At 61.0% G+C, this 110702-nt stretch carries 111 protein-coding genes, 6 tRNA genes and 2 pseudogenes; 79 read left to right on the top strand and 40 right to left on the bottom strand.

The genetic code is table 11. The features are described 5' to 3' along the window. Positions 1-348 precede the first annotated feature (348 nt). Positions 349-516, bottom strand: coding sequence for a DUF2897 family protein (locus M5G17_RS14705; protein WP_010224101.1), 168 nt, complete (start codon positions 514-516; stop codon positions 349-351). Positions 517-695: 179 nt separating this feature from the next. Here M5G17_RS14705 and pyrF point away from each other — a divergent pair, with 179 nt between their 5' ends. Beyond that, the gene (pyrF, locus tag M5G17_RS14700; RefSeq protein ID WP_273893620.1) at positions 696-1397 is read left to right on the top strand and encodes an orotidine-5'-phosphate decarboxylase; all 702 of its coding nucleotides are present in this window, start codon (positions 696-698) and stop codon (positions 1395-1397) included. Here pyrF and M5G17_RS14695 read toward each other — a convergent pair. Next, the gene (locus M5G17_RS14695; protein ID WP_273893619.1) at positions 1387-2394 is read right to left on the bottom strand and encodes an NADP-dependent oxidoreductase; all 1008 of its coding nucleotides are present in this window, start codon (positions 2392-2394) and stop codon (positions 1387-1389) included. The genes pyrF and M5G17_RS14695 overlap by 11 nt on opposite strands. Positions 2395-2623: 229 nt before the next feature. On the opposite strand from M5G17_RS14695, the gene M5G17_RS14690 reads away from it, so the two are divergent. After that, positions 2624-3385 carry an SDR family oxidoreductase gene (locus M5G17_RS14690; RefSeq protein ID WP_273893618.1) on the top strand — a complete coding sequence of 254 codons (762 nt, stop codon included), beginning with the start codon at positions 2624-2626 and terminating at the stop codon, positions 3383-3385. On the opposite strand, the gene M5G17_RS14685 is transcribed toward M5G17_RS14690, so the two are convergent. After that, positions 3378-4547, bottom strand: coding sequence for an MFS transporter (locus M5G17_RS14685; RefSeq protein ID WP_273893617.1), 1170 nt, complete (start codon positions 4545-4547; stop codon positions 3378-3380). The genes M5G17_RS14690 and M5G17_RS14685 overlap by 8 nt on opposite strands. A 112-nt stretch (positions 4548-4659) precedes the next feature. Between M5G17_RS14685 and M5G17_RS14680 the strand changes: the two genes are divergently transcribed. The 3 genes and pseudogenes from M5G17_RS14680 to M5G17_RS27665 all read left to right on the top strand — a co-directional run bounded on the left by M5G17_RS14680 (position 4660) and on the right by M5G17_RS27665 (position 8116). Then, complete coding sequence (locus M5G17_RS14680; RefSeq protein WP_273893616.1) at positions 4660-6057, top strand: aminotransferase-like domain-containing protein; 1398 nt, start codon at positions 4660-4662, stop codon at positions 6055-6057. Continuing rightward, a pseudogene (locus tag M5G17_RS27670) lies at positions 5987-7252 on the top strand (HAMP domain-containing protein); the annotation flags it as partial. The gene M5G17_RS14680 and the pseudogene M5G17_RS27670, both read left to right, overlap by 71 nt. Continuing rightward, a complete protein-coding gene (locus M5G17_RS27665) occupies positions 7241-8116 on the top strand; it encodes a methyl-accepting chemotaxis protein (RefSeq protein ID WP_420793396.1) in 876 nt (291 codons plus the stop codon). The pseudogene M5G17_RS27670 and the gene M5G17_RS27665, both read left to right, overlap by 12 nt. 30 nt (positions 8117-8146) lie before the next feature. Here the strand turns inward: M5G17_RS27665 and M5G17_RS14670 are convergent, their stop codons facing one another. Next, positions 8147-9340: a benzoate/H(+) symporter BenE family transporter gene (locus tag M5G17_RS14670; protein ID WP_273893613.1), complete on the bottom strand. Its 1194-nt coding sequence runs from the start codon at positions 9338-9340 to the stop codon at positions 8147-8149. Between the two features lie 148 nt (positions 9341-9488). Here M5G17_RS14670 and M5G17_RS14665 point away from each other — a divergent pair, with 148 nt between their 5' ends. Next, entirely contained in the window at positions 9489-10091 is a 603-nt protein-coding gene (locus M5G17_RS14665) for a glutathione S-transferase family protein (protein WP_273893611.1), read from the top strand. 4 nt (positions 10092-10095) lie between these two features. Here M5G17_RS14665 and M5G17_RS14660 read toward each other — a convergent pair whose 3' ends face one another. Then, the gene (locus M5G17_RS14660; protein ID WP_273893609.1) at positions 10096-10464 is read right to left on the bottom strand and encodes a glutathione S-transferase N-terminal domain-containing protein; all 369 of its coding nucleotides are present in this window, start codon (positions 10462-10464) and stop codon (positions 10096-10098) included. A 59-nt stretch (positions 10465-10523) separates the two neighbouring features. Continuing rightward, the gene (gene folE, locus M5G17_RS14655; RefSeq protein WP_273893608.1) at positions 10524-11069 is read right to left on the bottom strand and encodes a GTP cyclohydrolase I FolE; all 546 of its coding nucleotides are present in this window, start codon (positions 11067-11069) and stop codon (positions 10524-10526) included. Positions 11070-11515: 446 nt separating this feature from the next. Between folE and M5G17_RS14650 the strand changes: the two genes are divergently transcribed. Further along, complete coding sequence (locus M5G17_RS14650; protein WP_273893607.1) at positions 11516-12877, top strand: hypothetical protein; 1362 nt, start codon at positions 11516-11518, stop codon at positions 12875-12877. Positions 12878-13006: 129 nt separating this feature from the next. Here the strand turns inward: M5G17_RS14650 and M5G17_RS14645 are convergent, their stop codons facing one another. The 3 genes from M5G17_RS14645 to M5G17_RS14635 all read right to left on the bottom strand — a co-directional run bounded on the left by M5G17_RS14645 (position 13007) and on the right by M5G17_RS14635 (position 14604). Beyond that, positions 13007-13564: a Smr/MutS family protein gene (locus M5G17_RS14645; protein ID WP_273893605.1), complete on the bottom strand. Its 558-nt coding sequence runs from the start codon at positions 13562-13564 to the stop codon at positions 13007-13009. Between the two features lie 52 nt (positions 13565-13616). Further along, a complete protein-coding gene (locus M5G17_RS14640) occupies positions 13617-13937 on the bottom strand; it encodes a hypothetical protein (protein WP_130265737.1) in 321 nt (106 codons plus the stop codon). A gap of 76 nt (positions 13938-14013) precedes the next feature. After that, on the bottom strand, positions 14014-14604 hold the full coding sequence (locus M5G17_RS14635) for a cysteine hydrolase family protein (RefSeq protein WP_273893603.1): 591 nt from the start codon (positions 14602-14604) through the stop codon (positions 14014-14016). 189 nt (positions 14605-14793) lie between these two features. On the opposite strand from M5G17_RS14635, the gene prmB reads away from it, so the two are divergent. Beyond that, positions 14794-15702, top strand: a complete 909-nt coding sequence (gene prmB, locus M5G17_RS14630) for a 50S ribosomal protein L3 N(5)-glutamine methyltransferase (RefSeq protein ID WP_273893602.1) — start codon at positions 14794-14796, stop codon at positions 15700-15702. Between the two features lie 100 nt (positions 15703-15802). Here prmB and M5G17_RS14625 read toward each other — a convergent pair whose 3' ends face one another. Beyond that, on the bottom strand, positions 15803-16600 hold the full coding sequence (locus tag M5G17_RS14625) for a hypothetical protein (protein WP_273893601.1): 798 nt from the start codon (positions 16598-16600) through the stop codon (positions 15803-15805). Positions 16601-16705: 105 nt separating this feature from the next. Continuing rightward, positions 16706-17668, bottom strand: a complete 963-nt coding sequence (locus M5G17_RS14620; RefSeq protein WP_273893600.1) for an alpha/beta hydrolase — start codon at positions 17666-17668, stop codon at positions 16706-16708. A 133-nt stretch (positions 17669-17801) separates the two neighbouring features. Between M5G17_RS14620 and aroC the strand changes: the two genes are divergently transcribed. The 3 genes from aroC to M5G17_RS14605 are packed head-to-tail and all read left to right on the top strand — an operon-like array spanning position 17802 to position 20635. Then, complete coding sequence (aroC, locus tag M5G17_RS14615) at positions 17802-18893, top strand: chorismate synthase (RefSeq protein ID WP_038994078.1); 1092 nt, start codon at positions 17802-17804, stop codon at positions 18891-18893. A 38-nt stretch (positions 18894-18931) separates the two neighbouring features. Further along, on the top strand, positions 18932-20080 hold the full coding sequence (locus tag M5G17_RS14610) for an MFS transporter (protein WP_273893598.1): 1149 nt from the start codon (positions 18932-18934) through the stop codon (positions 20078-20080). 36 nt (positions 20081-20116) lie between these two features. After that, positions 20117-20635 carry a 1,2-dihydroxy-3-keto-5-methylthiopentene dioxygenase gene (locus M5G17_RS14605; protein WP_273893597.1) on the top strand — a complete coding sequence of 173 codons (519 nt, stop codon included), beginning with the start codon at positions 20117-20119 and terminating at the stop codon, positions 20633-20635. A 53-nt stretch (positions 20636-20688) separates the two neighbouring features. On the opposite strand, the gene M5G17_RS14600 is transcribed toward M5G17_RS14605, so the two are convergent. After that, entirely contained in the window at positions 20689-20961 is a 273-nt protein-coding gene (locus M5G17_RS14600; RefSeq protein ID WP_130265729.1) for a DUF3509 domain-containing protein, read from the bottom strand. A gap of 273 nt (positions 20962-21234) precedes the next feature. Here M5G17_RS14600 and M5G17_RS14595 point away from each other — a divergent pair, with 273 nt between their 5' ends. Next, positions 21235-21759 (top strand): ankyrin repeat domain-containing protein, encoded by a 525-nt coding sequence (locus M5G17_RS14595; protein ID WP_273893596.1) that lies wholly within the window; start codon positions 21235-21237, stop codon positions 21757-21759. 60 nt (positions 21760-21819) lie between these two features. Beyond that, complete coding sequence (locus M5G17_RS14590; RefSeq protein ID WP_273893595.1) at positions 21820-22350, top strand: hypothetical protein; 531 nt, start codon at positions 21820-21822, stop codon at positions 22348-22350. On the opposite strand, the gene M5G17_RS14585 is transcribed toward M5G17_RS14590, so the two are convergent. Continuing rightward, a complete protein-coding gene (locus M5G17_RS14585; RefSeq protein ID WP_273893594.1) occupies positions 22347-23279 on the bottom strand; it encodes a ZIP family metal transporter in 933 nt (310 codons plus the stop codon). The two genes, M5G17_RS14590 and M5G17_RS14585, sit on opposite strands and share 4 nt — an antisense overlap. A gap of 128 nt (positions 23280-23407) precedes the next feature. On the opposite strand from M5G17_RS14585, the gene M5G17_RS14580 reads away from it, so the two are divergent. Next, positions 23408-23599 carry a PLDc N-terminal domain-containing protein gene (locus M5G17_RS14580; protein ID WP_130265725.1) on the top strand — a complete coding sequence of 64 codons (192 nt, stop codon included), beginning with the start codon at positions 23408-23410 and terminating at the stop codon, positions 23597-23599. A gap of 25 nt (positions 23600-23624) precedes the next feature. On the opposite strand, the gene M5G17_RS14575 is transcribed toward M5G17_RS14580, so the two are convergent. Beyond that, entirely contained in the window at positions 23625-24098 is a 474-nt protein-coding gene (locus tag M5G17_RS14575; protein WP_273893593.1) for a methylated-DNA--[protein]-cysteine S-methyltransferase, read from the bottom strand. A 185-nt stretch (positions 24099-24283) separates the two neighbouring features. On the opposite strand from M5G17_RS14575, the gene M5G17_RS14570 reads away from it, so the two are divergent. From M5G17_RS14570 to M5G17_RS14540, 7 genes are all read left to right on the top strand, one after another. After that, positions 24284-26365, top strand: a complete 2082-nt coding sequence (locus M5G17_RS14570; RefSeq protein ID WP_273893592.1) for an LTA synthase family protein — start codon at positions 24284-24286, stop codon at positions 26363-26365. Between the two features lie 129 nt (positions 26366-26494). Then, positions 26495-27829 carry a T6SS immunity protein Tli4 family protein gene (locus tag M5G17_RS14565; RefSeq protein ID WP_273893591.1) on the top strand — a complete coding sequence of 445 codons (1335 nt, stop codon included), beginning with the start codon at positions 26495-26497 and terminating at the stop codon, positions 27827-27829. Positions 27830-27902: 73 nt separating this feature from the next. Beyond that, the gene (locus M5G17_RS14560) at positions 27903-28139 is read left to right on the top strand and encodes a hypothetical protein (RefSeq protein ID WP_273893590.1); all 237 of its coding nucleotides are present in this window, start codon (positions 27903-27905) and stop codon (positions 28137-28139) included. Between the two features lie 190 nt (positions 28140-28329). Next, positions 28330-28662: a ribonuclease E inhibitor RraB gene (locus tag M5G17_RS14555; protein WP_273893589.1), complete on the top strand. Its 333-nt coding sequence runs from the start codon at positions 28330-28332 to the stop codon at positions 28660-28662. Between the two features lie 199 nt (positions 28663-28861). Beyond that, positions 28862-30271 carry a circularly permuted type 2 ATP-grasp protein gene (locus M5G17_RS14550; protein ID WP_273893588.1) on the top strand — a complete coding sequence of 470 codons (1410 nt, stop codon included), beginning with the start codon at positions 28862-28864 and terminating at the stop codon, positions 30269-30271. 3 nt (positions 30272-30274) lie between these two features. After that, complete coding sequence (locus tag M5G17_RS14545) at positions 30275-31225, top strand: alpha-E domain-containing protein (RefSeq protein ID WP_273893586.1); 951 nt, start codon at positions 30275-30277, stop codon at positions 31223-31225. After that, positions 31222-32019, top strand: a complete 798-nt coding sequence (locus M5G17_RS14540) for a transglutaminase family protein (protein WP_273893585.1) — start codon at positions 31222-31224, stop codon at positions 32017-32019. The genes M5G17_RS14545 and M5G17_RS14540 overlap by 4 nt, the downstream gene beginning before the upstream one ends. A gap of 3 nt (positions 32020-32022) precedes the next feature. On the opposite strand, the gene M5G17_RS14535 is transcribed toward M5G17_RS14540, so the two are convergent. Then, a complete protein-coding gene (locus tag M5G17_RS14535; RefSeq protein ID WP_273893584.1) occupies positions 32023-32823 on the bottom strand; it encodes a cytochrome c in 801 nt (266 codons plus the stop codon). 538 nt (positions 32824-33361) lie between these two features. Between M5G17_RS14535 and M5G17_RS14530 the strand changes: the two genes are divergently transcribed. Next, positions 33362-34090, top strand: a complete 729-nt coding sequence (locus M5G17_RS14530) for an amidotransferase (RefSeq protein WP_273893583.1) — start codon at positions 33362-33364, stop codon at positions 34088-34090. 9 nt (positions 34091-34099) lie between these two features. Here the strand turns inward: M5G17_RS14530 and M5G17_RS14525 are convergent, their stop codons facing one another. From M5G17_RS14525 to M5G17_RS14515, 3 genes are all read right to left on the bottom strand, one after another. After that, the gene (locus tag M5G17_RS14525) at positions 34100-35071 is read right to left on the bottom strand and encodes a magnesium and cobalt transport protein CorA (protein ID WP_130265714.1); all 972 of its coding nucleotides are present in this window, start codon (positions 35069-35071) and stop codon (positions 34100-34102) included. 65 nt (positions 35072-35136) lie between these two features. Beyond that, entirely contained in the window at positions 35137-35859 is a 723-nt protein-coding gene (locus M5G17_RS14520; RefSeq protein ID WP_273893582.1) for a lysophospholipid acyltransferase family protein, read from the bottom strand. 121 nt (positions 35860-35980) lie between these two features. After that, entirely contained in the window at positions 35981-36670 is a 690-nt protein-coding gene (locus M5G17_RS14515; RefSeq protein WP_273893581.1) for a crotonase/enoyl-CoA hydratase family protein, read from the bottom strand. Positions 36671-36959: 289 nt separating this feature from the next. Between M5G17_RS14515 and M5G17_RS14510 the strand changes: the two genes are divergently transcribed. Together M5G17_RS14510 and M5G17_RS14505 are read left to right on the top strand one after the other, a co-directional pair. Then, positions 36960-37049, top strand: a tRNA-Ser gene (locus M5G17_RS14510). Between the two features lie 71 nt (positions 37050-37120). Beyond that, positions 37121-37636, top strand: a complete 516-nt coding sequence (locus tag M5G17_RS14505) for a DUF6630 family protein (RefSeq protein ID WP_130265711.1) — start codon at positions 37121-37123, stop codon at positions 37634-37636. 90 nt (positions 37637-37726) lie between these two features. Here the strand turns inward: M5G17_RS14505 and M5G17_RS14500 are convergent, their stop codons facing one another. Continuing rightward, complete coding sequence (locus M5G17_RS14500) at positions 37727-39856, bottom strand: TonB-dependent siderophore receptor (RefSeq protein WP_273893580.1); 2130 nt, start codon at positions 39854-39856, stop codon at positions 37727-37729. Between the two features lie 218 nt (positions 39857-40074). Beyond that, the gene (locus tag M5G17_RS14495) at positions 40075-40455 is read right to left on the bottom strand and encodes a hypothetical protein (protein WP_273893579.1); all 381 of its coding nucleotides are present in this window, start codon (positions 40453-40455) and stop codon (positions 40075-40077) included. A gap of 440 nt (positions 40456-40895) precedes the next feature. On the opposite strand from M5G17_RS14495, the gene M5G17_RS14490 reads away from it, so the two are divergent. From M5G17_RS14490 to M5G17_RS14470, 5 genes are all read left to right on the top strand, one after another. Then, a complete protein-coding gene (locus M5G17_RS14490; protein ID WP_273893578.1) occupies positions 40896-42347 on the top strand; it encodes a serralysin family metalloprotease in 1452 nt (483 codons plus the stop codon). A 117-nt stretch (positions 42348-42464) separates the two neighbouring features. Further along, positions 42465-42776 (top strand): AprI/Inh family metalloprotease inhibitor, encoded by a 312-nt coding sequence (locus M5G17_RS14485; RefSeq protein ID WP_273893577.1) that lies wholly within the window; start codon positions 42465-42467, stop codon positions 42774-42776. Between the two features lie 46 nt (positions 42777-42822). Then, positions 42823-44565, top strand: a complete 1743-nt coding sequence (locus tag M5G17_RS14480; protein WP_273893576.1) for a type I secretion system permease/ATPase — start codon at positions 42823-42825, stop codon at positions 44563-44565. Beyond that, the gene (locus M5G17_RS14475) at positions 44562-45860 is read left to right on the top strand and encodes an HlyD family type I secretion periplasmic adaptor subunit (RefSeq protein WP_273893575.1); all 1299 of its coding nucleotides are present in this window, start codon (positions 44562-44564) and stop codon (positions 45858-45860) included. Before M5G17_RS14480 ends, M5G17_RS14475 begins: the two co-directional genes overlap by 4 nt. Before the next feature lie 12 nt (positions 45861-45872). After that, on the top strand, positions 45873-47213 hold the full coding sequence (locus tag M5G17_RS14470; RefSeq protein ID WP_273893574.1) for a TolC family outer membrane protein: 1341 nt from the start codon (positions 45873-45875) through the stop codon (positions 47211-47213). Here M5G17_RS14470 and M5G17_RS14465 read toward each other — a convergent pair. After that, complete coding sequence (locus tag M5G17_RS14465; RefSeq protein ID WP_273893573.1) at positions 47210-48403, bottom strand: MFS transporter; 1194 nt, start codon at positions 48401-48403, stop codon at positions 47210-47212. The two genes, M5G17_RS14470 and M5G17_RS14465, sit on opposite strands and share 4 nt — an antisense overlap. Positions 48404-48509: 106 nt before the next feature. Between M5G17_RS14465 and M5G17_RS14460 the strand changes: the two genes are divergently transcribed. Beyond that, positions 48510-49397, top strand: a complete 888-nt coding sequence (locus M5G17_RS14460; protein WP_273893572.1) for a LysR family transcriptional regulator — start codon at positions 48510-48512, stop codon at positions 49395-49397. 6 nt (positions 49398-49403) lie between these two features. Here M5G17_RS14460 and M5G17_RS14455 read toward each other — a convergent pair whose 3' ends face one another. After that, on the bottom strand, positions 49404-50153 hold the full coding sequence (locus tag M5G17_RS14455; RefSeq protein WP_273893571.1) for a 3-oxoacyl-ACP reductase family protein: 750 nt from the start codon (positions 50151-50153) through the stop codon (positions 49404-49406). 123 nt (positions 50154-50276) lie between these two features. Here M5G17_RS14455 and M5G17_RS14450 point away from each other — a divergent pair, with 123 nt between their 5' ends. Next, a complete protein-coding gene (locus M5G17_RS14450; protein WP_273893570.1) occupies positions 50277-51209 on the top strand; it encodes a LysR family transcriptional regulator in 933 nt (310 codons plus the stop codon). Positions 51210-51321: 112 nt separating this feature from the next. Here M5G17_RS14450 and M5G17_RS14445 read toward each other — a convergent pair whose 3' ends face one another. Together M5G17_RS14445 and M5G17_RS14440 are read right to left on the bottom strand one after the other, a co-directional pair. Next, the gene (locus tag M5G17_RS14445; protein ID WP_273893569.1) at positions 51322-51804 is read right to left on the bottom strand and encodes a GreA/GreB family elongation factor; all 483 of its coding nucleotides are present in this window, start codon (positions 51802-51804) and stop codon (positions 51322-51324) included. A 4-nt stretch (positions 51805-51808) separates the two neighbouring features. Next, positions 51809-52186 (bottom strand): hypothetical protein, encoded by a 378-nt coding sequence (locus M5G17_RS14440; protein ID WP_273893568.1) that lies wholly within the window; start codon positions 52184-52186, stop codon positions 51809-51811. Positions 52187-52307: 121 nt separating this feature from the next. Here M5G17_RS14440 and earP point away from each other — a divergent pair, with 121 nt between their 5' ends. Together earP and M5G17_RS14430 are read left to right on the top strand one after the other, a co-directional pair. Then, on the top strand, positions 52308-53441 hold the full coding sequence (gene earP / locus M5G17_RS14435; RefSeq protein ID WP_273893567.1) for an elongation factor P maturation arginine rhamnosyltransferase EarP: 1134 nt from the start codon (positions 52308-52310) through the stop codon (positions 53439-53441). A 48-nt stretch (positions 53442-53489) separates the two neighbouring features. Further along, the gene (locus M5G17_RS14430; protein WP_273893566.1) at positions 53490-54062 is read left to right on the top strand and encodes an elongation factor P; all 573 of its coding nucleotides are present in this window, start codon (positions 53490-53492) and stop codon (positions 54060-54062) included. Positions 54063-54130: 68 nt separating this feature from the next. Here M5G17_RS14430 and M5G17_RS14425 read toward each other — a convergent pair whose 3' ends face one another. The 3 genes from M5G17_RS14425 to M5G17_RS14415 all read right to left on the bottom strand — a co-directional run bounded on the left by M5G17_RS14425 (position 54131) and on the right by M5G17_RS14415 (position 56161). Beyond that, entirely contained in the window at positions 54131-54559 is a 429-nt protein-coding gene (locus M5G17_RS14425; RefSeq protein WP_273893565.1) for an organic hydroperoxide resistance protein, read from the bottom strand. Between the two features lie 127 nt (positions 54560-54686). Next, positions 54687-55148: a MarR family winged helix-turn-helix transcriptional regulator gene (locus tag M5G17_RS14420; RefSeq protein ID WP_130265695.1), complete on the bottom strand. Its 462-nt coding sequence runs from the start codon at positions 55146-55148 to the stop codon at positions 54687-54689. 56 nt (positions 55149-55204) lie between these two features. Next, the gene (locus M5G17_RS14415) at positions 55205-56161 is read right to left on the bottom strand and encodes a LysR family transcriptional regulator (protein WP_273893564.1); all 957 of its coding nucleotides are present in this window, start codon (positions 56159-56161) and stop codon (positions 55205-55207) included. A gap of 109 nt (positions 56162-56270) precedes the next feature. Here M5G17_RS14415 and M5G17_RS14410 point away from each other — a divergent pair, with 109 nt between their 5' ends. After that, positions 56271-57020, top strand: coding sequence for a sulfite exporter TauE/SafE family protein (locus M5G17_RS14410; protein WP_273893563.1), 750 nt, complete (start codon positions 56271-56273; stop codon positions 57018-57020). Here the strand turns inward: M5G17_RS14410 and M5G17_RS14405 are convergent. Beyond that, positions 57010-57864: a LysR family transcriptional regulator gene (locus M5G17_RS14405; protein ID WP_273893562.1), complete on the bottom strand. Its 855-nt coding sequence runs from the start codon at positions 57862-57864 to the stop codon at positions 57010-57012. The two genes, M5G17_RS14410 and M5G17_RS14405, sit on opposite strands and share 11 nt — an antisense overlap. A gap of 98 nt (positions 57865-57962) precedes the next feature. On the opposite strand from M5G17_RS14405, the gene M5G17_RS14400 reads away from it, so the two are divergent. Together M5G17_RS14400 and M5G17_RS14395 are read left to right on the top strand one after the other, a co-directional pair. Further along, entirely contained in the window at positions 57963-58193 is a 231-nt protein-coding gene (locus M5G17_RS14400; protein WP_273893561.1) for a DUF1127 domain-containing protein, read from the top strand. 58 nt (positions 58194-58251) lie between these two features. Beyond that, positions 58252-59493 carry a winged helix-turn-helix domain-containing protein gene (locus M5G17_RS14395; RefSeq protein ID WP_273893560.1) on the top strand — a complete coding sequence of 414 codons (1242 nt, stop codon included), beginning with the start codon at positions 58252-58254 and terminating at the stop codon, positions 59491-59493. Here M5G17_RS14395 and M5G17_RS14390 read toward each other — a convergent pair. Next, positions 59474-60820 (bottom strand): class II 3-deoxy-7-phosphoheptulonate synthase, encoded by a 1347-nt coding sequence (locus tag M5G17_RS14390; RefSeq protein ID WP_273893559.1) that lies wholly within the window; start codon positions 60818-60820, stop codon positions 59474-59476. The two genes, M5G17_RS14395 and M5G17_RS14390, sit on opposite strands and share 20 nt — an antisense overlap. Before the next feature lie 129 nt (positions 60821-60949). On the opposite strand from M5G17_RS14390, the gene M5G17_RS14385 reads away from it, so the two are divergent. Both M5G17_RS14385 and M5G17_RS14380 read left to right on the top strand, forming a co-directional pair. Then, on the top strand, positions 60950-61705 hold the full coding sequence (locus tag M5G17_RS14385; protein ID WP_273893558.1) for a spermidine synthase: 756 nt from the start codon (positions 60950-60952) through the stop codon (positions 61703-61705). A gap of 356 nt (positions 61706-62061) precedes the next feature. Continuing rightward, complete coding sequence (locus tag M5G17_RS14380; protein WP_476453925.1) at positions 62062-63723, top strand: DEAD/DEAH box helicase; 1662 nt, start codon at positions 62062-62064, stop codon at positions 63721-63723. A gap of 68 nt (positions 63724-63791) precedes the next feature. Here the strand turns inward: M5G17_RS14380 and M5G17_RS14375 are convergent, their stop codons facing one another. Further along, a complete protein-coding gene (locus M5G17_RS14375; protein ID WP_273893557.1) occupies positions 63792-64559 on the bottom strand; it encodes a DODA-type extradiol aromatic ring-opening family dioxygenase in 768 nt (255 codons plus the stop codon). Between the two features lie 104 nt (positions 64560-64663). Here M5G17_RS14375 and M5G17_RS14370 point away from each other — a divergent pair, with 104 nt between their 5' ends. After that, a complete protein-coding gene (locus M5G17_RS14370; RefSeq protein ID WP_273893556.1) occupies positions 64664-65314 on the top strand; it encodes a thiopurine S-methyltransferase in 651 nt (216 codons plus the stop codon). A gap of 47 nt (positions 65315-65361) precedes the next feature. On the opposite strand, the gene htpX is transcribed toward M5G17_RS14370, so the two are convergent. Together htpX and M5G17_RS14360 are read right to left on the bottom strand one after the other, a co-directional pair. Next, positions 65362-66249 carry a protease HtpX gene (htpX, locus tag M5G17_RS14365; RefSeq protein ID WP_273893555.1) on the bottom strand — a complete coding sequence of 296 codons (888 nt, stop codon included), beginning with the start codon at positions 66247-66249 and terminating at the stop codon, positions 65362-65364. A 225-nt stretch (positions 66250-66474) separates the two neighbouring features. Then, positions 66475-67686, bottom strand: coding sequence for a pyridoxal phosphate-dependent aminotransferase (locus M5G17_RS14360; RefSeq protein ID WP_130265683.1), 1212 nt, complete (start codon positions 67684-67686; stop codon positions 66475-66477). 167 nt (positions 67687-67853) lie between these two features. Here M5G17_RS14360 and msrB point away from each other — a divergent pair, with 167 nt between their 5' ends. Beyond that, complete coding sequence (gene msrB / locus M5G17_RS14355) at positions 67854-68246, top strand: peptide-methionine (R)-S-oxide reductase MsrB (RefSeq protein ID WP_273893621.1); 393 nt, start codon at positions 67854-67856, stop codon at positions 68244-68246. 26 nt (positions 68247-68272) lie between these two features. Next, entirely contained in the window at positions 68273-68758 is a 486-nt protein-coding gene (locus tag M5G17_RS14350; RefSeq protein ID WP_273893554.1) for a glutathione peroxidase, read from the top strand. On the opposite strand, the gene M5G17_RS14345 is transcribed toward M5G17_RS14350, so the two are convergent. Next, positions 68751-71111 carry a response regulator gene (locus M5G17_RS14345; protein WP_273893553.1) on the bottom strand — a complete coding sequence of 787 codons (2361 nt, stop codon included), beginning with the start codon at positions 71109-71111 and terminating at the stop codon, positions 68751-68753. The genes M5G17_RS14350 and M5G17_RS14345 overlap by 8 nt on opposite strands. Before the next feature lie 82 nt (positions 71112-71193). Here M5G17_RS14345 and M5G17_RS14340 point away from each other — a divergent pair, with 82 nt between their 5' ends. Both M5G17_RS14340 and M5G17_RS14335 read left to right on the top strand, forming a co-directional pair. After that, a complete protein-coding gene (locus tag M5G17_RS14340) occupies positions 71194-72084 on the top strand; it encodes an ATP-binding protein (RefSeq protein WP_273893552.1) in 891 nt (296 codons plus the stop codon). Beyond that, positions 72081-72563 (top strand): GAF domain-containing protein, encoded by a 483-nt coding sequence (locus M5G17_RS14335; protein WP_273893551.1) that lies wholly within the window; start codon positions 72081-72083, stop codon positions 72561-72563. Before M5G17_RS14340 ends, M5G17_RS14335 begins: the two co-directional genes overlap by 4 nt. Positions 72564-72628: 65 nt before the next feature. On the opposite strand, the gene M5G17_RS14330 is transcribed toward M5G17_RS14335, so the two are convergent. Then, complete coding sequence (locus tag M5G17_RS14330) at positions 72629-73396, bottom strand: hypothetical protein (protein ID WP_130265678.1); 768 nt, start codon at positions 73394-73396, stop codon at positions 72629-72631. A gap of 335 nt (positions 73397-73731) precedes the next feature. Between M5G17_RS14330 and M5G17_RS14325 the strand changes: the two genes are divergently transcribed. From M5G17_RS14325 to M5G17_RS14305, 5 genes are all read left to right on the top strand, one after another. Next, positions 73732-73807 (top strand) — tRNA-Glu (locus M5G17_RS14325). Positions 73808-73809: 2 nt separating this feature from the next. Beyond that, positions 73810-73885 (top strand) — tRNA-Gly (locus tag M5G17_RS14320). Positions 73886-73987: 102 nt separating this feature from the next. Then, positions 73988-74063 (top strand) — tRNA-Glu (locus M5G17_RS14315). Positions 74064-74069: 6 nt separating this feature from the next. After that, positions 74070-74145 (top strand) — tRNA-Gly (locus M5G17_RS14310). Positions 74146-74239: 94 nt separating this feature from the next. Beyond that, positions 74240-74315 (top strand) — tRNA-Gly (locus M5G17_RS14305). Between the two features lie 57 nt (positions 74316-74372). On the opposite strand, the gene M5G17_RS14300 is transcribed toward M5G17_RS14305, so the two are convergent. The 3 genes from M5G17_RS14300 to M5G17_RS14290 all read right to left on the bottom strand — a co-directional run bounded on the left by M5G17_RS14300 (position 74373) and on the right by M5G17_RS14290 (position 77737). Next, positions 74373-74738 (bottom strand): hypothetical protein, encoded by a 366-nt coding sequence (locus M5G17_RS14300; RefSeq protein ID WP_273893550.1) that lies wholly within the window; start codon positions 74736-74738, stop codon positions 74373-74375. Positions 74739-74813: 75 nt separating this feature from the next. Beyond that, positions 74814-75221 carry a PA2817 family protein gene (locus tag M5G17_RS14295; protein WP_273893549.1) on the bottom strand — a complete coding sequence of 136 codons (408 nt, stop codon included), beginning with the start codon at positions 75219-75221 and terminating at the stop codon, positions 74814-74816. Positions 75222-75289: 68 nt separating this feature from the next. After that, the gene (locus tag M5G17_RS14290) at positions 75290-77737 is read right to left on the bottom strand and encodes an acyl-CoA dehydrogenase (RefSeq protein WP_273893548.1); all 2448 of its coding nucleotides are present in this window, start codon (positions 77735-77737) and stop codon (positions 75290-75292) included. Between the two features lie 183 nt (positions 77738-77920). Between M5G17_RS14290 and M5G17_RS14285 the strand changes: the two genes are divergently transcribed. From M5G17_RS14285 to M5G17_RS14275, 3 genes are all read left to right on the top strand, one after another. Then, a complete protein-coding gene (locus tag M5G17_RS14285; protein ID WP_273893547.1) occupies positions 77921-78544 on the top strand; it encodes a glutathione S-transferase family protein in 624 nt (207 codons plus the stop codon). Between the two features lie 139 nt (positions 78545-78683). Continuing rightward, the gene (locus M5G17_RS14280; RefSeq protein ID WP_273893546.1) at positions 78684-79616 is read left to right on the top strand and encodes an ABC transporter ATP-binding protein; all 933 of its coding nucleotides are present in this window, start codon (positions 78684-78686) and stop codon (positions 79614-79616) included. Then, a complete protein-coding gene (locus M5G17_RS14275) occupies positions 79613-80392 on the top strand; it encodes an ABC transporter permease (RefSeq protein WP_115085910.1) in 780 nt (259 codons plus the stop codon). Before M5G17_RS14280 ends, M5G17_RS14275 begins: the two co-directional genes overlap by 4 nt. Here the strand turns inward: M5G17_RS14275 and M5G17_RS14270 are convergent. Next, positions 80360-80902 carry a DUF2062 domain-containing protein gene (locus M5G17_RS14270; protein WP_273893543.1) on the bottom strand — a complete coding sequence of 181 codons (543 nt, stop codon included), beginning with the start codon at positions 80900-80902 and terminating at the stop codon, positions 80360-80362. The genes M5G17_RS14275 and M5G17_RS14270 overlap by 33 nt on opposite strands. 143 nt (positions 80903-81045) lie before the next feature. On the opposite strand from M5G17_RS14270, the gene M5G17_RS14265 reads away from it, so the two are divergent. The 8 genes from M5G17_RS14265 to murB all read left to right on the top strand — a co-directional run bounded on the left by M5G17_RS14265 (position 81046) and on the right by murB (position 87877). After that, on the top strand, positions 81046-83268 hold the full coding sequence (locus M5G17_RS14265; protein ID WP_273893542.1) for a DNA internalization-related competence protein ComEC/Rec2: 2223 nt from the start codon (positions 81046-81048) through the stop codon (positions 83266-83268). A 70-nt stretch (positions 83269-83338) separates the two neighbouring features. Further along, complete coding sequence (locus tag M5G17_RS14260; protein ID WP_273893541.1) at positions 83339-83974, top strand: MotA/TolQ/ExbB proton channel family protein; 636 nt, start codon at positions 83339-83341, stop codon at positions 83972-83974. After that, positions 83971-84402: an ExbD/TolR family protein gene (locus M5G17_RS14255; protein ID WP_273893540.1), complete on the top strand. Its 432-nt coding sequence runs from the start codon at positions 83971-83973 to the stop codon at positions 84400-84402. The genes M5G17_RS14260 and M5G17_RS14255 overlap by 4 nt, the downstream gene beginning before the upstream one ends. Beyond that, entirely contained in the window at positions 84402-85412 is a 1011-nt protein-coding gene (lpxK, locus tag M5G17_RS14250) for a tetraacyldisaccharide 4'-kinase (RefSeq protein ID WP_273893538.1), read from the top strand. Before M5G17_RS14255 ends, lpxK begins: the two co-directional genes overlap by 1 nt. A gap of 38 nt (positions 85413-85450) precedes the next feature. Then, positions 85451-85636, top strand: a complete 186-nt coding sequence (locus M5G17_RS14245) for a Trm112 family protein (protein WP_038994143.1) — start codon at positions 85451-85453, stop codon at positions 85634-85636. Then, the gene (gene kdsB / locus M5G17_RS14240) at positions 85633-86397 is read left to right on the top strand and encodes a 3-deoxy-manno-octulosonate cytidylyltransferase (protein WP_273893537.1); all 765 of its coding nucleotides are present in this window, start codon (positions 85633-85635) and stop codon (positions 86395-86397) included. The genes M5G17_RS14245 and kdsB overlap by 4 nt, the downstream gene beginning before the upstream one ends. After that, positions 86397-86861, top strand: coding sequence for a low molecular weight protein-tyrosine-phosphatase (locus M5G17_RS14235; protein WP_273893536.1), 465 nt, complete (start codon positions 86397-86399; stop codon positions 86859-86861). Before kdsB ends, M5G17_RS14235 begins: the two co-directional genes overlap by 1 nt. Beyond that, positions 86858-87877: a UDP-N-acetylmuramate dehydrogenase gene (gene murB / locus M5G17_RS14230; RefSeq protein ID WP_273893535.1), complete on the top strand. Its 1020-nt coding sequence runs from the start codon at positions 86858-86860 to the stop codon at positions 87875-87877. The genes M5G17_RS14235 and murB overlap by 4 nt, the downstream gene beginning before the upstream one ends. Before the next feature lie 60 nt (positions 87878-87937). On the opposite strand, the gene rne is transcribed toward murB, so the two are convergent. Beyond that, positions 87938-91078, bottom strand: a complete 3141-nt coding sequence (gene rne, locus M5G17_RS14225) for a ribonuclease E (RefSeq protein WP_273893534.1) — start codon at positions 91076-91078, stop codon at positions 87938-87940. A gap of 744 nt (positions 91079-91822) precedes the next feature. On the opposite strand from rne, the gene rluC reads away from it, so the two are divergent. The 3 genes from rluC to M5G17_RS14210 are packed head-to-tail and all read left to right on the top strand — an operon-like array spanning position 91823 to position 94431. Beyond that, positions 91823-92779: a 23S rRNA pseudouridine(955/2504/2580) synthase RluC gene (rluC, locus tag M5G17_RS14220; RefSeq protein ID WP_273893533.1), complete on the top strand. Its 957-nt coding sequence runs from the start codon at positions 91823-91825 to the stop codon at positions 92777-92779. Further along, the gene (locus tag M5G17_RS14215; protein WP_273893532.1) at positions 92769-93455 is read left to right on the top strand and encodes an HAD family hydrolase; all 687 of its coding nucleotides are present in this window, start codon (positions 92769-92771) and stop codon (positions 93453-93455) included. Before rluC ends, M5G17_RS14215 begins: the two co-directional genes overlap by 11 nt. After that, on the top strand, positions 93448-94431 hold the full coding sequence (locus tag M5G17_RS14210; RefSeq protein ID WP_273893531.1) for a S49 family peptidase: 984 nt from the start codon (positions 93448-93450) through the stop codon (positions 94429-94431). The genes M5G17_RS14215 and M5G17_RS14210 overlap by 8 nt, the downstream gene beginning before the upstream one ends. A 54-nt stretch (positions 94432-94485) precedes the next feature. On the opposite strand, the gene M5G17_RS14205 is transcribed toward M5G17_RS14210, so the two are convergent. Next, entirely contained in the window at positions 94486-95064 is a 579-nt protein-coding gene (locus tag M5G17_RS14205; protein ID WP_273893530.1) for a Maf family protein, read from the bottom strand. Positions 95065-95159: 95 nt separating this feature from the next. On the opposite strand from M5G17_RS14205, the gene M5G17_RS14200 reads away from it, so the two are divergent. The 17 genes and pseudogenes from M5G17_RS14200 to M5G17_RS14120 all read left to right on the top strand — a co-directional run bounded on the left by M5G17_RS14200 (position 95160) and on the right by M5G17_RS14120 (position 110535). After that, positions 95160-95687 carry a YceD family protein gene (locus M5G17_RS14200; protein WP_273893529.1) on the top strand — a complete coding sequence of 176 codons (528 nt, stop codon included), beginning with the start codon at positions 95160-95162 and terminating at the stop codon, positions 95685-95687. Positions 95688-95700: 13 nt separating this feature from the next. Next, positions 95701-95883 carry a 50S ribosomal protein L32 gene (gene rpmF / locus M5G17_RS14195; protein WP_010223221.1) on the top strand — a complete coding sequence of 61 codons (183 nt, stop codon included), beginning with the start codon at positions 95701-95703 and terminating at the stop codon, positions 95881-95883. 3 nt (positions 95884-95886) lie between these two features. After that, a complete protein-coding gene (plsX, locus tag M5G17_RS14190; RefSeq protein WP_273893527.1) occupies positions 95887-96897 on the top strand; it encodes a phosphate acyltransferase PlsX in 1011 nt (336 codons plus the stop codon). Positions 96898-97026: 129 nt separating this feature from the next. Beyond that, on the top strand, positions 97027-97965 hold the full coding sequence (gene fabD / locus M5G17_RS14185) for an ACP S-malonyltransferase (RefSeq protein ID WP_273893526.1): 939 nt from the start codon (positions 97027-97029) through the stop codon (positions 97963-97965). 16 nt (positions 97966-97981) lie between these two features. Next, positions 97982-98722 (top strand): 3-oxoacyl-ACP reductase FabG, encoded by a 741-nt coding sequence (fabG, locus tag M5G17_RS14180; protein WP_273893525.1) that lies wholly within the window; start codon positions 97982-97984, stop codon positions 98720-98722. 196 nt (positions 98723-98918) lie between these two features. Next, positions 98919-99155, top strand: coding sequence for an acyl carrier protein (acpP, locus tag M5G17_RS14175; protein ID WP_003175607.1), 237 nt, complete (start codon positions 98919-98921; stop codon positions 99153-99155). Positions 99156-99259: 104 nt separating this feature from the next. Continuing rightward, positions 99260-100504 (top strand): beta-ketoacyl-ACP synthase II, encoded by a 1245-nt coding sequence (gene fabF, locus M5G17_RS14170; RefSeq protein WP_130265654.1) that lies wholly within the window; start codon positions 99260-99262, stop codon positions 100502-100504. Continuing rightward, positions 100504-101319 carry an aminodeoxychorismate lyase gene (gene pabC, locus M5G17_RS14165; RefSeq protein ID WP_273893524.1) on the top strand — a complete coding sequence of 272 codons (816 nt, stop codon included), beginning with the start codon at positions 100504-100506 and terminating at the stop codon, positions 101317-101319. Before fabF ends, pabC begins: the two co-directional genes overlap by 1 nt. 3 nt (positions 101320-101322) lie before the next feature. Next, positions 101323-102468 (top strand): endolytic transglycosylase MltG, encoded by a 1146-nt coding sequence (gene mltG / locus M5G17_RS14160; protein WP_273893523.1) that lies wholly within the window; start codon positions 101323-101325, stop codon positions 102466-102468. A gap of 19 nt (positions 102469-102487) precedes the next feature. Further along, positions 102488-102811: pseudogene (gene tmk / locus M5G17_RS14155) on the top strand (dTMP kinase); the annotation flags it as partial. 456 nt (positions 102812-103267) lie between these two features. Next, a complete protein-coding gene (locus M5G17_RS14150; RefSeq protein ID WP_273893522.1) occupies positions 103268-103588 on the top strand; it encodes a hypothetical protein in 321 nt (106 codons plus the stop codon). A 198-nt stretch (positions 103589-103786) separates the two neighbouring features. Further along, positions 103787-104623, top strand: coding sequence for a hypothetical protein (locus M5G17_RS14145; RefSeq protein ID WP_273893521.1), 837 nt, complete (start codon positions 103787-103789; stop codon positions 104621-104623). Positions 104624-104850: 227 nt separating this feature from the next. Next, positions 104851-105414 carry a hypothetical protein gene (locus tag M5G17_RS14140; RefSeq protein ID WP_273893520.1) on the top strand — a complete coding sequence of 188 codons (564 nt, stop codon included), beginning with the start codon at positions 104851-104853 and terminating at the stop codon, positions 105412-105414. A gap of 182 nt (positions 105415-105596) precedes the next feature. Then, positions 105597-107468: a KAP family P-loop NTPase fold protein gene (locus M5G17_RS14135; RefSeq protein WP_273893519.1), complete on the top strand. Its 1872-nt coding sequence runs from the start codon at positions 105597-105599 to the stop codon at positions 107466-107468. Between the two features lie 283 nt (positions 107469-107751). Beyond that, the gene (gene qatB, locus M5G17_RS14130; protein ID WP_273893518.1) at positions 107752-108357 is read left to right on the top strand and encodes a Qat anti-phage system associated protein QatB; all 606 of its coding nucleotides are present in this window, start codon (positions 107752-107754) and stop codon (positions 108355-108357) included. Continuing rightward, on the top strand, positions 108354-109622 hold the full coding sequence (gene qatC / locus M5G17_RS14125; protein WP_337993367.1) for a Qat anti-phage system QueC-like protein QatC: 1269 nt from the start codon (positions 108354-108356) through the stop codon (positions 109620-109622). Before qatB ends, qatC begins: the two co-directional genes overlap by 4 nt. 514 nt (positions 109623-110136) lie before the next feature. Further along, a complete protein-coding gene (locus tag M5G17_RS14120) occupies positions 110137-110535 on the top strand; it encodes a hypothetical protein (protein ID WP_273893516.1) in 399 nt (132 codons plus the stop codon). Positions 110536-110702 lie beyond the last annotated feature (167 nt).

Below are 110702 nucleotides of genomic sequence, written 5' to 3'. Positions count from 1 at the left end.
GGGTTCATGGAGCCCTTACGATGTTTTGGTCGACTCGGATTGATCAACTATTAAAGGGATACAGGTCAAGGTTGTACACCCGGGGTGTCGTGTACGGAAATCTTCGAGCGCTCAGGCTTTGATGTAAACCATATCGACCCGCAGAGGGGGATGGAAGTAGATGAGTTGGTTGATGTCACGCTTAGCCGGCTGTGGAGCAGAACGAGCGGGTGACAATTGCGCTATTGCCGAAAGTGGCGGATTGACAGGATTACATCAGGCGCGTGATGCGCTGAGGCCAAATCTGTGGCGCAGTTCAGCAGCAGCGCGCACAAGTAACATCGCGCATTGCCGAGCCGTGCAGACGGTTCAGCGATCCTGCGCATCCTTGGCATCCATTTCAGCATTGCGCTCATGAACCCGCTTAAGCTGTTCCTCGGTCAGGGGCAGCTTTTTCGCGGTATCGCGCAACAGCATCAAACCACCGACAATAGAGCCAATCGCGAGCACCAGAATCAACCAGGCATACCAAGGCATTTCGCTCTCCTTTTGAACAGCGAATGACGCTGCTTCATACAATTGGAGCAACCACATCATTCATTGGTTCAATTATAGGGGGTGGGCTGCGACGGGGCCATTTCGCGATCATCGGCCCCCCACGGGCCGCCGCTTCGTTTACAATGCGCGCCGTTCAAGACTTGCCAAGAGACCTGCCCATGTCCGCCTGCCAGACGCCCATCATTGTCGCCCTGGATTTTCCTACCCGTGACGCCGCCCTGAAGCTGGCCGATCAGCTCGATCCTGCCCTGTGCCGGGTCAAGGTCGGCAAGGAGCTGTTTACCAGCAGTGCATCGGGCATTGTCGAATCCCTGGTCGAGAAAGGCTTCGAAGTGTTCCTCGATCTGAAATTCCACGACATCCCCAACACCACCGCCATGGCCGTCAAGGCTGCAGCGGAAATGGGCGTGTGGATGGTCAACGTACACTGTTCCGGTGGCTTGCGCATGATGTCGGCCTGCCGTGAGGTTCTGGCCCAGCGCAGCGGCCCGCAGCCGCTGCTGATCGGCGTGACCGTGCTGACCAGCATGGAGCGCGAGGACCTGGCCGGTATCGGCCTGGACATCGAGCCGCAGGAGCAAGTACTGCGCCTGGCGGCCCTGGCCGAGAAGGCCGGCATGGACGGGCTGGTGTGCTCGGCTTTGGAAGCACCAGCGCTCAAGGCCGCGCACCCGTCGCTGCAACTGGTCACTCCGGGTATCCGCCCGGCCGGCAGCGCCCAGGACGACCAGCGTCGCATCCTGACCCCGCGCCAGGCCCTGGATGCCGGGTCCGACTACCTGGTGATCGGCCGCCCGATCAGCCAAGCCGCCGATCCTGCCCAGGCGCTGGCAGCAGTGGTCGCCGAGATCAGGGCTTAAGCACCAGCTTGCCGAAATTTTCCCCGCTGAACAGCTTCAACAGCGTCTCGGGGAAAGTTTCCAGCCCCTGGACCACGTCTTCCTTGCTCTTCACTTGGCCGCTTGCCAGCCAACCGGCCATCTCCTGGGCCGCCTTGCCATAGTTGGCGGCATGGTCCATCACCACGAAGCCTTCCATGCGTGCGCGGTTGACCAGCAGTGACAGGTAGTTGGCCGGTCCCTTGACCGCCTGCTTGTTGTTGTTGTACTGGCTGATGGCACCGCAGATCACCACCCGGGCCTTGAAGTTCAGACGGCTGAGAACGGCGTCGAGAATGTCTCCGCCGACGTTGTCAAAAAACACGTCGACGCCTTTGGGGCACTCGCGCTTGAGGCCTTCCAGGACGTCTTCGGCCTTGTAGTCGATGGCCCCGTCAAAACCCAGCTCGTCTTTGAGGTATTGGCACTTCTCGGTGCCACCGGCGATACCCACCACGCGACAACCCTTGAGTTTGGCGATCTGCCCGGCAATGCTACCGACCGCGCCCGCAGCGCCGGAGATCACCACGGTTTCTCCAGTTGCTGGGGCGCCGACGTCGAGCAGGGCAAAGTAGGCGGTCATGCCGGTCATGCCAAGGGCGGACAGGTAACGCGGCAGCGGCGCCAGTTTCGGGTCGATCTTGTAGAAGCCCTGGGGCTCGCCGACAAAATAGTCCTGGATGCCCAGCGCGCCGTTGACGTGATCGCCAACGGCATAGCCCGGGTGATTCGAGGCAATCACCTCGCCGACGCCCAGGGCGCGCATGACCTGGCCAAGGCCCACTGGTGGGATGTAAGACTTGCCTTCGTTCATCCAGCCGCGCATGGCCGGATCCAGGGACAGGTAGAGGTTCTTCACCAGAATCTGGCCTTCAGCAGGTTGCGCCACCGGCACCTGTTCGTAAGTAAAGTCGTCGCGGCTGACAGCACCGGTCGGGCGTTTGGCGAGGAGGAAGCGGCGGTTGGTCTGGGCAGTCATGGCAAGGTCTCGTTTGAAGGGCAATGCTTGTTGATAGACCCTGATTGGCCCGTCGGCAAGGTTTACCCACCTGGCGAATGCAGGGCAATCCACGGCGCTGATCGATCGGGATAAAGACAATCACTCACGCCGATAGTGCTCCAACCGGCACCCTGATGATGCTGCCCAACGCCGCGGATCGCTGCCTAGACTCCTGATCACTGACCTCACTTTGATACAGGAGCTAGCGATGAGCATGAGTTTTTCCGGCCAGGTTGCCTTGGTCACTGGTGGTGCCGCGGGGATTGGTCGGGCGACGGCGCTGGCATTTGCCGCCGAGGGTTTGCAAGTGGTGGTGGCCGATCTGGATGCGGCGGGGGGCGAGGGTACGGTCGAGTTGATCCGCAACAATGGCGGTGAGGCCTTGTTCGTCCGTTGCAACGTCACCCGTGAGGCCGATGTACGGCAACTGATGGGGCGTACGCTCGAGGCTTACGGGCGCCTGGACTATGCGTTCAACAACGCCGGCATCGAGATCGAGCAGGGGCGCCTGGCCGAAGGCAGCGAAGCCGAGTTCGACGCGATCATGGGCGTCAACGTCAAGGGTGTGTGGTTGTGCATGAAGTACCAATTGCCGTTGCTGCTAGCCCAGGGCGGCGGCGCTATCGTCAACACGGCATCGGTAGCCGGGCTGGGGGCAGCGCCTAAGATGAGTATCTACAGCGCCTCCAAGCACGCGGTAATTGGCCTGACCAAGTCGGCGGCGATCGAGTACGCCAAGAAGAAAATTCGCGTTAACGCCGTGTGCCCGGCAGTGATCGACACCGATATGTTCCGCCGTGCCTATGAGGCAGACCCACGCAAGGCTGAATTTGCCGCAGCCATGCACCCGGTCGGGCGCATTGGCAAGGTCGAGGAAATCGCCAGTGCTGTGCTCTACCTGTGCAGCGATGGTGCAGCCTTCACTACCGGCCAGGCGCTGGCGGTCGATGGTGGTGCCACGGCTATTTGACGGCTGCCAGCGTCGGCACGGCGATGGCCTGGTGGCTGCGTGCCAGCGCCAGGCCCACCAGTAGGCAACCGGTTAGCAGCAGCAGGCCGAACACCAGCAGGGCGGTACCCGCGCCGAGGCGGTCGACCAGCAGCCCGGTAAGGATTACCGGCAGGCTGAAGCCCAAGTACGCAAGGAGGAAGAAGCCTGCGCTGGCGCGGGTTTTCTGCTCTCCTGCCAGGGTGTTCACCGCCGACAGGCCGCCGAGGTAGATAAAGCCGTAGCAGGCGCTGCTGGCCGCGACGGTGCCCAGCAACACAGCCGTTAGCGCGCCGCTGTCCGCGCCCCAGGCCAGCAGCGCGTAGCTGCAAGGCAGGATTACCAGACCGATGGCCGTAGCCCGCATTGGCGCCAGGCGCTTGGCCAGCGGCTGGAACAATAACCCGCAACTGATCACGCAAAAGGTCGAGAACCCGGACCAACCGGCCAGATCATGCTGCTTGAGGATCGATGGCAGCAGGGCGATCACCAGGCCGACACAGGCCCAGGCCAGCAGGATCGCCAGGCCGTAGGGCAGGCTACCAGCAGGATAGCTGGGTAGGCGTAGCAGGGCGGCGGTTGGCTCCAGGCGCCGATCGGGTAGCCGCCAGACCGTCACCATCGCCAGGCCGGCCAGCAGTATTTGCAGGTAGAAACTGCCCGGTGTCAGGCTTGGTCCGTTGAGCAGGAACAGGCTGGTCAGGGCTGCGCCCAGGCCGAAGCCCAACGAGGTGCTGGCGGTGACCCAAGTGGCAGCATTACGGTTATCACCGCCGTGCATTAGCTCGCTCATGTAGGCCGTGCCCGTGGCCGAGGCCAGTGCAGTACCGATACCGAGCAGCAGGCGTGCCAGGCCCAGTGTTTCTAGACCGGGTGCCAACAGCATCAGCAGTGTGGCGAGCATCGACAAGGCCAGGGCGGTGAGAATCAACGGGCGGCGCCCGAGCCGGTCTGCCAGGCCACCGAGCAACATCAGCACGGGGATGACCCCCAGTACATACCCGGAAAAGGCCATCGCCGTGGCGCCGGCGCCGTAGCCAGAAAGCTCTGCGTAAGTGGTGTACAGCGGTGCCTGCAGGTTGACCGCGAAGGTGATCAGGCATAAGGCGAAAGCCAGTGGGACAGGGTGGCGCTGGGTGGGCATGGTCGGCTCCTCATCGATGGGTCGACTATCCGGCGATCACTCACCGCTCACAAGGCACACGGGTGCGGGTTTTGTGATTAACTGTTCGGACAAAATAAACGAACACTTCCTCATGAACCTCTGCCTTGATCGCCACTCATCCCTCCCGCTGGTGCAGCAACTGACCGAGCAGTTGCAGGCCTGGATTGAAACGCAGCGCCTGCGTCCCGGTAGCCGTTTGCCATCGATTCGGCAACTGGCCCGGGAACACAATGTCAGTCAATCCTGCGTGATCGAAGCCTACGATCGGCTGGTGGCGGCGGGGTGGTTGCAGGCGCGTCATGGCGCAGGCTTTTTTGTCGCTGAACAGCGGCTGAAGGTGCCCCTGGTCGATGCGCCGATCCGCGATGAGGCATTCGCCGGCCGCTGGCAACAGTTCACCCAAGATCCGGCCGAATTGCTCAACCTGTGCTGTGGTTGGGTGCCGACGAGCTGGCGCGCTACCGAGGCCATTGCCCAGGCAGTGCGTCAGGTCAGTCGTGGCGTGCTCGAAGACCTCATCGATTACTGCCCGCCGCTGGGCCTGGCCAGCCTGCGCAGCCAGTTGCACAAAGGTTTGGGGCAGATCGGGATTGAGGCCGCGCCTGAGCAGATTCTCACCACCCAAGGCGCCAGCCATGCACTGGATCTGCTGGTGCGCACCTTGCTCAGGCCGGGCGACAAAGTGTTGGTGGAACGCCCGGGTTACTACAATTTGTTCAGCCTGTTGCGTCAGCACCAGGTCGAGATGCTCGAAGTGCCACGCACGCCCCACGGCCCCGATCTGCTGGCACTGGAGGCACTGCTCAAGGAACATCGGCCACGTTGCCTGTACATCAACAGCTTGTACCAGAACCCCACCGGCAGCAGCTTGTCGCCCAAGGTCGCCTATCGTTTGCTGGAGCTGGCCCGTGAACATGACCTGCTGATTATCGAGGACGACATCTACGCCGACTTTCAGGACGGCGCGGTGACTCGCCTGGCAACCCTGGATGCCGAGCAGCGGGTGATCTACCTGGCCAGTTTCTCCAAGACCTTGAGCAGTTCGCTGCGGGTCGGCTACCTGGTGGGCAGGCCTGAGCTGGTCGCCCGTCTGGCCGAGCTGAAAATGGTCAGTGGTTTGGGTACTTCACGCTTTACCGAGCAAGTGGTGGCGCAGATGCTGGGCAATGGCAGTTATCGCAAGAGCACGGCGCGCTTGCGCCTGCGCCTTGCCCAGCATATGGCCAAGGCTCTGGGGCAACTGGAAGCCTACGGCTGGGAAGTATTTACCGAGCCTTATGGTGGCATGTTCGTCTGGGCGCGTTGCCCCGGGCGCAGTTTTGCCGAGCTCAACTGCGAGGCACAGGCCTGCTCGGTGCTGCTGGCGCCGGGCAGCGCCTTCGATCCCCAGGGTGCTGACAGCGACTGGTTGAGGATCAATGTTGCCTATGCCCAGGACCTGCGGGCACAAGCGTTCTTACAGAGTGCCGGGCGACCTCGGCTGTCTTGAAAACGACGCAACTGTAGCTTTTTGCCATTATTGCGACGCCAGGATCTTGTGCCGTAAGCCCTGGCATTGTCACTCTGCAGCCTTGACGCATTTGCGCTCAGCAGGGGGACGTGCGATGAATTCGGCCAAGCGTGGTTTTTTCGCCAACCTGGGCATGGCCCGCAAACTGGGGTTGGGGTTTGCCCTGGTGTTGCTGTTGACTGCCGTAGTCGCGGCCGTGGGCATTGCTGCGCTGCACAGCGTCGGGCAGCGTTTCGAGGGCTTGAAGCAGATGGCGGCGCTCAATACCGCACTGCTGGAGACGCGCCTGCAGGAGCAGGTGTTCGCCCTGCGTTCGGAGCCCAAGGCAGTAGAAGCCGTGCACCAGCGTATTGAGGTCTTGCAGACGCAAGCGCGGGCGCTGGGGCATCTGACCGGCGTCGAGCAGGCCTTGACTGACTACCGTAAGGCCTTCGACCAGTTCGTCGAGCTGACCCAAGCCAAGGAGCTGGCGCTGGATATGGCCAGTTGGTCGGTGGCAAGCGTTGCCAACAATCTGGATGTGCTGCAGGCCGGGCTGGCCGACGACGGCACTTACACCCTCAAGAACTCTCAGGGCCAGCAAGGCGCCGAGTTCGTCGAACAGGCCGGGCAGGTGGCCCAGGTTGCCCGCCTGATGCTGCAGGCCATGGATGAGGCGCGGGTGCGCCTGGAGCAGAACCGCAAAGGCGCCGAGGATGCGCGTCAGGGGCGAATCGAACAGACCGAACAGGCAACAGCCTTGGTCGAGCAGTTGAAAGCAATGGTAACTGATGCCGGCTACCAGAGCGTACTGGGCGAGGTCAGCACGCACATTGCCAGTTTCAGTGAGAAGCTTACCGAGTACACCGACCTGCTCGGCCGCGAGCAGCAGCTCAAGACGCAATTGCAGGCGCGTGCCCAGCAGGTCACGGGCCAGGTCGATCAAGCCTACGTCGCCGAAGACCAGGCCATGCAAAGCGAACTGAAGAACAATGCCTTGCTGATCCTCGGTGCATCGCTGTTGGCACTGTTGGTGGGTGTGCTGGCGGCCTGGTCGATCACCCGTGCCGTGGTCGGGCCGTTGCGCCAGGTCATGGGCCGTGCCCAGCAAATTGCTGCCGGTGACCTGCGCGGTGACCTTAGTGTCGATCGGCGCGATGAAGTCGGTCAGTTGCTGCTGGCCATGCAACAAATGGGGAGCGGCTTGAGCGCGATTGTCAGTGGCTTGCAAAGCGGTATCGAGCAACTGGCGAGCAACGCCCAGTCGCTGTCGGCGGTCACCGAGCAGACCAATCGCGAGGTCAACAGCCAGAAGGACGAGACCGAGCAGGTGGCCACCGCCATGCAGCAGATGACTGCCACCGTGCATGACGTTGCGCGCAATGCCGAAGAGGCCGCCCAGGCGGCGCAAACCGCCGACGACAAGGTAGAGAGTGGCCAGCAGGTGGTGCGCCAGAGCATGCAGCGTATCGAGCAATTGGCCAGCGCTGCCGAGTCGGCCAGCCAGAGCATCGAGAACCTGAGCGGTGAAGTGCAGAACATCGGTCAGGTACTTGAGGTGATCAAGAGTGTCGCCGAACAGACCAACCTGCTGGCGCTCAACGCCGCCATTGAGGCCGCTCGGGCAGGAGAGCAGGGCCGGGGCTTTGCTGTGGTCGCCGACGAAGTCCGCGCGCTGGCACGGCGTACCCAGCAATCGACCGAGGAAATCGAGCGCCTGGTCAGCAGTTTGCGCAGCGGTACGCAAGCATCGGTGGCGCAGATCCGGGGCAGTGCCGAGCTGGTAAAGCTGGCGGTGGCCGATGCCCTGCACACCGAAAGCGCGTTGGGCAGCATTGCTGCGGCGGTGTCATTGATCCAGCAGATGAACCAGCAGATTGCCGCGGCGGCGCAGGAGCAGAGTTCGGTGGCTGAGGAGATCAACCGCAGTGTTACCCAGATTCGCAGCAGTGCCGATCAGTCGGCATTGGCCATGCAGGGCAACGCCAGCTCAAGTATTGAACTTGCGCAGTTAGGTAATGATTTGAAGGGCATGGTCGGGCATTTCCGTTTGTCCTGATCTGGGGCTGCAACGCAGCCCCTATGGTTCTCAGGCCGATTTACGCCAGTTGAGAATCATCAGTGTCAGCACTCCGGCAACAATCCCCCAGAACGCCGAACCGATCGAGAACAGGGTAAAGCCTGAAGCGGTGACCATGAAGGTGATCAGCGCCGCCTCGCGTTCCCTGGCCTCGTTCATGGCCACGGTCAGGCCGTTCATGATCGAGCCGAACAGTGCCAGCGCCGCAATCGACAGCACCAGCTCCTTGGGCAGGGCGGCGAACAGCGCTGCCAGGGTGGCGCCAAAGACGCCGGCGATGCCATAGAAGATCCCGCACCAGACCGCTGCGGTGTACCGCTTGCTCGGATCTTCATGAGCATGCGGGCCGGTGCAGATCGCCGCGCTGATGGCCGCCAGGTTGATGCCGTGTGAGCCGAACGGTGCCAGTAGCAGCGATGCCAGGCCGGTGATCGAAATCAGCGGCGAGGCCGGCACCTGGTAGCCGTCGGCACGCAGCACGGCGACGCCCGGCATGTTCTGTGAGGTCATGGCGACGACGAACAGTGGAATGCCGATGCTGATGGTCGCCGCCAGGGAGAAGTGCGGCGTAGTCCACACCGGAGTGGCCACCTCCAGACTGAAGCCACTGAAGTCGAGCAGGCCCATGGCACCAGAGAGCCCGGTCCCGACGATCAGGGCGGCGAGCACCGAGTAACGCGGCGACAACCGCTTGATCAGCAGGTAACTGAAGAACATACCCAGCACCAAGGTGGTACGGTGCTGGGCGGCAATGAATATTTCGCTGCCGATCTTGAACAGGATTCCGGCCAGCAATGCCGAGGCAAGCGATGCCGGAATGCGTTTGACCAGCCGCTCAAAGCTGCCGGTCATCCCGCAGATCACCACCAGCACCGCGCAGGTGATGTAGGCGCCAATCGCTTCGCCATAGCTGACTCCGCCCAGGCTGGTGATCAGCAGGGCCGCGCCGGGCGTTGACCAGGCCACGGTGATCGGTGTGCGATAGCGCAGCGACAGGCCGATGCTGCACACCGCCATGCCGATCGACAGCGCCCAGATCCACGAAGAAATCTGCCCGCTGGTCAAGCCGGCGGCCTGGCCTGCCTGGAACATCAGCACCAGGGAACTGGTGTAGCCGGTGAGCATGGCAATGAAACCGGCCACTACTGCAGACGGCGACGAGTCGGCCAGAGGGCGCAATTGCGCGGAGGTGGCATCGGGCATTGGGGGCATTCCTTGTTCTGGGTGTAAGCAGTTTTTTCAGACTACCGTGCACAGTGTTGATCTTTGCCATACAGCAGGCATTGCAATTAGCCGTACAGTCGCCAACTATGGGTGCGGGTTCGATTTAGCATTACGAAGAGGGGGAGCGATGTACAAGGTTTATGGCGACTACCAGTCGGGCAACTGCTACAAGATCAAGCTCATGTTGCACCTGCTTGGTCTGCCTTATGAGTGGCACTCGGTGGATATCCTCAAGGGCGAGACGGAAACCAGTGAGTTTCTGGCCATGAACCCCAACGGCAAGGTGCCGGTGCTGGAGCTCGAGGATGGAACCTACCTGTGGGAATCCAACGCTATTCTCAACTTCCTCGCCGATGGCAGCGAGTTCCTGCCCGGCGAGCCGCGTTTGCGCACCCAGGTACTGCAATGGCAATTCTTCGAGCAGTACAGCCACGAGCCCTACATCGCCGTGGCGCGTTTCATCCAGTTCTACCTGGGAATGCCGCAAGACCGCCTGGAGGAGTACAAGACCCTGCACAAGGGTGGTTACAAGGCCCTGCGGGTCATGGAGAAACAGTTGCAGCTAACGCCATACCTGGTGGGCGATACCTACTCGATCGCCGATGTCGCGCTGTACGCCTACACCCATGTCGCCCGTCAGGGTGGTTTTGACCTGGACGCCTATCCGGGCATCCAGGCATGGCTGGAGCGTGTCGCCAGCCATCCTCGTCACGTGACCATGCTCGGTTGAGCAATCAGGCGGCAAAGCGCTTGCTGAGATAGTCGATGATCACCTTGGATTCGTACATCCAGGTGGTCTTGCCATCTTCCTCGATACGCAGGCACGGCACCTTGATCTTGCCACCTTCGGCAAGCAGGGTCTGGCGATCCTGTTCGTTGTTCTTGGCATCGTGCAGCGCAACCGGCACGTTCAGGCGGTGCAGGGTGCGGCGGGTTTTCACGCAGAACGGGCAGGCGTGAAACTGGTACAGGCTCAGGCCCTTGGCCTGCTGCTCGACCTGGGCCTGGGCGGCCGGGTCGCGCTTGAGCTTTGCCGGGCGGCTGATCCAGTCAGTGAACACAATCAACTGGCCCAGGCCCACACGCAGTGCTTTGACGATCATGGCAACTCCTCAGGATAAAAAAAGCCGACCAGCAAGGGTCGGCTCGCAGTCTGGCCCGATTACTTGATCAGGCTGAGAAACTCGCTGCGGGTCGCGGCGTTTTCGCGGAATTCACCAAGCATCACCGAAGTGATCATGGTCGAATTCTGTTTTTCCACACCGCGCATCATCATGCACATGTGTTTGGCCTCGATGACCACCGCCACCCCCAGGGCACCGGTGACCTGCTGGATCGCCTCGGCGACCTGGCGGCTGAGGTTTTCCTGGATCTGCAGGCGACGCGCATACATGTCGACGATCCGCGCCACCTTCGACAGCCCCAGGACCTTGCCGTCGGGGATGTAGGCGACGTGAGCCTTGCCGATGAACGGCAGCATATGGTGCTCGCACAACGAGTACAGCTCGATGTCCTTGACCAGGACCATCTCGCTGTTATCGGAGCTAAACAGAGCGCCGTTGGTCACTTCTTCCAGGGTTTGCTCATAACCGCGGCAAAGGTACTGCATGGCCTTCGCAGCCCGCTTGGGCGTGTCGAGCAGGCCCTCGCGGGAGACATCCTCGCCAAGCTGGCCAAGAATTGCGGTGTAGTTCTGTTCCAGTGTCACAGGGGCTGATTCCATAAGGGTTTCAGAGGGGTACTGTTTCAGTCTGTACCGATTGTGTACCAATCAGCTTGCTTTCAAGCTTCCCGATCGTGCTCCAGGCTGTGCTGGAGTGGATCCACCGGGCGTAGGTCGACAAAAGCAACTGCACGCAATGACCCAACTGATTGGCTATAGATGCAGGGTAAAACCCGCCATGGGGCACATAGTAGCGTATGTAAGTCGGCAGTTGTAATGCCGACGGGCGTGAATATTCCGTTCACCCCGCGCAACCCGGGCGTCTTCCTCAGCAAATGGGGCTCGTGACGGGGGCAAAAACTGGCGCACAGTCACCCGCTGAAAAAAAAGCTGCACGGGGGGCTTCCCATCTTGCTTGCGATAATGTCATTTTGACATCGATTGCGGCACGCAGACGTGCCGGCTGAACTGACTAGTCGATGATACTTGCTATGGCAAACACTGGATTTAACGGCGTACTGTCCCTGACCCCTACGGACATTGGGCAAAAAATGGCACTCGCCACAGTTGATTATTTCACCAAAACTGCCTGGAACTCGTTGATCGGTGATAAAACCGATACGGTGATAAAACTGATAAAACAGATGAGTGTGCAGCTGGACGAAATACGAAGCGACATTAGTAAACTGTCGTTGCAGATTCGCGATTTTCAGCTTGACGCAAAATTTTCTGATGTTGAAAGCCACTGTACCGATATTCAGTCTATCCATGACAGGTACCAGACACGTCTGAAAAACTACATGCAGGCCAAGGCGGAGGGTGACACAGAACACGCTGACAGGTTTGCAAGAGAGTTGACAGAGATCGGCGAGGCAGTAAAGGGCTCGGTGTACACTCACCTGGCACAAATACATCGCTTGCTGACAATGTCAACGCAAGACAACAGTGGATTATTGCAGTTATTTAATCAGAAATATAAAGAACGAGACCTGTTTACCCGCTTCTTTGCCATGCAATATGTGGTTACTCGTTTTTTTACTGTGCAGATGCAGGCGATTACCTTGATGACGTTGGCCGGTATGGACAAGTCCGTCTGCTACGATTCTTTCAAGGATGATGTAAAGGCTATTGATAGCAACATCAAGGCACAAATATCCCTGGCGCTTAGTTACATTCCCCTGCCGGGCCGCCAGTTGATCGAAGCAATGATCCGGCCTGCCAACATGCCTGAATGGATGCCGCCGACTGCACCGTCGCTCGATCCCGACGCGGTTCAGCCTTTAGAACCCCAGGCAGCCGAACCGATAGTCGTGTCGCCGCAGATAGATTACTTTCCAGGGGCGTTGATCAAAACCGGGGTGAATACTTCTATTCGCTCTGTCGTCATGCGGGCCCTCAATAAACCCTCGTATGTTCATCTGGGTTACGGTACCTACTATTGTGGTGGCAGTTTTAGCGCGAGCGCTGAGCCTGTGTGGAATATTGTTCCCGCCAATGACATGGCGCCGCCGGTGGATAATCAACCGTACCTGTTTATTTTTGAGTATTTGGCCAGTGACGCCGGTCCGTTGGTGTTGGGGCTGTCAGGCTCACAATACGGTGCGGTTCCCGAGCCACTGCCGTCCAATCCGGGGGCCAGGAACAATACCTGGGCGATCTACTCTGATGATGGTGGCGCCTTGAGGTTCGAGTATCACGGTAATTATGTCGATGGCGCATTCAATGGCTGCCATTTGTACGTCGATCCCAGTCGCAATACCGAGCTTTATTACTCCAAGCCCTCCGCTGACACGGGGGGTAAAGATTTGTTCATGCTGAGCGAGTACCTCAAGCAAGTCGTTACTTCGGCATAACTTCAGTACGAAATGGTTGCAGTCTGATAACGGAGTTGCCAGCGTTGAGCCCGATTTGGGCTTTGACGCTGGCAAGGCCTACTCCGACGTTTCATCTGTGGGATGTATTGCAAACGCGAAGGGTGCGGCTTACTCGTCACGGCCTTCAAGCATGGTTCGCTTGAGCATGACATACACCGCGCCAGTGCCGCCATGGCGGGCCTGGCACGAGGTGAAACCGAGCACTTGCGGGTGCTGGCGCAGCCAGGTATTTACGTGGCTCTTGATCATCGGTCGCTTGCCATCCAGGCGCACGGCCTTGCCGTGGGTGACGCGCACGCAGCGTACTTCGAAGCGGGTGGCCTCGGCGAGGAAGGCCCACAAGGTTTCCCGGGCCTTTTCGACGGTCATGCCGTGCAGGTCGAGGCTGCCTTCAAAACCGATCTGGCCCAGTTTGAGCTTGCGCATCTGGCTTTCCTGGACACCGTCACGGTTCCAGTGCAGATCGTCTTCGGGGCCGACGTCGATGACAAACTGGTCGGACAAGCCATCGACCACGCTCTGGTCGCTACGTACTGTCGCGGCCTGGCGCAGGCTCGCCAGCTTCTTGCGGTCGGCGTTGGGTTTACCGACTTCGGCGCGATCGTGGGTGATCGGCTTGACGCCGCGCATCTCGCTTTTGAACAGGGAAAAATCGTCGTCTTGCATGTAAGCCTCCGCCTGGGCGGCGTAGTTTACGCGACTCCCCCCGTGCGTGCAGTCAATCGTGTTTTTTCATCAGATGCGGTGACAGGTTGAGCTCTCGGCGCCTACGCAAGCGCAAGCGGCTGCGGCGCCAGAACCAGATGCCCAGGTACAGCAGCAACAGACCAAGGCCCAGCAACACACTGGCGCCAGCCGGATTGGCATTGAGCTCGCCCAGGGCTGCGGGGCGGCCCAGCAGGCTGGCGGCGCCGGCCATGGCCAGGAGCACCCCGGCAGTTGCCAGCAGCGCCGAAAACGCCGCAGCCAGGCGCATGCCCCAGTTACGGGGTGTGCGTGGGCGCAAGCGCTTGGCATCGAAACCATCGGATATTTTCATTCCGATTTCCTCTATGGATATCCGGTGTTGGACCGAAAAGCCTGGAGGTGGTTCCGCCCGGCGGCCGGGCGGTCGCTCAGATCAGGCTGGCAGTCGGCGCCACACAGGCGAAGTTGTCGGCCATGATCGCCATTTCGCTCTGCTGGATCTGCGCCGCAGGAATAACGCCGTCCTTGAACGGCAGGTCACGGGTGGCGCAGGCGTCCTCGATCAAGGTACAGCGATAACCGTAGTCCTTGGCCCGGCGCACGGTAGTGCTGACACTGGAGTGGCTCATGAAGCCGCAGACGATCAGGTCCAGGTGGCCGTACTTCTGCAAGGTCTCGTGCAGGCTGGTGTTCTTGAAGGCATTGGGCATGCGCTTTTCGATGATCACTTCATCGCCCAGCGGCTCAAGCCCAGGAATGAACTCGCCACGTGGACCCTGCGGATCGAACATGCCGCCAACGGTACCCAGGTGACGCACGTGGATGATCGGGCGCCCGGCCTTGCGGGCCGCCTCGAGCATTTTAGCGATGTTGGCCACGGCCGTTTCCATGCCCGAGAGCGCCAGGGGACCGCTGAGGTACTCCTTTTGCGCATCGATAATCACCAGGCTGGCGTTGTTCAGCTTGGCCGGCGGATAGCCGCGGCCGCTGAGGTGGAACATCGTCATTGGAACAGACATCAAGGGCTCCTTTGGATAGGGCTTTTACCCTATTGTCCCCTGCCTGAGCACTTATGTGAATCGCTTAGCGTACAACCTGCGTCGTTAGTGGCCTGCAGCCACCTTGGCGAAATCCTTACAGGGTGTTTTTGCCGATCATTTCTTCTGCCGGGCTGTTAGAATTGCAGGTCGTCTTTCAAGGAGTCTGTTGTGATCACTTCTCGCTTGCGCACCCTGCGCGATCATATCCGTTGGGCCGTCAGCCGTTTCCATGAGCATGGCCTGTTTTTCGGTCATGGCGCCGACAACGCCTGGGATGAAGCGCGGCTGCTGGTGCTGGGTTCGGTCCATCTGCCCTGGGAGGTCGCCGATGCCTACCTTGACTGCCAACTGGAAGATGACGAACTGGTCAACCTGCAGCGCCTGCTCAAGCGCCGTATCGAAGACCGCGTGCCCACCGCCTATCTGTTGGGTGAGGCCTGGTTCTGCGGTTTGTCGTTCATTGTCGACGAGCGCGTGCTGATTCCGCGCTCACCCATTGGCGAGCTGATCGAAAAACGCTTCGAGCCGTGGTTGGCCAGCGAGCCGGCACGCATCCTTGATCTGTGCACTGGGTCCGGTTGCATCGGTATCGTCAGCGCCGAAGTCTTCCCCGACGCTGAAGTGGTGCTCGCCGACCTGTCCTTCGAGGCGCTTGAAGTCGCTAACCAGAACATCGAGCGTCACGGCCTGGAAGAGCGCGTCTTTACTGTCCAGGGTGACGGTTTCGCAGGTCTGCCAGGGCAGCGATTTGACCTGATCCTGTCCAATCCGCCTTATGTCGATGCCGAAGATTTTGCCGACATGCCGGATGAGTATCACCACGAACCGGAACTGGGCCTGGCCTGTGGCAATGATGGCCTGGACCTGGTGCGGCGGATGCTGGCCGAAGCGGCCGATCACCTGACCGAAAAGGGCTTGCTGATTGTCGAGGTAGGCAACAGCCAGGTGCATGTTGAGGCGCTGTATCCGCAAGTGGATTTCGCCTGGCTGGAGTTCGAGCGCGGTGGGCACGGGGTGTTCATGCTCACGGCGCAGCAGTGCCGGCAGCATCAGGGGTTGTTTGCTTCGAAGGTGTAAGGTTGCAGACTTGCTCTGAATCTATCGCGGGGCAAGCCCGCTCCCACAGGGCCGGTGTAGGCGGTTCAAGAGTGGGAGCGGGCTTGCCCCGCGATGCTTTCTAGCGGTGAGTGGCAATCCAGATCAGTAACCCGGCCTGAAACACCGCAAAGGCCACCAGGCAGGTAATGGTAAAGCGCAGCCCGCTGTCTTCACGGCGGTACTTGCTGACCCGCTCGTCACGTTCGCGCAATTGCACCTCTTTTTCCTGCAAGTTCTGCTCGGCTTGCTGCAGCATCTGCGCGGCATCGAGTATCTCGATCCGCTGCACCTTGTCGCTGTTGAAGCCGGCCTTGAGCTCGCCCACCTGCGCATCGACAAAACGTCCCTTCAGGTGCTGGGCATCAGCATACTCGACCTCCAGGCCATGGCTGCGCAGCACATGGTCTCGGCGCAGGCGGGTGTCTTCGTTGAGCGCGTCCTTGTTTGGCAGGGCCGCACCCTCGACCCGGTAATGTGGCCACTTGCGCTGCGCCCAGATCACTGCCTGGTTGAGCAAAAAGCGTCCCAGGCCACGGTTCAGCGGCTCCATCTGCAAGCCGGTGTCGGGGCTGAAAGTCACGCGCTTTTCGTCATGGTCGACCCACACATCCAGGTGGTTCTGTTCCTTGCGCACTTTTTGAGCAGGCAACTGGATAGCCAGGCGCAGCAGGCTGGTCTGCTTGTTGTGGCGTTCGGCGTAGCCGTACTGGACGAAACGCAGCGGCCGCGCACCGCTGTTGCGATCGGTCGGCAGCGGCGCCAGGCGCAGCATCTGGAAGTGTTCGGGGGCAACATCGGCCCAGGGCAGGGGGGCAACGTCCGCTGCTGCCTGTTCGGCAGTCTTCTCGGCGGTATCCTGGGGGGCGGCTTCGGTCATCACGGCAATCCTCATGTGCGCAGCAGGCTGGTCGCATTGACGATGCCGGCACCGCTGTATCGGCAGGGCTGGCCTGGACTGGAGCGTAATTTCTGCGATTTGGCCTCAGCTGGCGGGCAACCGCTGAATGAAGTCGACAACGCACTGGCCCAGTTCGGCCGCTTGCGGTAATCGCGGGTCAAGGTAACTGTCGCGTTGCTGGCTGATTTGCTCGGGGGCAATGCGCAGCATGTGGTTCATGCCCTTGATCAACGCAAGTTCGGCATCCGGCTTGGCCGCCTTGAGTATTTCGGCGTTGTCGACGCTGACCTGGAAGTCATGGGTGCCCTGGATGATCAGCGCCGGGACCTTGACCTTGGCAAAGGCCTCGGCCGGGTCCTGGCGGAACAGCGAAATCAGGTAGGGCTGCACACTGGGGCGCAGTACGTCCTGCAGGGGCAGCGGCACGCGGGAGGAGGTCTTGCCGTTTTTCAGGCGGTCGAGGATGTCTGTGGCACTGGCCATGTAGCGCCCAGGTATGCGATCGAACATCTGTGCCCGCAACGCCTTGTCGATCGGCCAGCCACTGCCGGAGACGCTGATCACCGCGCTGGCGCCGCTTTGCTCGGCAGCAAGGCTTGCGATCAGCGCGCCTTCGCTGTGGCCGAGCAGGATCAGGCGGCCAAAACGTGGGTCAGCCTTGATTTTCTGGCTCCAGGCCACGGCATCGGCGACATAGCGCTCCACCGTCAGGTCGCGCTCATCCGGAGTGGCCGCAAGGCTCGCAGCGACACCGCGCTTGTCGTAGCGCACGCTGGCGATATTGTTTTTCGCCAGGGTCAGGGCCAGTTGCTTGAGGTTGTTGGTATCGCCACCGTACGGGTTGTTACCGTCGCGATCGGTCGGCCCGGAGCCGGCAATGATCAATACCACCGGTGGCGGCTGCTCGGTGCGCGGCAACAACAGGCTGCCGTGCAGCATGCCGTTGCCGGTATCGAGGCTGACCGGGCGCTGGAATACGGTGGGGGCGGCAGCCTGGACCAGGCCACTGAACAGCAGAGCGATTACCGCAACAATACGCAACATCATCAGGCCACTATCGAGAAAGTTCCGTTTGGACCGGGCCGGGCGCAGAAGGTTCGCCGTCAGGGATGAACTCAATGGTTAGCCTGCGTATACTGGCGGCCTTGTTCACATCTGGCTGATTCGCGGAGCGTCCTGCATGTCCGGCAATACCTACGGCAAGCTGTTCACTGTCACCACCGCTGGCGAAAGCCATGGCCCGGCGTTGGTTGCCATTGTCGATGGCTGCCCACCGGGCCTGGAAATTTCCCTGGCCGACCTGCAGCACGACCTGGACCGGCGCAAACCCGGCACCAGCCGCCACACCACCCAGCGCCAGGAAGCCGACGAAGTCGAAATCCTCTCCGGGGTGTTCGAGGGGCGCACCACCGGCTGCTCCATCGGCCTGCTGATTCGCAACACCGACCAGAAGTCCAAGGACTACTCGGCGATCAAGGACCTGTTCCGCCCGGCCCATGCCGACTACACCTACCACCACAAGTACGGTGAGCGCGATTACCGTGGTGGTGGCCGCAGCTCGGCGCGCGAAACCGCCATGCGCGTGGCCGCTGGCGCCATCGCCAAGAAGTACCTGGCCAGCCAGGGCATTCGCATCCGCGGCTACATGAGCCAGCTCGGTCCGATTGAAATCCCCTTCAAGACCTGGGATTCGGTGGAACAGAACGCCTTTTTCAGCCCAGACCCGGACAAGGTCCCGGAGCTTGAGGCGTACATGGACCAACTGCGCCGTGACCAGGATTCGGTCGGGGCGAAGATCACCGTGGTTGCCGAAGGTGTCATGCCGGGCTTGGGCGAGCCGATTTTCGATCGCCTGGATGCCGAGCTTGCCCATGCGCTGATGAGCATCAACGCGGTCAAGGGCGTGGAGATTGGTGCAGGTTTTGCCAGCGTCGCCCAACGGGGTACCGAGCATCGCGACGAGCTGACCCCTGAAGGCTTCCTCAGCAACAACGCCGGCGGTATTCTCGGCGGCATTTCCTCTGGCCAGCCGATCGTTGCTCACCTGGCCCTCAAGCCGACATCGAGCATCACTACCCCGGGCCGCTCCATCGATGTCGATGGCAATCCGGTCGAGGTCATCACCAAGGGCCGTCACGATCCTTGCGTGGGGATCCGTGCCACGCCGATTGCCGAAGCGATGATGGCCATCGTGCTGATGGACCACCTGCTGCGCCACCGTGGGCAGAACGCCGATGTACGCGTGAAAACCCCGGTGCTGGGCCAGCTGTAATGCTGGCACCTGCCGTTCGCGCTACGGCTCGTTGAGCCGTGGCGCCGATTCCCTACTGGCGGCTGTCCAGTTTCTACCTGTTCTACTTCGCCTTGCTCGGCTCGACTGCGCCGTTTCTGGCGTTGTATTTCGATCATCTGGGGTTTTCCAGCGCGCGCATCGGCGAGTTGGTGGCCATCCCCATGCTGATGCGTTGCGTGGCCCCCAATTTGTGGGGCTGGCTGGGCGACCGCAGTGGCCAACGCCTGTTGATCGTACGCCTGGGCGCCTTGTCGACCCTGGCGACCTTTTCGCTGATCTTCTTCGGTAAAAGTTACGCCTGGCTGGCGCTGGTGATGGCCCTGCATGCGTTCTTCTGGCATGCGGTGCTGCCGCAGTTCGAGGTCATCACTCTGGCTCACTTGCAAGGGCAGACCGCCCGTTACAGCCAGGTCCGGCTCTGGGGCTCGATCGGCTTTATCCTGACTGTGGTCGGCCTTGGTCGGCTGTTCGACGGGTTGAGCCTGGATATCTACCCGGTCGCCCTGGTGGTCATCATGGCCGGCATCGTTGTCGCCAGCCTCTGGGTGCCCAACGCGCAACCGCCTGGGCAAAACGAGCGGGCAAGTGGCGGTGGTTTTCTCAAACAGCTGGCCATCCCCGGGGTGGCGGCGTTCTACCTGTGCGTGGCGTTGATGCAACTGAGCCACGGCCCGTATTACACCTTCCTGACCCTGCACCTTGAGCACCTGGGCTACAGCCGTGGCACCATCGGCATGCTCTGGGCCCTGGGGGTGGTGGCCGAGGTGCTGATGTTCCTGGCCATGAGCTGGATTCTGGCGCGGGTATCGTTGCGCCGGGTGCTGTTGGCCAGTTTGCTTCTGGCGGCTTTGCGCTGGGCATTGCTGGGCAACTTTGCCGAGCACCTTGTTGTGTTGTTGCTTGCCCAACTGCTGCATGCCGCCACCTTTGGCAGCTTCCACGCTGCCGCCATTGCTTTCGTGCAACGCAGCTTCGCAGCCCGCCAGCAGGGCCAGGGCCAGGCATTATATGCAGCCCTGGCTGGAACCGGCGGGGCCGTGGGCGCCTTGTTCTCGGGGTACAGCTGGAACCTGCTGGGCGCGGCTACCACCTTTGGTATTGCCAGCGTCGCAGCCCTGGCCGCAGCCGTTATCATTGCGCTTCGAATGAAAGAGGGCAGGGCATGAGCCTTGGCCGTGAACCGGTAGTAAGGAGTTGCCCCGATGAGCAGCCTTAGCGTGTATCACCAGTCCATCCCGGACATTCCCAACAAGGTGCTGACTCACCTGGAAGACATCGCTGCGACCCTCGCCGAGCAGGGCGTGCGTTTTGAGCGTTGGCAGGCTGGCGCGTCGATCCCGGCGGGTGCCAGCGATGAACAGGTGATCGGTGCGTATCAACACAGTCTCGATGCGTTGAAGGCCGAGAAAGGTTATGCCAGTGTCGAAGTGACCCGCGAAGCAGACGCAAACTTGCTTGCCGAGCACACTTGTGACGAAGACCAGCTGTACTTTTTCGCTGCTGGACGCGGGCTGTTCAGCCTGCGGATTGAGGGCTACATCTATGCGGTGTTGTGCGAGAAGGGTGACCTGATCGGTGTCCCGTCAGGGGTTCAGCAGTGGCGCGATATGGGAGAGGAGCCGCGGTTTGTGGCGATCCGGGTGTTTAACCAGGCGCAGGGTTCGGTTGCCAGGTTCACTGGCAACACGATTGCAGCAGACTTTCCTCGGCTGGATGACTGAGTAATCGCTATCGCGGGGCAAGCCCGCTCCCACGGGTGGGAGCGGGCTACTGCTTACCGATAAGTCGGCAAAGCAAACCGCTGCTGGCTCTGCAACATTGTAATCACCGGCAACTCACTGGCCTGTTCGGCCAAGTCGCGGCGAATCGCACTGATCGCCCACGACAACTGTTCGGCACTGTGCAGTTGTGCATAAGAAATCGAGCGCCGGGTCTGGGTGCCGTCGGCTGCGCGCAGGGTCAGCAGAATTCCACCGTCGGGGCGCGCCTGGGTGGTCACTTCATGAGCGCTGAATACCGAGGCGAATTTTTCCTGGATGAGGTCCATATCAACTCCTGACTGTTAGTGGCAGACATGGAGTGATGGGTGCAGCGACTGTGCCAGCTTTTAAAATAAATTAAATGCTTATAAATCAATATCTTATAGATGATCTTGCAGGACGTTACCGTGCGTTCTGCATGGCCGTGCATTTTGCACAGTGCATTTTGCATGGTTGTGCGACCAATAGATTTCTACTGTCACCGCCATGACTTATCCACAATTGACCCCACGCGCTCCCTGACCAAGACTTGGGTCTTTCCGATAGCCAGGAGGTTCCCCATGTCTGACCAACGTAGCCCCACGCCCATGAACGACGACGAGGCGGCAGCGTTCGCCGAGGAGGTCTTCGATCGCGCGCGCAAAGGCGATGCGGCGATGCTTGGGCGCCTGCTGGAGAATGGGCTGGCGGTGAACCTGCGCAATGGCAATGGCGATACCTTGCTGATGCTTGCCAGCTACCACGGGCATCGGGATGCCGTTACGGTGCTGCTCGATCATGATGCGGACCCGCAAATCGCCAATGACAAGGGTCAGTTGCCCATCGCGGGCGCTGCGTTCAAAGGCGACCTGGAGATGGTCCAACTGCTGGTGGAGAGGGGCGCCGAGATTGACGGCACGTCCGCCGATGGCCGTACTGCGCTGATGATGGCGGCAATGTTCAACCGCACCGTGATCGTCGACTATCTCTTGGCCAAGGGCGCCAACCCTCGTCATTGCGACGCCCGTGGCACTGATGCCCTGGGTGCGGCGCAAACCATGGGCGCAGCCCAGACCACCGAGCAGTTGCTCAAGCTGCTCGGCTAACCCCTGGGGGCCTTTTGCGGCTATCCTTGGCGACTTTTTTCAGCGTCGCAGGGCCCCTTCATGAAATCCCAATTGGTCGAACTCATCGGCAAAATCAGCGCTGGCTGCATGCGCGAGGAAGACATCGCGCGCATCGCCGACGAAGCCGCCCAGGCCTACGCCGATCCGCAGGCGTTTCTCGCCGCTAACCCGGACATCAACTACGACGACAGCTTCCCGATCCCTTTGGGTGAGTGGATTGTCGTCGGCAGCCTGCCCGATACCGTGCTGTTCCAGGCCGATACCTACCAGGACCTGTTCGCCCAGATCGTCGACTCCTTCGACAAGAGCGTGGCGTTCAACCTCAAACCCAAGCAGTTGGCCAAGGTCGAGGCGCTGACCGCACTCAACCGCATCCAGGTGCAGATGGGCGCAATGAACAAGGACGCCGGCGGTTATGTGCTGATGAACCTCAGCCAATTGCTCGATGATGAACTGCAGATGGTACTGGTCGGCAATGCTGACCTGCCACGGGTACTGGAATTGTGCGCCGAAGTTGGTATCGCCGCAGCGCCAGCCCTGGAAGCGCTGCGGGTTGCGGTGCACGTTTAACCCAGGGCGGTATCGAGGAACATCATCACCGCAAAGCCGCCCATCAGGCCCAGGGTTGCCGAGGTCTGGTGGCCGTTGCGGTGGGTTTCCGGGATCACTTCGTGGGACACCACAAAGATCATTGCCCCGGCCGCCAGGCCCATGCTCACCGGGTAGGCAATGGCAAAGCCGGTGGAGATGCCCAGGCCGATCACCGCACCAATGGGCTCCATCAGGCCCGAACCGATCGCCACCAATGCCGCTTTGAAGGTCGAAAGCCCGGTTGCGCGCAGCGCCAGGGCCACGGCCAGGCCTTCGGGAATGTCCTGGATGGCGATGGCGCTGGTCAACGGCAGGCCGACATTGAGGTCTCCATTGGCAAAGCTGACACCGATGGCCATGCCTTCGGGCAGATTGTGCAGGGTGATCGCCAGCACGAACAGCCACACCCGGTTGATCCGCTCCGCCTGCGGGCCGCAAGGGCCGGTGCTTTCATGTTCGTGTGGGGTGAAGCGGTCGAGGCCGAGCATCAACAGTACGCCCAGGCCCATTCCCACCACCACTGTCAGCGCCGCGTAAGGTCCGTTGCCAGTGATTTCGCGGGCAGCGTCGAGCCCGGGCAGAATCAGCGAGAACGAACTGGCGGCGAGCATCATGCCGGCGGCAAAGCCGAGCATCACATCCTGGGTGCGGGCGCTGATCTCGCGCAGCACCACGGCCATGACCGCGCCAAGGGCTGTGGCGGCAAACCCTGCGAGGCCACCGAGCAGGGCCATGTGCAGGTTTTCTTGGTGATTGCCCTGCACGGCGTTCCAGGCACTGGCAATCAGCAGGCCGATTACCGCCAGCAGGCTCAGGCCCAAGCCTGCGCTGAGCCACGGGCTGCTTTGTGCCTGCTGCAGCCAGGCGTTCCAGAGTGGCAGGGGGGCAGGGCTGTGGGCGGGTGGCATAGGGGCCTCACGGTGGCAATTCAATGCACCGAGTGTAACCAGTGCTGTCAGGCTGCGGCGAACGATTCGCCTCTATGGGGCTGATAGCCAGCTATTCTGAGGGCAGACTCGATCAAGGGAGCGATACCATGGGCTCTACGTTCAACAGCCTGGTTGGGCTGATCATCCTTGCCCTGGATATCTGGGCGATCATCAATGTGATCAAAAGCGGTGCCAGCGGTGGGGCCAAGATTCTCTGGGTCCTGCTGATTCTACTGCTGCCAGTGCTGGGCCTGATCATCTGGGCGATTGCTGGGCCGCGGGGCAATGTACGGTTGTAGGAGCGGGCTTGCCCCGCGATGATCTTCAGATCAACCAGGTCCCTTCCAGTTCCAGCAGTATCTGTTTGCGCTCGATCCCCCCGGCAAACCCGGTGAGGGTGCCGTTGCTACCAATCACCCGATGACAGGGAATGATGATTGCAATCGGGTTGGCGCCATTGGCGGTGCCCACTGCCCGCACCGATTTGGGGTTGCCAATGTCCAGGGCAAGCTCACCGTAGCTGCAGGTGGTGCCATAGGGGATACGCTGCAGCGCCTGCCAGACTTGCTGCTGGAACGGCGTGCCCCGGGGTGCCAGGCGTACGTCGAAGCGTTCGCGCTGACGGGCAAAGTATTGGTCCAGCTGGCGCGCCACATCGTCCAGCTGGCTGCTGGCCGGCTGCCAGTCCTCGGCCAGTTCCCACGGCTGGGCGGCGTCCATGTGCAGCAGGCGCAAGCCCTGTTCGTCACCTGCCAGCAACAGTGGGCCAAGCGGGCTTGGGAGGTAGCGATAAAACATGGCGTAATGATCCCAATGTGGATGACTTTGATTCTATTACGAAATTTTCACAAACGATTGCCGACAATTTGCCCGCGCAATTATCCGTTCGCCGAATGACCGTGCAACGCACTCGCGTTTAGGGCACATTTGCCGATTCGTTTTACCGCCTTCCTTGAACCTGAACCCTAGGGATCTTCCAATTCATGGCTAACACGGACGCCTTGAGTCAACAGCGGGCTGCGTCGCGCCCGTTGCAAACGACGCTGAAATCACACTTGGTCTACACCCTGCTGTGCGGCCTGGTGATCATGCTGATGCTCAGCCTGGTCCGCCTGGCCTTGCTGGTCTACAACAGCGACATGATTGGCGACACGCCGATGTCGACGGTAGCCGAGGGTTTCCTCAATGGCCTGCGCTTCGACCTGCGGGTCGTGGTGTACCTGAGCATTCCGCTGCTGCTGGCGATCCTCAGCGCCCGGGCCATGGCTGCACGCGGCCTGTTCCGGGCTTGGCTGACCATCGCTTCGAGCATCGTCATGTTCCTCGGCCTGATGGAGATGGACTTCTATCGCGAGTTCCACCAGCGCCTCAACGGCCTGGTGTTCCAGTACGTCAAGGAAGACCCGAAAACCGTGCTGAGCATGCTCTGGTACGGCTTCCCGGTGGTACGCTATCTGCTGGCCTGGGCCTTCGGCACCTGGCTGCTGAGCCTGCTGTTCAAGGGCATCGATCGCCTGACCCGGCCCCGTGGCGTGTATGAAAGCCAAGTGGGTACGCGCAGCGTAGCGCCCTGGTATGTGCGCGGCGTGGTGTTCTTCATGATCCTGCTGGTGGCGGTCATTGCCGCTCGCGGCACCCTGCGCCAGGGCCCGCCCATGCGTTGGGGCGATGCCTTCACCACGGACTCGAACTTCGTCAACCAGTTGGGTCTGAACGGCACCCTGACCCTGATCGATGCGGCCAAGAGCCGTTTCGGTGAAGACCGCGCCAATGTCTGGAAGTCGACCATCGAGCAGGGCCTGGCCACCCAGACCGTGCGCGACATGCTGCTGACACCCAACGACAAGCTGGTCGATGCCGACAGCGCCGCCGTGCGCCGCGACTTCACCCCGCCGGCGGGCAACACCCTGCCGATCAAGAACGTCGTGGTGATCCTCATGGAGAGCTTCGCCGGTCACTCGGTAGGCGCCCTGGGCAGTCCGCACAACATCACCCCGTACTTCGACAAGCTGGCGAAAGAGGGCTTGCTGTTCGACCGCTTCTTCTCCAACGGTACCCATACCCACCAGGGTATGTTCGCCACCATGGCCTGCTACCCGAACCTGCCAGGCTTCGAATACCTGATGCAGACCCCGGAAGGCGGCCACAAGCTGTCGGGCCTGCCGGCGCTGCTTAGCGCGCGTGACTACGACGACGTGTATGTCTACAACGGCGACTTCGCCTGGGACAACCAGTCCGGTTTCTTCGGCAACCAGGGCATGACCACCTTCATCGGCCGTAACGACTTCGTCAATCCGGTGTTCTCCGACCCGACCTGGGGTGTGTCCGACCAGGACATGCTCGATCGCGGCAACGAGGAACTGGCCAAGCACGATGGCAAGAAGCCGATCTACGCGCTGCTGCAGACCCTGTCCAACCACACGCCGTATGCGCTGCCCGCGGATCTGCCGGTTGAGAAGGTCACGGGGCAGGGCCGCCTGGACGAGCACCTTACCGCCATGCGCTACTCCGACTGGGCCCTGGGCCAGTTCTTCGAGAAGGCGCGCAAGGAGCCTTACTTCAAGGAAACCCTGTTCGTCATCGTCGGCGACCATGGCTTTGGCAACCAACAGCAGGTCACCGAGATGGACCTGGGGCGCTTCAACGTGCCGCTGCTGCTGATCGCTCCGGGTATCCAGGAGAAGTTCGGTGCGCTCAACCACACCGTCGGTACCCAGATCGACATCGTGCCGACCATCATGGGCCGCCTGGGCGGCGAAACCCGTCACCAGTGCTGGGGCCGTGACCTGCTCAACCTGCCGGCCGGTGATCCAGGCTTCGGCATGATCAAGCCGTCGGGTAGCGAGCAGATCGTTGGCCTGATCAGAGGTGATCGCATCCTGATCGAGTCCAAGGACATGACGCCACGCATGTACCGCTACGAGCTGGGTGCCAACTTCAAGGCCGAGCTGATTGAAAGCCCGGACCAGCCGGAGTTGCTGCAAAAGCTTGAGTCGTTCATCCAGACGGCAACCAAGAGCCTGCTGGATAACACTGCCGGTGTAGTACACGGCACGCCGGAATAACCATGTTGCTGGCGCAGTAAACAGGACCCCGGCTTGCCGGGGTCTTGGCTTTTTGGGCCATGAATGCTCAAATCGCGCGCCTCAGCAAACGTGGGGCTGCAATGGCGCCCATCAAAAAAGGATTTTTGCGTGCGAGTGTTGGTTTTGATTGCCTGCCTGTGCCATTCACTGTTGGCAATGGCCGAAGTGGCGCCGCCGGATTACCAGACGCCCCCCGGCTGGCGCACCGAATGCATCGGCCGGGTGCAGTTCGATGTGCCCAAGGACATTGCCTGGCACCTTTCCAGTGGTTACTGGCAATACTACAATTTCGAGCTCCCCGACCCCACGATCACCCCCGGGGACAAGCAGATTGCCTACGGCGAAGGGGTGACTGGCGAGCTGCCCTTTCTGGTCGACATCGAGGTCAGTCCGTTGACCACCCGTGCACTCTACGAGCAGATCCGCTATGTGCAGAGCCTTACCCGTAACCCGGCGCAGGAACGGGTGGTGAAGGCACAGATGGAGGCGCTGGATGCCGCCATGATTGCGGCCCGTGACGATGAAACGCGCTACAGGGCCCTGAGTGATCAGTATTTCGACTTGCGTGAAAAGCTTGAGCGCATAGGCTACGTGAATTCCCAGCTGGTGGTGCTTGACGACATGATCAAGCAATTTACTGCCGAGGGGCGGCCGGTGGCGAAGTTGCAGGTCGAGCGCGATGCCTTCTTCAAGGAGCAAGCGCAGTGGCCGACCGATACAGAGTACGAACATGAGCGCTTTATCGAGCTGGGTGTACCGGATGCCTCTGCAAACTGGTATGCAGGCAATCTGACTGCCTACCTGTGGCGTGAGCAACGCATCTACCGTTTCAAATTCTACAGTGGCGCCAATACGGCTACAGACTCCGCTGCGCTGGCCCGGCTGGAGCCCAGGGCGCGTGCTGTGCTGGCCGCGTTCCGCACCCGCAAGCAATACGAAATCCCCCAGGACAACGGCTTCTGTGTGCCCTACGGCTTCATCGCCGACGATGGCACACCGCGACATGCCATCACCCTGGGCCTCAACCCGGCAGACAATCCCACGCTGCTGCACCGCCTGAGCATGAGCAGTGACAGCGACAAGGCCGTCGAGATGGTGCCGATGCTGCTGGATCGACTGATTGCCAACCCGTTTCCCATGCAGCTCAGTGTCGACAAGTTCGGGCCCTCCAGCGTGCGGATCGGTGCCGCCAAGGGCAGGTTCGGCGGCGCACGCTTTCGCGCTTATGACCCTGACAGTTTCGAGCCGGCGGCCGCTGAAACGTTCAGGATGGTCGCCGGTGTCTTGTCCACCGAGTACCAGCCCACCGTGGTGCTGGGAGTGATCAACGAACACGCCGAGCCGCCGCTTGCGTTCGAGCCCTCCAGGGACGATTTTCTGCGCACGCTGCAAAGCATCCGCGCGCTGCCGGGTGGTCACCGCTTCGAGCCGCAAGACGACTGAACAACCGCCTCTCGGCGAGGTCAACGGAAGGTAGGCCAGATTCACCCTGAACATCGGTACACAGGAGAGTCCAATGAAAGACTGGGTCGTTACCTTTGTTGACCAGAAGGGCGAGCGCACCACGCTGCCGCTCACCGCAGAGTTTGAGCCGAGCCTCGAAGAGGCGGCGCGGCTGATTCGCTCCCATCTGTATCCGGTCCTGGGTGAACTGGACCTCAATGATTTCCAGGACCGCGAAACCTCACCCACAGCCAAATGGCTGAAGGAGCAGAACGGGGTGGAGATAACGGCCATCACGCAAGCACCCTGAACCCGCATGCCGGCTGGCACGCCGGGCGATCAGGCGCTACGCTGCAGGCAAGGTCGGGCGATTTTTTCTGATTGCCCGGGCTTGCCGATCCACGTCACGCAACAGCTCGAATTGCCCCCGCACGGCTTGTGTGGCGGGCAGGTGCGTTTTGCACTGAAAGTCTATCCATCGGTAGTGAGGAGGACGATTCATGAGCAGCCAATACGAGGACATCAGCAGCACGGTCTTGCGTCGGATGAAAGAAGGTGGGTTCAACTTCGCGCAAATTCATCCCATTGAGTTTTATGCGGTATTTCCGGACGAGGCACGGGCGCGGCGAGCGGCAGGAAAGTTTCGCGGCGAATCACTCAGTGCCCAGGTGCACGAGCGCGATGACGGCGCCTGGCATCTGGAGCTGAGCAAGGTGATGTTTGCAACCTATGGCGGTATCGACGCGTTCGAACAGGATTTCGAAGCGGTGATTGCCCCGCTGGGCGGTGAAATCGAGGGCTGGGGCATCAAGCAGGAGCGGCAACTGGCCTGACGCCAGTAGGAGCGGGCTTGCCCCGCGATTGCAGTCGCGCGCTTCGCAATGAAGCGCTTACGTCAAAGCAACCGGAACGGTTGCACAGATCTGGTGCAACCGTTCTTCGTTTAAAACGCAACATATTGAATAACAAGGAATTATGCCGCTGGCACGGGGCTTGCGATGGCTCGGGTGCACGGGTGACAAGGAGTTCGGCATGATCCGCACTTTTTACGACGAAATGTACGCCGCTGACGGCCAGGTCCGTCCGCACTACCGGGAATTTGCCCGCTGGCTGGCCCAAACCCCGCCGGAGCTGCTGGCCCAGCGTCGACGTGAAGCCGACCTGTTGTTCCATCGCGCCGGCATTACCTTCACCCTCTATGGTGATGAGCAGGGCACCGAGCGCCTTATTCCTTTCGACACCATCCCACGTAGCATCCCAGTCAGTGAATGGCGGGTGGTGGAGCGCGGCTGCATTCAGCGGGTCAAGGCGTTGAACCTGTTTCTCGCCGACCTGTACCACGACCAGCGCATTATCCGCGCCGGAATCATTCCGGCCGAGCAGGTCCTGGCCAACGAACAGTACCAACTGGCGATGCAGGGCCTGGACTTGCACCGCGACATCTACTCGCATGTGTCCGGGGTCGACCTGGTGCGCGACAGCGATGGCAGTTACTACGTGCTTGAGGACAACCTGCGCACCCCCAGCGGCGTCAGCTACATGCTCGAAGACCGCAAGATGATGATGCGCCTGTTCCCCGAGCTGTTCGCCGCCCAGCGCATCGCCCCCATCGATCATTATCCCAACCTGTTGCTCGATACCCTCAAGAGTTCCAGCCCGCTGGATAACCCCAGCGTGGTGGTGCTGACGCCTGGGCGTTTCAACAGCGCGTTCTTCGAGCACGCCTTCCTCGCCCGCGAGATGGGCGTCGAACTGGTCGAGGGCGCCGATCTGTTCGTGCGTGATGAGCGGGTGTTCATGCGCACCACCGACGGTCCCAAGGCTGTGGATGTGATCTACCGGCGCCTCGACGATGCCTTCCTCGACCCATTGGCCTTCAACCCCGATTCGATGCTCGGCGTGCCAGGGCTGCTGGCAGCCTATCGCTGCGGCAACGTGGTACTGGCCAATGCCATCGGTACCGGGGTGGCCGACGACAAGTCGATCTATCCCTACGTCACCGACATGATCCGTTTCTACCTCGACGAGGAGCCGATCCTGAAGAACGTGCCGACCTGGCAGTGCCGCAAGCCAGAAGAGCTGTCCCATGTGCTGGCCCACCTGCCGGAGCTGGTGGTCAAGGAAACCCAGGGCTCCGGCGGCTACGGCATGCTGGTGGGCCCGGCCGCGACCCGTGCCGAGATCGAGGCATTCGCCGCGCGAATCAAAGCCCGTCCGGCGGCCTACATCGCCCAGCCGACGCTGTCGCTGTCGACCTGCCCGACCTTTGTCGAAAGTGGTATCGCCCCCCGGCATATCGATCTGCGTCCCTTTGTGTTGTCCGGGCGCGAGACCCGGGTAGTGCCTGGCGGCCTGACCCGGGTTGCCCTGCGTGAAGGCTCACTAGTGGTCAACTCGTCCCAGGGCGGCGGTACCAAGGACACCTGGGTGGTCGAGGATTAAGCCATGCTGAGTAGAACTGCCTCCGATTTGTACTGGATGTCGCGTTACCTGGAACGGGCGGAAAACCTCGCGCGGATGCTCGATGTCAGTTATTCGCTGTCGCTGATGCCCCAGGACGGTCGCGGCGACGGCCTGGATGAACTGGCCATGCCGCTGCTGATCACCGGCACCCTCGATGATTACCTGGAGCGCCACGGCCAATTGCATGCCGAGCGCCTGCTGCACTTCTTTGCCCTGGACCCGGAAAACCCGGCGAGCATCTACAGTTGCCTGGGCGCCGCACGGGCCAGTGCCCATGCGGTACGCGGGCGAATCACCGCCGACATGTGGGAAAACATCAACGCTACCTGGCTGGAGATTCGCGGTATCGCCGAGCAGGGCCTGGGACGTTATGGCATGAGCCGTTTCTGTGAGTGGATCAAGGAGCGTTCGCACCTGTTCCGCGGCGCCACCTACGGCACCATCATGCGCAATGACGCCTTTCGCTTCATTCGCCTGGGCACCTTCATCGAGCGCGCCGACAACACCTTGCGCCTGCTCGATGCCCGCTACGAGATGCTCGGCGACGAGGCCGAGGCGGTCAGCGACAGTTCGGCGCGCGGTTATTACCAATGGAGCGCCTTGCTGCGTGCGCTGTCGTCATTCGAGGCTTACACCGAAATCTACCGTGACGCACCGGCCGCTCGCCATGTCGCCGAATTGCTGCTGTTGCGCGCCGACGTGCCGCGATCGCTGCGGGCCTGCACCGAGGAAATCGACCAGATCCTCGCCAGCCTGCCCGGTGGCAATGGCCGCCCGGCGCAGCGACTGGCCGCCGAGGTGGACGCCCGCCTGCGTTACACCTCGATCGATGAAATCCTCGCCGAGGGCCTGCACCCCTGGCTGACCCATTACATCCCGCTGGTGCGTGAACTGGGTAATGCCATTCACAGTGCCTACCTGGAGGCTGTATGAGACTGACCATTAGCCACGAAACCGCTTACCACTACGAGGATCAGGTGCGCGCCAGCATCCAGTACCTGCGCTTGACGCCCCACGACAGCGAGCGCCAGCAGATTCTCAGCTGGCACTTGGAACTGCCGCGGCCTGTGAGGGCGCAACTCGACCCCTTCGGCAATATTCTGCATGTGCTGAGCCTGGAGGAGCCGCATAGCGACCTGGTCATTGGCGCCCGCGGCCTGGTGGACATTGATGAAAGCCGCGAAGCCGAGCACGAGCTGCAATCACCGCTGCCGTTTCTGCGCTTTACCCGTCTGACCGAGGCTGATGAGGCGCTGCGTACCTTCGCCAGCCAGCAATGTCGCAAGCGTCGTGATCGTTCGGCGCTGATCGAATTGATGAGCGCGCTGAACCAGCGCATGGTCTATCGGCCCGGCAGCACCGCTGTGGACACCAGCGCTGCCCAGGCATTTGCCGGCGGGGCAGGGGTTTGCCAGGACCATACCCATGCGTTTATCGCCTGTGCGCGCAGCCTGGGGGTGCCGGCGCGCTATGTGTCCGGCTACCTGTTCGACAGCGACAGCCAGCAGATGGCCAGCCACGCCTGGGCCGAAGCCTGGCTGGACGATGCCTGGTACAGCTTTGATGTCACCAATCAATTGGCCCGGCCCGAACGGCACTTGAAGCTGGCGGTTGGCCTGGACTACCTGGATGCCTGCCCGGTGCGCGGCATGCGCCGTGGTGGTGGCTACGAGCAGATGCACGCCAAGGTACTGGTGACACCGATGATCACTGCCCAGCAGCAATAAACATCAGGACTTGCGTGTGGCCATGTGGCGCAGGTAGGCCAGAAGGGCGTCCAGCTCGCTGTCGCTGATCACCGACTCGGCAAAGCCGGGCATCTTCGCTTGCGGCCACTGGCGCAGGCTTTGTGGGTCGCGGATATAGCGGCGCAAAAAGTCGGCCTGAAAGTACTCGGTCGGGTTGTGCGGCAGGTTCAGGTCCGGGCCGAACTGGGCGTCGCCGGCGCCGTTGAGACGATGGCAGGCCAGGCAGTTCTTCTGGAACACGGCAAAGCCCTGGTTGATCGGGTCACTGGCAGCCAGGCCTGGCGCCGGGCGCATGGCCGGGAAACGCTCGGCCACTGCCGCCAGGCGGCGAATGCTAGCGACCTGGAAAGGCCATTGTTCCGGGCTGATGCGCCCGGCTTGCGGGTGGGTCCAGACCAGATAAAACGGCCCGGCACCGGGTTTGCCTTTGGCCAGCGGTGGCCAGGGAAGTGCGGGGTCTTCAATGGCTAGCCAGGCCCGGGCAGGGCCGTCCTTGAGCAAGGGCGCGGCCGGCATCTCGGCGGCGAAGCCGTCCAGGGCGATGGCTTGCAGGTGATCACCGGCCTTGACCCCAGGCAGGAGCGCCGCCAGTGGCACCGCACGGTAGTGCATGGTTTTTTTGTAGGATACATCGTTGTCGATCTGGATATCCTGCGCCTGCGGGTGTGCGAGCAGTTCGGCGCTCTGCCAGTGACGGCTGCCGTCGCCCAGGTCGAGGGTCAATTGCGCCGCCTCTACGGGCAGGCAAAGCAGGGCGAGCAACAAGCTCAAATATTGGCGCATGGGCGGTCTCCAACCATCAAGGTCGGCAGATTACCTGCATACAACCGGCCTGGGCCAGGTACAGACCAAGGAGGGAGGGCATGCTGCTCAGCCGAACAGGCGCGAAAGGTTCGGCAGGATCAACAGCAGCGTGGTAGCAAAGAGTATGAGCCCGGCTTGACGTACTTTGTGTTGTTTGAACATGGCTGACCGCCTTTTTGTTGTTATTCCTGCGTGCCCAGTGGCTTCCTTGTCATCGATCTGGCGTACATCACCGAAACGTTTAGACGCGAACCGTTGCTAATGGGTATACAGCTAACCTTAGGGTCAACGTCACCCGTGTTTTAGAACGCTTTCGTCTGTACTTACTTTTTTCGATGTTTTTTGGCTATGAGGCTTTATGCCATCTCGTAGTTATTCCCTTGCTAGACGCCTGCGGGCCTCCAGCGAGTGGATCCACAGTCGATGACCGTTCGTCCGAGTATCATACTTGCCTGCGCGCCTGATTCGGGGCAGGCTTTACGGGGCAATCCCGCCTTTGTCGTTCAGGACTATCTCTATGTCGCTACGCATCTGCATCCTGGAAACCGACGTCCTGCGACCGGAGCTGGTCGAGCAGTATCAGGGCTACGGACGGATGTTCGAGCAGCTGTTTACCCGCCAGCCAATCGCCGCCGAGTTTCGCGTCTACAACGTGTTGAACGACGAGTATCCCGGGGACGACGAGAAGTTCGATGCCTACCTGGTCACCGGCAGCAAAGCCGACTCGTTCGCCAATGATCCGTGGATCGAGAAGCTCAAGGCATTTCTGCTGGAGCGTTATCAGCGTGGCGACAAATTGCTTGGTGTGTGTTTCGGTCATCAGTTGCTGGCGCTGCTGCTGGGCGGCAAGAGCGAACGCGCGCACCAGGGCTGGGGTGTGGGCACCCACCGTTACCTGATGAACGCCAAGGCGCCGTGGATGAGCCCGCAGGTCGAAGAGCTGACTTTGCTGATCAGCCATCAGGACCAGGTCACCCGCCTGCCGGACAACGCCACGGTGATCGCCTCCAGCGATTTCTGCCCCAACGCCGCCTATCATATTGGCGATCAGGTGCTGTGCTTCCAGGGCCACCCGGAGTTCATCCACGACTATTCACGGGCGCTGCTGGAATTGCGTCAGGACAGCCTCGGCCAGGAGGTCTACCGCAAGGGCCTCGACAGCCTGGCGCACGAGCACCAGGGCAGCACCGTGGCCGAATGGATGATGCGTTTCGTGGCGCACAAACCCCAGGGCCGTTCGGCCTGAGGCATGCCGTTATAGCCAGCCGGAGCGCTTGAAGCTGGCATACAGCGCCGTGCACCCCACGGCTATCCCGCCCAGCACGGCAAAGTAGCCGTAGTGCCAGCCCAGTTCCGGCATGTTCTGGAAGTTCATCCCGTAGATCCCCGCCACCGCCGTGGGGAACGCCAGGATTGCCGCCCAGGCGGCAAACTTGCGCTGCACGATGCTCTGGCGTGACGACTCCAGCAGCATGCCGATCTCGATGGTCTGGCTGGCGATATCGCGAATCCCGGCCAGGTCTTCCATCTGCCGGGTGACGTGGATCTGCACATCGCGAAAGTACGGGCGCATGTTCTTGTCGATAAACGGGAAGGTCAGGCGCTGCAGTTCTTCGCTGACCTCGACCATCGGCGCCACATAGCGGCGCAGACGCAGGATGTCGCGGCGCAAGCTGTGGATGCGCTGGATGTCCTCTTCCTTGAGCGAGCCGCTGAGCACGCTTTGCTCCAGCTCCTCGATCTCGCCATGAATCGCTTCGCTGACCGGCTGGTAGTTCTCGGTGACAAAGTCGAGCAGGGCGTAAAGCACGAAGTCTTCGCCGTGCTCAAGCAGCAGAGGCCGTGCTTCGCAGCGCTGGCGTACCAGGGCGTAGGATTTCGAGTGACCGTTGCGCGCGGTGATGATGTAGCCGTTACCGGCGAAGATATGGGTTTCGATGAACTCCAGCTTGCCTTCATGGCGTACCGGCGAATAGGTGACGATGAACAGGGCATCGCCGAAGGTCTCGAGCTTGGGCCGGCTGTGCTTTTCCAGCGCGTCTTCGATGGCCAGTTCATGCAGGTTGAACTGGCGTTGCAGGTTGGCCAGCTCCTGGGCGTTGGGCTCTTCCAGGCCGATCCAGACAAAATGCCCGGGTTTGCTTGCCCACTGGCTGCCTTCGTCGAGGCTGATGTTGGTGACCTTTCTGCCGGCGCTGTACACCGCCGCCGCAACGACTCGACCCATGGTTGTCCGCTTCTTCAATAAACCGTGCCAGTAGCTTGGGCTGACCAGCACGATTCGGCAACCACTCACGCCTGGGTCAATTCACCTTCCATGCGATCGATGCACTGCTGCATCTGCAGGCGGCACTGTTCGGCCAGGGCCGGCACGTCCTGCTGGGTGAGGCCGCTGGTGGCAATCGGCGCCAGTGAACGGATGATCACCTTGCTGCGGCGCCAGCCATTGAGGCTCAGGCGGCTGGCGTAGCGGCTGACGCACACCGGCACGATCGGCACGCCGGCCTCGACGGCCATATGGAAGGCGCCTTTCTTGAAGGGAATCAACTGTTCGCCCGGGTTGCGCGTGCCTTCCGGGAAGACCCAGATCGAGGTGTTGTCTTCGCTCAGGGTGCGGGTGGTGGTCTGCATCGCCCGGCGCGCCTGATAGGCGTTGCCGCGATCGACCAGGACATTGCCGCCCAGCCAGAACAACTGGCCGAACAGCGGGACCCATTTCAGGCTTTTTTTGCCGATGCACACGGTGCGCCGCGGTACCACGTGGCCGAGCACGAACAGATCGTGGTTGGACTGGTGGTTGGCAATGATCACGCAACCGGGCGGCTGGTCAAACAGCGGGCCGACTTCGGCCTTGATCTCGATGCGCATCAACCAGGTGGCAGGCAGGCCATAGAGGCGCGCACAGATTCGGCTGTTGTCCGGGTTGAACGGTCGGCACAGGCCAACCAGCACACCGAGAACACCGGCCAGGAGAAAATGCAGCCCCAACAGGAACATGCGGATAAGAAAGAGCATTCGTACGACTCATAGCTGGCAAACGCGGCGCAGTGTACGGATGTGCACTTCTATCGGCAAACGCTCATTGGGGTCGGTAGGCCTGATTACACAATTAGTTGCAATCAGGCCTTGGTAGGGGTCAGCCCAGGTGTTCCTGGTCGCGGATGATCGCGTCGTCGAGGATATCCAGCAGTGCTTTGCGCACCTTGAGCTTGGTGTGCTTGTGGGCGTTCATGTTGATCTTCTTCAACTGGCGTGCCGCCGCCAGCGCAGTTTCCTGCAGCTGTTCAATGGGCACTACCTTGTCGAGGAAGCCTGCGTCCACCGCGCTGAGCGGGTCGAACATCTCGGCGTTGATCACCGAACGGTGGAACGCCGAGCGACGCAGGCGATCACGGGCCAGTTCTATGCCGGCGTGGTGCATGGTCATGCCGATCTGCACTTCGTTCAGGCCGATGCTGAACGGGCCTTCGACGCCGATGCGGTAGTCGGCCGAGAGCAACAGGAACGCGCCTTTGGCCACGGCGTGGCCCGGGCAGGCGACGATGATCGGGAAGGGGTGCGAGAGCATGCGCCGGGCCAGGGTCGAACCTGCGGTGACCAGGCTGACGGCTTGCTTAGGGCCGGCAGTCATGACTTTCAGATCATAGCCACCGGAGAGAATGCCCGGTTGGCCGGTGATGATTACCACCGCGCGGTCTTGCACGGCTTGGTCGAGGGCGGCATTGAAGGCCTGGATGACGTCAGGCGAGATGGCGTTGACCTTGCCGTTGTTCAGGGTCAGGGTCGCAATGCCGTCTTCGAGGTGGTAGGTAATCAGCTCACTCATGACAGGGTTCCTTTAGGGAGAGTGGGGCAGACGTTACTCAGGCAAGTGGCCCAGGTAAAGCGCTGTGACTGACTGGCCGGTCAGCCTGCAAGGCGCTTGCCTTGTCTGGCGGGCCCGGGCAGAACCGGGCTGCCAAAGCACGCCAGAGAATGGCGGCTTTGCCCTGTGTGCTCGGTTTTTTTGCCTGATTGGCTTAAGCGCATGAAAATTCTGAAAAAAACCTTTGCCATCAGAACCTCTTTCGACTACATTAGCGCGCCTCGACAGGCTGAATAGCTTGAAGAGAAACGGTGAAGTGTCCGAGTGGCTGAAGGAGCACGCCTGGAAAGTGTGTATACAGGAAACTGTATCAAGGGTTCGAATCCCTTCTTCACCGCCATATCTAGAAAAGCCACCGACCTGAACAAGGCCGGGGGCTTTTTGTTTTGCCCATGAAAAAAGATGTTTCAGATGCTCAAAGAATGTTTCACCAAAGCGCAGATCCTGGCTGCAGAACAACTGCTGACCTTGATCAGCCCGACGGCCGAAATGGCCAGCCAGCATGTGCAGGCCCTGCGCGAGGTCGAGCTGGATGAAGATGACGCCGAAGAGTTCGAGGACGATCCGCAGCAACTGATGTGGATCGTCAAGGATGTGGCTGACTGGGAGTCGGTGTTCTTTGTCGACTGGAAGGACACCGAGTCGTTCGTGCAGAGCGTGCAGGAACTGGCACAGGCGCGCGATGCCGAAGTCACGTTCGGTGTCGAGGACGCGGAGGATGAAGACTTCCTCGAAGGCACCACCGTACCGGAGCTGATGGTCATTGCTCACGACGAACTGCACAAGCAGGGCCTGGTGTTGTGGAACTGGTCCACCGACGGCGACTGCTACAGCGGCTTCATCACCCCTGCGGATGTGGCGGCGCGCCTGGTCGAGCTGGGCGAGGTGCTGGAAGTGGAGATTCGTGAGGGCAGTGAGCCGTTCTGAAAAAGTGCTGCTTTCATCGCGGGTCAGGCCCGCTCCCACAGAGGATAGTGATTATCCAGGTAGGAGCGGGCTTGCCCCGCGATAGGGCCCTCAAAAACTGACAGTAGCCGCAACCCGTGCTGTCCGTGGCGCCCCCTGAAACAGATATCCATCCCCCAGGTACTCTCCAGCGTCGCGCCAGTAGCGTTTATCGAAGACGTTATCCACCATCAGCCGCAACACGGTGTCGTAGCCGCCAATCCGGGTGCTGTAGCGACTGCCCAGGTCAACCACCGCGTAGCTGCCCACTGCCACCGTGCCCGCCTGGTTGGCGTACTTGCTGGCGCTGTAGCGCGCCCCACCGAGCAGGGCCAGGCCCGCAACCGGCAGGCTATAGTCGGCCTGCACGGCAGCACGGAAGTTCGGTACGTTCAGCGCTTGATGATCTTCGTAATCCGCCGTGCCGCTGTTCTTGACCCGCGCCCGAATCGCTGCGGCGCTGGCATTGATCTGCAGGTTCGAGGTTAGCCAGCCACTGGCGCCCAGCTCCAGGCCGATGTTCTTTTGCTGGCCCTGCTGCACATACGTGAAATGACCCGCACCGTCAGGTTGTGAATACTGATAAGCCTGGCGCAACTGAAACAGGGATGCGCTCAGGCTCAGGCGCTGCCAGTCGCGCTTTATGCCGACTTCCAGTTGATGGGACAGGGTCGGGGCGAGGATCTGCGCGCTGTTGCTGGTAAACCAGGGGGCGGTACCGCCGGAAGACAACCCTTTGCTGTAGCTGGTGTACAGCGAGATATCGGCGCGTGGTTTGTAGATCAGAGCAGCGTTGGGTAGCAGTTGATAGTCACGGGTGTGGCGGCTGGGGCTCCCGTCTTCAGCAAAGGTCTTTTCATCCAGGCGTACCAGGCGCGCGCCCAGCACGGTTTGCCAGTGTTCGTTGAAGCTGAGCCGATCGCTGACGAATATCCCGTACTGCCGGCTATCGAGCCTGCGCGTGCTTTGGCCAGGCGACTTTTCGGACGGGTCCAGTATCGGTGTTTGTTGGTAGATGTTGCCGCTGCCGATCCACTCATTGAAATAGGGGCGCTGGTCGAGGGTTCGGCGCTGGGCGCTGCTGCCAACAGTCAGTTCATGGCCAATACCCTGGGTATCGAAGCGGCCATTGAGCGCCACCTGGGCTTCGTCGGTGCGCCGGGTATCGTCGGGGCTGCGGTAGTCATAGATGTCATAGTCGCCTGATTCACTGAAGTGGGCGCCCTCGCTCGAACCCCAGGCAAACGAGCTGTAGTCATCGATCACCACCTTGCTGCGCGAGGCGCTGACGATGCCTGTCCAGTTGTCACTCAAGCGATATTCGAAGCGTCCGCCAAGGTTGAGCGAATCGATGCTCACCGGGTTGGCCCAGTGCTGGTAAGCCAGGCGATCGTGCGGGTCGATGCCGTGGGGCAGGCTGTTGCCACCGAGCAACTGATAGCCGGGCACTGAACGCTGCTCACGCTGCTGGTACTCGGCGTCCAGTTGCAGCACCGCGTCGGGGTTGATCTGCCAGTCGAACGCCAGGGCGGCGAAATCACGCTTGCCGTCGGCGTGATCGACATAGGAGCGGATGTCCTCGTGCGCCAGGTTAGCGCGCAGGCCAAACTGGCGCTGGCTGCCGAACCAGCCGCCCAGGTCGGTGGCGATGTAACGCTCACCCTGCTCGTTGCTCGATACGGTTACCGAGTGCACCTCCTCCGGACGCTTGGTGACGTAGTTGATCAGCCCGCCTGGTTCCGCTACGCCGCTTTGCAAGCCCGACAGGCCCTTGAGCAGTTCCACTTGTTGTTTGTTTTCCAGGGCCACGTTCTGCTCGCCGGCGATGGTCTGGCCGTTGATCTTGTAGCTGCTGGCGGCGTTGAGCTCGAAGCCGCGTACGTTGAAGTTTTCGTAGTAGCCGATGGGTGCATAGCTTTCGCCGACCGAGGCGTCGCTTTGCAGCACTTCGCTGAGCTTGCGTACCTGGCGATCGGTGAGCAGTTGCTCATTGAACACTGCAATCGATGCCGGGGTATCCAGCAGCGGGGCCGGCTGCCAGCCGCCGACCGCAGCCTCGCGGGCCTGATAGCCCTCGCTGTAGGTTTCAGACACCTGCACCGGCGCCAGGGTGATGCGGTCCTGGGCCAGGCTGTGCGAGGCCGGCAAGGCCAGGCTCAGGCTAAGCAGGCGCACGGGCAGGCGAGGGCGGGGCAGGGTCATGCAGAAGCTCCTTGAAGACGAACACAGACGCGCCGTTATCGTTCGGCTGCTGTCCACGGGCTGGGTGCCCGATACGCAGAGGGGAATGGCGGGCAGGGTAAACCTGCCAGCATTGCGCCGGGCAGGCAGGGGCGCAATCTTAGCAGGGGCTACTGGCTGGCGGCGCCCCTGTTTTCAATCGATTGCCATTGTCATGAACGAACCAGCGCCACTTGGATTCAGCCGATGGCTGCCGTCTGGGCATGACGCCGCCAGTTGCCATCGATTTTCGACCAGGTCTTCTTGTCGGTTATGGCCATCAGCTTGCGGCCATCCTTGAAGGTTGCCAGGAAGGTTACCTCCTCTTCCTTGCCGCCTAGCCACAGGCCGGCGATCAGCCCGACCGGGCCTGCTACCAGTGCGCCCGCCATGCCCCAGCCCAAGGCTCCGCCCAGGCTGCGGCTGGACTCCAGATTGGCCAGGACCAGATCGGTAATGCGCGTAAGGGCGATTTTCTCGCCCGGTGAGGGGCTGCGGGCGGTCTTGAGTGTGAGCGATCCATTGCGGTACTCGCCTTCACCTTGCAAGAAATCGCCGGATTGGACCGTGAGTCTTGTCATAGGGGCATCCAGGTTCAAAGGGCTATTGACCAATCCCTACTCAGCGCCAGCGGCCGACACAAGTCAATGCTCAGGCGACGGAGGGTCAAGGGGGCAGTTGTAGTCAAAAAGTTATACGCACAATCGCAGTGCATAGAACAGAAGTATATATAGGTCGCTTTTCTGTAAAAAAACTTCGACTTTTACTATAAAACCCGGTGGTCACAACTCGTCTTGGTACACTCTTTTGAGTGTATTTCGTTTGCGCAAATTGACCTGCCTAAGTTGGTGTTTTTGCAATCTGCCTACATGAATATTTGGCGTCAAAAAAAGCTGGACAGCTCATTTCGTAGTGTGTCAGTTTTCTTCGGCCTCAAGTAAGGCGAGTGATAGGACGATCTCGCCGCGGGAGCGTCCTATCGGACAACAACTGCTTTTTGTGTAAACAAGGAAGTGTCTGTATGTCTAAAGTCAAAGAGAGCGCTATTGGTTTTGCCGGTTCTGTTTTGCAGCCGCACGGTGCGAGTTCTGCTTACGGCCTGATCAATAGCTTCAGCCATCAGTATGATCGTGGCGGCAGTGCCCTGGTCAATGGCAAAAAGTCGTTCACGGTGGATCAAGCGGCAGACAACCTGCTGCGTGCCAACGCCGCCTGGGATGACCTGAACGACAACGGTAGCATCAACCTGACCTACACCTTTCTGACCTCGGCACCCGCCGGGTTCGGCAGCCGTGGGCTGGGTTCCTTCAGCGCCTTCTCGGCGCAGCAGAAGGCCCAGGCCAAGCTGTCCATGGAATCGTGGGCGGATGTTGCCAAGGTGACGTTTGAAGAAGCGCGTTCAGGCGGCGACGGTCACATGACCTTTGCCAACTTCAGCGCCAGCAACGGCGGCGCCGCGTTTGCCTATCTGCCTAACAGCGCGCGCAAGGGCGAGTCCTGGTACCTGATCAACAAGGATTACCAGGCCAACGTCAACCCGCAGGACGGCAACTATGGTCGTCAGACCCTGACCCATGAGATCGGCCACTCGCTGGGTCTGCTTCATCCCGGTGACTACAACGCCGGGCAGGGCGTCCCGACTTACAAAGATGCGGTCTACGCTCAGGACACCCGCGGCTACAGCGTGATGAGCTACTGGGGTGAGGGCAATACCAACCAGAACTTCACCAAGGGTGGTGTTCAGGTGTACTCCTCGGCGCCACTGATGGATGACATCGCGGCCATCCAGAAGCTCTATGGTGCCAACTACGCGACGCGCTCCGGCGACACCGTGTACGGCTTCAACTCCACCGCTGAGCGCGATTTCTACTCGGCCACTTCGGCTTCGTCGAAAATCGTTTTCTCGGTGTGGGACGGTGGCGGCAACGACACCCTGGACTTCTCCGGTTTTACCCAGAACCAGAAGATCAACCTCAATGACGCGTCGTTCTCCGATGTCGGCGGCATGATCGGCAACATTTCCATTGCCAAGGGTGTCATCGTCGAGAACGCCATCGGTGGCTCGGGCAATGACCTGCTGATCGGCAACGCCGTGGCCAACGAGCTCAAGGGCGGTGCCGGCAACGACATCATCTACGGCGCCGGTGGCGGTGACAAACTCTGGGGTGGTGCCGGTTCCGACACCTTCGTCTTCGCTGCCAGCAGCGATTCGACCCCGAGCAATCCCGACCGGATCATGGATTTTGTCAGCGGCCAGGACAAGATCGACCTGTCGGCAATCTCGGCCTTTGCTGTCAACAAGCTGCCGCTGCAGTTCGTTGATGCCTTCACCGGGCATGCCGGCGAGGCAGTGCTGAGCTTCGATCAGGCAAGCAACCTGGGTAGCCTGTCGATCGACTTCACCGGCAACAGCCTGTCTGATTTCCTGGTGACCACCGTAGGTCAGGCGGTCGCCACGGATATCGTGGTCTGATAGCAAACTGAAAGGGCGGCGCTGCTGCGCCGCCTTTTCTGAGGCAGGCAGATAATGGTTCTCAAGCGAATGTTCGCGCTCGCCGCGATTCCCCTGATGTTGATGACCGAGGTTGGTATGGCAAGCAGTCTGTTACTTCCCACTCCCGCGCAATTGGCCGGTGACTGGACGTTGTACCCTGAAGGTGACCGGGCTGCCGGTTGTGAGCTGCAACTGGACGCCTCGCAAAGCTTGCGCGGCGACCTGGACTGCGTGGAAAAGCTGATTGGCGCGCGTCCCGGTGGCTGGCTGCCGACCCCCGACACGGTGGCATTGCTCGATGGCAGTGGCAGCGCACTGGTGCACTTCAATCGTGACGCGCCAGGTCTTTTCACCTGGACTTCGCCATCGCAAAAGATACTGTGGTTGGAACGTAAGAATAAAGATTAAAACCTTGTAGGTGATTGCCGATTTTTCAGGGATAGAAAGGCGGACGATGAACAGGCCGAATAATAAAGCCGGGGCGCTCTTGTGGGCGGCGCTGGCAGATCACAAGTCCACGCTCATCAGTGTGGGTTGTTTTACCGCATTGATTAACCTGCTCATGCTGGTGCCCTCGATTTATATGCTGCAAGTCTATGATCGAGTACTGTCTTCACAAAATGAGACCACCCTGTGGATGTTGACCTTGATGGTGGTCGGCTTCTTTATATTTATGGGTGCGCTGGAGGCGATCCGCAGTTTCATTGTTATTCGAGTGGGCAACCAGTTGGAACAGCGCTTTAACCTGAGCGTGTATAGGGCGGCCTTTGAGCGCAACTTGCGTCAGGGCGATGGTCAGGCCGGGCAAGCGCTCAATGACCTGACCCAGGTGAGGCAATTTGTCACCGGTCCAGCACTCTTTGCCTTCTTTGATGCGCCGTGGTTTCCGATCTATCTGGCGGTGATGTTCCTGTTCAACGTCTGGTTGGGCGTCATGGCCTGCGCCGGGGCGTTGCTGCTGATTGTTTTGGCGGTGCTTAACGAGCGCCTGACCCACAAGCCGCTGATTGAAGCCAGCGGTTTCCAGCAGCAGTCCACGCACCTGGCAAGCAGTCAGTTGCATAACGCCGAGAGCATCCAGGCCATGGGCATGCTTGGCGCCTTGCGCCAGCGCTGGTTTGCCTTGCATTCGCGCTTTCTGACCTTGCAGAACCAGGCCAGCGACACCTCGGCTGTCATCACCGCGATCAGCAAGTCGTTGCGCTTGTGCCTGCAGTCACTGGTACTGGGCCTGGGCGCCTTGCTGGTGATCGAAGGGCAGATGACGCCGGGGATGATGATCGCCGGCTCGATCCTCATGGGCCGGGTACTGAGTCCCATCGATCAGTTGATTGCCGTGTGGAAGCAGTGGAGTGGGGCGCATATGGCCTACAAACACCTGGACGGCCTGCTGCGCGCGTTTCCCGAGCCGCCAGCACCGATGGCCTTGCCGGCGCCAAGCGGGCGTCTGAGTTTCGAGCAGGTCAGTGCCGGCCCGCCAGGCAAGCGCGTGGCCACCTTGCAACAGATCAGCTTCAACCTGGGGGCCGGGGAAGTGCTCGGCGTACTGGGTACTTCCGGATCCGGCAAGTCGACCCTGGCCAAGGTGCTGGTAGGCGTCTGGCCGACCCTGGCCGGCACCGTACGTCTGGACGGCGCCGACCTGCACCGTTGGGACCGCGAGGACCTGGGCCCGTACATTGGCTACCTGCCGCAGAATATCGAATTGCTGCGCGGCAGCATTGCTGAAAACATCGCCCGCTTTGCCGAGCTGGACGGCCTCAAGGTGGTCGAGGCTGCGCGTCAGGCCGGCGTGCATGAGCTGATTCTGCGCCTGCCGCAAGGCTATGACACGCGCCTGGGTGAAGACGGCGGCGACCTCTCCGGCGGGCAGAAGCAGCGCATCGCCCTGGCCCGCGCGCTCTACGGCGGGCCGAGCCTGATTGTGCTGGATGAACCCAACTCCAACCTCGACACCAGCGGCGAAGCGGCACTGGCCACTGCCATTGCGCAGATGAAAGCCCAGGGCCGCACCGTGGTGCTGGTGACCCATCGCTCGGCCGCCCTGGCCCAGGCAGACAAGTTGCTGGTGCTCAGCGAAGGCCGTATGCAGGCCTTCGGCCCGGCCAATGAAGTCTTGCAGGCCCTGAGCCGGGCTCAGGAACAGGTGCAGCGCCAGCCCGCCAATGCCGCGCTGGCGACCGGAGGTGGCGCATGAGTCGCGTGGACAAGAGTCGCGGTGCCCGTTTTTATGTGCGCCTGGGTTGGTTGCTGACCCTGGTCGGCTTTGGTGGTTTCATCGCCTGGGCGACCCTGGCACCGCTCGATCAGGGCATTGCCGTGCAGGGCACGGTGGTGGTCTCGGGCAAGCGCAAGGCCGTGCAGTCGGCGGCCGGCGGAGTGGTCAGCCGCATCCTGGTCCGCGAAGGCCAGCGGGTAACCCAGGGCCAGCCGCTGTTTCGCCTCGACCAGACCCAGGTTCAGGCCGATGTTCAGGCGCTGCAAGCCCAGTACCGCTTGGCCTGGGCCAGCCTGGCCCGTTGGCAGAGCGAGCGCGATAACCTCGGCGAAATCATCTTTCCCGAGCAACTGAGCAGTAACCCCGACCCGCAGTTGAGCCTGGTGCTGGAGAGCCAGCGCCAGTTGTTCAGCAGCCGCCGTGACGCCCAGGCCCGCGAGCAGGCTGCTCTGAAGGCCAGTATCGATGGCGCGGTGGCGCAACTGGCCGGCATGCGCCGTGCGCACGGTGACCTGCAGGCCCAGGCCGACTCGTTGCGCGAGCAACTGGAGAACCTCAAGCCGCTGGCCAGCCAGGGTTACATTCCGCGCAACCGCTTGCTGGAGTACCAGCGTCAGCTGTCCCAGGTCCAGCGCGACCTGGCGCAGAACAGCGGCGACAGCGCGCGGTTGGAGCAGGGCATTGTCGAGTCGCGGCTGAACCTGCAACAGCGCCGCGAGGAGTATCAGAAGGAAGTGCGCAGCCAATTGGCCGAGGCACAGCTCAAAAGCGTGACCCTCGAACAACAGCTGACCTCGGCGGGCTTCGATCTGCAACACAGCGAGATTCTCGCACCGGCCGACGGTATTGCGGTCAACCTCGCTGTGCATACCGAGGGCGCGGTGATACGTGCCGGTGAAACCCTGCTCGAGGTGGTGCCCCAGGGGACTGCCCTGGAGGTCGAAGGGCGGCTGCCGGTCAACCTTGTGGATAAAGTCGCAATGCAGTTGCCTGTGGATATCCTTTTCACCGCCTTCAACCAGAGCAGCACGCCGCGGGTCTCCGGCGAGGTGGCGTTGATTTCCGCCGACCAGTTGCTCGACGACAAGACCGGCCAGCCGTACTACGTACTGCGCAGCAGCGTCAGCGAACAGGCGTTGGCGCGCCTTGACGGTCTGGTGATCAAGCCGGGCATGCCGGCGGAATTGTTCGTGCGTACCGGCGAGCGCTCGATGCTCAACTACCTGTTCAAACCCCTGCTCGACCGGGCAGGTACCGCGTTGACCGAACAATAAGGAAGTCCGTGCATGAAAAGCTTGATGACCGGGCTGCTGGCGGCGTTCGCCCTGACAACAGGTGCGCACGCGCAGACCATGGGGCCGTTTCAGGTGTATGAACAGGCGCTGCACAAGGACCCAGTGTTCCTTGGCGCGCTCAAGGCTCGCGAAGCCGGGCAGGAAAACCGCGCCATTGGGCGCGCCGGCTTGCTGCCGAACCTGTCGTACAACTACAACAAGGGCCGCAACGATTCAAAAGCCCGTTACCTTGGCGATTCGCGGCGCGAGGATGAGGACCGCCGCTACAACAGCTACGGCTCGACCTTCATCCTCCAGCAGCCCTTGCTCGACTACGAGGCCTATGCCAACTACCGCAAGGGTGTGGCCCAGGCACTGTTTGCCGACGAGGAGTTTCGCGGTAAAAGCCAGGAGCTGTTGGTGCGGGTGATGAGCAGTTACACCCAGGCGTTGTTCGCTCAGGACCAGATCAGTATCAGCGTTGCCAGCAAGCAGGCTTATCAGCAGCAGTTCCAGCAGAACCAGCAACTGTTCCAGCAGGGCGAGGGCACCCGTACCGACATCCTCGAAGCCCAGGCCCGCTTTGAGCTGGCCGACGCCGAGGAAATCCAGGCGCGTGATGATCAGGATGCGGCCCTGCGTGAGTTGGGCGCGCTGATCGGCGAGCCCGCAGCGTTGATCGAAGAGCTGGCGCCGCTAAACGACGGTTTTACTCTGCTGACGCTGCAACCTGCGACCTATGAGGCCTGGCATGATCTGGCCCTGGCCAACAACCCGCAACTGGCGTCCCAGCGCCAGGCCCTGGAAGTGGCCGGGTTCGAAGTGGAGCGCAACCGCGCAGGCCACCTGCCCAAGGTATCCGCCTACGCCACTTCGCGGCAGATGCAATCGGACAGTGGCAACACCTACAACCAGCGCTACGACACCAACACCATTGGCATCGAAGTCAGCCTGCCGCTGTTTGCCGGCGGTGGGGTGTCGGCGGCCACCCGTCAGGCCAGCCGCAACCTGGAACAGGCCGAGTACGAACTGGACGGCAGCACCCGGGCAACCCTGATCGAGCTGCGCCGTCAGTACAACGCCTGTCAGTCCGGCGTCAGCCGCCTGAAGGCCTATGAGCGGGCGCTGACCTCAGCCCAGGCGCTGGTGCAATCGACGCGCCAGAGTGTACTGGGGGGCGAGCGGGTCAACCTCGATGTACTCAATGCCGAGCAGCAACTGGCGACCACTCGCCGTGACCTGGCCCAGGCCCGCTACGATTACCTGCTGGCCTGGATCAAGCTGCATTACTACGCCGGGACCTTGCGCGAAGAGCACCTGGCCCAGGTCGATGAGGCCTTTGTGCGCCGTTAGGCGGTACCCAGGCGCACGGCGCGTTGGCGTTCGGCCAGGCCCCAGACCAGCACGGCCAGGGCGCCGATGCTCAGCCCGGCGACGACGATGCCGTCCCAGCCATAACGCTGGAACAGTTGCGTGCCCAGCAACGAGCCAAGTGCGCCGCCGATGAAGTAGCAGGTGATGTAGCCGGCATTCAGGCGGTTGCGGGCTTCCGGGCGCAGGGCAATCACGGCGTTCTGGTTGCTCACGTGGACCAGTTGCACAGCAAGGTCGAGCAACAGCACACCGGCCAGCAATGCCACCAGCGACGACTGGGCAAAGGCCAGCGGCAGCCAGGAGAGTAGCAGCGCCAGCAAACCCACCGTGGTGCCTAGCGGGCCTTTGCCACGGTCGGCCAGGCGTCCGGCCCAGTTGGCCGACAGGGCGCCGGCGGCACCGGCCAGGCCGAACAGGCCAATCACCGCATCGGAGTAGTGGTATGGCTCGGCTGACAGCAGAAACGCCAGCGGCGTCCAGAACAAGGCGAACAGGCTGAACGACAACAGGCCCAGCAACGAGCGCAAACGCAGGATCGGCTCATCGATGAACAGGCGAAACACCGAACCCAGCAGCGCCGGATAGCTCAGCCCGGCATGCTGATGGCGCTCGGGCAGGGCGCGGAACAAGGCGATCGCCGACAGCCCCATCAATGCCGCCGCCAGCAGGTAGATGCTGCGCCAGTTGCCCAGCTCGGCCATGAAACCTGCGGCCGTGCGCGCCAGCAGAATGCCCAGCAGCAGCCCAGTCATCAGGGTGCCGACCACCCGTCCGCGTTGCGAGGGGTCGCTCAGGCCAGCCGCCATGGGCACCAACACCTGGGCAACCACTGAAAACAGGCCGGTGAGGGTGGTGCCGATCAGCAGCCACGCCAGGCTTGGCGAAAAGGCGCTGATCAACAGGCCCAGGGTGCTGATGGCAATCATGCTGACGATCAGCTTGCGTTGCTCGAACAAATCGCCCAGTGGCGCGAGCAGCAACAGCCCGGCGCCGTAGCTCAGTTGCGCAGCGATGACGATGGCCCCGGCACTGGCGGTGGTCAGGCCGAAGTGTTCGGCGATGCTGTGCAGCAGGGGTTGTGCATAGTAGTTACTGGCGACGGCAAGGCCGGTGGCGGTCGCCATCAGCAGAATCAGGCCGCGGCTCAGGGTGTGGCTGGAAGAGGTCATGGACCGTCTCGATCAGTGGCAGTGGGGAAGTGACAGTATCGGAAATGCGCTAGCATGACGCCAATGTATCGTTTTCATTCTATCCATCTTGAAAATAGATCAATCCATGAACCTCAAGCAGATTGAGTATGCCTTGGCGGTGGCCGATACCGGCAGCTTCACCCGCGCCGCCGAGCGTTGCCATGTGGTGCAGTCGGCCTTGAGCCATCAGGTTGCCCGGCTCGAAGAGACCCTTGGCGTCAGCCTGTTCGAGCGCAGTTCGCGGCGCGTGCGCCTGACTCCGGCGGGCGAAGCCTTCGTGCACAGCGCCCGGCCCGCGCTGGAAGCTACCCGGCGGATTGCCGAGGATGTGGCCGCAGCCTGTGGTGAGGTGCGCGGGCAATTGTCCGTCGGCGAGATTACCTCGCTGACCGAACTGGACCTGGTCGATCTGCTGGCCGATTTTCATGCTCAGCACCCACGGGTGGATATCCGCTGGCTGATGGCCAAGAGCGAACTGTTGATTGCCGATGTGCGCGAGCGGCGGCTGGACGTGGGCTTTATCGGGGTCTGGCCAGGCGAGCGACTGGACGGTGTCGAGCACCGCCTGCTGGCCGAAGAACAGTTGGTGGCGGTGATGGCCGCTGAGCATCCTTTGGCGGGTGCGGCGCGCTTGTCCCTGGCCGATCTGCAAGCACAGCCGTTGGTGGATTTTCCGGCTGGTAGCGGTGCCCGTCGGCAAACCGACGAGGCCTTTGCCGCCGCCGGGGTACGCCATCGGGTGCAGTTCGAAATGACCAATATCCGCCTGGTGGAAAAATTCGCCAAGCGTGGCCTGGCCGTCGGCCTGGTGCCGGCGCGGATCGCCAACAGCTTCAACGGCGTGGCGGTGGTCGCGCTCGAGGATGCGCCGGTACGACACGTGTATGCGATCTGGTCGACGCACCCGACCCCGGCCGCCAGGGCCTTTGTCCAGTTGATTGAACAGCGCCTGGCAGGCCGGGAGTGTCATTGACCGACCTCAGGCAGCGAAGCCGCCATCGATGGTCAGGCTGGCGCCGGTAATGTAGGCCGCCTCGGGGCCGGCCAGGTAAGCGACGAAGCTGGCGATTTCGTCGACATGGCCGTAACGGCCCACTGCCATCAAACTCATCAGGCTTTCGGCGAATTCGCCCTGGGCCGGGTTCATTTCGGTGTCCACCGGGCCGGGCTGGACGTTGTTGATGGTGATGCCCAGCGGTCCGAGATCACGGGCCAGGCCACGGGTCAGGCCGACCAGTGCCGACTTGCTCATGGCATAGGGGCCGCCGCCTGCGAAGGGCATGCGCTCGGCGTTGGTACTACCAATGTTGATGATCCGACCGCCCTGGCTCATGTGCCGGGCGGCGGCTTGGGTGGCGACGAAGACGCTGCGCACATTCACCGCCAAAGTACGGTCGAAGTCCTCCAGGCTGAAGTCCGCCAGCGGCCCGACTGCCAGTACCCCGGCATTGTTGACCAGGATATCCAGGCCACCGAAAGCCTCGACCGTGTCTTGCACTGCCTGCTGCACGGCACTGGCATCGGCGCTATTGGCCTTGATCGCCAGAGCCTTGCCGCCGGCGGCGATGATGCTGCGCTGCAACGCATCGGCCTGCTCGGTGGCGTTGGCGTAGGTGAAGGCGACACGGGCGCCTTCGGCGGCCAGGCGTTTGACGATGGCGGCGCCGATACCGCGCGAACCGCCCTGGATCAGGGCTGTTTTCCCGTGCAGGCTGGATTGGGTCGACATGCTGTGCTCCCGAAAGAACAAGGCCGGATGCCTTGGATGACGCTCAGTATCGGCCGCAGATTACCCTGCCGGTAGCCACTAATCGCTATAGTCTGTGTAAACCAGAAGTATGGAATCGCCGCAGTGGAGTCGTTCAGCAGCATCGAGTGTTTTGTTCGCAGCGCCGAAGTCGGCAGCTTTGCCGAAGCGGCGCGGCGCCTGAGCCTGACCCCGGCGGCGGTGGGCAAGAACGTCGCGCGTCTGGAAGCGCGCCTGGGTGTGCGCTTGTTCCAGCGCAGTACCCGGCGCCTGACCCTGACCGAGGCCGGGCAGCGTTTTCTTGCGGAGGTGGCCGCGAGCTTTCAGACCATCCAGTATGCCGTGGCCAATCTGGCCAGTGCCGAAGGGCAGCCGGCCGGCACCTTGAAAGTGAGCATGGGCACGGTATTTGGCCGCTTGTACATCGTGCCACTGCTCGCAGAATTTCTGCACCGCTACCCGGCGATCAGCCCGGACTGGCATTTCGACAACCGCCAGGTCGACCTGATCGGCCAGGGCTTTGATGCGGCCATTGGTGGCGGCTTCGATCTGCCTCAAGGGGTGGTGGCGCGCAAGCTGACCCCGGCGCACCGGATCCTGGTGGCGGCGCCGGCATATTTGCAGGAGCATCCGCCGATTACTCAGCCCGCCGATTTGCACGCGCTCGATGGCATCCTCATTCGATCACCGCAGACTGGGCGCGTGCGCTCCTGGCCGCTGACCAGTCGCGAGCGGGAGCAGAGCCCTCTGAGCCTGCGTTTGCGCATGACCATGAGTGATTCGGAAGCCGCCTGTGCGGCGGCGGAGCAGGGGCTGGGCGTGGCGCTGGTAAGCATGCCGTTTGCCGTGCCGTACCTGCAGGCTGGCCGGCTACAGCGGGTGTTACCGGACTGGTATGTGGATGACGGCAATATCTCGCTGTACTACGCCGAGCATAAATTGCTGCCGGGCAAGACCCGGGCCTTTGTCGACTTTGTCATCGAACAGTTTGCCCGGCAGGGGCTGGCACAGCGGTTTGATGCGTTGGGTTCACTTTGAATAGGGGCTGCTGCGCAGCCCATCGCCGGCAAGGCCGGCTCCCACAGGAAGGGTAAATGCAGGCCATTGTGGGAGCTGGCCTTGCCAGCGATGGAAGGCGCAGCCTTCCCGATCACAGAACCTCGAGGATGTAGTAACGCTGTGGCACCCCGCCCAGCACCAGGCTGACCTCATCCTCTTCAACCTTGCCAAGCAAATGCTGCCCCAGTGGCGAGCGCGGGGTGATCACCGTGACCAGTTGTTCGCCCTGGCCAATCTTCAACCCCGCGCCTTCGGGGCCGAGGAACAGCCGCTGGCAACTGCCATTATCGGCCTCCAGGGTCACCAGGTTGCTGACCTGAATGCCGCGCTGCGGGTCATAGTCGCGTAGCAGCAACTGCTGGTACGCCGCCCGCGCCTGGCGGATCTCCTCCATGCGCCGGGCTTGGCCGGTGGCCAGGTACGAAGCCTCCAGGCCCAGGGTGTCGTACTTGTTTTCGGCGATGTTCTCTTTGGCAGTGGCTGCTTCATAGGCGGTTTGCGCCGCGCGCTGGGCGACGTCCAGATCAAGGCTCAGGGTGTCGATGATGCGTTGCAGCAGGTCGGCTTTGGTCATGGTGTCAGTTGCAGAATTCGAGAACGAGGGCGCGGCTTTTTTCGCTCGGCGCGGTGCGGTCCTGTTGCAGCCAGAACTGGCACTTGGGGTTGGACAGGTTGCGCGGGTTGCCTTGCACTTGCTCCTGGGCCTGTTGCACTTCCTGTTTGCGCAGGATCTGCTTGTAGTGCTCGAACATCTGCTGCTGCGGATCTGTTGCTGCCGGGGTCGCGGCAGGCGGCGCAAGCACCTGGCTGATTGGCTGCAGCGTCTGTGGCCACTGGCGTTCGGCCAGCCACAGGCTCAGGGCAATGGCTAGCGCGCCAAGCCACAGGCCCAGGGCGATACACAGGATCAGTTGCAGCGGCTTGAGGGTGATCTTCAATTCGCGAGGGCGGGGCATGATGGCCTCCTGGCCAGGGCAGGGGTTGCCATTGTCGCATGGTCGCATGGATTTTTTACCTGCCATGCTTTTGTCTGCGATGATTTACCCGGACAATCGGCGCTTTTTCCAAGGGGCCGCGATGAAAGCGCACTGGGACATCTTCTGTTGTGTCGTCGACAACTACGGCGACATCGGCGTGACCTGGCGCCTGGCCCGGCAACTGGTGGCCGAGCAGGGGCTTGCGGTGCGCTTGTGGGTGGATGACCTGAAGGCGTTCGTGCGTATCTGTCCCGAGGCCCAGACCGATGCCGCCCAGCAATGGCAGCAGGGTGTGGATGTACGACAATGGCCCACCCAGTGGCAGGACACGGCTGTAGCTGATGTAGTCATTGGTGCATTCGCCTGCCAGCTGCCGCCAGCCTATGTGCAGGGCATGCTCGAACAACCCCGTGCGCCGCTGTGGCTGAACCTGGACTACCTCAGCGCCGAGGACTGGGTCGAAGGTTGCCATGGTTTGCCGTCGCCCCAGCCCAATGGCTTGCGCAAGGTATTTTTCTTTCCAGGCTTTACCCCGAAAACCGGCGGCTTGCTGCGTGAAGCGGATTTACTGTCACGGCGCGACGCGCTGCAGTCGGACCCGGCCGTACGCAACGGTTTTTTGCAGGGGCTAGGCATAGTGCCTGAGCATAACGCTCGACTGATTTCACTGTTCGCCTACGAAAACCCCGGCGTGGCCAGCTGGCTGGATGCCCTGGCTGGTGACAGCCGTGCCAATCACTTGCTGGTGCCTGAAGGCCGGGTCCTGGGCGACGTCAAGGACTGGCTCGGCGAGCAGGTGCTGACGGTGGGCAGCATTGCTCGACGGGGAGCACTGACCGTGCAAATCCTGCCTTTCGTCAGCCAGGATGATTATGACCGTCTGCTGTGGTGCTGCGACTTCAATGCGGTGCGTGGCGAAGATTCCTTCGTCCGTGCGCAATGGGCTGCACGGCCGCTGCTCTGGCATATCTATGTGCAGGAAGAGTACGCCCACTGGGAGAAACTCGAAGCGTTTCTCGATCTGTATGTCCAGGGTTTGTCTGCTCCGGCTGCCGCAGCACTGGTGCAATTGTGGCGTGGCTGGAACATGGACAACGACATGGGCCAGGCCTGGCAACAGTTGCTGGCGCACTGGGACGAACTGGACTGCCACGCCCACCGCTGGAGCGCGGTACAGGCCGCTCAGCCGGACCTTGCCACGGCGCTGGTACAGTTTTACCGAAATTGGCTATGATATGCGGCCTCGATTTTTGTAAATCCATCCAAATTCGGATATATCGCAATGAAAACTGGTAAAGAACTGAAACCCGGTACCGTGATCCGTATCGACAACGATCCATGGCTGGTTCAGAAGGCTGAATTCACCAAGTCGGGCCGTAACAGCGCGATCATGAAGACCAAGCTGAAGAACCTGCTGACCGGCTACAAGACTGAAACCGTCTACTCGGCCGACGACAAGCTGGACGACGTGATCCTGGATCGCAAAGAAGCGACCCTGTCGTTCATCAATGGTGACACCTACACCTTCATGGACACCACTGACTACACCATGTACGAGCTGAACGCCGAAGACATCGAGGCCGTTCTGCCGTTCATCGAAGAAGGCATGACTGACGTCTGCGAAGCTGTGTTCTTCGAAGAGCGTCTGGTTTCGGTTGATCTGCCGACCACCATCGTTCGTAAAGTTGCCTACACCGAAGGTTCCGCCCGTGGCGACACTTCTGGCAAGGTCATGAAGCCTGCCAAGCTGAGCAACGGCACCGAGCTGAGCGTTGCTGACTTCATCGAAATCGACGACATGATCGAGATCGACACTCGCGACGGCGGCTCCTACAAGGGCCGTGCCAAGTCCTAAGCCTGGCATTGCTGCGAAATCGAAAAACCCGGCCTTGGCCGGGTTTTTTTATGCCTGGTGTTTGTCGATCAGACAGTGACGTGCAGGCGTACGTCGACATTGCCACGGGTAGCGTTGGAGTACGGGCAGACCTGGTGAGCGGCCTCGACCAGCTTTTGTGCCTCTGCCTGCGCAAGACCTGGCAGGTCGATGTGCAGGTCGATATCCAGGCCGAAACCACCCGGAATCTGGCCAATGCCAACCTTGGCGGTGATCGAGCTGTCAGCGGGCAGGGCTTTTTTCTCCTGGCCGGCAACAAACTTCAGGGCGCCGATGAAGCAGGCCGAGTAGCCGGCGGCAAACAGTTGCTCGGGGTTGGTGCCGTCACCACCTGCGCCGCCCAACTCCTTGGGAGTGCTCAGCTTGACTTCCAGTTTGCCGTCGCTTGCGCGCGAACCACCGTCGCGGCCACCGGTGGATTTGGCTTCGGCGATGTAAAGCGGAGTGACCTTTTGCATGTTGAGCCTCGCTTGAGAGTGGCGCCGTGGCGCTGAGTGGGTATGGAAATTAAATTAGCGCGCAATTATTTAGTGCGCAAGATAATTTTTCGGCTGACCTACCAACGGTCATCTATGAGCATAGCGCCTAGAGGCTTTTTTGCAGGTTGGCGCGCAGTGCCAGCAAGTCGGCCTGCAGTTGTTGCAGACGTTCGAGGTTCTCGCCACTGGCGGCCAGAATGCAGGGGGGCACGTCTTTGGCCCGGGCTTGCAGGGCGCGGCCCTGTTCGCTCAGTTGCACCAGCACGACCCGTTCATCTGCGTGGCTACGGGTGCGCTTGAGCAGACCCTCGGCTTCCAGTCGCTTGAGCAATGGCGTCAGTGAACCCGGATCGGTGAGTAGGCGCTGACTGATCTCTCCTACGGTCAAACCATCTCGTTCCCATAGGACCAGCATCGCCAAGTACTGTGGGTACGTCAGTCCGAGCTGCTGCAACAGTGGCTTGTATACCTTGGTCATCAGCAGTGATGTGGAGTGCAGGGCGAAGCACACCTGGTTGTCCAGGAGCAGTTCGTCGCAGGCAACAGGTGCTTTCGGGTCGGTGTTCATGCACATCCTTGAGTGGGTTGAGTGGTACAAATTTAGCACGCAAGTCATTAGCGCACTTACTGCCAGCGCAGCTCGCTCTGCAGCGCCAAGTCCCAGGGTGGAACAGGGCTGAAGCGACTCTTGAGGAATTCGAGCAGCAAACGGCTGCGAGAGTTCGTTTCATGTTCCAGGCGCAGGGCATAGATGCCGCTGCTTTCGGCGCTGGGCAGGCCGTCGTCACAGAACAGCGGCAGCAGTTCGCCGCGCAACAGGTACTCGCTGATCAACCAGGTGGGCAGGTGGGCGATGCCCAGGCCTGCCAGCGCACCGAACAGCAAGGTCTCGGCGTTGTTGGCGCTCATGCGCATGCGCGTTGGTCGATACAGGCGCATCTGCCCTTGTACCGCAAAGCGCCAGGCGAAGGGCGGGGCCAGGCCGTCCCAGTCCAGGCCGTCGTGTTCGGGTAATTGCGTGGGGCTTGCAGGAATGCCGCGCTGGGCCAGGTAAACGGGGCTGGCGCAGGCTATACGGACCATGTAGGCCAGTGGTGTGGCCACCAGGCGGGTATCGGCCAGAGGGCCGGCGCGCAGCACCAGGTCGACTTCACCCAGGTGCGAGCCGTGCAGGTCGACAAAACTGTCGATCAGGCGCAGTTGTACATCCAGCCCGGGGTAGGCCACCAGGAAGTCGGCGATGGCAGGCGCCAGATGACGGCGGCCAAAGGCGGCCGGGGCGTCGATTCGGATCAGGCCTTCAGGGGCATTGCTCAACGACACCGCTTCGGCACGTGCCAGGCGCAGCTCCTCGACGATACGCCGGGCGCGTTCGGCAAAGGCATTGCCGGCCGGTGTTGGGCGCACTGCATGGGTGCTGCGCACGAACAGGCGGCTGCCAACCGCGCTTTCCAGGCTGTCGATGCGTCGGGCCACCGCCGAAGGCGTCAGTGGATGACGGCGGGCGGTGGCGGAAAAGCTGCCGGTTTCCAGTACATCAAGGAACAGGCTGAGTTGTTCGGTCAGGGCATCGGGATTCATGGGGCCTTCTGCTTTTGCGTAAATGGCACAGCCATTGTGCGTTGCTGTGCGTTTCCCCGCTAGCACCCACTCGGTAGCATGCAGCCATTGATATTCCAGAGAAACGGCAATGATCGAGTGGGCGATGTACATAGCGCTGGGCGCGGCACTGGGCACGGTGGGCGGGTTGTTCGGCATCGGTGGCGGACTGATTGCGATTCCTGCATTGGGGGTACTGTTCGGACTGGACCAGCAATTGGCTCAGGGCACGGCGTTGGTGATGGTGGTGCCCAATGTGTTGCTGGCGCTCTGGCGCTACCACCAGCGCAATCGCATCGAGCTCAAGCATGCACTGCCTCTTGCCGTGACCAGCTTCGCCTTTGCCTGGCTGGGTTCGGTCTGGGCGGTGGGGGTCGATGCCCAGGCCATGCGCTTGGGCTTCGTGCTGTTTCTGGTGGCGCTGGCGGCCTGGAACCTGGCGCGGATGTTCATGAGCAGTGCCCAGCCTTCGGCTGAACTGCGTCAGCCCTGGCCATGGCTGGGCGTGCTGGGCAGCGGCGCCGGGGTTTTGGGTGGGCTGTTCGGCGTGGGTGGGGCGGTGGTTGCCACGCCCGTGCTGACCAGCGTGTTTGGCACGACTCAGGTGGTCGCCCAGGGTTTGTCACTGGCGTTGGCCGCCCCCAGTACCGCTGTCACCTTGCTGACCTACGCGGTGCATCAGCATGTGCAGTGGAGCATGGGTATACCGCTGGCTGTCGGTGGCCTGCTGAGCATCAGTTGGGGGGTGAAACTGGCTCACGCGCTGCCGGAAAAAGTCCTGCGCTCGTTGTTTTGCGGCTTTCTGGTGCTCTGTGCAGTGATGCTGGCCTTCAAGATCTGAAGCCTTCAATGATGTAGTCGGCCAGGCTGTCGGTCATTTCCGACTGCGTGGTGCGATTGCGCAGCAGCATGATGCTGGCGGTGGGCAAGGGTGGAAGGCCCTCGGCTTCGCCAATGATCTGCAAATCGCTGGTGATCAGGCTCTGCAGTTGCGCAGTGACGGCCAGACCGGCACTGACCACGGCCATGATCGCCGCGGTGCTGGCACTGGTGTAGGCGATCCGGTACTCCTTCTCGATGGCATCCAGGGCATTGCAGGCCCAGGTCCGGCAGTAGCAATCGCAATTGAACATCGCCAGTGGCAGGGGGGTGTGCTCGTGAGGGCAGAAGCCCTGAGCCTGCACCCATACCGCGCGCTCGCGGCGCAGCAACTTGCCGATTTCGTTGCCCGGCTCGCGGGTGATGATGGTCAGGTCCAGGTCCTGGCGTTGCATCAACTGCCGCGAACTGTCGCAATGCACCTCGACCTGAATCAGCGGATAGGCCTGGGCGAAGCTGGAAAGGATGCCGGGTAAAAAACGCATGGCGTAGTCGTCCGGGGTGCCGATGCGCACCACGCCGACCATGTGCGGCATGCGTAGGGTATTGAACACCTCGCTGTGCAACTTGAGGATGCGCCGGGCATAGCCGAGTAGCACCTGACCCTCGGCAGTCAGACGCACCTGGCGGCCATCACGCTCGAACAACTGGCGCTGGATGATGTCTTCCTCCAGGCGCTTCATCTGCATGCTCACCGCCGACTGAGTACGGTTGACCACTTCACCGGCACGGGTAAAACCACCGTGTTCGGCAATGGCCACGAAGGTGCGCAGCACGTCGGAATCGATACTCTGGTATTGGGACAAGGCATCAATCTCCTAGATGTATTACATAAGAAACATTCGTTGGATTGATCTTATGCCCGGTCTGACACTGTCGTCATCCCAACCAAGAGGGTAAGACGATGAAAGGTCAGAAATCGTTTGTTCTGCAGTACTCGACGTCCCGGCACGGCTGGTTTGTGCACTTCACGCACTCGGTGGCCGAGCATCTGATGCGCTGGCGCCAACTGCACCGCGAGCGCCGCGAACTGGCGCGTCTGAGCGACGCGGCGCTGGACGATATTGGCCTGAGCCGGGCGGATATCCTGCGAGAGGTGGAGCGGCCATTCTGGGACGACCCCCTGAAAAAATGAGTCGCATCATCGAGGTGCCACGACTAGTGTAAGTGGGCTTGTTCACAAGGAGCCGGGCATGCCCACCACACAGTCCCTTTCCCTGGCCCAGGCACGCCGCCTGGCGTTATCCGCACAAGGTTTCCACAACCGGCAAACAAGCCTTGCGAGCAGTGCTGCGCAGGTGAAACGGATGATCGATCGACTGGGTGTGGTGCAGATCGACTCGGTCAATGCCCTGGTGCGTTCTCATTACCTTCCGCTGTTTTCCCGTCTCGGCAGCTATCCACAGGCGTTGCTCGATCAACTGGCCTGGGGTAGCAACCGTCAACGCAAACTCTTCGAGTACTGGGGCCATGAGGCTTCGCTGCTGCCGCTGGAGCTATATCCACTGCTGCGCTGGCGCATGGACCGTGCGCGTCAGGGCCAGGGTATTTATCAACAGCTGGCGCGTTTTGCCCGTGAGCAGCAACCGACGATCGCTCGGGTGCTGGCGGCAGTGAGCGAGCAGGGCGCCTTGGGCGCTGGCAGCCTGTCGACCCGCCAGGAGCGCGCCGGGCCCTGGTGGGACTGGAGCGCCGAGAAGCACGCACTGGAGTGGTTGTTTGCCGCAGGATTGGTCAATGTCGCCGGGCGCCGCGGTTTCGAGCGTCTGTACGATTTGCCTGAACGGGTGCTGCCAGCGGCCTTGCTTGAGTCGCCGCCGATGACGGAGGCCGAGGCTCAGTGCGGGCTGCTGGTACATGCCGCTGCGGCGTTGGGAGTGGCCACCGAGAAGGACTTGCGTGACTACTTTCGCCTGGCCCCCGGTGACAGCCGTGCACGGCTGGCCGAGCTGGTCGAGGAGGGGACGTTGCAGGTCTGTGCAGTACAAGGTTGGACCCAGCCCGGGTACTGCCTGGGATCGCCACGGGTACCGCGCAAGGTGAGCGCCAGCGCCTTGCTTTCGCCCTTTGATTCGCTGGTGTGGGAGCGCGAGCGCACCGAGCGGCTGTTCGATTTTCGCTACCGGCTGGAGATCTACACCCCAGCGCACAAGCGCGTGTACGGCTACTACGTGTTGCCGTTCCTGCACAACGAACGTATTGCCGCGCGGGTCGATCTGCGTGCCGAGCGCGCCAATGATCGTCTGGCCATACATGCAGTGCATGAAGAGTCGCTGGGGCTGGATGAAGCAGGCATGCAGGCCCTGGCCGCCAGCCTGCACCGCATGGCCAGCTGGCTGGGCCTGGCCGAGGTGCAGTTGAACTGCCCGCGGGCCAGCGCCGCACGCTTGCGCGTGGCGTTGGCCCGCAGCAACTTCAGCGACGTACTTGCTTGAGCGTCTCGGCAATCAGGAAGGCCAGTTCCAGCGACTGGTCGGCGTTCATCCGTGGGTCGCAATGGGTGTGATAACGGTCCGAGAGCGCGTCTTCGGTGATGGGACGTGCGCCGCCGATGCATTCGGTGACGTTCTGTCCGGTCATCTCGATATGGATACCACCGGCATGACTGCCCTCGGCCTGGTGCACCTGGAAGAACTGCTTGACCTCGCTGAGGATCTGGGCGAAATCGCGAGTCTTGTAGCCGGTGCTGGCTTTGATCGTGTTGCCGTGCATCGGGTCAGAGCTCCATAGCACCTTGCGGCCTTCGCGTTCGACGCTGCGGATCAGTGCTGGCAGGTGTTCGCCAACCTTGCTCGCGCCCATGCGCACGATCAGGTTGAGGCGCCCCGGGTCGTTGTCCGGGTTGAGCACGTCGATCAGGCGGATCAGCTCGTCGGTGTTCATGCTCGGACCGACCTTGACTCCGATCGGGTTATTGACCCCGCGCAGGAATTCGACATGCGCACCATCGAGCTGGCGCGTGCGATCGCCAATCCAGAGCATGTGCGCCGAGCAGTCGTAATAGTCGTTGGTCAGGCTGTCACGACGCACGAAGGCTTCTTCGTAGTTGAGCAGCAGCGCTTCGTGGGCGGTGAAAAAACTGGTTTCGCGCAATTGCGGCGAACTGTCCAGGCCGCAGGCGCGCATGAAGGCCAGGGTCTCGTCGATGCGATCGGCCAGCTGGCTGTATTTTTCCGCCAGGGCCGAATTGGCAATGAAGTCCAGGTTCCATTTGTGCACCTGGTGCAAGTCGGCAAAACCGCCCTGGGCAAAGGCGCGCAAGAGGTTAAGGCTGGCGGTGGATTGGTGATAGGCCTGCAGCAGGCGTTCGGGGTCGGGGATGCGGCTCTTCTCGTCGAAACCGATGCCATTGACGATATCGCCACGGTAAGCCGGCAGGGTGATTGCACCAATGGTTTCATCACCCGTCGAACGCGGTTTGGCGAACTGCCCGGCCATGCGCCCGACCTTGACCACCGGGCAGCCGGCGGCAAAGGTCATGACAATGGCCATCTGCAGCAATACTTTGAAGGTGTCGCGAATTTTTGCTGCGGAGAACTCGGCAAAGCTTTCGGCGCAATCGCCCCCTTGCAACAGGAATGCACGGCCCTCGGTCACTTCGGCAAACTGCCGACGCAGTTCCCGGGCTTCGCCGGCAAACACCAGCGGCGGATAGCTGGCCAGCGTCTGCTCTACCTTGAGCAGGTGGGCCGCATCAGGGTAGCTCGGTTGTTGCTGGATCGGCAGGGCGCGCCAGCTGTCAGGACTCCAAGGGTGGTTCATCACGGGCTCGATCTGGTCGGAAAAGGGCTGTTTGCCATGTTAACAGTTGCCGCGTGCCTTGTTGCACTGGCGCTGTTCGCGGACAATGGCGGTTTTTTGCTTGGCACAGCGGGCTTGCCGGGAGACAACATGACAGAGCAACGGGTGGAGCGGGTGCTGGCCCAGGTGCATGATCAATACGGCACCATCAGTGTGCTGGAGGTCGATGACTATCGCTTTCTCGAGTTCGGCGAGGCGATCGAGCAGAGCTGCGTGTTCACCGCCGACCCCAGCTGGCTGGAGTACGACTACACCCGGGCCATGTTGATTGGCGCGCTGGCCCATGCCGAACCGGAAAGCGCGCTGTTTCTGGGCCTGGGTGCCGGCACCCTGACTCAAGCCTGCCTGAAGTTCCTGCCGCTCGAAGACGTCGAGGCCATCGAGCTGCGCCCGGATGTGCCACGTCTGGCCATCGAGTACATGGGCCTGGACGATGACCCGCGTCTGTATATACGCATTGGCGATGCCATGGAGTTGCTGGAAAGCGCCGAATCTGCCGATCTGATCTTTGTCGATCTGTACACCGATCACGGCCCTGGCGTTGCGCACCTGGCCTGGCGTTTTCTTGAAGATTGCCAGAAGCGTCTGAATCCCGGTGGCTGGCTGGTGATCAACCAGTGGGCCAGCGATGATGGCAAACCTTTGGGCGCGGCGTTGCTGCGCGGGCTGTATCATCGCCACTACTGGGAACTGCCGGTCAAGGAGGGCAATGTGATTCTCATGGTGCCCGCCGACCTCGACCAGCAGCTTGACCTGCCGGGTCTCGGCGCCCGGGCGCAGGCGCTGGCACCGCAGTTGGGCTACTCGTTGCAACCGCTGATCGGCGCGATTCGTCCGGCGTCCTGAGGCGCGTCACTGTGTCACTGGCGGAAAATCGATTCAGCCGCCAGCTTCGCCATCTTTCCGGGCCCGCTGTCACGAGGCCTGGCGCTGGCGTGTTTCATTAAAAAAATCTCCCGTGAATGGCGAATTCAGGTATAGTGCGCGCCGGTCTTTTACCAGACCTCGTTCAAGGTAGTGCAATTTCCCGAAGCCAGCTTCGGCTGCGCGTCCGCCGAAGCGGACTCTCCTTGACGTTCCTTTTTTCTTCAATCGTTTTCGCAAATCCCCGCCGACAAAGCTGCCAGGGTGACCTTCGGGTCTTACAAGGCATGTGCAGCTTTGGAGCATGGGTCTTTGCGGATGCACTTAGAGGCAGACCCATGACCCAGGAAACCGGCGGCTTCGCCGCTCTCGAACTTCATCCGAGCATTGTTGCTGCAGTGCTGGCTACCGGCTACGAAGAGCCGTCCGCCATTCAGCAGCAATCGATCCCGATTATTCTCGCAGGTCACGACATGATCGGTCAGGCGCAGACAGGTACCGGTAAAACCGCTGCCTTCGCTCTGCCAATCCTGCACCGCATTGACCCGAGCAAGCGCGAGCCGCAAGCCCTGATCCTGGCGCCAACCCGTGAGTTGGCGCTGCAAGTAGCCACCGCTTTCGAAACCTACGCCAAGCAAATGCCGGGCGTAACCGTGGTGGCCGTATACGGTGGTGCCCCAATGGGCCCACAACTGAAAGCTATCCGTAACGGCGCGCAAATCGTCGTTGCTACCCCGGGCCGTCTGTGCGACCACCTGCGTCGCGACGAGAAGGTCCTGGCGACCGTCAACCACCTGGTGCTCGACGAAGCTGACGAAATGCTCAAGCTGGGCTTTATGGACGACCTCGAAGTCATCTTCAAGGCCATGCCGGAAACCCGTCAGACTGTACTGTTCTCGGCGACCCTGCCTGCTTCGATCCGCGCAATTGCCGAGCGTCACCTGCGTGATCCGAAGCACGTCAAGATCCAGACCAAGACTCAGACTGTCACTGCGATCGAGCAAGCTCACCTCATGGTCCATGCCGACCAGAAGGTCTCCGCTGTCCTGCGTCTGCTGGAAGTGGAAGAGTTCGACGCGCTGATTGCTTTCGTGCGTACCAAGCAAGCCACTCTGGACCTGGCCAGCGCCCTGGAAGCCAAAGGCTACAAAGCCGCTGCGCTGAACGGTGACATTGCCCAGAACCAGCGTGAGCGCGTCATTGACTCGCTCAAGGATGGTCGCCTGGACATCGTCGTTGCTACCGACGTCGCTGCCCGTGGTCTGGACGTACCGCGCATCACTCACGTGTTCAACGTCGACATGCCGTACGACCCGGAATCCTACGTTCACCGTATCGGCCGTACCGGCCGTGCCGGTCGCGAGGGCCGTGCGCTGCTGCTGGTAACGCCGCGTGAGCGTCGCATGCTGCAGGTGATCGAGCGTGTTACTGGCCAGAAAGTTGCTGAGGTTCGCCTGCCGAACGCCCAGGCGGTTCTGGATGCACGCATCAAGAAGCTGACCAACAGCCTGGCGCCGCTGGTTGCTGACGCTGAGTCGACCCACGGTGACCTGCTGGATCGTCTGACTGCCGACATCGGTTGCAGCCCGCGTGCCCTGGCCGCTGCCCTGCTGCGCAAGGCTACCAACGGTCAGGCCCTGACCCTGGAAGCGGTGGAGAAAGAGCAGCCGCTGGTTCCGACCTCCGCCCCGCGTGAGCGCACTGGCGACCGTCCAGAGCGTGGCGAGCGTGAGCGTCGTGCACCGATGCCGTTGGGCGAAGGTCGTGCTCGCTGCCGTACCGCGCTGGGCGCGCGTGACGGTATCGCCGCCAAGAACCTGCTGGGCGCCATCCTCAACGAAGGCGGCCTGGCCCGCGAAGCCATCGGTCGCATCCAGGTGCGCGACAGCTTCAGCCTGGTCGAGCTGCCGGAAGAAGGTCTGGAGCGTCTGCTGACCAAGCTCAAGGACACTCGTGTTGCCGGCAAGCAGCTGAAGCTGCGCCGCTACCGCGAAGACTGATCCGCGAGTGATAAAAAAATCCCCGACTGAGTCGGGGATTTTTTTTGCCTGTATGAAAGCTGGCGGGATCAGCCGAACCGATAGATATCCATCCCCAGTGCCCCCAGCGTGAAGCCCTGGTGGGCAATACTGAACGGCCCGCCCGCACCTCGGGCGAAGTACAGCGGCAACAAGTGTTCATCACTTGGATGGTTGCGCACTGCAAAGGGTGCTTGCTGACGGTAGTCAAGCAGGGCTGGGGTGTCGTCGCCTGTCAGCTTGTCGATCATCCAGTCGCGAAAGGCCAGGGCCCAGGGCTCAATGCTTTCCGGGCCCGCCTGCCAGTCCAGTTCGCGCAGGTTGTGGGTGATGCTGCCCGAGCCTATCAGCAGAACGCCTTCATTGCGCAATTGCGCCAACGCCTGACCCACCCGCTCCTGCAGCTGTGGGCCCCGTTGGCTGGGGAGAGAAACCTGTACCACGGGGATGTCTGCAGCCGGGTACATCAGTGACAGCGGGACCCAGGCGCCATGATCGAAAGGGCGCTTGGCGTCCAGGCCGGCAGGCAGGTCGGCGACGTCTAGCAGGGCTTTAATGCGTTCGGCCAGGCCTGGCTCGCCGGGCGCCGGATACTGCACGGCATACAGAGCTGCGGGAAATCCACCGAAATCATGCCAGGTCTGCGGTTGGGGATTGCAGGATACCCACAGCTCGCGGCTCTCCCAGTGCGCCGAGACCACCACGATGGCCTTGGGTCGTGGTAGCTCTGCGGCCAGGCGCGCCAGGGCCGGGCCGCTGGCCCCGGGCTCGAGGGCAAGCATGGGGGAGCCGTGAGAAATAAACAGGCTGGGCAGCATGGGCTAGGTCCTGGAGGTTAAGATAGGTTCATCTTCCGGCAGATCAATGATCGGATTCCAATATAAGTTTTTGCATCATTCGATCGAAAAATTCGAGGTGTTTCATGCAGGCAGAGTTCTGGCACAAGCGTTGGGCGGACAATCAGATCGGCTTTCATCAGGGGCAGGTCAATGCTCACCTGCAACAACACTGGTCGGCGCTGGGGCTGGAGCAGGGCAGCAAGGTGCTGGTGCCTCTGTGTGGCAAGAGCCTGGACCTGGCCTGGCTGGCCGGGCAGGGGCATCAGGTGCTGGGGGTTGAGCTTTCCCAGCGTGCGGTGGAAGATTTTTTCAGTGGCCAGCAGTTGCAGCCGCAGGTTGATGAGTGCGGCGCCTTCAAGGTCTACCGCAGTGGCAGCCTGGAGATCTGGTGTGGCGACTTCTTCGCCCTCAGCGCCACGGACCTGGCCAGCTGCACCGGGCTGTACGACCGCGCAGCGCTGATCGCCTTGCCGCCTGCCATGCGCGAGCGGTACGCCGCACTGCTGACGGCGAATCTGCCGCCGACGTGCAAGGGCTTGATGGTTACCCTGGACTACGATCAGCTGAAGCTCGATGGGCCGCCCTTTGCGGTGGGGGATGCTGAAACGCGGCGACTGTTTGCTGCTTGGCAACCGCATGCATTGCAGGCCCAGGACATTATTGGTCAAAGCCCCAGGTTCGAGCAGGCCGGGGTGGTGGAGTTGTTCGAGCAGGTCTATCGCCTGCAGCGTTGAAACGCAAAAGGGCGACCGAAGTCGCCCTTTTTTACGACTGATACCGATCAGCCGCGACGACGAAGGGCTTCGATACGGTCTTCCAGTGGTGGGTGGCTCATCAGCAGGCCTGCCAGGCCCTGCTTCAGGCCGCCGTTAATACCGAAGGCGTTGAGGGTGTCGGGCATGTGCACCGGCACGCCTTGCTCCGAGCGCAGGCGCTGCAAGGCGCCTATCATCGCGTTGGTACCGGCCAGGCGTGCACCGGCTTCGTCGGCGCGGTACTCGCGTTTGCGCGAGAACCACATGACGATGGTGCTGGCCAGGATGCCCAGTACCAGTTCGGCGACGATGGTCGCGATGTAGTAGGCGATGCCTTGGCCTTCTTCGTTCTTGAAGATCACCTTGTCGACGAAGTTGCCGATGATGCGGGCAAAGAACATCACGAAGGTGTTGACCACGCCCTGCACCAGGGCGAGGGTGACCATGTCGCCGTTGGCCACGTGGCCGATTTCATGGGCCAGCACGGCGCGCACTTCATCGGGCGAAAAACGCTCGAGCAGGCCCTGGCTGACTGCTACCAGAGCGTCGTTGCGGTTCCAGCCGGTAGCGAAAGCGTTGGCCTCGTAGGCTGGGAAGATGCCCACTTCCGGCATCTTGATGCCGGCTTCGCGGGACAGTTCCTCGACGGTCTGCAGCAGCCATTGTTCGTGGCGGGTGCGCGGTTGGCTGATGATCTGGGTACCAGTGCTCATCTTCGCCATCCACTTGGAGATGAACAGCGAGATCAGCGAGCCGGCAAAACCGAACACCGCGCAGAAAATCAGCAGTTGGTCGAGTTTGAGGTCAACGCCGTTGGCCGCCATGAACCCGTTGAAGCCAAACAGGCTCAGGGTAATGCTGGCAATCAGCACAACCGCGAGGTTGGTGGCCACAAACAGTAAGATGCGCATCATGGTTGTTACGTTCTCCTGACGGATAAAAGTGTCACGTATGCGGGGTATATAAGGTGCGCGCTGCGGTGATTCAACCGGGCGACTATTTCAAACTGTGTACTTGCCTGAATTGCAGGCGCGTTCCATCAACCCGCACGCCAGAGCGGCGGGTGATGAAAAGGCCAAATGCTTGGTCTGTAAGGCCTTTACCTGGATCGGTACAGACCATTCCATATCAACTGTAGGTTACTGCTGATATGTCTTCAGGAAGTTTCCGATACGGCCAATGGCCTGCTCCAGGTCATCGACCCGTGGCAGGGTCACCACGCGGAAATGGTCCGGCCACGGCCAGTTGAAGGCGGTGCCCTGAACGATCAGCAGTTTTTCCGAGAGCAGAAGGTCAAGGACGAACTTCTCGTCGTTGTGGATCGGGCAGACCTTCGGGTCGATGCGCGGGAAGGCGTACAGCGCCCCCATGGGCTTGACGCAGCTGACCCCGGGAATGCTGTTGAGCAGCTCCCAGGTACGGTTGCGCTGTTCCAGCAGACGACCCTGGGGCAGCACCAGGTCGTTGATGCTCTGGTAGCCACCGAGGGCGGTCTGGATGGCATGCTGGCTCGGTACGTTGGCGCACAGACGCATGTTGGCCAGCATGTCGATGCCTTCGATGTAGCTCTGGGCGTGCAGCTTGGGCCCGGAGATGGCCAGCCAGCCGGAGCGGAAGCCCGCCACCCGGTAAGACTTGGACAGGCCGTTGAAGGTCAGGCAGAGCAGGTCCGGTGCCAGTGAGGCGGTGCTGATGTGCACGGCTTCGTCATAGAGGATCTTGTCGTAGATCTCGTCGGAGAACACCACCAGGTTGTGCTGGCGGGCCAGTTCCAGCATGCCCAGCAGCAGCTCACGCGAGTACACGGCGCCAGTGGGGTTGTTCGGGTTGATGATCACCAGGGCCTTGGTGTTGGAGGTGATCTTGGCCTTGATGTCGTCCAGGTCCGGGAACCAGTCGGCCTGCTCGTCGCACAGGTAGTGCACCGGGTTACCGCCGGCCAGGCTCACCGCGGCGGTCCACAGCGGGTAGTCCGGTGCCGGGATCAGCACTTCGTCACCATTGTTGAGCAGGGCCTGCATCGACATCACGATCAGCTCGGAGACGCCGTTGCCCAGGTAGATGTCTTCAATGCCGACACCTTCAACCTGCTTTTGCTGGTAGTACTGCATCACCGCCTTGCGCGCGCTGAACAGGCCTTTGGAGTCGCTGTAGCCCTGGGCGGTCGGCAGGTTGCGGATCACATCCTGGAGGATTTCGTCCGGCGCCTCGAAACCAAAGGGCGCCGGGTTGCCGATGTTCAGCTTGAGGATGCGATGGCCTTCCTCTTCCAGGCGTTTGGCGTGCTTGAGCACCGGGCCGCGAATGTCATAGCAGACATTGGCGAGCTTGTTCGATTTGCTGACCTGCATGATGTGATCCCGATTAGAAAAGATCGTCGCGCAACGCGCGGTGAAAACGTTTGAATTACGTGTGACGCGGGTGCCAGACTGATGCCTGATGAGGCGCAATAATATACGTGCCGCCCGCCCTGTGGAAAAGCCATGGCGCGGGGTTTTTGGACAGATGAGGCCTGATGATGGAAAAACTCGAGAAAACCTTGGAAGAATGGCGCGCCATGCTCGATCCCGAGCAGTATAACGTGTGTCGCCTGAAGGGCACCGAGCGGCCGTTCAGTGGCAAGTACAATGGCACCAAGACCGACGGTGTCTACCATTGCATTTGCTGCAACGAAGCGCTGTTCGATTCAAAGGCCAAGTTTGATTCCGGATGTGGCTGGCCCAGTTTCTACGAGCCAATTGCCGACAGCGCGATGATCGAGATCCGCGACACGTCCCACGGCATGATCCGTACCGAAGTCACCTGCGCCACGTGCGACGCCCATCTGGGGCATGTATTTCCTGACGGTCCGCCGCCGACCGGGCTACGCTACTGCATCAACTCGGTCTGCCTGGACCTGGTGCCGCGCTGAATAAAGCTGAATAAAGGAGAAAGGTCATGGCCGACGCACTGCTGAAGATTCCCTGCATTACCCTCAACGGCGAGCAAAAAGCCCTGGCCGACTACCCCGCCAAGGCGCTGCTGGTGGTCAATACCGCCAGCCAGTGCGGGTTTACCCCGCAGTACAAGGGCCTGGAGCAGCTCTGGCAGCGTTATCGCGAGCAGGGGCTGGTGGTGCTGGGCTTTCCGTGCAATCAGTTCGGCAAGCAGGAACCGGGCGATGCGCAGGCCATTGCGCAATTTTGCGAGCTCAATTTTGGTGTCAGCTTCCCGCTGTTTCGCAAAATCGAGGTCAACGGCAAGCGTGCCCATCCGCTCTTCGTCGAACTCAAAGAGCGCGCCCCGGGTCTGTTTGGATCGCAACGGATCAAGTGGAACTTCACCAAGTTTCTGCTCGATCCGGCCACCGGCAAGGTCACGCGCTACGCGCCGAGCACCAAGCCCGATGCCCTGACTGGCTCGATCGAAAAGCTGCTCAGGTAGCGGTCAGCGGTACCCAGTGGTCGATCAACGCCAGCAGTTCTTCGCGGCGAAACGGTTTGGCCAGGTAATCGCTCATGCCCGCCGCCCGGCAGCGTTCGCGCTCTTCGGGCATGGCGTTGGCGGTCAGGGCGACAATGGGCAGGTCTGGCCAGCGGCCGCTCTGGCGAATACGCCGGCTGGCCTCATAGCCATCCATCACTGGCATGTTGCAATCCATCAGCACCAGCTCGAACGTCCCCTGCTCCAGTTGCTCAAGGGCTTCGGCACCATGGGCGGCGACGCTGACCTCGCAGCCGAGCTTGGCCAGCATGCCCTTGGCCACCAATTGGTTCACCGGATTGTCTTCGACCAGCAGGATGCGCGCGCGGCGTTCGCTGGCTTGGGCACCATCGAGCGGTGACGGGTTGATGCTGTCGGCACCGTGCAAGGTGCGTCGCAGGGTCTGGTACAGGGCATTGCGCGCCAGTGGTCGCGCCTGCTGCTGCAGTGGCGCCAGGTACGCGGCCTGTTCGCCGGGCAGAAAATTGCCGTAGGCGGTCACCAGCAAAATTGGCGCACTGATGTGCGGGCGCAGGCTGAACAGGCAGTCCAGATCATCAGTAATCAGCAGGTCCGGGGTGGTGTGGTGAAGCTGCGCTGGGCTGTCGTAGCGCTGGTAGTCCAGGCCCCAGCTGGGCAGTAGCGTTTGCAGCAGTTCGGCCAGGCCGCTACTGGCACTGCTGATTGCCGCAATGCTGCCGCGCAATGAGGGCGCAGGTACCGCCGCGCTATGGCTGGGCAGCGGCAGTTCGGCGCTGAACTGGCTACCAAAGCCGGCTTCGGAGCTGATGCTCAAGCGACCCTGCATGGCTTCACAGAGGTTATTGGTCAGCGCTAGGCCCAGGCCGGTGCCACCATACTGGCGGGTGATGCCGGCGCCAGCTTGGGTGAAGGGCTGGAAGATCCGTACCTGGGCTTCGCTGGGGATACCGATACCGGTATCGCAGACGTCCAGGCGAACCCCGCCGGGGTAGCTGCTCAGGCGCACATCGACCCGGCCGAAGCGGGTGAACTTTAAGGCGTTGGACAGCAAGTTGCTGACGATCTGCCGTACTCGGGTCGGGTCGCCGAGTACCATCGAAGGAAAGTGCGGATCGATCAGGCAGGTCAGTTCGACACTCGGCGCGGCATTTTGTGACAGCAGGTTGGCCGTGTCTTCGACCAGGGCGCCGAGGTCGAAGGGAATGCGTTCGAGCTCCAGTTGCCCAGCATCGAATTTGGACAGGTCGAGAATATCGTTGAGCAGCTCGACCAGTACCTTGCCCGAGTCGTGGGCAATCGACAGTTGCTGGCGTTGCTCGGCATTGAGCGAGCTGTCCAGCGACAGGGCGATCATGCCCAGCAGGCCGTTGAGCGGTGTGCGGATCTCATGGCTCATGTTGGCCAGGAAGGCTGCGCGGGCCTGGGCCATGTCCAGCGCTCGGCGCCGGGCTTCTTCGAGCTCTTCGTTGGACTGGCTGAGGCGGGTGTTGCTGGCCTTGAGCTCGTTGGTGCGCGCCGAGACGATGTTCTCCAGTTCGTTGAGGTAGTCGGTCAGGCGGTTTTCGGCGTTGCGCCGCTGCTGGATCTCGGTGGCCATGCTGACGAACTGCTGGTTGGCGACTTTGACCAGCACGCCGATTTCGTCGTGCTCGTGGCCCGGCGGAAACGACAGCTTGGATTGTGCCGGGTTGCGTGAGTCGCTGTTGCTCAGGGCGCTGATGACCCGCACCAGTGGCTGGGTCAGCATGATGTAGAACAGACCGAGAAGAATGCCGGTCAGGATCAGGCTGCGCATGAAGCCGTTGAGCAGGGTGACTTCGGCGCGCTTGAGAAAGCGGCTGCCGAAGGCAAAGGTGTCGACCTCCAGGTACAGGGTGCCGAGGTACTCGTCAGGCATATGGCTGAGAAACAGTCGATCATGGAACTGGCGCGAATCACTGAACAGGAAGTCGCTGATCAGCCGGTAGCTGCTTTCCTGGCGTGGGCGCTGAACATCGGCAAGGACCGTTTCGTTGTTGTCGATCAGCCAGGCACGGGTGATCGCCGGTGATTGCAGCAGGCCGCGGGTCAGCTCCTGGGCCAGTTCGGCGTCGATGTTGTAAGCGATGCGTGAGGCCGGGTTGTGGCTGATTTGCAGCAGTGCCTGCATCTCGCGGTTGATGGAGGCGTCTTCACTGGCATAATCGATACCGATCTGGATGAGACTGAGCAATGTACCCAGGATGAAGCCGACAAGGACTGTCAGCCGGGCTTGCTTGTAGGACAGGCGATTGGTGAACTTGATATCCATGAGTCCCGAGCCAGTTTCACGTTCCGTGCGCTGCGCAAGCATAGCCGATCAACCCCGGCTGCTGGCACGCCCTGTCACACATTCAGCGGTGCTTTTGTCCTTGTATCTGTCTTGAGGAAGTCTTGTGGACTCACGTTTGAATGCTTTTCTGGAGCGCGCCGAAACCGTGCTCGCTCGTCTTGAACCATTGTTGCCGGCACTGCGCCCGAGCATCGACTGGTCCGAGTGCCTGGCTGCACGTTGGCAGCGCGATGGTCGCAGCGGCTATTTGTTGCCACTGCAGGTCAGCCTCGACATGCGCTTGTCCGACTTGATCGGTGTCGATCAACAGCGTGAACAACTGGGCCGCAACACCCGTCAGTTTCTCGATGGCATGCCGGCCAACCATGCCTTGCTCTGGGGCTCGCGGGGTACCGGCAAGTCGTCGCTGATACGGGCGCTACTGGCTGAGCACGCCGAAGCCGGCCTGCGCCTGATCGAGATCGAACGCGATCACCTGGCCGACCTGCCGCGAGTGGTCGAGCAATTGCAAAAACTGCCGCAACGCTTTGTGCTGTTCTGCGACGATCTTTCGTTCGAAGCCGGGGAGGGCGATTACCGGGTGCTCAAGAGCGTGCTCGATGGTTCGCTTGAACAGGCGCCGGACAACGTGCTGCTGTATGCCACCTCGAACCGCCGACACCTGGTGCCGGAAAAGCAGAGCGATAACGAAAACTGGAAGAGGGTCGACGGCGAGCTTCATCCAAGCGAGGCGGTGGAAGACAAGATCGCCCTGTCGGACCGGTTTGGCCTGTGGCTGTCGTTCTATCCCTTCACCCAGGAGCACTTCCTCAACGTGGTCGAGCACTGGATCACCGAGCTTGCGCAGCACGCGGGCCTGGACTGGCGTCGTGATGAGGAATTGGAAATACTTGCTGTGCGCTGGGCGACCGGGCGCGGCAACCGTAATGGCCGTTGTGCCTACCAGTTCGCCCGTTACTGGGTGGGGCTGAAATTGCTGGAGCAAAAATCATGATCGACCTCAACGCTACCGGCGCCGGCCTTGAAGGCTATGGCCTGCTGGCGGCACAGCTGGAAGCCCTGCTGGCCGATGAGCGTGACTTCATCGCCAATGCTGCGCAGTTCTCGGCGTTTCTTTACAGCCAGGTCGATGACCTGAACTGGGCTGGTTTCTATCTCAACCGCAACGAGCAACTGCTGCTCGGGCCTTTCCAGGGACAGGTGGCCTGCGTGCGCATCCCCTTCGGTCGTGGCGTGTGCGGTGCGGCGGCGGCCACCCGGCAAACCCAGCGGGTAGAAGACGTGCACGCATTTGCCGGGCATATCGCTTGTGACAGCGCGTCGAACAGTGAGCTGGTGATTCCGCTGGTCAAGGACGGGCGGCTGATTGGCGTGCTGGACCTGGACAGCCCGAAGCTTGCGCGTTTCAGTGAGGTGGATCAGGCGGGGTTGGAGCGCTTGGCGGGGATTTTCTTGCGACTGACGGATTGCTGACAATCGCGGGGCAAGCCCGCTCCCACAGAGAGTGCTGTGGGAGCGGGCTTGCCCCGCGAAATGTATCAGTCGTAGATGACCTTTTTCTTCCAGTCTTCGGTAGTGTCGGTCTTCAGACCTTCGGTCAGGGCATTGTTGTCGTCTTCGGCCGGTTCCAGCTGGCTGAGCACCTGGGCATTGGCTCGGGCCAGGAGTTTCTCCATATAGTCGAGCTGCTCGCGGTACAGCGTCGGGTCAGGTTGCTTGCGCAGGTACTGCACGCCGCGTTCGAAAGCCAGGCGAGCGTGGCCCGGCTGGTTCTGTTGCAGCGCCTGCTGGCCGAGGTTGTTGAAAAACTCGATGTGCAGCAGCACGAGGATATGGCGGATTTCCTTGACCCAGTACTTGGCTTCGTTGGTGGGCAGGAAGCCCTCCTGGGCGGCGCGGGTAATCTGGTTGTGCATGCCTTCGAGCAAAAAGCGCACATCCTTGGCCCGGGCTTCGGTCTGGATCGGCATCGGCGGGTTGTTGACCGGCAACGCTTCACCCTTGGCAATCAGGCCTTCGAGCTCACTGATGCGCGCGCGTATATCGCGGCTGTGCTTGTCCAGTGCCAGTTGCCGCTGGTTGAGATTGAGTTCCAGGCGGGTCAGCAGCAGCTTGAGCGCCGGGGTCATCAATTGGCCGGGGAAGGTTTCGGTGATTTCGCCACAACGGCGCAAGCGATCCGCCAGCTCGATCTTCAGCCGGGCACGCTCGAGCTTGTTGTTCTCGACCACGTTGTTCAGGTAGCCGATCACGATCAGTAACGCGATTCCCGCTACTATAAGCAGGGTGATCAGAAGTGGTGTCACCGTTAACGCCTCATACAGGATGATTTACTGTTTGAGTGTAGTGGCTAAGCATTTGGCCGGATAGAGCTGTTTGGCGGTTGCTTGCAAGCGGTAGATGGCCTTTTGCTCTTGGATTGCCGTGGCTGCTGGGCCGCAGGCGGGTAGGGGTGCCAGAAAAAAATCGTCAAGAGCCCGGCGCGAGAAGTCATGGTGCAAGGCCGTAAAGCATCGGGAAGTCATTGATTTAAATAAATTTATACAGAGGGGTTGACGACTTCTCAAAGCATCCCTAGAATGCGCGCCACTTGCAGCGTAAAGCACACAGCGAAACGCAGCAGGGAGTGAAGTTGTAGTGTGTCCCCTTCGTCTAGTGGCCTAGGACACCGCCCTTTCACGGCGGTAACAGGGGTTCGAGTCCCCTAGGGGACGCCAATGCGGGAATAGCTCAGTTGGTAGAGCACGACCTTGCCAAGGTCGGGGTCGCGAGTTCGAGTCTCGTTTCCCGCTCCAGTTTACAAAGGCTTTGCTTAACGGCAGGGCTTGTAAAAACCCAGCGTCAGATCTCACGGTTTGAGTTGGTAACTGAAGCATGCGTTGCATGTTTCGGGCGTCGTCCCCTTCGTCTAGTGGCCTAGGACACCGCCCTTTCACGGCGGTAACAGGGGTTCGAGTCCCCTAGGGGACGCCATTTTTTGCGGGAATAGCTCAGTTGGTAGAGCACGACCTTGCCAAGGTCGGGGTCGCGAGTTCGAGTCTCGTTTCCCGCTCCAAATATGGTGCTCCAGCGTTTGATAACGCTGTAGTGATAGAAGCAGGGCGTAATGGCCTGGTTTCTCGCCGGGTTTACCGGTCGCTACAAAGTTTGCGGGAATAGCTCAGTTGGTAGAGCACGACCTTGCCAAGGTCGGGGTCGCGAGTTCGAGTCTCGTTTCCCGCTCCAAATAAAGAAACGCCGTTCGTTTGAACGGCGTTTTTTTTCGTCTCGATTTTTGTCGGGTTAAGCGATGTACTTGAAATGCAGGCGAGTCGTGCTGTCGTTTGTTGTCAGCTCCGCGTGCAGAATCGCCTCTGACGGGCAACCGTTGGCAAAGAGAATGCACTCGATACCGGTGTTCGCCTCGTTGGTCTGGAAGTTGTCGATAAAGGGGCGCCCCCCTCTGGCCTGCTGCTGAGCTTGGTTGCGGGCGGAGATTGTCAGGGATGGAGCGTCAGGGAAGTAGTCGTCGAGTGATTCGTAGATTTCTTCGATGACAGCAGGCGAGATCTCGTACCGCTGCCTTAAGGTTTGGCTGTCTCGACAGGCAATGGCGCTGACGAAATCGTGAAGCACTTCGTATTCATGATCGGTTAAAGGTGCATCCATCCGTACCTTCTCCATCCATGTACTGTTTTGCCAACATAGCAGGCGGTGAATTGCTCACCGCCTAGACCCTCTGAATCAGTGCTTGCTGTCGTCTTCCGACATGCTCAGCAGCTGTTTCTCCTGGTTCCAGTCGAAGGGCTCGTCATTTTGCTCGGCCTCGAAGCGGCGCTCTTCCAGTTCCTGGTACATGTCCAGCTCGTTCTCCGGCATAAAGTGCAGGCAATCACCGCCAAAGAACCACAGCAGGTCGCGTGGCACCAGGTGCGCGACCTGTGGGTAGCGCTGGATGACCTGGCATATCAGGTCCTGGCCAAGATAAGTGCTTTCCGGGTCGACGGGCAGTTGCAGCATCAGGTCGTCGAAGCGCTCCAGAAACAGCGCGTGGCTTTCTTCCGGCACCTGCTCGGCTTCGCCCAGGGCAACCAGAATGGTGCGCAGGTGGGTGAGCAGGGCGAGATGGTATTCCAGGCGATCGGTAGCCATGCTGGCAGTCCTCTTGAGCAAAAACGGGCGCGGGAGTATACGGCTCCCGGCGCCCGATGTCCCGGCCCTTAGCGAATCTTGCCGTCGGCCGGTAGCAGTTGCTCCTTGTCGAAGGCATCGACGTCGATTACCTGGCGCCGCGCCGTTTCCGCCGCCTGCAGGCTTTGCGCCTCGTTGGCTTGCAGTACGCCGGCGTGCAGGGCGGCATCGATTATCGATTCGCCGGGGGCTGGGGCAAGCTGGCCGCTCTTGACTGCCTGATGCAGTTTTTTGTGCAGCGGTTCGCTGGCGCTGAGTTGGTCGTAGGCATGCTGCAGGGCGGCGACCGGATCTCCATCCGCTTGCGGCCGGTAGCAGCCGGCGAGCAGTTCTTCAAGCGCCGGGTCGCCTTTGGCTCTGCCGATCAGCTCGGCGACTTCGGCGTCCAGTCCATCGCTTGGGCCAGTATGGCGACGGCCGAAGGGGAAGACCACCAGGCGCAGGGCGCAACCGAGCAAGCGGTTGGGGAAGTTGTCGAGTAGCCGGTCCAGGGCTTTTTCGGCCTGACCGAGGCTTTCTTCCAGGGCCCAGCGTACCAGTGGTTGCAGGTGCTCGGGCGAGTTCAGATCGTAGTAGCGCTTGAGCGCCGCCGAGCCTAGGTACAGGTGGCTGAGCACATCCCCCAGACGCGCCGATAAACGCTCGCGGCGCTTGAGTTCACCGCCGAGCAGCATCATGCACAGGTCGGCCAGCAGGGCGAAGGCCGCTGCCTGGCGGTTGAGGGCGCGGAAGTAGCCCTGGCTCAGGGCGTCACCCGGGACCTTCTCGAAATGCCCCAGGCCCAGGCCGAGCACCAGGGTGCTGGCGGCGTTACCCACGGCAAAGCCGATGTGCTGCATCAGCAACTGATCGAACGCCTTGAGCGCCTGGTCGTGGTCCTCGCGACCGGCCAGGGCCATCTCCTTGAGCACGAACGGATGGCAGCGAATCGCGCCCTGGCCGAAGATCATCAAGTTGCGTGAAAGGATGTTGGCGCCTTCGACGGTAATGAAGATCGGTGCCCCTTGCCAATTGCGCCCCAGGTAATTATTTGGGCCCATGATGATGCCTTTGCCGCCGTGGACATCCATGGCGTGCTGGATACATTCGCGACCGCGCTCGGTGAGGTGGTACTTGAGGATTGCCGAGAGTACCGAGGGCTTTTCGCCCAGGTCCACGGCCTTGGCGGTCAGCAGGCGGGCGCTGTCCATCAGGAAGGCGTTGCCGCCGATACGTGCGAGGGATTCCTGGATGCCTTCGAAGGCCGCCAGTGGCACATTGAACTGCTCGCGGATGCGCGCGTACTGGCCGGTGACCAGGCTGGTGTATTTGGCTGCGCCGGTGCCGACCGCCGGCAGGGAGATCGAGCGGCCCACCGACAGGCAGTTCATCAGCATCATCCAGCCCTTGCCGAGCATGTCCTGGCCGCCGATGAGAAAGTCCAGTGGCACGAACACGTCCTTGCCGCTGTTGGGGCCGTTCATGAACGCCGCACCCAGGGGTAGGTGGCGCTTGCCGATCTCGACGCCGGGGGTGTCAGTGGGAATCAGCGCCAGGCTGATGCCCAGTTCTTCTTTGCCACTGAGCAGGTGCTCGGGGTCATAGGCCTTGAAGGCCAGGCCCAGCAGGGTGGCGACCGGGCCGAGGGTGATATAGCGTTTCTCCCAGTTCAGGCGCAGGCCGATGACGTCCTCGCCTTGCCACTGGCCCTTGCAGATGATGCCGGTATCGGGCATCGCCCCGGCATCGGAGCCGGCCAGCGGGCCGGTAAGGGCGAAGCAGGGGATCTCCTCGCCGCGGGCCAGGCGTGGCAGGTAGTGATTACGTTGCTCGTCGGTGCCGTAATGCAGCAGCAGTTCGGCCGGGCCCAGTGAGTTGGGGACCATCACGGTCGAGGCGAGGTCGCCGCTGCGGGTCGCCAGTTTCATCGCCACTTGCGAGTGGGCATAGGCTGAGAAACCTTTGCCGCCATACTCCTTGGGGATGATCAGGGCAAAGAAGCCGTGATTCTTGATGTGCTCCCAGGCCGCTGGCGGCAGGTCCAGGTCCTGGCCGATCTGCCAGTCGCTGACCATGGCGCAGAGTTCTTCGGTGGGGCCATCGATGAACGCCTGTTCCTCTTCAGTGAGCTCGGCCTTGGAGTAGCCGAGCAGGGTGTTCCAGTCTGGTCGGCCGCTGAACAGCTCGCCGTCCCACCACACGGTGCCAGCGTCGATGGCTTCGCGTTCGGTCTGCGACATCGGCGGCAGGGTGCGCTGGAACCAGCCGAACAAGGGCGCGGTGAGTACTTTGCGGCGCAGGTCGGGCAGCAGCAGAGGTGCAGCCACTGCCGCCAGCAGCAGCCAGAAAATCGTCAACAGCCAGCCTGGTGCGTGGCTGAAGATACCCATCGCCAGCAGGTACAGGGCAATGATGCCCAACGCCGGCAAGACGGCAAGGCGACGGTGGGCCAGGTAGGCCGCGCCGATCACCAGCACCACTAACCACAACAGCAACATAGCAATTCCTCCGTGAAACATCGGGGCATTTCGCCATCCATCGAAGCTTAGACCGCATCCGCTAAACGGCTTGTCTGAACAGTGACAGGGCATGTGCGCAGGAGTTCGACCCAGCGCCAAACGATTGCCAGCGCAAGCGCCTGGAGTAGACTGGGCGACCAGCAACGTCATCAGGGAATCGTCATGCTCAAGATCTGGGGTAGGAAGAACTCGTCCAATGTCAGGAAAGCACTCTGGTGCGCTGAAGAGCTCGGGCTTGAGTATGAGTCGATCGACGCCGGTGGCGCCTTTGGCCTGGTCAACGAGCCGCAATACCGAGCGCTGAACCCCAACGGTCTTGTACCGATGATCGAGGACGACGGCCTGGTGCTGTGGGAGTCCAATGCCATTGTCCGTTACCTGTCGGCGCAGTACGGCCTTGAGTCGGGTTGGTATGAAGCTGATGCACGCAAGCGTGCCGAGGCCGACAAGTGGATGGACTGGGTGACCTCGTCCCTGGCCGCACCGTTCCGTCCATTGTTCTGGGGCATCCTGCGTACGCCTGCCGAGCAGCAGGACTGGGTCGCAATCAATGCCGCGCACAAGACCTGCGCTCAGTTGCTGTCGATTGCTGACCAGGCCCTGGCGCACAGGCCTTACTTGTCCGGCGAGCAACTGGGCATGGGCGATATCCCGCTGGGCTGCTTTGCCTACGCCTGGTTCCAGATGCCCATCGAGCGCCCCGAGATGCGTCACTTGCGCGGCTGGTATGAGCGCTTGCAGGAACGTCCGGCCTACCAGGCGGCGGTGATGACGGCACTGACCTGATCATTGCGCTAAACCTGATAGTTATTATCGATACACATGACTGTACTTGTCTGGCCTGCACAAGCACCATGGTCATATTCACTGCGGCCGGTCTTGCCCGGCTGCGTCTAGAACCTTCCAAACTGGTACGCGACCCGCTATGAGTTCTGCTCTGTCCATAAGGCAGCTAACCAAAACCTACGGCAACGGTTTCCAGGCCCTCAAGGGTATTGACCTGGATGTCGCCGAAGGTGACTTTTTTGCCTTGCTCGGCCCCAATGGCGCCGGTAAATCCACCACCATCGGCATCCTCTCGACCCTGGTCAACAAGACCAGCGGCAGCGTCAATATCTTCGGTCACGATCTTGATCGGCAGCCTGCCGCGCTCAAGCGTTGCATTGGCGTGGTGCCGCAGGAATTCAACTTCAACCAGTTCGAGAAGACCTTCGACATCGTCGTGACCCAGGCCGGTTATTACGGCATCCCGACCAAGGTGGCCAAGGAGCGTGCCGAGCAGTACCTGACCCAGCTAGGCCTGTGGGACAAACGTGATGTGCCGTCGCGCTCGCTGTCCGGTGGCATGAAGCGCCGACTGATGATTGCCCGTGCCCTGGTTCATGAGCCGCGCCTGTTGATCCTCGATGAGCCTACAGCCGGTGTCGACATTGAGCTGCGCCGTTCGATGTGGAGCTTTCTCACCGAGCTTAACCAGAAGGGCATCACCATCATCCTCACCACCCATTACCTGGAGGAGGCTGAGCAGCTGTGCCGGCACATCGGCATCATCGACCATGGCACCATAGTCGAAAACACCAGCATGCGCGCCTTGCTCGGCAAACTGCATGTCGAGACCTTCGTGCTCGACCTCAAGCATGACCTGCCCCAGGCGCCAATCCTGATCGATTACCCGTGCCGCTTGATCACCCCGCACACCCTGGAAGTGCAAGTCGACAAGGAAGTAGGCATCACCGCGCTGTTCGGCCAACTGGCGCTGCAGAACATCGAAGTGCAAAGCCTGCGCAACAAGACCAATCGTCTCGAGGAGTTGTTTGTGTCCCTGGTTGAGAAAAACCTGGCAAAGGTGGCGGTATGAGTTCGGAGCTGAGTGCCAACCTGGTCGCCCTCAATACCATCGTCTACCGCGAAGTACGCCGCTTCACCCGGATCTGGCCGCAGACATTGCTGCCACCGGCGATCACCATGGTCCTGTACTTCGTGATCTTCGGTAACCTGATCGGCCGGCAAATCGGTGACATGGGTGGCTTCACCTACATGGAGTACATCGTCCCGGGGCTGATCATGATGTCGGTGATCACCAACTCCTACGGTAACGTGGTGTCGAGCTTTTTTGGCAGCAAGTTCCAGCGCTCGATCGAAGAGTTGATGGTCTCGCCCGTGTCGCCGCACACCATTCTCGTTGGCTACACCCTGGGTGGGGTGCTACGCGGCCTGGCGGTGGGGGTGATCGTCACCTTGCTGTCGTTGTTCTTCACCGACCTACAGGTGCACCACCTGGGCGTGACCATTGTCGTGGTGCTGCTGACGGCGACGATCTTTTCGTTGCTGGGCTTTATCAATGCTGTGTTCGCCCGCAACTTCGATGACATCTCGATCATCCCGACTTTCGTGCTGACGCCGCTGACCTACCTGGGCGGGGTGTTCTATTCGATTACCCTGCTGCCGCCATTCTGGCAGACCGTGTCGATGGCCAACCCGGTGCTGCACATGGTCAACTCGTTCCGCTACGGCATTCTCGGCGTGTCCGATATCCGTATCGGCGTGGCCATCAGCTTCATGCTGGTCGCCACTGCGGTGCTGTATGTCGGGTGTGCGCGGCTACTGGTCAGTGGGCGAGGAATGCGTACCTGACTGCTTGTCCTTGCGCCGGCGCCACTGTCGGCCTACCCACCAGCGCCAGTAGAGCATGGTCAGGCAGTAGGCGAGGGCGCCGAGCAGTACGCCACACACCACCGAGCCGAGCAGGAACGGCTGCCACAAGGTCGACAGCTGGTCGGTGATCCATTCGAAGGTGAGTTCTTCAGGCAGGGTGCGGGGTGGGATCTGCATCAGCCAGGCGCCCATCTGATAGGTGCAGAAGAATACCGGCGGCATGGTGATCGGGTTGGTCAGCCACACCAGGCTGACCGCGATCGGCATGTTGCCACGCACCATGATTGCCAGGCTGGCGGCGAGCAGCATCTGCATCGGAATCGGAATGAACGCGGCGAACAGGCCGACGGCCATGGCGCGCGCGACCGAGTGCCGGTTGAGGTGCCAGAGGTTGGGGTCGTGCAACAGCCGGCCGAGAAAGCGTAAGGATTTGTGTTCCCTGATGCTGGTCGGATCGGGCATGTAGCGTTTGAAGAGACGACGCGGCATGAGGGGTCTCGGCAATCTGAAGGGTGCCAGTATGCACGGATTCTAAAAGTGCCTTGTTCAGACTTTGTGACAATTATTTAGCGAGCCGTCGCCGTCACTGATCTAAGCCTCAGGAGGTGGTTTACTTCTGGAGCTTCACGCTTATGCGCACAGGGATGTTGGCGCTTGCACTCGGGCTGCTCAGCCTCGGGTTGCTACCGGCTTTGCCGTCCGTCTGGACACTTGTCCTGCTGATATCTATCGGGTTTTGCTGCCTGGCTTCCAGGTTCTGGCCAGTTGGGCTATTGCTGCTGGGCTTGAGTTGGGCCTGTGTCTCGGCGCAGTCGGCGCTGGATCAGCGCCTGGCAGCGCACCTCGATGGTCGCACTCTGTGGATCGAAGGCCGGGTCACTGGTTTGCCGGAGCAGGGCGCACGCTCGGTGCGCTTCGAACTGAGCGATGCACGCTCGCGTCGTGCCCAGTTGCCGCCGCGGATGCAACTTAGCTGGTTCGGCGGACCACCGGTCAACAGTGGTGAATATTGGCGATTGGCCGTCAGCCTCAAACGCCCCTCAGGCTTGCTCAATCCTCACGGCCCGGATCAGGAGGCCCGCCTGCTGGCTCGGCGTATCGGCGCCACCGGCAGCGTCAAGGCCGGCGAGCGCCTGCAGCCAGCGACTGCGGCCTGGCGCGATGACCTGCGCCAGCGCTTGCTGGCCGTCGATGCCCAGGGCCGAGAGGCGGCGCTGGTGGCGTTGATTCTCGGTGATGGCGGCGGGCTCGCACGGCAAGACTGGCAAGCCCTGCAAGCCACCGGCACGGTGCACCTGCTGGTGATTTCAGGCCAGCATGTAGGCCTGCTGGCCGGGTTGGTGTACGCCTTGATTGCCGGGCTGGCGCGCCTGGGCTGGTGGCCGCAGCGGCTGCCCTGGCTGCCCTGGGCTTGTGCGCTGGCATTCGTCGCAGCCCTGGCCTATGGCCTGCTGGCCGGGTTTCAGGTGCCGGTGCAGCGAGCCTGCATGATGCTGGCTATGGTGCTGCTCTGGCGTCTGCGTTTTCGTCACCTGGGCGTTGGGCTGCCGCTGTTGCTGGCGCTCAATGCCGTGCTGCTATGGGAGCCACTGGCCAGCTTGCAGCCAGGTTTCTGGCTGTCATTCATGGCCGTGGCCGTTCTGATCTTTACCTTCAGCGGCCGCCTGGGCGCCTGGAACCCTTGGCTGGCCTGGAGCCGCGCCCAATGGTTGATCGCCATCGGCTTGTTGCCGGTGCTGCTGGTGCAAGGCTTGCCGGTGAGCCTGACTGCGCCGCTGATCAATCTGCTGGCCGTACCGTGGATCAGTCTTGCAGTATTGCCATCGGCGCTGCTGGGCACCCTGTTGCTGCCTGTGCCCTATGTGGGTGAGGGGTTGCTATGGCTGGCGGGCGGATTGCTTGACGGCTTGTTTCGTCTGCTGGCTGAAGTGGCGGCCTGGCAACCGGCCTGGTTGCCCGAGCCGCTGCCTTTCTGGGCCTGGTTGCTGGTATGCCTGGGGGCTTGGCTGCTGCTGTTGCCGCATGGATTGCCTATGCGCCTGCTCGGTTGGCCGTTGTTACTGCTGGCGGTGTTTGCACCCAGAGAGCGGGTGCCCCTGGGGCCCGCCGAGGTCTGGCAGTTGGATGTTGGTCAGGGGCTGGCCTTTGTCTTGCGTACGCGGCACCACGCCATGCTCTACGATGCCGGACCCGCCATGGGCGATTTCGATCTGGGCGAGCGGGTGGTGTTGCCCAGCTTGCGCAGACTGGGTGTGCGCAGGCTGGACCTGATGCTGCTCAGCCACGCCGATGCCGACCACGCCGGTGGCGCCCGCGCCGTGCAGCGCGGCTTGCCGGTGTTGCGGGTGCTCGGTGGTGAAGCGGCGGCATTGCCTGAAGTGCTCAAGGCGCAGCCGTGCCGCAGCGGCGAACGGTGGCAGTGGGACGGGGTGAATTTTTCCCTTTGGCAATGGCGTGACGCCAGCGACAGCAACCAGGATTCCTGTGTGCTGCTGGTTGAGGCTCAAGGCGAAAAGCTGCTGCTCACCGGCGATCTCGATGCCCGGGGTGAACGGGCCTGGGTGCGTGACTGGCAGGCGAGCCGGGTCGACTGGCTGCAGTCGCCGCACCACGGCAGTCGCAGTTCCTCCAGCGAGGCCTTGCTCAAGGCCACAGCTCCGCGCGGTGTGCTGATTTCGCGCGGGCGCTACAACGCGTTCGGTCATCCGCATCCGCAGGTGCTGGCGCGCTATCGGACGCACGGTATCCAGGCCTACGACAGTGTCGAGTACGGTGCGCTGCGCTTGCGTCTGGGCACCTTCGGCGAGCCTGAGGGGCTGCGTGCCCGGCGGCGTTTCTGGCGCGAGCCCAGATGACGACCTTCGGCAGATGAGCCCCCTTGGGTCCTATGGTAAAGTGGCGGACTTTTTCGAGGGGATGCTTACTGTGTGGGAATTGGTCAAGTCCGGTGGCTGGATGATGCTGCCGATCATTCTGAGCTCCATTGCTGCCATGGCGATCGTCGCCGAGCGTCTCTGGACCCTGCGCGCCAGCCGGGTCACGCCACCGCACCTGCTGGGCCAGGTGTGGATGTGGATCAAGGACAAGCAACTTACCAGTGACAAGCTCAAGGCCCTGCGCGCCGATTCGCCCCTGGGCGAAATCCTTGCCGCCGGCCTTGCCAACTCGCGCCATGGCCGCGAGATCATGAAGGAATGCATCGAAGAGGCGGCTGCCCGGGTCATCCATGAGCTGGAGCGTTACATCAATGCCCTGGGCACCATCGCTGCCATGGCGCCGCTGCTTGGCCTGCTCGGCACCGTGCTGGGCATGATCGACATCTTCAGTGCCTTCATGGGCACTGGCATGACCACCAATGCATCGGTACTTGCCGGCGGTATCTCCAAGGCGCTGATTACCACGGCGGCGGGCCTGATGGTGGGTATCCCGTCGGTGTTCTTCCACCGATTCCTGCAACGCCGTATCGACGAGCTGGTGGTCGGCATGGAGCAGGAGGCAATCAAGCTGGTCGAAGTGGTGCAGGGCGACCGTGACGTCGACCTCAGCGAGGCCAAGGCGTGAAGTTTCGACGCAAGGCACGGGAGACCGTGGACATCAACCTGGCCTCGTTGATCGATGTGGTGTTCATCCTGCTGCTGTTCTTCGTGGTCACCACCACCTTCACCCGTGAGACCCAGCTGCGCGTCGAGTTGCCGGAGTCGGTAAGCGGTGCGCCGGCGCCGGATTCGGAACTCAAGCAACTGGACATCACCATCAGCGCCGACGGCGTCTATTCGGTGAATAATCACCTGTTGCCCAAGAGCGACCTGGCGACCCTGACCGAAGCCCTGCAGCAGGAATCTGCAGGTGATACCAAACTGCCGTTGTCGATCAGCGCCGACGGCAAGACCCCGCATCAGGCGGTGGTGACTGCCATGGATGCGGCCGGCAAGCTCGGTTTCAGCCAGTTGCGCATGACCACGGTCGAGGCGGCTCAGGGGACACCTTGATGGCCCTTGCTGACCGCTTGCTCGCGGCCTGGTACGCCGGGCATCCGGCCTTGGCGCTATTGCGTCCGCTCGAAGCCCTTTATCGCCAAGTGGTGCAGGGCAAGCGCGCGCGCTTTCTCAGTGGTGAAAGCCCCAGCTACCGCGCCCCGGTGCCAGTGATCGTGGTGGGTAACATCACGGTCGGCGGTACCGGCAAGACACCGATGATCCTGTGGATGATCGAGCATTGTCGCCAGCAAGGCCTGCGCGTCGGCGTGGTCAGTCGCGGTTATGGCGCCAAACCGCCGCAGTTGCCGTGGCGCGTGCGTGCCGAGCAGGGCGCGGCCGAGGCGGGTGATGAGCCATTGCTGATCGTTCAGCGCAGCGGTGTGCCACTGATGATCGACCCGGACCGTTCGCGCGCGGTGCAGGCGCTGCTCGCCAGTGAGCCGCTGGACCTGATCCTGTGCGACGACGGTATGCAGCATTACCGTCTGGCGCGCGATCTGGAGCTGGTGCTGATCGATGCCGCCCGTGGCCTGGGCAACCGCCGCTGTCTGCCGGCTGGCCCCCTGCGTGAGCCGGTCGAGCGTCTGCAGGCAGTCGATGCAGTACTCTACAATGGCGCCACGGCGGACCGCGAAGACGGTTTTGCCTTTGCCCTGCAACCTGCCGCGCTGGTCAATCTGCGCAGCGGCGAGCGTCACGGCCTCGACCATTTCCCGCCAGGCCAGGCGCTGCACGCCGTTGCCGGTATCGGTAATCCGCAACGTTTCTTCAATACCCTGCAGGGGCTAAACTGGCGTCCTGTGCCACACCCTTTTGCCGATCATGCCCAATACAGCGTCCAGGCCTTGAGTTTCAGCCCTGCGCTGCCCTTGGTCATGACCGAGAAGGACGCGGTCAAATGCCGCGCCTTCGCTGCCGACGACTGGTGGTACCTTGCGGTTGATGCTGTGCCTTCACCTGCCTTCCAGGCCTGGTTCGATGCTCAGTTGTCACGCTTGCTGCCCGCGTCGCGGCCCTCCTGATTCGTTTCTTTTTCCGGCCACTGGCCTGAGGAATTTCCATGGACACCAAACTGCTCGATATCCTCGCTTGCCCGATCTGCAAGGGTCCGCTCAAGCTTAGCGCCGACAAGACCGAGCTGATCAGCAAGGGAGCGGGGCTCGCCTATCCGATTCGCGACGGTATCCCGGTCATGCTTGAGAGCGAAGCGCGGACCCTGACCGACGACGAGCGTCTGGACAAATGAGCCTGGCCTTTACCGTTGTGATTCCGGCGCGCCTGCGTTCCACGCGCTTGCCCGGCAAGCCGTTGCTGCCGATCGCCGGCAAACCGATGATCCAGCACGTCTGGGAGCAGGCCCGCAAGAGCAGCGCCAGCCGTGTGGTGATTGCCACTGATGACGCGGATATCTTCAAGGCCTGCGAGGCGTTCGGCGCCGAAGTGCTGATGACCCGCGAAGATCATGACTCCGGTACCGATCGCCTGGCGGAAGTGGCTGCCAAGCTGGGCCTGGCCGTCGATGCCATCGTGGTCAATGTCCAGGGTGATGAGCCGCTGATTCCACCGGTGATCATCGATCAGGTGGCGGCTAACCTCGCGGCCCATCCTGAAGCCGGTATTGCCACCCTGGCCGAGCCGATCAGCGATGTCGAGGCCGTGTTCAACCCCAATGCGGTCAAGGTCGTCAGCGACTGCAACGGTCTGGCCCTGACTTTCAGCCGGGCACCTTTGCCGTGGGCGCGAGACACCTTTGCCCAGAGCCGTGAGCAGATGCCGCAAGGCGTACCGTATCGCCGTCACATCGGCATGTACGCCTACCGCGCCGGCTTCCTGCAGGATTTCGTCGCCTGGGGCCCGTGCTGGCTGGAGAAGACCGAGTCGCTGGAGCAACTGCGAGCACTCTGGCATGGCGTACGTATTCATGTCGCCGATGCCATCGATGCGCCGCCCGTGGGCGTTGACACCCCTGAAGATCTGGAGCGCGTCCGGCGCTTGCTGGAGGCCTGATGCGGGTTCTGTTCGTGTGCCTGGGTAATATCTGCCGGTCGCCCACCGCCGAAGGTGTGCTGCGCCATCAATTGCAGGCGCAAGGCCTGGGCGAGCTGATTGAAGTGGCGTCGGCCGGTACCGGGGACTGGCATGTCGGCAAGCAGCCAGATACCCGCACCTGTCGCACCGCGCGCATGCGTGGCTATGATTTGTCGCAGCAGCGTGCGCAGCAGTTCAAGGCTGCGCACTTCAATGACTACGACCTGATCCTGGCCATGGACAAGAGCAATCTTGGCCATCTGCAGGCCATGCGCCCGGCCACGGCCAAAGCCGAGCTGGACCTGTTCCTGCGCCGCTATGACGGTGCGCTGGACGAGGTGCCAGATCCTTACTATGGCGCCGAGCAGGATTTCGAAGAGGTCCTCGACCTGATCGAAATCGCCTGCAGCCGTTTGGTCATCGAACTCAAGGGCCGTCTATGAGTGAGCAGTGGCAGCAACAGGTATCGCTCAAGCCGTACAACACCTTTGGCATTGATGTGAAAGCGCGGTACTTCACCGAAGTCCACAGCGACGATGAGGTGCGCGGGGCGTTGGCTCTGGCAGGTAAGCAGGGTATTCCGGTGCTGGTGATAGGTGGTGGCAGCAATCTACTGCTGACCGCTGATATCCAGGCGCTGGTACTGCGCATGGCCAGCCGTGGGCTGCGTATCCTGTCTGACGACGGCGAGCGAGTGGTGGTGGAGGCCGAAGCGGGCGAGCCCTGGCATCCGTTCGTACAGTGGAGCCTTTCCCAAGGCTTGGCCGGGCTGGAGAACCTCAGCCTGATCCCGGGCACGGTGGGGGCTGCGCCGATGCAAAATATTGGCGCCTATGGGGTCGAGATCAAGGACGTGTTCGCCGGGCTTACCGCGCTGGATCGCCAGACCGGCGAGTTGCGTGACTTCAGCCTGGAAGAATGTGGCTTTGCTTACCGTGACAGCCTGTTCAAGCGTAATTCTGGGCGCTGGTTGATTCTGCGCGTGCGCTTTGCCTTGAGCCGGGTGATGCATGCGCACCTGGAGTATGGGCCGGTGCGTCAGCGTTTGCGCGAGCAGGGTGTCGACCAGCCGACCGCGCAGAATGTCAGTGATGCGATCTGCAGTATTCGCCGGGAGAAGTTGCCGGACCCTGTCGAGCTGGGCAATGCCGGCAGTTTTTTCAAGAACCCTGTGGTCGCTGCGGTGCTGGCCGACAGTATCCGCTTGCAGCATCCAGGGCTGGTGGCTTATCCACAGGCCGATGGTCAGTTCAAATTGGCTGCCGGCTGGTTGATTGAACAGGCTGGCTGGAAGGGTCATCGCGAAGGTGATGCCGGGGTGCATCGCCTGCAGTCGCTGGTGCTGGTCAACTATGGCCAAGCGACCGGTTTGCAGTTGCATCAACTGGCGCAAAAAATCCAGGCCGATATCCTCGAACGCTTCGGGGTTGAACTGGAGATGGAGCCAAACCTGTACTGACACACAGGCAATAAAAAGCCCCGCCAGTTACCTGGCGGGGCTTTTTTTCAGCCTGGACGATCAGACGAGCGGTTTGTGCTCTTCTGCGGTTTCCAGTTTCTCCTCGACCACTTCTTCGGTCGGTGCCGCAGGCGCTTCTTCTGCGACTACAGCAGCGCTGGCTTCGGCGGCGACCACTGCAGCGGCAGCTGCGGCAGCTTCGGCTTCGCGTTTGCGACGGCGTACTTCACGTGGATCGTTCGGTGCGCGACCGTTGCTGGTCAGGGAGCTGGCCTCTGCTTCAAGCGCAGGTGCAGGCTCTTCGACCGGTGCTGGCTCGGCGACTGGCGCAGGTGCTTCAACCGCTTCTGCAACCACCACCGGCTCGGCCGCCACTGGTGCCTGAACTTCAGGCGCAGGCTCCACTGCTGCAACAGGTTCCAGCACTTCAGCTGGCGCAGCAATCACAGGCGCTTCGACCACTGGTGCAATGCTGGCTTCTACTGCTGGCGCTTCGGCCGGGGCAGTGAAGGGTTGCTCGATAACCGGTTCGACCGCGACTTCAACGACCTGGAAGGCCTCGGCTGCTTCGGCCACTTCAGGGGTTTCAACCACTGGCTGAACGGCTTCCACGACAACGGTCTCGGTCGCTGCGACTTCAGCCGCAGCTTGCTCTTCGACGGTGACAGTGGCGAGTTCGGCCTGCTGGTTGGCTTGGGCTTCGGCAGCGGCGCTGATGTTGCTGGTGGCAACAGCGGCGGTCACGGCCAGGCCTGCGACCAGTTCGGCACCCAGCTCGGTGGTTTGTGGCTGCTCTTCGCTGCCGTCTTCCGAACCTTCTACCAGGTTGCCGTTGGCATCGCGTTGACGCTCGCGACGGTTGCTGCGACGACGCTGGCCACGGGAGCGGCGGCGAGGGCGTTCGCCTTCGGTGCCTTCCTGGTTGTCATCTTGCAGCAGTTCTTCGTTCGGCAGTTCCTCTTCCGCAACTTCAGCAGCAACCTCAGCAGCCTGTTCGGCTGGACGCAGCTGACGCTCTTCACGTGGCGGACGCGGTTGACGCTCTTCACGCGGCGCACGTTCTTCGCGCGGTGCGCGCTCTTCACGTGGGGCACGCTCTTCACGAGGCTGACGCTCTTCACGCGGAGCGCGCTCAGGGCGTTCTTCGCGCACGGCCGGGGTGGCTGCGTCCAGTGGCTCGCGCAGTTCGCGGACCGGACGGTCCTCGCGGGAGCGGCGGTCTTCACGTGGTGCGCGTGGTTGACGCTCTTCACGCGGCTGGCGTGGCGCGCGTTCTTCGCGGGCTGGTGCTTCTTCGCGGGCTTCGCGTGGCTGACGTTCTTCGCGTGGGGCGCGTTCGGCACGCTCTTCACGCGGTTTGCGGTCTTCTTCGCGACGGCCGTTGCGGTTGCGGCTCTGCTGGCGACCGTTGCGACGCTCTTCGTTGCGCTGCGGGCGTTCGCTGGCCGGTTTCTCGGTGACCACTGGCGCAGCGGCGACAGGCTCGTCCTTGCCGGCGAACAGGCTCACCAGCGACTTCACCAGGCCTTTGAACAGGCTTGGCTCAGGGGTGTGCTGAACGGGCGCGGCGACTGGTGCGGCGGCTTCGCTTGGCACTGGAGCGCTGGCGCGGGCCGGAGCGGTCTTGACCGCAGCTTCCTGGCGCACCAGGGTGCGGGTAGCGGCAGTCGGCTGGGCGTCTTCGGTCTCGGTGGCAGCGATTTCGTAGCTGGACTGGCTGTTCATGGCCTCCGGGCTGTCGTCGCGCAGGCGCTGGACTTCGAAGTGCGGGGTTTCCAGGTGATCGTTCGGCAGGATGACGATGCGGGCCCGGGTGCGCAGTTCGATCTTGGTGATCGAGTTACGTTTTTCGTTGAGCAGGAAGGCTGCAACCGGAATCGGCACTTGGGCGCGGACTTCGGCGGTGCGGTCTTTCAGGGCTTCTTCTTCGATCAGGCGCAGGATGGCCAGCGACAGCGATTCGACGTCACGGATGATGCCGGTGCCGCTGCAGCGTGGGCAGACGATGCCGCTGCTTTCACCCAGGGAAGGGCGCAGGCGCTGACGGGACATCTCCAGCAGGCCGAAGCGCGAGATACGGCCAACCTGCACGCGGGCACGGTCGGCTTCCAGGCACTCGCGGACTTTTTCTTCCACGGCGCGCTGGTTCTTGGCAGGCGTCATGTCGATGAAGTCGATCACGATCAGGCCGCCGATGTCACGCAGGCGCAACTGGCGGGCGATTTCTTCAGCCGCTTCCAGGTTGGTCTGCAGGGCGGTTTCCTCGATGTCGCTGCCTTTGGTGGCGCGCGCCGAGTTGATGTCGATGGACACCAGGGCTTCGGTCGGGTCGATGACGATCGAACCACCGGACGGCAGGTCGACGACGCGCTGGAAGGCGGTCTCGATCTGGCTTTCGATCTGGAAACGGTTGAACAGCGGTACGCTGTCTTCGTACAGCTTGATCTTGCTGGCGTACTGCGGCATGACCTGGCGGATGAAGGTCAGGGCTTCTTCCTGGGCGTCGATGCTGTCGATCAGTACTTCGCCGATATCCTGACGCAGGTAGTCACGGATGGCGCGGATGATGACGTTGCTTTCCTGGTAGATCAGGAAGGGGGCGGCGCGGTCCTGGGAAGCTTCCTTGATCGCGGTCCACAGCTGCAGCAGGTAGTCGAGGTCCCATTGCATTTCTTCGCTGCTGCGGCCAAGGCCGGCAGTGCGCACGATCAGACCCATGTCGGCAGGGGCGACCAGGCCGTTGAGGGCTTCGCGCAGCTCGTTGCGCTCTTCGCCTTCAATGCGGCGGGAAATACCACCGGCACGCGGGTTGTTCGGCATCAGGACCAGGTAGCGACCGGCCAGGCTGATGAAGGTGGTCAGGGCTGCGCCCTTGTTGCCGCGCTCTTCTTTCTCGACCTGGACGATGACTTCCTGGCCTTCGCTGAGCACTTCCTTGATGTTCACCCGGCCTTCGGGCGACTTCTTGAAGTATTCGCGGGAGATTTCCTTCAGCGGCAGAAAACCGTGACGTTCGGAGCCGAAGTCGACGAAAGCGGCTTCCAGGCTAGGTTCGATCCGGGTAATCCGGCCTTTGTAGATGTTGGCCTTTTTCTGCTCACGCGCGCCGGACTCGATGTCCAGGTCGTAGAGACGTTGGCCGTCCACCAGAGCTACACGCAACTCTTCGGGTTGAGTTGCGTTAATCAGCATTCTTTTCATGTAATACCGTCGGTTTCCGGGCTGCCGGAAACGGCGTTCGGCACACACGACTTCTCACGGTCTGTGTCAGGTGCGCAAGGAGTGGCGGGCCACCCCCGTGTCCAGCAACTTTCGAGCCCGACTGGTCACCCAGTACTGCTGAAGTCGCGACGACGCGTCCTGCTTGCTGTGGTGTCAAATGCACTCAGTCAGGAGGAGGAATCAGCCTTCGGCCGTGGACGCCCGCAGGGCATCTTGATCAAGACCGGGTCCGGTCGCCAGGCCAATAGGCCGGTGAACTGGACGCAGTACTACACGGTCCGACGGTTGTGCATCTCCACCCTACACGTATCCCTGATAATTCGGGTGCTGCCGCGCGCTGAATCCGCAACGGGTTGCATTTTCGCCAGCTCCATACGGGAGCCTGCGCCTTTTATATCCAAGGCTGGTATTTCCGAAGCCGTCGCCATGACTGCGTGAAATTGACGGCACTGACAGAGTGGCAGCGAAAAAAACGTGGGGGAGGGTGAAATACCGCTCTTGTAGTTTTTTATCGGTCTTCTCTGCGCGGCGCTGGTGGCGATTCCAGGCATTTCTGTAAACTGGCGAAAGCCCCGTCGGACGGCCTCGCGTCCTCGAGAATTGCGTCGGTCAGGGCCGGCTGAAAGCCGTGAGTCCGCTGGCCAGCCGCTTTTGGCGGCGTTCGCGACTATAGCAGCAATCATTAAGTGCTTCAAATCCATAAAAAATTGTTATGATTGGCAAATGACGACTAATGCCCCTCCGACCTCCGGCGTCCAGCTGATTGAGGTCGCGCCGGAACTTGCCGGCCAACGAATCGATAATTTTCTTGTAACCAAGCTCAAGGGTGTCCCCAAGACCTTGATTTACCGCATTTTGCGTAAAGGCGAAGTGCGCGTGAACAAGGGCCGGATCAAGCCCGAGTACAAGTTGCAGGCCGGTGACATCGTGCGCGTGCCGCCCGTTCGTCTGCCTGAACGTGACGAGCCGGTGCCGGTGGCGCAGGGCTTGCTCGAGCGCCTCGAGACGGCGATCGTCTATGAAGACAAGGCCCTGATTGTGCTCAACAAGCCTGCCGGCATCGCCGTGCACGGTGGCAGCGGCTTGAGCTTCGGCGTGATCGAAGCCTTTCGTCAGATGCGCCCGGATGCCAAGGAGTTGGAGCTTGTTCATCGTCTGGATCGCGACACCTCTGGCCTGTTGATGATCGCCAAGAAGCGCAGTATGTTGCGTCACCTGCACACGGCCCTGCGCGGTGACGGTGTCGACAAGCGCTACATGGCCCTGGTCCGCGGGCATTGGGCGACGGCCAAGAAGCAGGTCAACGCACCGCTGCTCAAGAGCAATCTGCGTTCTGGTGAGCGCATGGTCGAGGTCAATGACGAGGGCAAGGAAGCGCTGACGATTTTCCGCGTACTGCGCCGCTTTGGTGAGTTCGCCACCATTGTCGAGGCGCGGCCGATTACCGGGCGTACCCATCAGATTCGCGTGCACGCGCTGCATGCCGGGCATTGCATTGCCGGTGACAGCAAGTATGGCGATGAAGGCTTCACCCGGGAGATTCGCGATCTGGGTGGCAAGCGCCTGTTCCTGCATGCCTATGCCTTGACCGTGCCGCTGCCCGATGGTGGTGAGCTCAAGCTTGAGGCGCCGGTGGATGATATGTGGGCCAAGACCGTGGAGCGCCTGAGTGCAGCGTGATTACGACCTGCTGATTTTTGACTGGGACGGCACGCTGGCCGACTCCATTGGTCGGATTGTCGAGGCCATGCACCTGGCCGCCGGTCGTGCGGGCTATACCGCCTGCGCTGATGAGGCGGTCAAGGGCATTATCGGTCTGGCATTGCCCGAGGCCATCAGTGTGCTCTATCCGCACCTCGATGCTGCTCAGGTGGCGGGGTTTCGCCAGCACTACGCAGATGTCTACATGGCCCTGGATGACCAGCCTTCGCCGCTGTTCGAGGGTGTGGTCGAGTCGCTGGAAGCCTTTCGCGCCGAGGGTTACCGCCTGGCGGTGGCGACCGGCAAGGCTCGTCGCGGCCTGGATCGGGTGCTGCGTGCCAATGGCTGGACGGATTACTTTGATATCACCCGCGCTGCTGACGAGAGTCGTGGCAAGCCCCATCCGCAGATGCTCGAGGAGATCCTTGCCCATTGCCAGGTCGAACCGCAGCGTGCGTTGATGGTCGGAGACTCATCGTTTGACCTGTTGATGGCCAGCAATGCTGGCATGCGTTCGGTGGCGGTTGGTTATGGGGCCATGTCGCTGGAGGCGTTGAGTGCCTTTGGGCCGCAGGTGGGTATTGATCATTTTTCACAGTTGCAGGCGTGGCTGAGCAAGTCGCCTGCAAATTCCAGGGTAGGTGAGCATGGCTGATGAGTGGAAGGCGCCAAGCGCCGAAGGTAACGAAGATTCGAAGAGCTGGAAGCTGCTGGAGAAAACCCTGCTGGCCGGTGTTCAGGAGCAGCGCCGGGCACGGCGTTGGGGGATTTTTTTCAAGCTGCTGACCTTCGTCTACCTGTTCGGCATTCTGGCCTTGTTTACGCCGCTGATGAACATGGACAAGGCGGCTTCGCGCAGTGTCAGTCATACCGCACTGGTCGAGGTGCGCGGCATGATCGCCGATCAGGAGCCGGCCAGTGCCGATAACATCGTCGGCGGCCTGCGCGAGGCGTTCAAGGACCCGAAAACCAAGGCGGTGATCCTGCGTATCAACAGTCCGGGTGGTAGTCCAGTGCAGTCGGGCTACATCTACGATGAGATTCGCCGCCTGCGCGCCGAATACCCGACCATCAAGCTGTATGCGGTCATCAGTGATCTCGGTGCTTCCGGGGCCTACTATATCGCCAGTGCTGCTGATCAGATCTATGCGGACAAGGCCAGCCTGGTGGGTTCTATTGGCGTCACGGCGGCCGGTTACGGTTTTGTCGGCACCATGGAGAAGCTGGGTGTCGAGCGTCGTACCTACACTGCGGGTGAGCACAAGGCTTTCCTGGATCCGTTCCAGCCACAGAAGCCTGAAGAGGCGGCGTTCTGGCAGGGTGTGCTGGAGACCACTCACAAGCAGTTCATTGCCAGTGTCAAGCAGGGGCGTGGCGAGCGCCTCAAGGACAAGGAGCATCCTGAGTTGTTCAGTGGCCTGATCTGGTCGGGCGAGCAGGCCCTGGCCTTGGGCTTGGTGGATGGCCTGGGGGGTGCCAGTTATGTAGCGCGTGAGGTGGTGGGGGAGAAGGAATTGGTTGACTTCACTGTCGAGGAGTCGCCGTTCGATCGCTTCTCCAAGCGCCTGGGTGCCAGTGTTGCCGAGCATCTGGCCATGTGGATGGGCTTTCAGGGGCCATCGCTGCGCTGATTGATTGGCTCAATGAAAAAGCCGACCCTTTGAGGTCGGCTTTTTTGTGTTTGGTCAGGGCAGGCTCACGCCTTCGGCCAGCAGCATATCCACCAGGCGAATCAGCGGTAGGCCGATCAGGCTGGTGGCATCTACGCCGTGGGTGCTCTGGAACAGGCTTACGCCCAGGCCTTCGGCCTTGAAGCTGCCGGCGCAATCGTAAGGTTGCTCGGCGCGCAGGTAGCGTTCGATGCGTGGCAAGTCCAGCTCGCGCATGTTCACGGTGAAGGGTACACAGTCGACCTGGCAGTGGCCGGTGCTGCTGTTTAGCAGCGCAAGGCCGGTGAGGAAGGTTACGTGATTACCGCTGGCGGCCAGCAATTGCTCACAGGCGCGCTCAAAGGTGTGCGGTTTGCCGAGGATCTGCTCGCCGAGCACTGCGACCTGGTCCGAACCGATGATCAAATGGTCAGGGTGGCTTGTGGCCAGGGCCTGGGCTTTCTCTCGGGCCAGGCGTTTGACCAGTTCAAGGGCCGGCTCTTCGTCCAGGCGTTGTTCGTCGATATCCGGGGAGGTCCAGCTGAACGGCAGGCGCAGGCGCTCGAGTAGTTCGCGCCGGTAAGGTGAGCTGGAAGCCAGTAATAAAGGCAGCATGATAGACTCCTGGGCAGGTGAAACGATTCTAACATGTTGAACGAAGCCGAATTTCCTTTGACAGAGGCGGGGGTCATCCCTAGAATGCTGCGCCTATGTTGAATGACCCGATTCCACCTCACGTTGACCCGCGCAAATTGGCCGATCGTGGTGTTTCCCTTGAAGGAACACTGCAGCTCGCCGATTTGGAGAGACTCTGCGACCCGCTTTCCGATACTGTCGGTACGGTGCAGGCTAAATTCGATTTTGAGCGCGACGAGCAGAAGGCTGTGGTTATCCACACCGACCTGAGCGTCGAGGTCAAGATGGTTTGCCAGCGTTGTCTTGAGCTGGTCACCCTGCCGATCCACAGCGAAAGCACTTATGCTGTGGTGAAGGAGGGTGCGAATACCCAGTCGTTGCCGAAAGGTTATGACGTGCTGGAACTGGGCGAAGATCCTTTGGATCTGCAGGCCTTGGTCGAGGAGGAGCTTTTGCTCGCCTTGCCTATCGTGCCTGCTCATCATCCGGAAGAATGCCAGCAGCCGGCGGGCGCCGATGAGCCCGAACCGAGCAAGGACGAGGTAACACGGTCCAACCCGTTCAGTGTATTGGCGCAGTTAAAGCGTGACCCAAACGTTTAGGAGTTAATCAATTATGGCTGTTCAGCAGAACAAAAAATCCCGCTCTGCCCGTGACATGCGCCGTTCGCACGACGCCCTCTCGGAAAACGCTCTGTCCGTAGAGAAAACCACTGGTGAAGTGCACCTGCGTCACCACGTATCGCCAGAAGGCGTATACCGTGGTCGTAAAGTGATCGACAAGGGCGCTGACGAGTAATCCTTGTCCGCTCAGATCATCGCGATTGACGCAATGGGCGGGGACTTCGGTCCCCGCAGCATTGTTCAGGCAAGTATTGCTTGCCTATCGGCTACCCCCTCGCTGCACCTGGCCCTCGTCGGTCAACCCCCCCTCCTTGAAGATCTTCTCGCTGGCCAGTCGGCAGCGGATCGTGCGCGCCTGCAGATTGTGGCTGCCAGCGAAGTGATCAGCATGGATGAGCGGCCGTCCCAGGCATTGCGCGGCAAGCCCGATTCGTCCATGCGCGTGGCCCTCGAATTATTGCGTGATGGCAAGGTCCAGGCCTGCGTGAGTGCCGGCAACACCGGTGCACTGATGGCGCTGTCGCGCTATGTCTTGAAAACCCTGCCCGGCATTGATCGCCCGGCCATGGTTGCCGCCATCCCCACTCAGGCTGGTTATTGCCAGTTGCTCGACCTTGGCGCCAACGTCGACTGCAGTGCGGAAAATCTCTATCAGTTCGCCGTGATGGGTTCGGTGGCCGCCCAGGCCCTGGGCATTGCTCGACCGCGGGTTGCCTTGCTCAATGTCGGTACCGAAGACATCAAAGGTAATCAGCAGGTCAAGCTTGCTGCCAGTCTGCTGCAGAACGCCCGGGGGCTGAACTACATCGGCTTCGTCGAAGGTGATGGGTTGTATCGCGGCGAGGCGGACGTGGTGGTGTGCGACGGTTTTGTCGGTAACATTCTGCTTAAGTCCAGCGAAGGCTTGGCGACGATGATCGGTTCGCGTATCGAAGCGCTGTTCAGGGGCGGGCTTGCTGCGCGCCTGGCTGGTGCTGTGGCCATGCCGCTGCTGCGCCGGCTGCAGGCTGACCTGGCGCCGGCGCGACACAATGGCGCAAGTTTCCTTGGCTTGCAGGGTATCGTCATCAAGAGTCACGGTTCTGCAGGCGTGCAGGGCTTTCAGAGCGCCATCCAGCGTGCGCTGATCGAGATCCAGGAGAACCTGCCGCAACGCCTGCACGGGCGTCTGGAAGACTTGTTGCTTTAGGCATATGCCTCACGAAGTGGTTAAATGTGACCGCTTGGTCTTCGTTACCATCCAACTCTTCAGTTTGTTGTGCTCAGTCTGGTGCTGGGCGCTTTATTTCCGACGACAAGATCACTAGGGGCTTGTTCAATGTCTGCATCCCTCGCATTCGTCTTTCCCGGTCAAGGTTCGCAGTCCCTCGGCATGCTCGCCGAGCTGGGCGCCCAGTATCCGCTGGTTATTGATACCTTCCGTGAGGCCTCCGAGGCTCTGGGCTATGACCTCTGGGCACTGACCCAGAACGGTCCGGAAGAGCAACTCAACCAAACCGACAAAACCCAGCCGGCCATCCTCACCGCCTCGATCGCCTTGTGGCGCCTGTGGCTGGCCGAAGGCGGTGCGCGCCCGGCGTTCGTTTCCGGTCACAGCCTGGGCGAGTACAGTGCCCTGGTCGCAGCTGGCAGCCTGAGCCTGGGTGACGCGGTGAAGCTGGTCAAGCGTCGTGGCGAACTCATGCAGGAGGCCGTGCCGGCCGGGCAGGGCGCCATGGCGGCGATCCTCGGCCTTGACGACGCCGTTGTCGTGGCTATCTGTGCAGAAGCTGCTCAGGGCGAAGTGGTCAGTGCGGTCAACTTCAACTCGCCCGGCCAGGTGGTGATTGCCGGCGCCAAGGCGGCCGTCGAACGCGCTATGGAAGCCTGCAAGGCAGCTGGCGCCAAGCGTGCCCTGCCACTGCCGGTCAGCGTGCCGTCGCACTGCGAGCTGATGCGCCCGGCTGCCGAGCGCTTTGCCGAATCGGTCAATGCCATCGACTGGAAAGCCCCCCAGATTCCAGTAGTGCAGAACGTCAGCGCCGCAGTTGCCGCGGACCTCGACACCCTCAAGCGCGACTTGCTGGAGCAGCTGTACAAGCCGGTACGCTGGGTCGAGTGCGTCCAGGCCCTGGCCGCCAATGGCGCGGTAAACCTGGTCGAATGCGGCCCGGGCAAGGTTCTGGCCGGCCTGAATAAGCGCTGCGCTGACGGCGTCAACACCTCTAACCTCAATACCCCGGATGCTTTCGCCGCGACGCTCGCGGCGCAGGCCTGAATTAGGAGAAACTTGCATGAGCCTGCAAGGTAAAGTTGCACTGGTTACCGGCGCCAGCCGTGGTATTGGTCAGGCTATCGCCCTGGAACTGGGCCGTCTGGGCGCTACCGTGATCGGTACCGCTACCTCCGCCTCGGGTGCTGAGCGTATCGCTGCAACCCTCAAGGAACATGGCATTGCCGGTACCGGCCTTGAGTTGAACGTGGCCAGCGACGAGTCGGTCACCGCCACCCTGGCCAAGATCCAGGAGCAGTTCGGTGCGCCGACCATCCTGGTCAACAATGCCGGAATCACCCGCGACAACCTCATGATGCGCATGAAGGACGACGAGTGGTTCGACGTCATCGACACCAACCTGAACAGCCTTTACCGTCTGTCCAAGGGCGTGCTGCGTGGCATGACCAAGGCGCGTTGGGGTCGTATCATCAGCATCGGCTCGGTAGTCGGTGCCATGGGTAACGCCGGTCAGGTCAACTACGCCGCCGCCAAGGCCGGCCTGGAAGGTTTCAGTCGCGCCCTGGCGCGTGAAGTCGGTTCCCGTGCGATCACCGTCAACTCGGTGACCCCAGGCTTCATCGACACCGACATGACCCGTGAGCTGCCAGAAGCTCAGCGGGAGGCGCTGCAGAACCAGATCCCCCTGGGGCGTCTGGGCCAGGCACAGGAGATCGCCAATGTGGTGGCTTTCCTGGCCTCCGAAGGTGCAGGCTATGTGACCGGCGCGACCATTCCGGTCAATGGCGGCATGTACATGTAAAATTGAATGTGACGGATTGCTTCAAAAAAATGTCATACGAGCGGTCTAAAATCCGTTATAAAGCTGCAACCAGATTCTAGTTGGTTGGCAGGTGTGGTCTTGCAAGGCGTGTTGCGCTTGAAAAGCAGACGTCTTTCTATACACTTACACACCGGCCAGCTGCCTGACATATGTCCATTAGGAGTGAAAACAAGGTATGAGCACCATCGAAGAACGCGTCAAGAAAATCGTCGCCGAGCAACTGGGCGTTAAAGAAGAAGAAGTAGTGAACACCGCTTCCTTCGTTGAAGATCTGGGTGCCGATTCCCTTGACACCGTTGAGCTGGTGATGGCTCTGGAAGAGGAATTCGAGACCGAAATCCCTGACGAAGAAGCCGAGAAGATCACTACTGTTCAAGCTGCTATCGACTACGTCACCAGCCACCAGGCCTAAGACGTTGTAGTCGTCGCTTCTTGTCATGGAAAAACCGCACTGCCTTCGCCGGCGTGCGGTTTTTTCTTTACAAGAGATGTAGTCAATTGAATAAGGAGAGTGCTGTGTCGCGTAGACGCGTCGTGGTCACCGGTATGGGTATGCTGTCGCCACTGGGTACGGATGTGCCGAGCAGTTGGCAGGGCATTCTGGCTGGCCGCAGTGGCATAGGTCTGATCGAGCATACGGACCTGTCTGCCTACTCCACCCGTTTTGGCGGCTCGGTGAAGGGCTTTGAAGTCGAGCAGTACCTGTCGGTCAAGGAAGCCCGCAAGCTCGATCTGTTCATTCAGTACGGCCTGGCAGCCGGTTTCCAGGCGGTGCGTAATGCCGGCCTGGAAGTGACCGATGCCAACCGCGAGCGCATTGGCGTTGCCATGGGCTCGGGTATCGGTGGCCTGACCAACATCGAAGAAACCAGCCGGACCTTGCATGATCAGGGCCCGCGGCGCATTTCGCCATTCTTCGTGCCGGGTTCGATCATCAACATGATTTCCGGTTTCCTGTCGATCCACCTGGGTGTACAGGGGCCTAACTACGCTATCTCCACCGCTTGCACCACCGGTACCCACTGTATCGGCATGGCTGCGCGCAACATCGCCTTCGGTGAAGCCGACGTGATGATTGCCGGCGGTGCGGAAATGGCTGCCTGCGGTCTGGGTATGGGTGGTTTCGGTGCGTCGCGGGCGCTGTCGACCCGCAATGACGACCCGACCCGTGCCAGTCGTCCCTGGGACAAGGGCCGTGATGGCTTCGTCCTCGCCGACGGTGCCGGTGCGCTGGTACTCGAAGAGCTCGAGCACGCCAAGGCCCGTGGCGCAACCATCTATGCCGAGCTGGTGGGTTTTGGCATGAGTGGCGATGCCTACCACATGACCTCGCCGCCGGAAGACGGCAGCGGCGCCGCGCGCTGCATGGCCAACGCCTTGCGCGATGCCGGCCTGAACGCCAGTGACGTTGATTACATCAACGCCCACGGTACCTCGACGCCAGCCGGCGACCTGGCCGAAGCGTCGGCGATCAAGTCGGTGTTCGGCGATCACGCCTATAAATTGGCGGTCAGCTCGACCAAGTCGATGACCGGTCACCTGCTTGGCGCCGCCGGTGCGGTTGAGGCGATCTTCAGCGTGCTGTCGATCAACAGCCAGGTGGCACCGCCAACCATTAACCTGGATGAGCCGAGCGACGGTTGCGACCTCGACTTCGTGCCGCACCAGGCGCGTAACATGCCGATCGAGGTGGTGCTGTCCAACTCCTTCGGTTTTGGTGGCACCAACGGCTCGCTGGTGTTCCGCCGGTTCGCCGGCTGATGCACAGCTGGGTCGATGGCCAACCGGCAGATGCACTGACGTTGCATAGCCGGGGGCTGGCCTATGGCGATGGTCTGTTCGAGACCGTCGCCGTACGCGCCGGTCGGCCATCGTTGCTCGAGTATCACCTCGAGCGCCTGGCGCTGGGTTGCCAGCGCCTGGACATCTGTGTCGATCACGGCCTGATTCGCGACGAGCTCTGCCGTTATGCCAGCCTGTTGGGTGACGGCGTGCTCAAGCTGATTGTTACCCGTGGCGACAGCCAGCGCGGCTATGCGCCAGCCGCTGGTGTGGCGCCGCGGCGTATTCTCCAGGGCAATCCCTTGCCCACTTATTCTCGAGGGCATGCCGAGCAGGGCGTTCGCCTGTTCGACTGCCAGACGCGTCTGGCCGAGCAACCATTGCTGGCCGGCCTGAAACACCTCAATCGCCTCGAGCAAGTGCTGGCCCGTGCCGAATGGCAGGATACCGGGCACGCCGAAGGTTTGATGCGCGATGTTTCCGGGCGCATCATCGAAGGGGTGTACAGCAACCTGTTTCTGGTGCGTGACGGTCAACTACTAACCGCCGACCTGAGCCGTTGTGGCGTGGCCGGGGTGATGCGTGCAGCCTTGCTCGATCATGCCAGGGACGCTGCAATCCCTGTGCAGATAACCGATCTGAGCCTGCAGGATCTGCAGCAGGCCGACGAAGTGTTTGTCTGCAACAGCGTCTACGGCATCTGGCCGGTACAGGCTTTTGCATCGCTGAACTGGCCGCCGGGGCCGCTCACCCGTAAACTGCAGGCCATTGCCCGTACGCTACTGGATGCCTGATTTGTGAGACGTAAATTCTTGGTGCTGCTGGAGACCGGATTGATCCTGGCCGGCCTGCTGTTGGGGTATTCGGCCTGGAAGGTAAATTCGGCGCTGGAGCAGCCCCTGCACGTGTCCCAGGAGCAGTTGCTCGACGTGCCCACCGGTACCACGCCCAACCGTATGTTCTACCGTATGCAGAATGATGGCGTGCTCGAAGATGCTTTCTGGCTGCGCCTGTACTGGCGTTTCAATATGGCTGGTGTTCCGCTGCACACTGGTGAATACCGCATGACCCCGGGCATGACCGTGCGCGAGCTGTTCGAGGTCTGGCGTCGCGGTGAGGTGGTGCAGTACACCTTGACCCTGGTCGAAGGCTGGAATTTCCGCCAGGTGCGTGCGGCGCTAGCCAAGCACGAGAAAATCAAGAAAACCATCGATGGTCTGAACGACGCCGAGGTCATGGACAAGCTCGGCCATCCCGGTGTGTTCCCGGAAGGGCGATTCTTCCCCGATACCTACCGCTTCGTGCGCGGCATGAGCGACGTCGAGTTCCTCCAGCAGGCCTATGCGCGCCTGGAAGAAGTACTGGCCAAGGAATGGGCTGAACGCTCCAGCGACGTACCGTATCGCGACCCGTACCAGGCGCTGATCATGGCCTCGCTGGTCGAGAAGGAAACCGGTGTAGCGCAAGAGCGCGGGCAGATTGCCGGGGTGTTCGTGCGGCGCATGCGCATAGGCATGCTGCTGCAGACCGATCCGACGGTGATCTACGGCATGGGCGAGCGTTACAACGGCAAGATCACCCGTGCCGACCTGCGCGAGCCGACGCCGTACAACACCTACACCAACGCCGGTCTGCCGCCGACGCCGATTGCCATGGTTGGCCGCGAAGCCATTCATGCCGCGTTGAACCCGACGCCGGGCAGCAGCCTGTATTTCGTTGCCCGTGGCGATGGTAGCCATGTGTTCTCCGATGACCTCGATGCACACAATTCGGCTGTGCGCGAATACCAGATCAAGCGCCGCGCCGACTACCGCTCGAGCCCGGCCCCCGTTACCGAACCTGAACCCGAGGCTCAGCCGCAGACGCCGCCATCGGCGGACGTCAGCCCTGAGCCGGTGCCTGAGCAACCGGCGCCGGCCAGCGAAGCTGCCTCCCCGCAATGATCAACTGTAAGGACTGCCTGTGAGCGGCTTGTTTATCACCCTAGAAGGTCCCGAAGGCGCGGGCAAGAGCACCAATCGCGAGTACCTCGCCGAGCACTTGCGCGCTGCGGGCCTGGATGTTGTGCTGACCCGTGAGCCTGGCGGCACACCGCTGGCGGAAAAAGTCCGCGAACTGCTGCTGACCCCCAGCGACGAGAAAATGGATGCCGACACCGAGCTGTTGCTGGTGTTCGCCGCCCGTGCCCAGCACCTGGCCGAAGTGATTCGTCCGGCCCTGGCCCGTGGCGCGGTGGTGCTGTGTGACCGTTTTACCGCGACGTTATTTTTTGTTGGAGGAGAACGTCAACCCAAAACGGTTTGCGATCTCAACCTCCTAAAAAATACATTTCTTGCCTAGAAGCCCCGATACTAAAGGGTTTCTGGATTCGGAAGGTTGCTGCTTGATTCCATTATGGCATTGGTTATTTCTAAAAAGTAAACCCCTATACCTCTGATAATGCAAAAAAATCAAAGGTAAACCCAAAAGCCTCATTTCTCCCGCTTGCGACGCCTTAATCCAGCCTCATGCCTCCCTGAAACCCAGTAAATTCAAGCCTTTTAGGGTTTACGTTTCCCTTCGCCTACGCACTCTGATCCATCACGCGCAGCCGGACTTCAATACTTGTGGCGCCTTTTGCTCCATCGCCATACTGATCAAAAGAGCAGTTTGTTCACTAACGCCCCACGGCGAGACCCCACCGCCGAATGTTAGATCCATTCGTCACATGTGAGCACGCTGGGGAACGAGGATAGGAAGAACATGAACAAATCAGAGCTGAAAGCCCTGAACAGCTTGTTGAAAGAAGAGTGCGGCTGGCTGGTCGAGATCGGCGTTTCTCCAGCCAGTGGAGATGAATTTTTCCGTGTTTATGAAGCTCGCCCCGACACCGACACCGACACCGACACCGATGCCGAACGCACGCAAGCAAATGCGACGAGGCTTCGTTCGGAACCGACAAGAGGCGCGTTTGTGGGGGTGATGCCCATCTGTACAACGCTTGCAGCATTAGTCAGCAGTGGGGCCCTGTGCCAGTACTACTACCAGAAGGGCCTGAACGCCCGTCACAACCCAAAGTCTTGACTCAATCCAATCCCACCCAACCCAACCCAACCCAACACATCCCAGCACGCACAGCAGCCCTGTGGCCCCCGGACGCCCAATTTACCCATACCCATCGCTGCTTGATTTCATGTGGCCACTATATGAAACTCCAAGCAACGCGTCTGGAATAAGGGTTTGAGAGTGAAGGTAGCGAGACACCCCGTAACACGTAGGCCAGTGACCATTCCCGAATATCGACGAGAGTACGGCCCTTCTCATCGGGGCGAGGCCAAACTGGATCTGCCCGCTACTACCTGTCCGGCCTGTCATCAGCCCTTATTTATTCGAGGTGGGAGTAATCCCCAGGATCGCCAGACCTTCGCGCATTTTCCTGATACCAAAAAGAATCCGCAGCCCTTCTGTCCGATCAAGTCAGCAGGGAAGCACAAGTACTCCATCCTTTGCCCGGTTGACCATGACCCGGCTCTTGCGGAGAAGTTGAGGACGAGTTTCTTCAAAAATTGGAAGGTGCACTGGCGCCGCTTTATGCGGTACGTCGGGTATGTAGACGTGAATGATTTCATTGCTGTCTTGAAGGTTGCCGACAAGGCCAATGTGTGGGGCTATCGAGCGATGAAGGAGCACGAGGTGATCGTTGCGCTCATGCTCATCAGTGATTTCAAGCCAGTGCTGGCAACCAGGCCGGCCCCCGTTCAACCGCAGCAGGCCGCATCGACTGAGGGCGTTGCCACCCCCACCACTGACGCGCAGGCACGACCACAATCAAAAACGAAGCCATGGAGAAAGAACTGGATCAGGTTCTGGTTTGAATCGCGGGCCAGGAGCTTCGACGATTTTTGGAACCTCTCACTTGAAAACAAGGTGATCATTAGGGTCGAGTACGCTGTTCCAGAGGGCGAGACCAAGCTGGATCCGGACTATTTGGACTCTTTTAAGGTTATCGACGTGTCCCACAATTATTTGGCCCATCGCGAGCCTGGCGACGATACGGTCGCTAGCATGGTCGAGAGTAAAATGATGCGGGCCTTCAAGAAATACATTGACGATAAATAGTCGCAGCGCCCAAAAAGCGTGCGGAGGAGAGTGACTTTTGCCGCGCCCCGGTGGGCCTGCTGTCGTGAACCAAGCCCGGCCCGGTCTTGGCCCGTCAGGTTTTCATCCTCTCGACTGCGCGCTCCACTGTCCGTCAGCCACACCTCGCTCTTTCAGTGAGTCGCCAAACAGGCAAGGGATCCAGCCCGGCCATTGGCGTCCGCTGCTCGCAAATTTAAGGCCTTTCAATGCTCCACACCGATGTACAGACCGATGATGTACAGCAAGCCCAGGACAATCGCGAGAACGAAGCGTCCCCTGAAGCCCTTCAACCGCTCAGTGCCTGGCAGCCCGGACAACCGATCCCCAGGCCTGAGATCGTGGTGTGCGACCAGTATGAGAATTATCTGGAGACGCCGCCCGAAGGCTTGGAGCTTGAGGACGTAGAGGTGATCTGGTGGACGGTGGCCTCGAACTTCAACCGCGAGGAGCTACGGAACAAGCTCCTGCCGGTCATCGAAAAGCGGCAAGACTGGGCGTGCTTCCTCTTTTCTCCAATTGCTGACCTGGATGGCAATGGTCGCTATCCATCCGACCTTATCCAGCTTCTTCGGGACATTCTGCCTAAGGGGGCGCTCCTCGCTGTTGAGCCCGCAGCAGCAGGGGAGGAGGTGTCCGAGCTTGCGGGTACCTTGGCCATCCAAAACCAGATTTGGCATGAGCTTACCTGGGCTGCTTTTCGGCTCGCTCTGAGTCAGAAGCTACCTGACTATCTTCGGGACATGTACTTTGCTGGTGACTTGGGGATCTAGCATGGCGAGCCCCTTTCCTGACTAACCGCCACGTAACGAAATATTTCTCATCCAAGTGCACTCGTTAGGTGGTGGCCACTGGCCCAGCGCAAAGGCTACTATGGCGCGTTGTTGCCATTGCTTCACGCTGACAACTTTCACTCGGAAAGCTTTCACGCTGAAGACGTCCAAGGAGGGTTGTCATGTGGGTAGATAACGAGACGGAAACAGACTTCCTCAATTTCTCTGGGGTGGCTGACACGGTTGCCGAGATCGTTTACCAAGCTAATGGCCGTCCGATTTCCATCGGCGTATCTGGAGCGTGGGGCGCGGGCAAGTCGTCCATGATCAAGCTGATCCAGGCGTCGCTGAAAGATCCTCCCCAAGGCGAGGAGAAGCCAAAGAAGGACTTTGTGTTCGTCGAGTTCAACGCCTGGCTCTATCAAGGTTACGATGACGCCCGTGCCGCCCTGATGGATGTGATTGCCACGCGGCTGGAGGCTGAGGCCAAGAAACGCGCGAAAGGCCTGGATAAGGCCACGGAGCTTCTCTCACGAGTAAACTGGCTTCGGGCAGCGAAGCTTGCTGGCAGCACAGCAATGTCCTTTGCGACGGGCGTACCTGCTCCGGGCTTGCTGAGCGAGGTCATTGGGCTTATCGACCGAGTTCGAAATGGTCAGGTCGATCAGGACGCGATCGAGGCGCTGCACGACACCGCCGAAAAAGCTAAAGACGAGGCCGGTAAGCTATGGAATAGCGCACCTGCCAAAAAGTCTCCGCCCAAGGAAATCCAGGCACTCAGGGATAACTTCGAGGCCATCCTGGAGGAGCTTGGGGTCACGCTGGTCGTCTTAATCGACGACCTAGATCGCTGCCTGCCCGAGACCACCATCTCCACGCTGGAAGCCATTCGGCTCTTCTTGTTCCTGCGCAACACGGCGTTCGTGATCGCTGCGGACAACGAGATGATCAAGCACGCGGTGCGAAAGCACTTTAGCGGCGTGCCTGACGATGTCTTGGTGACCAGCTACTTCGACAAACTGATCCAGGTGCCGATTCGTGTGCCTCCGCTGGGTACCCAGGAAGTCAGGGCGTACATGATGATGCTGTTCCTGGAGAACAGTAAGCTGGAGAAAGATGTGATCGAAGACATCCGGATCAAGGTACGCGGGCAGCTTCGGTCGACATGGCAGGGCAACCGAGTGGATCGCGCGTTCATGCAGAGTTTGTACGATAGCTACCCCACAGATCTCATCGGCAAGTTCGACACCGCCGAGCGCCTGGCTGCAGTCATGACATCCGCCTCAGGTATCCAGGGAAACCCGCGACTCATCAAGCGTTTCCTGAACGCCTTGTCCATCCGGATGAGCATTTCTCGTGCCCACGGGGTGGGTGTTGACGAGGCGGTGCTGGTCAAGCTGATGCTCTTTGAGCGTAGCGGCAACCCCAAGGCATATGAAGAGTTGATGAAGGCCGTGGCTGCCCACAAGGATGGTAAGCCGACCATGCTTGGCGAGTGGGAAGCGGATGTGAAGGTAGGCAAAGCCCTGACGCTCCAGCAGCCCTGGGATCTGCCTTTCGTGAAGGAATGGCTGGCTCTGCCACCGGCGTTGGCGGACAAGGATTTGCGGGGAGCCATCTACGTCAGTCGTGAACACGCGCCGATCATCACGGACGAAGACCGGCTGTCTTCCGAGGCCGCCGAGCTGCTCACTGCACTGCTCGCTACCCCTGACATGGCCGGGCAGTTGAAAGATCGGCTGGCTCTCATTGCGCCCGTAGACATCAACGTGGTGATGGATCGTTTGCTGGATAAAGCGGGTGCTGAGCAAGAGTGGGGCGTGCCGGACATCTTGGAGGCCTTACTCGTGGTTGGGCGCCTTGACCCTCAGCAAGGGCTCCGACTGGCGGCGTTTCTCAAAGATCGCCCGCCTGCACAAATTCAGGCGGCCATTGTGCCTAAACTGACCGACGAGCCATGGGCTAGGTCAGTGTACGAATTCTGGATGACCGCTGAAGTGAGCGGGCCTGTGAAGGCTGCGATAAGGAGATTCGATGGGCACTTCGCAAAATAATGACGGGCCTGGTAAAAACCGACCGTTCGTTCCCCCTTGGACTCCTCCGCTGCCGCCGATGCCGCCTGCGCCGCCTGTTCCTCCAAAACCGCCTGAACCGCCTGAGCCGGATCCGAATGATGACGGGCCACCCGAGCCAGACAAAGACAGGCCTGAGGACGGTGACCAAGCTGATGACCCGAGCCAGGCGCCTCAAGCACCGTCGCCGCTAGCGCCTCCTGGACGATTCGCGGGCGCGCGGCGGGGGCTTGGTGACTATGCGAGCAGTGGTAATCGCGACAGCTTGCGCAAGAGTCTGCGGGAATATGTCCGGCATGGGTACGGCGGTGCCAAAACAACCACTGCTCGCTTTGGGGGCACTGCGTCGATCGCGGGGGTCTTCGGCAGCGCCCTTGAGGCGGTTGCTGAAGGTAACCCGCAAGCCGGCCCAGGTGTGCTTGATCGCGCGCTGTTGCAGGGCCGTTCGGCCTCTGAGGTCATGGATGCACTGGTCGAAGCGGTGCGCCCTGTTGATGGCTCCCAGGATGCGGAAGCCGAGCGCGCATCGATTCGCGGTTCGCTGTCTGACGTTCTGCTGCGTTACCCGGACGCCGACCTGCTTAACCTGTCGGTCGAGCAGCGGGCGTTTGCTATCGAGCGCTTTACCGCCATGGATGTGTTTCACCGGTATGAGCTGGATCTGGGAAAAACTGTTCAGGAGAAAGCTCCGTCGGCGACCGTGGCCATGCGTCGCTTAAAGGAAATTAAGGATTACATCAAAGAATGCGTGAGCGCGTCGTTCCGCAAGATCGCAACCGCCAGAACGCCCCTGACCACAGGGAAAATTTCTCAGGTGGTCGCACAGGCATTGAAAGACACCTTTGAAGTTTTCGAGGGGTACGTAGAATGAGATTCGTATGCGGCCCCGCTGGTTTCAAAGTGCCGGGTGTGGAAGACGCCATGCAAGTGGTGATCTACGGCAAAGCTGAGGATGGGCAGGTCAGCGTTGGTGGCTATGCCAGGGAACTGTTGGATAGGGCTCATCTGGAAATCAGCCCTCAAGCCTGGGACTTCCTGAACATCGCCCTTTCGGTGGTAGCTGCGGATTTCACTGCTTTGAGAGCAAAAAGTGCTGATGCCTGGACTCGCCAGATCAGTCTTGAAATTGCTGTGCAGGATCCGGTGTTTTGGAATACGCAAGCGCGTGCCTTGGAGGCGGCTTTGCGATTCCTTACAACGGATCAATGGACGCTGGCATTTCATCCTGGTGGTTATGGGCCGCCGGCACAGATGAAGGCATTGCACCCTATCGAAGACTCCGTTGTGCTGCTCTCGGGTGGTCTGGACAGCTTGATTGGTGCTATTGATCTGGTCGAGCAGGGGGTAAAGCCCTACGCAGTGAGTCAGATTGTCCGAGGTGATGGCGAAAAGCAGAATCTCTTCGCCAAGAGCCTTGGACTGAGCCGAATCGGTTTAAATCATGTCGCCAAATCTCCGGGGGAGCAGGAGCCGTCTCAGCGTGCTCGCTCGATCGTATTCTTAGCATTCGGCCTGGCGGTGGCGACATCGCTTGATCGCTACCATCTCGGCGAGACTGTACCGCTTTATATCTGCGAGAACGGATTCATCGCTATCAACCCACCACTGACTATGTCTCGATTGGGAAGCCTCAGCACGCGCACCGCACATCCTGAGTACCTTGGGCGTCTTCAGCAGATCTTTGATGCTGCAGGCATCAACGTTCAGATTCGTAACCCCTACGCCCTGGTTACGAAAGGGGAAATGATGGTGGAATGCAAAAACCAGGATTTGCTCAAGCAGCATGCTGTGGCATCCACGAGTTGCGGGCGTTTCCAGCGGTTCGGTTACAAGCACTGTGGTCGCTGCGTGCCGTGCCAAGTGAGACGCGCCTCGTTTAAGCGTTGGTCGGCGCTCGATGATGATACTTGGTACGTCTACGACAACCTGAGCAAGGATGACCTACAGCATGGGCGATTTGAAGACGTGCGGTCGGTGGGAATGGCGCTGGTAAACGTCGCCGAAAATGGGTTTGAGCAGTGGCTAGGGCACAGTCTTTCATCCTCCTTCATCCATGATCGCCAAGGGTACAGTCAGATGCTTGCGCGAGGGCTTGATGAGCTGGGCGTTTTGCATCGTGACTATCGTCTGATCTAGTCGCGGGATGCGTGCGTCGAATGGCTACGCGGCGTGGTCTAGTGCATAGCCATAGTCTATGTGTGGTTATAGGCATGGGCCGAGCGAGGCCGATCCAGGCGCTTTTCGCAGATCTGTGGCATTCAGAATTGGGAAGCCACGCGGTGAGTCGAGGGGCCTTGATGAGGTCTCATCTGGCCAATTCTGAATTGACGGTCGCGATCAGCCCATGTCATCCATAAAGTCTGGTGACTTTGCCTTCCTGATCAACCTTTCGATGACTCAGTAATCCAGCCTCACCATCGATTTTACGATCCTTAGTTAAAGTTTTTAATCAGGGCGACTCTGCTTCCATTGAAAGTTCGTTTTAGCCTTATATTGTTGCTGCGAACTCCGGATTCGAACATAATCCGCGCCCCTTCAATCTAACGCCATCGACGGAATGTTGGCCGGCTCACAAAAATGGTGAGTACCTCACATTTTTTTGTGGGATAGCGGTAGAGTTAACCCATCTGTTAATTGAATAGAGGCTGATATGGGCTGTCTTCAAGAGTTCGCTCGTCTGACTGAGTTAGTGCATACGCTGGAAAAACAGAAAGAGCATATGCTTCAGGATGGAGAGCTCGTTCGGGAGTTGGAATTCGAAAGGAAATTGAACGAGCTTTTGGACGAATATGGCGTTCCTAGGGAGCGCTTGTTGGAGATTTTGCTGGGCCGTCCCGATGTGCCCCGGGCAATTCGAAAGGAGCTAGGTGATGTGGGGAATTTGAAAAGCGAATCCCCGGCTCCAACCCCTGCTAAGCAGGCTGCTGCGAGCACAGCACCTGAATCTGGTTTGCGACCTGCCAGCTCAAATGCTGCTGCATGGAGGGAAAAATTTGGACATCGAAGCTTTGAGTCTTGGTTCAATCAAGCGAAGCCTGAGCGCAGCTGAGTTAAGTAGCATTTTTCAAAATATTAACTTAGCGGCTGATTTTGAATTTCCCAGATTCTGAATGGTTAGTGTCGGCGAGATAGTGAAGTTCGATGCTAACTCAATTCTGAATTGAGATACTGCTATGATCAGATTGCTCCCTGGATGGCTAGGGATGCTCCGAACAA

Source organism: Pseudomonas rubra, from assembly GCF_028656935.1.
Taxonomy (GTDB): domain Bacteria; phylum Pseudomonadota; class Gammaproteobacteria; order Pseudomonadales; family Pseudomonadaceae; genus Aquipseudomonas; species Aquipseudomonas rubra.
Note: the sequence above shows the minus strand (reverse complement) of the source record. Positions and strands in the feature narration are given on the sequence as shown.

What these genes read in the sequence shown, in the direction of transcription:
- M5G17_RS14705 (WP_010224101.1), bottom strand. Translation starts at nt 516, where the DNA reads ATGCCTTGGTATGCCTGGTTGATTCTGGTGCTCGCGATTGGCTCTATT.
- pyrF (WP_273893620.1), top strand. Translation starts at nt 696, where the DNA reads ATGTCCGCCTGCCAGACGCCCATCATTGTCGCCCTGGATTTTCCTACC.
- M5G17_RS14695 (WP_273893619.1), bottom strand. Translation starts at nt 2,394, where the DNA reads ATGACTGCCCAGACCAACCGCCGCTTCCTCCTCGCCAAACGCCCGACC.
- M5G17_RS14690 (WP_273893618.1), top strand. Translation starts at nt 2,624, where the DNA reads ATGAGCATGAGTTTTTCCGGCCAGGTTGCCTTGGTCACTGGTGGTGCC.
- M5G17_RS14685 (WP_273893617.1), bottom strand. Translation starts at nt 4,547, where the DNA reads ATGCCCACCCAGCGCCACCCTGTCCCACTGGCTTTCGCCTTATGCCTG.
- M5G17_RS14680 (WP_273893616.1), top strand. Translation starts at nt 4,660, where the DNA reads ATGAACCTCTGCCTTGATCGCCACTCATCCCTCCCGCTGGTGCAGCAA.
- M5G17_RS27665 (WP_420793396.1), top strand. Translation starts at nt 7,241, where the DNA reads ATGCAACAAATGGGGAGCGGCTTGAGCGCGATTGTCAGTGGCTTGCAA.
- M5G17_RS14670 (WP_273893613.1), bottom strand. Translation starts at nt 9,340, where the DNA reads ATGCCCGATGCCACCTCCGCGCAATTGCGCCCTCTGGCCGACTCGTCG.
- M5G17_RS14665 (WP_273893611.1), top strand. Translation starts at nt 9,489, where the DNA reads ATGTACAAGGTTTATGGCGACTACCAGTCGGGCAACTGCTACAAGATC.
- M5G17_RS14660 (WP_273893609.1), bottom strand. Translation starts at nt 10,464, where the DNA reads ATGATCGTCAAAGCACTGCGTGTGGGCCTGGGCCAGTTGATTGTGTTC.
- M5G17_RS14650 (WP_273893607.1), top strand. Translation starts at nt 11,516, where the DNA reads ATGGCAAACACTGGATTTAACGGCGTACTGTCCCTGACCCCTACGGAC.
- M5G17_RS14645 (WP_273893605.1), bottom strand. Translation starts at nt 13,564, where the DNA reads ATGCAAGACGACGATTTTTCCCTGTTCAAAAGCGAGATGCGCGGCGTC.
- M5G17_RS14640 (WP_130265737.1), bottom strand. Translation starts at nt 13,937, where the DNA reads ATGAAAATATCCGATGGTTTCGATGCCAAGCGCTTGCGCCCACGCACA.
- M5G17_RS14635 (WP_273893603.1), bottom strand. Translation starts at nt 14,604, where the DNA reads ATGTCTGTTCCAATGACGATGTTCCACCTCAGCGGCCGCGGCTATCCG.
- M5G17_RS14625 (WP_273893601.1), bottom strand. Translation starts at nt 16,600, where the DNA reads ATGACCGAAGCCGCCCCCCAGGATACCGCCGAGAAGACTGCCGAACAG.
- M5G17_RS14620 (WP_273893600.1), bottom strand. Translation starts at nt 17,668, where the DNA reads ATGATGTTGCGTATTGTTGCGGTAATCGCTCTGCTGTTCAGTGGCCTG.
- aroC (WP_038994078.1), top strand. Translation starts at nt 17,802, where the DNA reads ATGTCCGGCAATACCTACGGCAAGCTGTTCACTGTCACCACCGCTGGC.
- M5G17_RS14605 (WP_273893597.1), top strand. Translation starts at nt 20,117, where the DNA reads ATGAGCAGCCTTAGCGTGTATCACCAGTCCATCCCGGACATTCCCAAC.
- M5G17_RS14600 (WP_130265729.1), bottom strand. Translation starts at nt 20,961, where the DNA reads ATGGACCTCATCCAGGAAAAATTCGCCTCGGTATTCAGCGCTCATGAA.
- M5G17_RS14595 (WP_273893596.1), top strand. Translation starts at nt 21,235, where the DNA reads ATGTCTGACCAACGTAGCCCCACGCCCATGAACGACGACGAGGCGGCA.
- M5G17_RS14590 (WP_273893595.1), top strand. Translation starts at nt 21,820, where the DNA reads ATGAAATCCCAATTGGTCGAACTCATCGGCAAAATCAGCGCTGGCTGC.
- M5G17_RS14585 (WP_273893594.1), bottom strand. Translation starts at nt 23,279, where the DNA reads ATGCCACCCGCCCACAGCCCTGCCCCCCTGCCACTCTGGAACGCCTGG.
- M5G17_RS14580 (WP_130265725.1), top strand. Translation starts at nt 23,408, where the DNA reads ATGGGCTCTACGTTCAACAGCCTGGTTGGGCTGATCATCCTTGCCCTG.
- M5G17_RS14575 (WP_273893593.1), bottom strand. Translation starts at nt 24,098, where the DNA reads ATGTTTTATCGCTACCTCCCAAGCCCGCTTGGCCCACTGTTGCTGGCA.
- M5G17_RS14570 (WP_273893592.1), top strand. Translation starts at nt 24,284, where the DNA reads ATGGCTAACACGGACGCCTTGAGTCAACAGCGGGCTGCGTCGCGCCCG.
- M5G17_RS14560 (WP_273893590.1), top strand. Translation starts at nt 27,903, where the DNA reads ATGAAAGACTGGGTCGTTACCTTTGTTGACCAGAAGGGCGAGCGCACC.
- M5G17_RS14555 (WP_273893589.1), top strand. Translation starts at nt 28,330, where the DNA reads ATGAGCAGCCAATACGAGGACATCAGCAGCACGGTCTTGCGTCGGATG.
- M5G17_RS14550 (WP_273893588.1), top strand. Translation starts at nt 28,862, where the DNA reads ATGATCCGCACTTTTTACGACGAAATGTACGCCGCTGACGGCCAGGTC.
- M5G17_RS14545 (WP_273893586.1), top strand. Translation starts at nt 30,275, where the DNA reads ATGCTGAGTAGAACTGCCTCCGATTTGTACTGGATGTCGCGTTACCTG.
- M5G17_RS14540 (WP_273893585.1), top strand. Translation starts at nt 31,222, where the DNA reads ATGAGACTGACCATTAGCCACGAAACCGCTTACCACTACGAGGATCAG.
- M5G17_RS14535 (WP_273893584.1), bottom strand. Translation starts at nt 32,823, where the DNA reads ATGCGCCAATATTTGAGCTTGTTGCTCGCCCTGCTTTGCCTGCCCGTA.
- M5G17_RS14530 (WP_273893583.1), top strand. Translation starts at nt 33,362, where the DNA reads ATGTCGCTACGCATCTGCATCCTGGAAACCGACGTCCTGCGACCGGAG.
- M5G17_RS14525 (WP_130265714.1), bottom strand. Translation starts at nt 35,071, where the DNA reads ATGGGTCGAGTCGTTGCGGCGGCGGTGTACAGCGCCGGCAGAAAGGTC.
- M5G17_RS14520 (WP_273893582.1), bottom strand. Translation starts at nt 35,859, where the DNA reads ATGCTCTTTCTTATCCGCATGTTCCTGTTGGGGCTGCATTTTCTCCTG.
- M5G17_RS14515 (WP_273893581.1), bottom strand. Translation starts at nt 36,670, where the DNA reads ATGAGTGAGCTGATTACCTACCACCTCGAAGACGGCATTGCGACCCTG.
- M5G17_RS14505 (WP_130265711.1), top strand. Translation starts at nt 37,121, where the DNA reads ATGCTCAAAGAATGTTTCACCAAAGCGCAGATCCTGGCTGCAGAACAA.
- M5G17_RS14500 (WP_273893580.1), bottom strand. Translation starts at nt 39,856, where the DNA reads ATGACCCTGCCCCGCCCTCGCCTGCCCGTGCGCCTGCTTAGCCTGAGC.
- M5G17_RS14495 (WP_273893579.1), bottom strand. Translation starts at nt 40,455, where the DNA reads ATGACAAGACTCACGGTCCAATCCGGCGATTTCTTGCAAGGTGAAGGC.
- M5G17_RS14490 (WP_273893578.1), top strand. Translation starts at nt 40,896, where the DNA reads ATGTCTAAAGTCAAAGAGAGCGCTATTGGTTTTGCCGGTTCTGTTTTG.
- M5G17_RS14485 (WP_273893577.1), top strand. Translation starts at nt 42,465, where the DNA reads ATGGCAAGCAGTCTGTTACTTCCCACTCCCGCGCAATTGGCCGGTGAC.
- M5G17_RS14480 (WP_273893576.1), top strand. Translation starts at nt 42,823, where the DNA reads ATGAACAGGCCGAATAATAAAGCCGGGGCGCTCTTGTGGGCGGCGCTG.
- M5G17_RS14475 (WP_273893575.1), top strand. Translation starts at nt 44,562, where the DNA reads ATGAGTCGCGTGGACAAGAGTCGCGGTGCCCGTTTTTATGTGCGCCTG.
- M5G17_RS14470 (WP_273893574.1), top strand. Translation starts at nt 45,873, where the DNA reads ATGAAAAGCTTGATGACCGGGCTGCTGGCGGCGTTCGCCCTGACAACA.
- M5G17_RS14465 (WP_273893573.1), bottom strand. Translation starts at nt 48,403, where the DNA reads ATGACCTCTTCCAGCCACACCCTGAGCCGCGGCCTGATTCTGCTGATG.
- M5G17_RS14460 (WP_273893572.1), top strand. Translation starts at nt 48,510, where the DNA reads ATGAACCTCAAGCAGATTGAGTATGCCTTGGCGGTGGCCGATACCGGC.
- M5G17_RS14455 (WP_273893571.1), bottom strand. Translation starts at nt 50,153, where the DNA reads ATGTCGACCCAATCCAGCCTGCACGGGAAAACAGCCCTGATCCAGGGC.
- M5G17_RS14445 (WP_273893569.1), bottom strand. Translation starts at nt 51,804, where the DNA reads ATGACCAAAGCCGACCTGCTGCAACGCATCATCGACACCCTGAGCCTT.
- M5G17_RS14440 (WP_273893568.1), bottom strand. Translation starts at nt 52,186, where the DNA reads ATGCCCCGCCCTCGCGAATTGAAGATCACCCTCAAGCCGCTGCAACTG.
- earP (WP_273893567.1), top strand. Translation starts at nt 52,308, where the DNA reads ATGAAAGCGCACTGGGACATCTTCTGTTGTGTCGTCGACAACTACGGC.
- M5G17_RS14430 (WP_273893566.1), top strand. Translation starts at nt 53,490, where the DNA reads ATGAAAACTGGTAAAGAACTGAAACCCGGTACCGTGATCCGTATCGAC.
- M5G17_RS14425 (WP_273893565.1), bottom strand. Translation starts at nt 54,559, where the DNA reads ATGCAAAAGGTCACTCCGCTTTACATCGCCGAAGCCAAATCCACCGGT.
- M5G17_RS14420 (WP_130265695.1), bottom strand. Translation starts at nt 55,148, where the DNA reads ATGAACACCGACCCGAAAGCACCTGTTGCCTGCGACGAACTGCTCCTG.
- M5G17_RS14415 (WP_273893564.1), bottom strand. Translation starts at nt 56,161, where the DNA reads ATGAATCCCGATGCCCTGACCGAACAACTCAGCCTGTTCCTTGATGTA.
- M5G17_RS14410 (WP_273893563.1), top strand. Translation starts at nt 56,271, where the DNA reads ATGATCGAGTGGGCGATGTACATAGCGCTGGGCGCGGCACTGGGCACG.
- M5G17_RS14400 (WP_273893561.1), top strand. Translation starts at nt 57,963, where the DNA reads ATGAAAGGTCAGAAATCGTTTGTTCTGCAGTACTCGACGTCCCGGCAC.
- M5G17_RS14395 (WP_273893560.1), top strand. Translation starts at nt 58,252, where the DNA reads ATGCCCACCACACAGTCCCTTTCCCTGGCCCAGGCACGCCGCCTGGCG.
- M5G17_RS14390 (WP_273893559.1), bottom strand. Translation starts at nt 60,820, where the DNA reads ATGAACCACCCTTGGAGTCCTGACAGCTGGCGCGCCCTGCCGATCCAG.
- M5G17_RS14385 (WP_273893558.1), top strand. Translation starts at nt 60,950, where the DNA reads ATGACAGAGCAACGGGTGGAGCGGGTGCTGGCCCAGGTGCATGATCAA.
- M5G17_RS14380 (WP_476453925.1), top strand. Translation starts at nt 62,062, where the DNA reads ATGACCCAGGAAACCGGCGGCTTCGCCGCTCTCGAACTTCATCCGAGC.
- M5G17_RS14375 (WP_273893557.1), bottom strand. Translation starts at nt 64,559, where the DNA reads ATGCTGCCCAGCCTGTTTATTTCTCACGGCTCCCCCATGCTTGCCCTC.
- M5G17_RS14370 (WP_273893556.1), top strand. Translation starts at nt 64,664, where the DNA reads ATGCAGGCAGAGTTCTGGCACAAGCGTTGGGCGGACAATCAGATCGGC.
- htpX (WP_273893555.1), bottom strand. Translation starts at nt 66,249, where the DNA reads ATGATGCGCATCTTACTGTTTGTGGCCACCAACCTCGCGGTTGTGCTG.
- M5G17_RS14360 (WP_130265683.1), bottom strand. Translation starts at nt 67,686, where the DNA reads ATGCAGGTCAGCAAATCGAACAAGCTCGCCAATGTCTGCTATGACATT.
- msrB (WP_273893621.1), top strand. Translation starts at nt 67,854, where the DNA reads ATGGAAAAACTCGAGAAAACCTTGGAAGAATGGCGCGCCATGCTCGAT.
- M5G17_RS14350 (WP_273893554.1), top strand. Translation starts at nt 68,273, where the DNA reads ATGGCCGACGCACTGCTGAAGATTCCCTGCATTACCCTCAACGGCGAG.
- M5G17_RS14345 (WP_273893553.1), bottom strand. Translation starts at nt 71,111, where the DNA reads ATGCTTGCGCAGCGCACGGAACGTGAAACTGGCTCGGGACTCATGGAT.
- M5G17_RS14335 (WP_273893551.1), top strand. Translation starts at nt 72,081, where the DNA reads ATGATCGACCTCAACGCTACCGGCGCCGGCCTTGAAGGCTATGGCCTG.
- M5G17_RS14300 (WP_273893550.1), bottom strand. Translation starts at nt 74,738, where the DNA reads ATGGATGCACCTTTAACCGATCATGAATACGAAGTGCTTCACGATTTC.
- M5G17_RS14295 (WP_273893549.1), bottom strand. Translation starts at nt 75,221, where the DNA reads ATGGCTACCGATCGCCTGGAATACCATCTCGCCCTGCTCACCCACCTG.
- M5G17_RS14290 (WP_273893548.1), bottom strand. Translation starts at nt 77,737, where the DNA reads ATGTTGCTGTTGTGGTTAGTGGTGCTGGTGATCGGCGCGGCCTACCTG.
- M5G17_RS14285 (WP_273893547.1), top strand. Translation starts at nt 77,921, where the DNA reads ATGCTCAAGATCTGGGGTAGGAAGAACTCGTCCAATGTCAGGAAAGCA.
- M5G17_RS14280 (WP_273893546.1), top strand. Translation starts at nt 78,684, where the DNA reads ATGAGTTCTGCTCTGTCCATAAGGCAGCTAACCAAAACCTACGGCAAC.
- M5G17_RS14275 (WP_115085910.1), top strand. Translation starts at nt 79,613, where the DNA reads ATGAGTTCGGAGCTGAGTGCCAACCTGGTCGCCCTCAATACCATCGTC.
- M5G17_RS14270 (WP_273893543.1), bottom strand. Translation starts at nt 80,902, where the DNA reads ATGCCGCGTCGTCTCTTCAAACGCTACATGCCCGATCCGACCAGCATC.
- M5G17_RS14265 (WP_273893542.1), top strand. Translation starts at nt 81,046, where the DNA reads ATGCGCACAGGGATGTTGGCGCTTGCACTCGGGCTGCTCAGCCTCGGG.
- lpxK (WP_273893538.1), top strand. Translation starts at nt 84,402, where the DNA reads ATGGCCCTTGCTGACCGCTTGCTCGCGGCCTGGTACGCCGGGCATCCG.
- M5G17_RS14245 (WP_038994143.1), top strand. Translation starts at nt 85,451, where the DNA reads ATGGACACCAAACTGCTCGATATCCTCGCTTGCCCGATCTGCAAGGGT.
- kdsB (WP_273893537.1), top strand. Translation starts at nt 85,633, where the DNA reads ATGAGCCTGGCCTTTACCGTTGTGATTCCGGCGCGCCTGCGTTCCACG.
- M5G17_RS14235 (WP_273893536.1), top strand. Translation starts at nt 86,397, where the DNA reads ATGCGGGTTCTGTTCGTGTGCCTGGGTAATATCTGCCGGTCGCCCACC.
- murB (WP_273893535.1), top strand. Translation starts at nt 86,858, where the DNA reads ATGAGTGAGCAGTGGCAGCAACAGGTATCGCTCAAGCCGTACAACACC.
- rne (WP_273893534.1), bottom strand. Translation starts at nt 91,078, where the DNA reads ATGAAAAGAATGCTGATTAACGCAACTCAACCCGAAGAGTTGCGTGTA.
- rluC (WP_273893533.1), top strand. Translation starts at nt 91,823, where the DNA reads ATGACGACTAATGCCCCTCCGACCTCCGGCGTCCAGCTGATTGAGGTC.
- M5G17_RS14210 (WP_273893531.1), top strand. Translation starts at nt 93,448, where the DNA reads ATGGCTGATGAGTGGAAGGCGCCAAGCGCCGAAGGTAACGAAGATTCG.
- M5G17_RS14205 (WP_273893530.1), bottom strand. Translation starts at nt 95,064, where the DNA reads ATGCTGCCTTTATTACTGGCTTCCAGCTCACCTTACCGGCGCGAACTA.
- M5G17_RS14200 (WP_273893529.1), top strand. Translation starts at nt 95,160, where the DNA reads ATGTTGAATGACCCGATTCCACCTCACGTTGACCCGCGCAAATTGGCC.
- rpmF (WP_010223221.1), top strand. Translation starts at nt 95,701, where the DNA reads ATGGCTGTTCAGCAGAACAAAAAATCCCGCTCTGCCCGTGACATGCGC.
- fabD (WP_273893526.1), top strand. Translation starts at nt 97,027, where the DNA reads ATGTCTGCATCCCTCGCATTCGTCTTTCCCGGTCAAGGTTCGCAGTCC.
- fabG (WP_273893525.1), top strand. Translation starts at nt 97,982, where the DNA reads ATGAGCCTGCAAGGTAAAGTTGCACTGGTTACCGGCGCCAGCCGTGGT.
- acpP (WP_003175607.1), top strand. Translation starts at nt 98,919, where the DNA reads ATGAGCACCATCGAAGAACGCGTCAAGAAAATCGTCGCCGAGCAACTG.
- pabC (WP_273893524.1), top strand. Translation starts at nt 100,504, where the DNA reads ATGCACAGCTGGGTCGATGGCCAACCGGCAGATGCACTGACGTTGCAT.
- M5G17_RS14150 (WP_273893522.1), top strand. Translation starts at nt 103,268, where the DNA reads ATGAACAAATCAGAGCTGAAAGCCCTGAACAGCTTGTTGAAAGAAGAG.
- M5G17_RS14140 (WP_273893520.1), top strand. Translation starts at nt 104,851, where the DNA reads ATGCTCCACACCGATGTACAGACCGATGATGTACAGCAAGCCCAGGAC.
- M5G17_RS14135 (WP_273893519.1), top strand. Translation starts at nt 105,597, where the DNA reads ATGTGGGTAGATAACGAGACGGAAACAGACTTCCTCAATTTCTCTGGG.
- qatC (WP_337993367.1), top strand. Translation starts at nt 108,354, where the DNA reads ATGAGATTCGTATGCGGCCCCGCTGGTTTCAAAGTGCCGGGTGTGGAA.
- M5G17_RS14120 (WP_273893516.1), top strand. Translation starts at nt 110,137, where the DNA reads ATGGGCTGTCTTCAAGAGTTCGCTCGTCTGACTGAGTTAGTGCATACG.